Annotated in this window: 98 protein-coding genes, 8 tRNA genes and 1 pseudogene (2 of these 107 only partly in view); 66 read left to right on the top strand and 41 right to left on the bottom strand. The window is 65.5% G+C overall.

All coding sequences use genetic code 11. From position 1 onward, the window contains the following. The 3 genes from MJ606_RS08595 to MJ606_RS08585 all read right to left on the bottom strand — a co-directional run. A protein-coding gene (locus tag MJ606_RS08595) for a polyketide synthase (protein WP_243049110.1) crosses the window boundary here: on the bottom strand, positions 1-3648 show its 5' portion. 3603 nt of this gene lie to the left of the window's left edge; 3648 of the gene's 7251 nt are visible here — the first part of the coding sequence; it begins with the start codon at positions 3646-3648; its stop codon lies off the left edge, out of view. 53 nt (positions 3649-3701) lie between these two features. Then, positions 3702-4619: a cupin-like domain-containing protein gene (locus tag MJ606_RS08590; RefSeq protein ID WP_243049109.1), complete on the bottom strand. Its 918-nt coding sequence runs from the start codon at positions 4617-4619 to the stop codon at positions 3702-3704. Positions 4620-4910: 291 nt separating this feature from the next. Next, positions 4911-5576 (bottom strand): hypothetical protein, encoded by a 666-nt coding sequence (locus MJ606_RS08585; RefSeq protein WP_243049108.1) that lies wholly within the window; start codon positions 5574-5576, stop codon positions 4911-4913. Between the two features lie 263 nt (positions 5577-5839). Here MJ606_RS08585 and MJ606_RS08580 point away from each other — a divergent pair, with 263 nt between their 5' ends. After that, the gene (locus MJ606_RS08580) at positions 5840-6517 is read left to right on the top strand and encodes a J domain-containing protein (RefSeq protein WP_243049107.1); all 678 of its coding nucleotides are present in this window, start codon (positions 5840-5842) and stop codon (positions 6515-6517) included. On the opposite strand, the gene MJ606_RS08575 is transcribed toward MJ606_RS08580, so the two are convergent. The 5 genes from MJ606_RS08575 to tviB all read right to left on the bottom strand — a co-directional run bounded on the left by MJ606_RS08575 (position 6514) and on the right by tviB (position 12956). Beyond that, the gene (locus MJ606_RS08575) at positions 6514-7914 is read right to left on the bottom strand and encodes a TIGR03013 family XrtA/PEP-CTERM system glycosyltransferase (protein ID WP_243049106.1); all 1401 of its coding nucleotides are present in this window, start codon (positions 7912-7914) and stop codon (positions 6514-6516) included. The genes MJ606_RS08580 and MJ606_RS08575 overlap by 4 nt on opposite strands. Positions 7915-8075: 161 nt before the next feature. Next, positions 8076-8861 carry a 4'-phosphopantetheinyl transferase superfamily protein gene (locus tag MJ606_RS08570; protein WP_243049105.1) on the bottom strand — a complete coding sequence of 262 codons (786 nt, stop codon included), beginning with the start codon at positions 8859-8861 and terminating at the stop codon, positions 8076-8078. A gap of 19 nt (positions 8862-8880) precedes the next feature. Continuing rightward, positions 8881-10554, bottom strand: coding sequence for a GMC oxidoreductase (locus tag MJ606_RS08565; protein ID WP_243049104.1), 1674 nt, complete (start codon positions 10552-10554; stop codon positions 8881-8883). Between the two features lie 97 nt (positions 10555-10651). Beyond that, complete coding sequence (locus MJ606_RS08560; protein WP_243049103.1) at positions 10652-11662, bottom strand: NAD-dependent epimerase; 1011 nt, start codon at positions 11660-11662, stop codon at positions 10652-10654. Positions 11663-11678: 16 nt separating this feature from the next. Next, positions 11679-12956: a Vi polysaccharide biosynthesis UDP-N-acetylglucosamine C-6 dehydrogenase TviB gene (tviB, locus tag MJ606_RS08555; RefSeq protein WP_243049102.1), complete on the bottom strand. Its 1278-nt coding sequence runs from the start codon at positions 12954-12956 to the stop codon at positions 11679-11681. A 485-nt stretch (positions 12957-13441) separates the two neighbouring features. Here tviB and MJ606_RS08550 point away from each other — a divergent pair, with 485 nt between their 5' ends. From MJ606_RS08550 to MJ606_RS08540, 3 genes are all read left to right on the top strand, one after another. Continuing rightward, the gene (locus MJ606_RS08550) at positions 13442-15736 is read left to right on the top strand and encodes a TonB-dependent siderophore receptor (protein ID WP_243049101.1); all 2295 of its coding nucleotides are present in this window, start codon (positions 13442-13444) and stop codon (positions 15734-15736) included. Positions 15737-15804: 68 nt separating this feature from the next. Continuing rightward, a complete protein-coding gene (locus tag MJ606_RS08545; RefSeq protein WP_243049100.1) occupies positions 15805-16491 on the top strand; it encodes a Fe2+-dependent dioxygenase in 687 nt (228 codons plus the stop codon). Next, positions 16488-17207 carry a tetratricopeptide repeat protein gene (locus MJ606_RS08540; protein WP_243049099.1) on the top strand — a complete coding sequence of 240 codons (720 nt, stop codon included), beginning with the start codon at positions 16488-16490 and terminating at the stop codon, positions 17205-17207. Before MJ606_RS08545 ends, MJ606_RS08540 begins: the two co-directional genes overlap by 4 nt. A 51-nt stretch (positions 17208-17258) precedes the next feature. Here MJ606_RS08540 and MJ606_RS08535 read toward each other — a convergent pair whose 3' ends face one another. Beyond that, positions 17259-17897: a DUF2076 family protein gene (locus MJ606_RS08535; protein ID WP_243049098.1), complete on the bottom strand. Its 639-nt coding sequence runs from the start codon at positions 17895-17897 to the stop codon at positions 17259-17261. A gap of 396 nt (positions 17898-18293) precedes the next feature. Between MJ606_RS08535 and MJ606_RS08530 the strand changes: the two genes are divergently transcribed. The 4 genes from MJ606_RS08530 to MJ606_RS08515 all read left to right on the top strand — a co-directional run bounded on the left by MJ606_RS08530 (position 18294) and on the right by MJ606_RS08515 (position 23420). Beyond that, positions 18294-20726 carry a TonB-dependent receptor gene (locus MJ606_RS08530; protein ID WP_243049097.1) on the top strand — a complete coding sequence of 811 codons (2433 nt, stop codon included), beginning with the start codon at positions 18294-18296 and terminating at the stop codon, positions 20724-20726. Positions 20727-20846: 120 nt separating this feature from the next. After that, positions 20847-22427, top strand: a complete 1581-nt coding sequence (locus MJ606_RS08525) for a flavin monoamine oxidase family protein (RefSeq protein WP_243049096.1) — start codon at positions 20847-20849, stop codon at positions 22425-22427. Beyond that, positions 22424-22876 (top strand): cytochrome c, encoded by a 453-nt coding sequence (locus MJ606_RS08520; protein WP_243049095.1) that lies wholly within the window; start codon positions 22424-22426, stop codon positions 22874-22876. Before MJ606_RS08525 ends, MJ606_RS08520 begins: the two co-directional genes overlap by 4 nt. A gap of 46 nt (positions 22877-22922) precedes the next feature. Continuing rightward, entirely contained in the window at positions 22923-23420 is a 498-nt protein-coding gene (locus MJ606_RS08515) for a RidA family protein (protein WP_243049094.1), read from the top strand. Between the two features lie 250 nt (positions 23421-23670). On the opposite strand, the gene MJ606_RS08510 is transcribed toward MJ606_RS08515, so the two are convergent. From MJ606_RS08510 to rnd, 3 genes are all read right to left on the bottom strand, one after another. Next, a complete protein-coding gene (locus tag MJ606_RS08510; protein WP_243049093.1) occupies positions 23671-24735 on the bottom strand; it encodes a Fic family protein in 1065 nt (354 codons plus the stop codon). 703 nt (positions 24736-25438) lie between these two features. Beyond that, positions 25439-25514 (bottom strand) — tRNA-Ala (locus MJ606_RS08505). A gap of 63 nt (positions 25515-25577) precedes the next feature. Further along, complete coding sequence (gene rnd / locus MJ606_RS08500; protein ID WP_243049092.1) at positions 25578-26696, bottom strand: ribonuclease D; 1119 nt, start codon at positions 26694-26696, stop codon at positions 25578-25580. Positions 26697-26800: 104 nt separating this feature from the next. Between rnd and MJ606_RS08495 the strand changes: the two genes are divergently transcribed. From MJ606_RS08495 to MJ606_RS08450, 10 genes are all read left to right on the top strand, one after another. After that, the gene (locus tag MJ606_RS08495; protein ID WP_243049091.1) at positions 26801-28747 is read left to right on the top strand and encodes a formylglycine-generating enzyme family protein; all 1947 of its coding nucleotides are present in this window, start codon (positions 26801-26803) and stop codon (positions 28745-28747) included. A 241-nt stretch (positions 28748-28988) separates the two neighbouring features. Then, positions 28989-29073, top strand: a tRNA-Leu gene (locus tag MJ606_RS08490). 76 nt (positions 29074-29149) lie between these two features. Beyond that, entirely contained in the window at positions 29150-30442 is a 1293-nt protein-coding gene (tig, locus tag MJ606_RS08485) for a trigger factor (protein ID WP_243049090.1), read from the top strand. Positions 30443-30479: 37 nt separating this feature from the next. After that, a complete protein-coding gene (gene clpP / locus MJ606_RS08480) occupies positions 30480-31109 on the top strand; it encodes an ATP-dependent Clp endopeptidase proteolytic subunit ClpP (protein ID WP_243041062.1) in 630 nt (209 codons plus the stop codon). A 105-nt stretch (positions 31110-31214) separates the two neighbouring features. Continuing rightward, positions 31215-32510, top strand: a complete 1296-nt coding sequence (gene clpX / locus MJ606_RS08475) for an ATP-dependent Clp protease ATP-binding subunit ClpX (RefSeq protein WP_243049089.1) — start codon at positions 31215-31217, stop codon at positions 32508-32510. A 177-nt stretch (positions 32511-32687) separates the two neighbouring features. Next, positions 32688-35195 carry an endopeptidase La gene (lon, locus tag MJ606_RS08470; RefSeq protein WP_243049088.1) on the top strand — a complete coding sequence of 836 codons (2508 nt, stop codon included), beginning with the start codon at positions 32688-32690 and terminating at the stop codon, positions 35193-35195. 327 nt (positions 35196-35522) lie between these two features. Further along, a complete protein-coding gene (locus MJ606_RS08465; RefSeq protein WP_019465590.1) occupies positions 35523-35795 on the top strand; it encodes an HU family DNA-binding protein in 273 nt (90 codons plus the stop codon). A 20-nt stretch (positions 35796-35815) separates the two neighbouring features. Next, a tRNA-Val gene (locus MJ606_RS08460) sits at positions 35816-35890 on the top strand. Positions 35891-35899: 9 nt separating this feature from the next. Beyond that, positions 35900-35976 (top strand) — tRNA-Asp (locus MJ606_RS08455). Between the two features lie 86 nt (positions 35977-36062). Next, complete coding sequence (locus MJ606_RS08450; RefSeq protein ID WP_243049087.1) at positions 36063-37967, top strand: SurA N-terminal domain-containing protein; 1905 nt, start codon at positions 36063-36065, stop codon at positions 37965-37967. Between the two features lie 74 nt (positions 37968-38041). On the opposite strand, the gene MJ606_RS08445 is transcribed toward MJ606_RS08450, so the two are convergent. The 3 genes from MJ606_RS08445 to gloB are packed head-to-tail and all read right to left on the bottom strand — an operon-like array spanning position 38042 to position 40890. Beyond that, positions 38042-38824 carry an enoyl-ACP reductase gene (locus MJ606_RS08445; protein ID WP_243049086.1) on the bottom strand — a complete coding sequence of 261 codons (783 nt, stop codon included), beginning with the start codon at positions 38822-38824 and terminating at the stop codon, positions 38042-38044. A 60-nt stretch (positions 38825-38884) separates the two neighbouring features. Continuing rightward, a complete protein-coding gene (locus MJ606_RS08440; protein WP_343214806.1) occupies positions 38885-40129 on the bottom strand; it encodes a LysM peptidoglycan-binding domain-containing protein in 1245 nt (414 codons plus the stop codon). Next, a complete protein-coding gene (gene gloB, locus MJ606_RS08435) occupies positions 40126-40890 on the bottom strand; it encodes a hydroxyacylglutathione hydrolase (protein WP_243049085.1) in 765 nt (254 codons plus the stop codon). Before gloB ends, MJ606_RS08440 begins: the two co-directional genes overlap by 4 nt. A 223-nt stretch (positions 40891-41113) precedes the next feature. Between gloB and MJ606_RS08430 the strand changes: the two genes are divergently transcribed. From MJ606_RS08430 to dnaQ, 3 genes are read left to right on the top strand one after another with little or no spacing between them, the layout of a single operon-like run. Continuing rightward, positions 41114-41797 (top strand): methyltransferase domain-containing protein, encoded by a 684-nt coding sequence (locus MJ606_RS08430; protein ID WP_243049084.1) that lies wholly within the window; start codon positions 41114-41116, stop codon positions 41795-41797. Between the two features lie 28 nt (positions 41798-41825). Then, positions 41826-42269 (top strand): ribonuclease HI, encoded by a 444-nt coding sequence (gene rnhA, locus MJ606_RS08425; protein ID WP_243049083.1) that lies wholly within the window; start codon positions 41826-41828, stop codon positions 42267-42269. Next, complete coding sequence (gene dnaQ, locus MJ606_RS08420; RefSeq protein WP_243049082.1) at positions 42266-42988, top strand: DNA polymerase III subunit epsilon; 723 nt, start codon at positions 42266-42268, stop codon at positions 42986-42988. The genes rnhA and dnaQ overlap by 4 nt, the downstream gene beginning before the upstream one ends. Before the next feature lie 27 nt (positions 42989-43015). Here the strand turns inward: dnaQ and MJ606_RS08415 are convergent, their stop codons facing one another. The 4 genes from MJ606_RS08415 to ppsA all read right to left on the bottom strand — a co-directional run bounded on the left by MJ606_RS08415 (position 43016) and on the right by ppsA (position 47321). Then, on the bottom strand, positions 43016-43717 hold the full coding sequence (locus tag MJ606_RS08415) for a protein phosphatase 2C domain-containing protein (RefSeq protein WP_243049081.1): 702 nt from the start codon (positions 43715-43717) through the stop codon (positions 43016-43018). A gap of 233 nt (positions 43718-43950) precedes the next feature. Beyond that, positions 43951-44040: transfer RNA gene (locus MJ606_RS08410), tRNA-Ser, on the bottom strand. An 88-nt stretch (positions 44041-44128) separates the two neighbouring features. After that, positions 44129-44803 (bottom strand): signal peptidase I, encoded by a 675-nt coding sequence (gene lepB, locus MJ606_RS08405; protein ID WP_243049080.1) that lies wholly within the window; start codon positions 44801-44803, stop codon positions 44129-44131. Between the two features lie 145 nt (positions 44804-44948). Next, complete coding sequence (gene ppsA / locus MJ606_RS08400; RefSeq protein ID WP_243049079.1) at positions 44949-47321, bottom strand: phosphoenolpyruvate synthase; 2373 nt, start codon at positions 47319-47321, stop codon at positions 44949-44951. A 238-nt stretch (positions 47322-47559) separates the two neighbouring features. On the opposite strand from ppsA, the gene MJ606_RS08395 reads away from it, so the two are divergent. The 3 genes from MJ606_RS08395 (at position 47560) to MJ606_RS08385 (ending at position 49404) form a co-directional block, all read left to right on the top strand. Continuing rightward, entirely contained in the window at positions 47560-48375 is an 816-nt protein-coding gene (locus MJ606_RS08395) for a pyruvate, water dikinase regulatory protein (protein ID WP_243049078.1), read from the top strand. A 23-nt stretch (positions 48376-48398) separates the two neighbouring features. Continuing rightward, complete coding sequence (locus MJ606_RS08390; RefSeq protein ID WP_243049077.1) at positions 48399-48890, top strand: DUF1249 domain-containing protein; 492 nt, start codon at positions 48399-48401, stop codon at positions 48888-48890. Between the two features lie 142 nt (positions 48891-49032). After that, positions 49033-49404: a hypothetical protein gene (locus MJ606_RS08385; RefSeq protein WP_243049076.1), complete on the top strand. Its 372-nt coding sequence runs from the start codon at positions 49033-49035 to the stop codon at positions 49402-49404. Positions 49405-49622: 218 nt separating this feature from the next. Here MJ606_RS08385 and MJ606_RS08380 read toward each other — a convergent pair. From MJ606_RS08380 to MJ606_RS08370, 3 genes are all read right to left on the bottom strand, one after another. Beyond that, a tRNA-Asp gene (locus MJ606_RS08380) sits at positions 49623-49699 on the bottom strand. 36 nt (positions 49700-49735) lie between these two features. Beyond that, a tRNA-Glu gene (locus MJ606_RS08375) sits at positions 49736-49811 on the bottom strand. Positions 49812-49821: 10 nt separating this feature from the next. Beyond that, positions 49822-49897, bottom strand: a tRNA-Ala gene (locus MJ606_RS08370). Between the two features lie 217 nt (positions 49898-50114). Between MJ606_RS08370 and MJ606_RS08365 the strand changes: the two genes are divergently transcribed. The 5 genes from MJ606_RS08365 (at position 50115) to MJ606_RS08345 (ending at position 55270) form a co-directional block, all read left to right on the top strand. After that, the gene (locus MJ606_RS08365) at positions 50115-51884 is read left to right on the top strand and encodes a cation:proton antiporter (RefSeq protein WP_243049075.1); all 1770 of its coding nucleotides are present in this window, start codon (positions 50115-50117) and stop codon (positions 51882-51884) included. A 221-nt stretch (positions 51885-52105) separates the two neighbouring features. Further along, the gene (locus tag MJ606_RS08360) at positions 52106-52894 is read left to right on the top strand and encodes an FKBP-type peptidyl-prolyl cis-trans isomerase (protein WP_243049074.1); all 789 of its coding nucleotides are present in this window, start codon (positions 52106-52108) and stop codon (positions 52892-52894) included. A gap of 167 nt (positions 52895-53061) precedes the next feature. Beyond that, positions 53062-54399 carry a UDP-glucose/GDP-mannose dehydrogenase family protein gene (locus MJ606_RS08355; protein WP_243049073.1) on the top strand — a complete coding sequence of 446 codons (1338 nt, stop codon included), beginning with the start codon at positions 53062-53064 and terminating at the stop codon, positions 54397-54399. 2 nt (positions 54400-54401) lie between these two features. After that, positions 54402-54620 carry a SlyX family protein gene (locus tag MJ606_RS08350; protein ID WP_243049072.1) on the top strand — a complete coding sequence of 73 codons (219 nt, stop codon included), beginning with the start codon at positions 54402-54404 and terminating at the stop codon, positions 54618-54620. Positions 54621-54664: 44 nt separating this feature from the next. Beyond that, the gene (locus tag MJ606_RS08345; protein WP_243049071.1) at positions 54665-55270 is read left to right on the top strand and encodes a DUF2058 family protein; all 606 of its coding nucleotides are present in this window, start codon (positions 54665-54667) and stop codon (positions 55268-55270) included. Between the two features lie 75 nt (positions 55271-55345). On the opposite strand, the gene MJ606_RS08340 is transcribed toward MJ606_RS08345, so the two are convergent. Then, the gene (locus MJ606_RS08340; protein ID WP_243049070.1) at positions 55346-57445 is read right to left on the bottom strand and encodes a 3-hydroxyacyl-CoA dehydrogenase NAD-binding domain-containing protein; all 2100 of its coding nucleotides are present in this window, start codon (positions 57443-57445) and stop codon (positions 55346-55348) included. Positions 57446-57646: 201 nt separating this feature from the next. Here MJ606_RS08340 and MJ606_RS08335 point away from each other — a divergent pair, with 201 nt between their 5' ends. The 11 genes from MJ606_RS08335 (at position 57647) to recO (ending at position 69722) form a co-directional block, all read left to right on the top strand. Continuing rightward, the gene (locus MJ606_RS08335; RefSeq protein WP_243049069.1) at positions 57647-58144 is read left to right on the top strand and encodes a hypothetical protein; all 498 of its coding nucleotides are present in this window, start codon (positions 57647-57649) and stop codon (positions 58142-58144) included. Beyond that, positions 58141-60696: an EAL domain-containing protein gene (locus MJ606_RS08330; protein WP_243049068.1), complete on the top strand. Its 2556-nt coding sequence runs from the start codon at positions 58141-58143 to the stop codon at positions 60694-60696. The genes MJ606_RS08335 and MJ606_RS08330 overlap by 4 nt, the downstream gene beginning before the upstream one ends. Positions 60697-60971: 275 nt before the next feature. Beyond that, positions 60972-61568: an RNA polymerase sigma factor RpoE gene (gene rpoE, locus MJ606_RS08325; protein ID WP_243049067.1), complete on the top strand. Its 597-nt coding sequence runs from the start codon at positions 60972-60974 to the stop codon at positions 61566-61568. After that, entirely contained in the window at positions 61565-62227 is a 663-nt protein-coding gene (locus MJ606_RS08320) for a sigma-E factor negative regulatory protein (protein ID WP_243049066.1), read from the top strand. Before rpoE ends, MJ606_RS08320 begins: the two co-directional genes overlap by 4 nt. A 116-nt stretch (positions 62228-62343) precedes the next feature. Next, positions 62344-63828 (top strand): DegQ family serine endoprotease, encoded by a 1485-nt coding sequence (locus MJ606_RS08315; RefSeq protein ID WP_243049065.1) that lies wholly within the window; start codon positions 62344-62346, stop codon positions 63826-63828. Positions 63829-64114: 286 nt separating this feature from the next. Next, the gene (gene lepA, locus MJ606_RS08310) at positions 64115-65905 is read left to right on the top strand and encodes a translation elongation factor 4 (protein WP_243049064.1); all 1791 of its coding nucleotides are present in this window, start codon (positions 64115-64117) and stop codon (positions 65903-65905) included. 50 nt (positions 65906-65955) lie between these two features. Next, positions 65956-66858 (top strand): signal peptidase I, encoded by a 903-nt coding sequence (gene lepB, locus MJ606_RS08305; RefSeq protein ID WP_243049063.1) that lies wholly within the window; start codon positions 65956-65958, stop codon positions 66856-66858. Positions 66859-66996: 138 nt separating this feature from the next. Further along, complete coding sequence (locus MJ606_RS08300) at positions 66997-67377, top strand: DUF4845 domain-containing protein (protein ID WP_243049062.1); 381 nt, start codon at positions 66997-66999, stop codon at positions 67375-67377. 15 nt (positions 67378-67392) lie between these two features. Then, entirely contained in the window at positions 67393-68049 is a 657-nt protein-coding gene (rnc, locus tag MJ606_RS08295; protein WP_243049061.1) for a ribonuclease III, read from the top strand. After that, positions 68046-68981 (top strand): GTPase Era, encoded by a 936-nt coding sequence (gene era, locus MJ606_RS08290; protein WP_243049060.1) that lies wholly within the window; start codon positions 68046-68048, stop codon positions 68979-68981. Before rnc ends, era begins: the two co-directional genes overlap by 4 nt. 30 nt (positions 68982-69011) lie before the next feature. Then, positions 69012-69722 carry a DNA repair protein RecO gene (gene recO, locus MJ606_RS08285; RefSeq protein ID WP_243049059.1) on the top strand — a complete coding sequence of 237 codons (711 nt, stop codon included), beginning with the start codon at positions 69012-69014 and terminating at the stop codon, positions 69720-69722. Between the two features lie 4 nt (positions 69723-69726). On the opposite strand, the gene MJ606_RS08280 is transcribed toward recO, so the two are convergent. Next, the gene (locus MJ606_RS08280; protein WP_243049058.1) at positions 69727-70482 is read right to left on the bottom strand and encodes a response regulator; all 756 of its coding nucleotides are present in this window, start codon (positions 70480-70482) and stop codon (positions 69727-69729) included. Positions 70483-70526: 44 nt separating this feature from the next. On the opposite strand from MJ606_RS08280, the gene MJ606_RS08275 reads away from it, so the two are divergent. The 10 genes from MJ606_RS08275 (at position 70527) to MJ606_RS08230 (ending at position 79882) form a co-directional block, all read left to right on the top strand. Then, the gene (locus MJ606_RS08275; protein ID WP_243049057.1) at positions 70527-72548 is read left to right on the top strand and encodes a hypothetical protein; all 2022 of its coding nucleotides are present in this window, start codon (positions 70527-70529) and stop codon (positions 72546-72548) included. 45 nt (positions 72549-72593) lie between these two features. Further along, the gene (locus tag MJ606_RS08270) at positions 72594-73199 is read left to right on the top strand and encodes a YdbL family protein (protein WP_243049056.1); all 606 of its coding nucleotides are present in this window, start codon (positions 72594-72596) and stop codon (positions 73197-73199) included. A gap of 71 nt (positions 73200-73270) precedes the next feature. Continuing rightward, positions 73271-74584 carry a 23S rRNA (uracil(1939)-C(5))-methyltransferase RlmD gene (rlmD, locus tag MJ606_RS08265; RefSeq protein ID WP_243049054.1) on the top strand — a complete coding sequence of 438 codons (1314 nt, stop codon included), beginning with the start codon at positions 73271-73273 and terminating at the stop codon, positions 74582-74584. Between the two features lie 140 nt (positions 74585-74724). Further along, positions 74725-75252 carry a CYTH domain-containing protein gene (locus MJ606_RS08260; RefSeq protein WP_243049049.1) on the top strand — a complete coding sequence of 176 codons (528 nt, stop codon included), beginning with the start codon at positions 74725-74727 and terminating at the stop codon, positions 75250-75252. Further along, positions 75246-76268, top strand: a complete 1023-nt coding sequence (gene nagZ / locus MJ606_RS08255; RefSeq protein ID WP_243049048.1) for a beta-N-acetylhexosaminidase — start codon at positions 75246-75248, stop codon at positions 76266-76268. Before MJ606_RS08260 ends, nagZ begins: the two co-directional genes overlap by 7 nt. Beyond that, positions 76265-76813: a hypoxanthine-guanine phosphoribosyltransferase gene (locus MJ606_RS08250; protein WP_243049047.1), complete on the top strand. Its 549-nt coding sequence runs from the start codon at positions 76265-76267 to the stop codon at positions 76811-76813. Before nagZ ends, MJ606_RS08250 begins: the two co-directional genes overlap by 4 nt. A 95-nt stretch (positions 76814-76908) precedes the next feature. Continuing rightward, a complete protein-coding gene (locus MJ606_RS08245) occupies positions 76909-77652 on the top strand; it encodes an S-methyl-5'-thioinosine phosphorylase (RefSeq protein WP_243049046.1) in 744 nt (247 codons plus the stop codon). A gap of 161 nt (positions 77653-77813) precedes the next feature. Further along, complete coding sequence (locus tag MJ606_RS08240; RefSeq protein ID WP_026633225.1) at positions 77814-78020, top strand: cold-shock protein; 207 nt, start codon at positions 77814-77816, stop codon at positions 78018-78020. Positions 78021-78126: 106 nt separating this feature from the next. Continuing rightward, on the top strand, positions 78127-79146 hold the full coding sequence (locus MJ606_RS08235; RefSeq protein ID WP_243049045.1) for a N(4)-(beta-N-acetylglucosaminyl)-L-asparaginase: 1020 nt from the start codon (positions 78127-78129) through the stop codon (positions 79144-79146). A gap of 1 nt (position 79147) precedes the next feature. Next, positions 79148-79882, top strand: coding sequence for a copper homeostasis protein CutC (locus MJ606_RS08230; protein ID WP_243049044.1), 735 nt, complete (start codon positions 79148-79150; stop codon positions 79880-79882). A 38-nt stretch (positions 79883-79920) separates the two neighbouring features. On the opposite strand, the gene MJ606_RS08225 is transcribed toward MJ606_RS08230, so the two are convergent. From MJ606_RS08225 to MJ606_RS08205, 5 genes are all read right to left on the bottom strand, one after another. Beyond that, the gene (locus MJ606_RS08225) at positions 79921-81690 is read right to left on the bottom strand and encodes an ABC transporter transmembrane domain-containing protein (RefSeq protein ID WP_243049043.1); all 1770 of its coding nucleotides are present in this window, start codon (positions 81688-81690) and stop codon (positions 79921-79923) included. Positions 81691-81797: 107 nt separating this feature from the next. Beyond that, on the bottom strand, positions 81798-82394 hold the full coding sequence (locus MJ606_RS08220; RefSeq protein ID WP_243049042.1) for a YigZ family protein: 597 nt from the start codon (positions 82392-82394) through the stop codon (positions 81798-81800). Continuing rightward, a complete protein-coding gene (locus tag MJ606_RS08215) occupies positions 82387-83196 on the bottom strand; it encodes a hypothetical protein (RefSeq protein WP_243049040.1) in 810 nt (269 codons plus the stop codon). The genes MJ606_RS08220 and MJ606_RS08215 overlap by 8 nt, the downstream gene beginning before the upstream one ends. Further along, positions 83193-83747: an RNA polymerase sigma factor gene (locus tag MJ606_RS08210; RefSeq protein ID WP_243049039.1), complete on the bottom strand. Its 555-nt coding sequence runs from the start codon at positions 83745-83747 to the stop codon at positions 83193-83195. The genes MJ606_RS08215 and MJ606_RS08210 overlap by 4 nt, the downstream gene beginning before the upstream one ends. Positions 83748-83941: 194 nt before the next feature. Beyond that, on the bottom strand, positions 83942-85375 hold the full coding sequence (locus MJ606_RS08205; RefSeq protein WP_243049037.1) for a phospholipase: 1434 nt from the start codon (positions 85373-85375) through the stop codon (positions 83942-83944). A 144-nt stretch (positions 85376-85519) separates the two neighbouring features. On the opposite strand from MJ606_RS08205, the gene MJ606_RS08200 reads away from it, so the two are divergent. Further along, a complete protein-coding gene (locus MJ606_RS08200; RefSeq protein WP_243049035.1) occupies positions 85520-86275 on the top strand; it encodes a YdcF family protein in 756 nt (251 codons plus the stop codon). A gap of 50 nt (positions 86276-86325) precedes the next feature. Here MJ606_RS08200 and MJ606_RS08195 read toward each other — a convergent pair whose 3' ends face one another. After that, on the bottom strand, positions 86326-87387 hold the full coding sequence (locus tag MJ606_RS08195; protein WP_243049031.1) for an NAD(P)-dependent alcohol dehydrogenase: 1062 nt from the start codon (positions 87385-87387) through the stop codon (positions 86326-86328). Between the two features lie 175 nt (positions 87388-87562). On the opposite strand from MJ606_RS08195, the gene MJ606_RS08190 reads away from it, so the two are divergent. The 3 genes from MJ606_RS08190 (at position 87563) to MJ606_RS08180 (ending at position 90209) form a co-directional block, all read left to right on the top strand. Continuing rightward, positions 87563-88501, top strand: a complete 939-nt coding sequence (locus tag MJ606_RS08190) for an AraC family transcriptional regulator (RefSeq protein WP_243049029.1) — start codon at positions 87563-87565, stop codon at positions 88499-88501. A gap of 117 nt (positions 88502-88618) precedes the next feature. After that, the gene (locus tag MJ606_RS08185; protein ID WP_243049028.1) at positions 88619-89215 is read left to right on the top strand and encodes an HAD family hydrolase; all 597 of its coding nucleotides are present in this window, start codon (positions 88619-88621) and stop codon (positions 89213-89215) included. Positions 89216-89306: 91 nt separating this feature from the next. Further along, complete coding sequence (locus MJ606_RS08180) at positions 89307-90209, top strand: patatin-like phospholipase family protein (RefSeq protein WP_243049025.1); 903 nt, start codon at positions 89307-89309, stop codon at positions 90207-90209. A gap of 12 nt (positions 90210-90221) precedes the next feature. On the opposite strand, the gene MJ606_RS08175 is transcribed toward MJ606_RS08180, so the two are convergent. Then, positions 90222-90905, bottom strand: coding sequence for a M17 family peptidase N-terminal domain-containing protein (locus tag MJ606_RS08175; protein ID WP_243049024.1), 684 nt, complete (start codon positions 90903-90905; stop codon positions 90222-90224). Between the two features lie 259 nt (positions 90906-91164). Between MJ606_RS08175 and MJ606_RS08170 the strand changes: the two genes are divergently transcribed. The 4 genes and pseudogenes from MJ606_RS08170 to MJ606_RS08155 all read left to right on the top strand — a co-directional run. Continuing rightward, the gene (locus tag MJ606_RS08170) at positions 91165-92607 is read left to right on the top strand and encodes a peptidase S10 (protein WP_243049196.1); all 1443 of its coding nucleotides are present in this window, start codon (positions 91165-91167) and stop codon (positions 92605-92607) included. Between the two features lie 1073 nt (positions 92608-93680). Next, positions 93681-94586: a hypothetical protein gene (locus MJ606_RS08165; RefSeq protein WP_243049018.1), complete on the top strand. Its 906-nt coding sequence runs from the start codon at positions 93681-93683 to the stop codon at positions 94584-94586. A 59-nt stretch (positions 94587-94645) separates the two neighbouring features. Further along, positions 94646-94861: a hypothetical protein gene (locus tag MJ606_RS08160; RefSeq protein ID WP_243049016.1), complete on the top strand. Its 216-nt coding sequence runs from the start codon at positions 94646-94648 to the stop codon at positions 94859-94861. Positions 94862-94885: 24 nt separating this feature from the next. Then, positions 94886-95367, top strand: a pseudogene (locus MJ606_RS08155) (bifunctional folylpolyglutamate synthase/dihydrofolate synthase); the annotation flags it as partial. A 237-nt stretch (positions 95368-95604) separates the two neighbouring features. Here the strand turns inward: MJ606_RS08155 and MJ606_RS08150 are convergent. The 8 genes from MJ606_RS08150 to MJ606_RS08115 all read right to left on the bottom strand — a co-directional run bounded on the left by MJ606_RS08150 (position 95605) and on the right by MJ606_RS08115 (position 105784). Continuing rightward, positions 95605-96648: a TraB/GumN family protein gene (locus MJ606_RS08150; RefSeq protein WP_243049014.1), complete on the bottom strand. Its 1044-nt coding sequence runs from the start codon at positions 96646-96648 to the stop codon at positions 95605-95607. A 149-nt stretch (positions 96649-96797) separates the two neighbouring features. Then, positions 96798-98378 (bottom strand): inorganic phosphate transporter, encoded by a 1581-nt coding sequence (locus MJ606_RS08145; protein ID WP_243049013.1) that lies wholly within the window; start codon positions 98376-98378, stop codon positions 96798-96800. A 235-nt stretch (positions 98379-98613) separates the two neighbouring features. Beyond that, the gene (locus tag MJ606_RS08140) at positions 98614-99024 is read right to left on the bottom strand and encodes an addiction module antidote protein (RefSeq protein WP_243049012.1); all 411 of its coding nucleotides are present in this window, start codon (positions 99022-99024) and stop codon (positions 98614-98616) included. A 59-nt stretch (positions 99025-99083) separates the two neighbouring features. Beyond that, complete coding sequence (locus MJ606_RS08135) at positions 99084-99371, bottom strand: type II toxin-antitoxin system RelE/ParE family toxin (RefSeq protein WP_279236752.1); 288 nt, start codon at positions 99369-99371, stop codon at positions 99084-99086. Between the two features lie 283 nt (positions 99372-99654). Further along, positions 99655-101085: an aldehyde dehydrogenase family protein gene (locus tag MJ606_RS08130; protein WP_243049010.1), complete on the bottom strand. Its 1431-nt coding sequence runs from the start codon at positions 101083-101085 to the stop codon at positions 99655-99657. Positions 101086-101101: 16 nt separating this feature from the next. Beyond that, a complete protein-coding gene (locus MJ606_RS08125) occupies positions 101102-102745 on the bottom strand; it encodes an acetolactate synthase large subunit (protein WP_243049008.1) in 1644 nt (547 codons plus the stop codon). A 69-nt stretch (positions 102746-102814) separates the two neighbouring features. Beyond that, on the bottom strand, positions 102815-104197 hold the full coding sequence (gene xseA / locus MJ606_RS08120; RefSeq protein WP_243049006.1) for an exodeoxyribonuclease VII large subunit: 1383 nt from the start codon (positions 104195-104197) through the stop codon (positions 102815-102817). Between the two features lie 132 nt (positions 104198-104329). Continuing rightward, complete coding sequence (locus MJ606_RS08115) at positions 104330-105784, bottom strand: phospholipase D-like domain-containing protein (RefSeq protein ID WP_243049004.1); 1455 nt, start codon at positions 105782-105784, stop codon at positions 104330-104332. 119 nt (positions 105785-105903) lie between these two features. On the opposite strand from MJ606_RS08115, the gene MJ606_RS08110 reads away from it, so the two are divergent. Next, positions 105904-107844, top strand: a complete 1941-nt coding sequence (locus MJ606_RS08110; protein WP_243049003.1) for an acetyl-CoA hydrolase/transferase C-terminal domain-containing protein — start codon at positions 105904-105906, stop codon at positions 107842-107844. 39 nt (positions 107845-107883) lie between these two features. Here MJ606_RS08110 and MJ606_RS08105 read toward each other — a convergent pair whose 3' ends face one another. Further along, entirely contained in the window at positions 107884-108624 is a 741-nt protein-coding gene (locus MJ606_RS08105; protein WP_243049002.1) for a helix-turn-helix domain-containing protein, read from the bottom strand. Between the two features lie 187 nt (positions 108625-108811). Here MJ606_RS08105 and ispG point away from each other — a divergent pair, with 187 nt between their 5' ends. From ispG to MJ606_RS08070, 7 genes are all read left to right on the top strand, one after another. After that, positions 108812-110068, top strand: a complete 1257-nt coding sequence (gene ispG / locus MJ606_RS08100; RefSeq protein ID WP_243049000.1) for a flavodoxin-dependent (E)-4-hydroxy-3-methylbut-2-enyl-diphosphate synthase — start codon at positions 108812-108814, stop codon at positions 110066-110068. Positions 110069-110077: 9 nt separating this feature from the next. Then, on the top strand, positions 110078-110416 hold the full coding sequence (locus MJ606_RS08095) for a hypothetical protein (RefSeq protein ID WP_243048998.1): 339 nt from the start codon (positions 110078-110080) through the stop codon (positions 110414-110416). Further along, positions 110413-110706, top strand: a complete 294-nt coding sequence (locus MJ606_RS08090; protein ID WP_243048997.1) for a DUF1905 domain-containing protein — start codon at positions 110413-110415, stop codon at positions 110704-110706. The genes MJ606_RS08095 and MJ606_RS08090 overlap by 4 nt, the downstream gene beginning before the upstream one ends. A gap of 81 nt (positions 110707-110787) precedes the next feature. After that, the gene (locus MJ606_RS08085; RefSeq protein WP_243048996.1) at positions 110788-111609 is read left to right on the top strand and encodes an HD domain-containing phosphohydrolase; all 822 of its coding nucleotides are present in this window, start codon (positions 110788-110790) and stop codon (positions 111607-111609) included. An 84-nt stretch (positions 111610-111693) separates the two neighbouring features. Next, a complete protein-coding gene (locus MJ606_RS08080) occupies positions 111694-112095 on the top strand; it encodes a DUF350 domain-containing protein (RefSeq protein ID WP_243048994.1) in 402 nt (133 codons plus the stop codon). A 6-nt stretch (positions 112096-112101) separates the two neighbouring features. Continuing rightward, entirely contained in the window at positions 112102-112578 is a 477-nt protein-coding gene (locus MJ606_RS08075; protein ID WP_243048993.1) for a hypothetical protein, read from the top strand. After that, the gene (locus MJ606_RS08070) at positions 112578-113684 is read left to right on the top strand and encodes a glutathionylspermidine synthase family protein (RefSeq protein WP_243048991.1); all 1107 of its coding nucleotides are present in this window, start codon (positions 112578-112580) and stop codon (positions 113682-113684) included. Before MJ606_RS08075 ends, MJ606_RS08070 begins: the two co-directional genes overlap by 1 nt. A 21-nt stretch (positions 113685-113705) precedes the next feature. Here the strand turns inward: MJ606_RS08070 and aat are convergent, their stop codons facing one another. Further along, a protein-coding gene (gene aat / locus MJ606_RS08065; RefSeq protein ID WP_243048990.1) for a leucyl/phenylalanyl-tRNA--protein transferase crosses the window boundary here: on the bottom strand, positions 113706-114420 show its 3' portion. 29 nt of this gene lie beyond the right edge of the window; only the last 715 of its 744 coding nucleotides appear in the window; the start codon falls outside the window, past its right edge; it ends in the stop codon at positions 113706-113708.

Raw genomic sequence — 114420 nt, 5'->3', positions numbered from 1 at the left:
GCTGACGCCAGCGCGCAGCGGGCCGCCCTGCGCCTGCCAGCTGCGCAGGCTGTCGTTGACCACGAACGGTGAGTTGGCGAAATCGATCTTGGGGTTGGTGGCGCGCAGGTGCAGCGAGGGCGGCAAGGTGCGCTCGCGGAGGGAAAGCGCCGTCTTGATCACGCTGGTGGCACCGGCGGCCATCACCAGGTGGCCCACGTTGCTCTTGACCGAGCCGATGGCGCAGAACGCGCGCTCGTCGGTGCTCTGGCGGAAGGCGGCCGTGAGCCCTTCGATCTCGATGGGGTCGCCCAGCGGCGTGGCGGTGCCGTGCGTTTCCACATAGGAGATCGAGCGTGCTTCCACGCCGGCGTCGGCCAGGGCCATGGCGATCACCGCCGCCTGGCCCGCGCTGCTGGGCGCGGTGAAACTGGCCTTGATGCCGCCGTCGTTGTTCACCGCGATGCCGCGAATGACGGCATGGATGGTGTCACCATCGCGTTGCGCATCGGAGAGCCGCTTGAGCAGCACCACGGCGGCGCCATCGCTGAACACGGTGCCCTGCGCGTCCGCATCGAAGCTGCGCGTGTGGCCGTCCGGCGACAGCATGGAGCCTTCCTGCGAAAGATAACCGCTGCGTGGCGGGCAGGTGATCGAGGAACCACCGGCCAGCGCCATGTCGCACTGGCCCGCGCGCAACGCGGCGACGGCCTGGCAGATCGCCACCAGCGAGGTGGAGCAGGCGGTGTTCATGCTGATCGCCGGCCCGGTGAGGTTGAGCTTGTGGGCGACGCGGGTGGTCAGGTAGTCCTTCTCGTTGGCCAGCATCACCTGGAACGCACCGAGCTTGTCGATGAGGTCGGGGCGGGTGCTGAGCTGGCGCTGGAAGTAGGTGGCGTTGTGCATGCCGCCGAACACACCGACAGGCCCCGCGTGCGCATCCGGCACATAGCCGCCGCGCTCCATGCACTCCCAGCACAGCTCCAGGAAGATGCGTTGCTGCGGATCGGTCAGCTCCGCCTCGCGCGGCGACATGCCGAAGAAGGCGGCATCGAAATCTTCCACGCCATCGATCACGCCGCGTGCGGCGACATAGGCAGGGTCGTTGCGATCGGCTGCCGGTACCGCGGGGTCGAGCTGGTCGGCGCTGAAATAGGTGATCGACTCGCGGCCTGCACGGAGATTGTCCCAGAACGTCTCCACGTCGCCGGCGCCGGGAAAACGCCCGGCCATGGCGATGATGGCGATGGACTCGCCCTGGTCGCCCTGCCGCCCGTGCGCCATGCGCGAGGCGAGTGCCGAGCGGGTGCTGCGTCCCTCGATCAGCGCTGCCAGCGCGGCCGGCGTCGGGTCGCCGAAGAAGGCGGGAATGGTGGGCGTGCTCGACAACTCGGCATGGATGCGCGCCACCGTGCGTACCGCCAGCAGCGAATGGCCGCCGAGGTCGAAGAAGTTGTCCAGGCGCCCGACCTGGTCCAGGCCAAGCATGCCGGCGAACAAGTCGCACAGTTTCTGTTCCAGCGGACCCGCCGCGGGCGCATAGGCATCGGCCAGCTCGGGACGGCGCCCATCGGGGGCGGGCAGGGCGCGGCGGTCGAGCTTGCCGTTCGGCGTGACCGGCAACGCTTCGAGGCGCAGGTAGATCGCTGGCACCATGAACTCGGGCAGCGCCTTGGCCAGCTGTTCGCGCAACTGGCGGGCCGTGAGCGCCGCATCGTCGGCCACGTAGTATGCCACCAGGCGTTTCTGCCCCGGCTGGTCCTCGCGCGCCAGCACCGCGCCGGCGCGCACGCCGGGCTGGCGCTGCAGCGCCGCTTCGATCTCGCCCAGCTCGATGCGGAAACCGCGAATCTTCACCTGATGATCGGTACGGCCGATAAACTCCACCACGCCTTCGGGCAGCCAGCGCACCAGGTCGCCGGTGCGATACAGGCGATCGCCGGGCGCGCCGAACGGATCGGGCACGAAGCGCTCGGCGGTCAGCACCGGTTGGCCGAGATAGCCGCGTGCCAGGCCCGCGCCACCGATATACAGCTCACCCGCCACGCCCACCGGCACATGTTCGCCATGCGCGTTGAGCACGTGCAGCGTGGTGTTGGGAATGGGACGGCCGATCGGCACCGAGTGCGCCTGCGCATCGAGCGTGCGCGGGATCGCGTAGGTGGCGGAAAAGGTGGTGCATTCGGTGGGGCCGTAGCCGTTGATGATGGTGACATCGGGCAGGGCGGCATAGGCCTTGCGCACATGCGCCACCGACAGCGCCTCGCCGCCGATCAGCAACTGGCGCAAGCCTTCCAGCCGGCTGGCGTCGTCATCGACGATGGCGTTGAACAGCGCCGCGGTGAGCCAGGCGATGCGCGCTTCGTAGCGCTGGATGGTGCGTGCCAATCCGCAACCGGTGGGAATGTGCTCGCCGTGGATGATGCAGGTGCCGCCATTGAGCAGCGCGCCCCAGATCTCCAGCGTCGAAGCGTCGAAGCCGAGCGGCGCGGCATGCAGCACGCGCGGCGCGTCGCCAAACGCCACGTAGTCCACCTCGCGCACTAGCCGGATGATCGCGCGATGCATGATCTGCGCGCCCTTGGGCGTGCCGGTGGAGCCGGAGGTGTACATCACATAGGCCAGCGCGCTGCCATCCAGCGAAGGCAGCGAGGACGGCGGCGTGGCGGCCTGCAGCTGCTCAAGCGGCAGCATGGGCATGCTGATGCCCGCCAGCGCAGGTGCCTGTGCGGGAGCGATCACCAGCGCCGCGCGCGCATCGTTGAGGGTAAAGGCGAGCCGTTCCGCGGGATGGCTGGCATCGAGCGGCAGATAGGCCGCGCCGGCCTTGAGGATGCCCAGCATGGCGATGATCGCCGTCGCCGAGCGATCCAGCAGCAGGCCGACGGTATCGCCGGCCTTGACCCCGGCGGCGGCGAGTCCGGCCGCTACGCGATCGGCCTGCGCGTCGAGTTCGTCATAGCGCAGCGAGGCTTCGCTCGATGCCACGGCGATGCGCGCGGCATAGCGCCTGGCGGTGCTGGCAAACAGGCCGTGCACGGTGTCGCCCGGATGGCGCGGCACGGCCGTGTCATTCCAGCTGTGCAGCAGCTGCTGGCGTTCGGCGGGATCGATGAGGTCGATCTTCCCCAGCGACACCTCCTCCGACGAGGAAAGCGCGGCCAGCGCGTGCTGCACGCAGCGGGCAAACAGCGTCGCACTCTCGCCATGGAACGGCGACTGCAGCGCTCCGTGCAGGCGCGATGTCGCAAGATCCAGGCGCCACCGGCTGGCGGCACTTGCATCGAAGGCGGGAAGACTGCCGGCGTCGATGGCATGCCAGGCGGCATGGACCGTCGGCGCCTCCGCACAGGCCAGGGCAAGCGCCACGGTATCCAGCCATGCATGCTGGCCGAGCTCGCGAGGCACATCGATGGTTGCCTGGTGCGCCACGCCGTGCATCGTCACCGTCGCGATGACGCTATCGGCGCCAGTCAGGCGGGATTCGGCCAGCGCCAGCGCGCCGCACAGCAACACCACCGGGGCCACGGTCGTCGCATTCACCGCGACCGCGATGTCACACGCTTCCCTGCTACTTGCGGCCGTGGCGCCGGGCCGGCGCGGCAATACGTCGAACAGGCCCGTGGCGGTCGCTCCGGCATTCCCGATTTCGCTGCTGTTCGCATTCATGGCGTTCACTGCATGGGGTTCGGCCGCATCCACGAGCCGGGAAACTCGCGGCATCAATCGGCCACGGCATAGGTGCTGCGATGTGCCAGCGACGGGCAGGCGGGCGGGCGACTGCCCACTCCGCGCAGCGCGATCATGGTGGCGGCGCTTGCGTAGCTCAGGCGATCGAGCAACGGATGGCTGCCCACGGCGGGCGGTGTAATGCCCTTGCGGCGCAGCAGGTCGTGCACCACATGCTCCATGGCATTGCGGCGCGTGGCCTCCGTGCTGTAGGTGAGGCTGATGGTGATGGAAGGCTCGTCGCCGGTCTCGACCATGTGCGGGCTGGTGATCGGCATGTACACGCCCATGCCGGGCCCGACTTCGAACACATGGGCGCGCTCGCGGAACGCTTCGTTCCACTTCACCTGGTCCAGCTCATGGCGGGAGTGGAAGCACTCGCGCGCCTGTTTGCTGCATACCTCGGCATCGTCGGCGTCCCACACGTAGACTTTCTTGGTGCCGTGTACCTGCAGCAGGATGCCGTGGTTGCGGTCGATGTGGAACGGCGTGATGGTGTGCGGCGAGGCGATGAAGATCCATCCGGCGCGGTAATACATGCCCGGGTCCTTTCGCTCGATATGCGGCTTGATCGGATCGAGCGCGAGGTCGATCAGCGCCCGGTAGGTCGGGTCGGCCTGCACATGGCGCAGCAGCATCCATGCATTGGCATCGGTGATGCCCTGCACGGTGTCGGTGACCGAGCGGCGATTGGGATACAGCCGCGCGACGTCATCGAAATTCGCGTCCGCGCCGGCGTTGTTGTTGAAGGTGAAGAGATGGCTGCTGCCCTGGAAGCGTTTGCCCAGGGCGACCAGCTGATCGGGCTGCAACAAGGGATGGTCAGCCAGCGAATGACGCACAGCCTGGATGCGCTGTGGGTCGAAGGCTTCCCAGTCCATGTCGATCAAAGCGGCCGTGCCAGCATGCATGGCTTACACCCTCCCCCGCATGGTGCGGTACTGACCCGTCGAAAGAGACCCCTTAGTGTTCGATACGACCCGCTTGCGGCTCGTATCGCCGGGCAAGGCTTGCGGGCCGGTGTTGCTAGGATGCAAAGGATTGTCGGCCGTTCCTGCCGTTTTTTCCCTAGACCATCCCGGCTATTCCTGACCCTATCCCTTACTGCCTATGCCCGTTTTTCGTGGGTCATGAAGGGCGGGGCGCAGCATCATTCCTTGCGGCAAGCGCAACTCATCGAGTGACGAAAGGCGTTGCGGGGTTTACTTCGCCTGGAACGCGAACAGCCACAGAATGGCGCCCTGGATGGGCGCGCCTACCCAGCTCACGTCGTAGGTTCCCGCTTGCGTGACCTGCTTGAAGGCCACGGCGCATTGCACGCCGCTGTTCTCCGGCAGCAACAAATAGCTGTCGATGACAGTAAAGCCGTTGTTGGGGCGTGCGCTCATGTTCTTGACGCCGGCATCGCCCCACCACACCGCGATCAAGGTAGCCGGGCCGGTGGTGGTGACGCTGCCGCTGGTGAGCACCAGCCCGGGCGACGGATAGTTTTGCGCCATGTCCTTGAGCACGCCGGCATGGGTGACCTCGACAAAGGGCACGGTGATCTCGCCCTCGGGATAGCCCGACTTGTCGATGCGTACCGTGTGCTTCGCGCCTCCCTGGCCGGCGAGCGCGACATAGGCCGTCACATTGAAGGCGCCGTCATAGCCATGGAAGACCACGCTGTCGCCCACGCGCTTCCAGTGATTGGCATAGCTGTCCGTGGGCGCGACCGCATTCCTGACGTAGCCGCCGTTGAGCACGAGGAACGAGCTGCCGCTCGGCTGGGTGTCGATCGGCGTCGACAGGGCCGGGGTGACCCCCATGCCTTCGGAGTGGGTCAGCAGGGTATGGGCACCGAGGGCGGGGATGCTCTGTGACGACATGGCAGCGGCTCCGGGGGACGCGTCCGCGAATGCATGGTGGAGTGGTGCGATGCTCATGCCTGCCATCAGCCATGCCATGCACGCGCCCCGTCGGGGGCGGAAAGCGCAGCCTTCGCGACGGCTCAGCATGAGGTCACTCCCGCGCTCGGAAAGAGGGATATTGCGAAGCACACCGCACTATGCCAAGAATGAAGTGCGCCTGGCGCGGCGGCCCGAGGGCGTCGCGCGACAGGCTTCGTGGAAATGCCGAGTGGGGGTCCGGCTTGGCCAGCGAAACCGATTTTCTCGACATGTACCGGACGCTGGGCCTGCGTCCCGGCTGTGCGTTGCCGGATCTGAAGCAGGCCTATCGGCGTCATGTGGCCCGGTTTCATCCCGATCGCAAAGGCGGCGTCACCGCCGATCCGGCAGCGACGGCGCGCCTGCAGCGGCTTATCGCGCAGTACGACGCGGCCATGGTTTTTCAACGTGAGCATGGCCGTCTCCCCGGCGTGACGCCGCGCGTGCGTTTCAGTGTGCCCGAGGCGCGCGTTCCGCCCGCGCGGGTGCGCGTGGCAAGGCGTCCGGCATGGCGGCATCCGGCGCTGGCGCTGCTGCTGCCGGCCGTGGCGATGGCCGTGCTGGGTTGGGATATTGCCAGCCGTCCGCAGGCGCCCGCCGAATCATCCACACCGCCAGTGGTCGCCAGCGAACCGAATGCCGAGCTGGCATCGTCGGACCAGGCATCGCCGCTCACGCTGGGCATGTCGCCCAGCGAGGTGCGGGCCATCGAAGGCTTGCCGGTCAGCATCCACGGTGACCGCTGGGAATACGGGCCGTCATGGGTGCTGTTCGAGGATGGCCGCGTCATCGATTGGTACAACTCGCCGCTGCGCTCGCTTGGCGAGGTGCCACGCACGGCGGACACGCCGCCGAACCTGCCATCCACGTCCGGCAACTAGCGCGCGCCACGGCCAAAGAGCACCACTTCCACTGTCTGGATCAGGATCAGCAGATCCAGCAGCAGGTTATGGTTCTTTACGTAGAACAGATCGTACTTGAGCTTCTCCGCCGCCTCCTCGACGGTGGCGCCGTAGGGATAGCTCAGTTGCGCCCAACCGGCGAGGCCGGGCTTCAGGCAATGGCGCAGGCTGTAGTAGCGGATCTGCGAGGCCAGGTCGGCCACGAACTGCGGCCGTTCGGGGCGGGGCCCGACGATGCTCATGTCGCCCTTCAGTACGTTCCACAGTTGCGGCAATTCATCGATGCGCAGCTTGCGGCTGATGCGTCCCACGCGCGTGACGCGATCGTCGTTCTTGCTGGCCCAGCGGGCTATGCCGTCGCGTTCGGCATCGGTGCGCATGCTGCGGAATTTCAGCAGCAGGAAAGTGCAGCCGTGTGCGCCGACGCGTTCCTGCCGGTACAGGATCGGTTGGCCCGGGCCCGACTCCAGGCGTATCGCCAGCGCTTCCAGCAGCATCAGCGGCCAGCACAGCAGCAGCAGCAGCGTGGCAGCGGCCAGGTCGAAGCAGCGCTTGCTCAACTGGCGCAGCGGCGTGGCGTTGAAGCCGCCGGAGAACACCAGCCATGACGGATCGAGCACGGTCAGTTGCAGGCGGCCCGATTCGCGCTCGAAGAACGAGGTGAGGTCGGTAATGGTGACGCCCATCTGGCGGCATTCGAGCAACTCGTCCATGGGCAGGTGGCCACGGCGGTCATCGACGCCCACCACCACTTCGTCGATCTGCTCGCGCAGCACGATCGCGTGCAACGGCTGGTTCCGCAGTACCAGCTGCTCGGTGGGAACCGCGACGGTTTCATCGGCATGCGGCACATAGCCCATCACGCAAAAGCCGCGGCGATCGGTGCGGCGGCGCATCTGGTTGTGGATCTGCGCTGCGCGCACGCCGGCGCCGAGAATCAGCACGCGACGCTTGAGCGCTTCCACCTCCACCAGTTGCAGGAACAACATCCGGCATCCCAGCACCAGCGCGAAGCCGAGCGACAGCGCGATGGCCAGCACGCCGCGGCCCACATAGGCCTGCGGCACGACGTAGTAGCCCACCACCAGCAGCACGCCGCCCAGCACGAAAGCCACCGCTTGGCGTGCGAGCAGGCCAAAGCGGGTAGTGCGCATATGCGACTGGTACTGGCCCATGGCCACCATGCCGATGACGATGACGGTGGCGAACACCATCGAGCGTTCCGGCAGGTGCACGCTGAACTCGGCCAGCTCATCGGCATTGCTGAAATAGCGCAGGTAAGTGGCCAGGCATAACGACGCAGCAAGCAGCAGCAGCTCGCAAAACCCGAGCAGCATCAGCCAGCGTACCGATTGCCGACGTAGGAAACGAAGCATCCGATCCCCCTATCCCCCATGGTTGCGGCCATGTCCCTTTAGCAGGCCACGAGACTAGCGCCGGGGTGTCGAGAGTGTCGATGTAACTTACGTGGGAGCGCACATGTCATGAAGGCATACACCGGCCTGTTTCACGCCTGAAACAGTGCGTGCGTTGGCCATCATGCGATGGCGTTGGAGTTGCGTTCGCCGCAGCCGGACAGGTCAAGCCAGTGCAGCGAATGCCGCGTGATGGCGAGCGGTGTCGCAAGCGCACCCACCCATGGCGCTGGGAGATCGAGCTGATACACGCGGCAGGCCGGTGCGTCCGGCGCGGATGCCGGTGGCTCTATGCGGCGCTCGACATCCGCCACGATGGATGCCGGCGTTTCACGCAGGCCTATGCCGAATGCCTTGAGCAACGCTTCCTTGCGCGTCCACAGCGCCAGCAGTGCGGGTGTGCGTGCCGCGATGGGCAGGGTTTCGAGCGCCGCCGCTTCGACGGGGGCACAAAGCACATCGATGAGGTCGTGCAAAGCATTGCGCGGCGGAGATCGCTCGATATCCACGCCCACGGTGTTCGCCTTGGCGATGGCGATAGCCACATGGCTGTCGCTATGGCTCAGGCTGGTGGCATAGCCCGTATCCGGTAATTGTGGCTGTCCGCTCTCGCTGCTCACCAGGGGCACGTTCGCGGCATCCGTGGCCAAGGTCAGGCCGAGCGCGACACGCCAACATGCGTGGGCCAGCACATAGGTGTCGCGGTCACGCGCATGGCGGAAGCGACGGGCCCGCTCGCGTTCGCGCGAGTCGAGCAAGTTCTCGGCGTCGGCGCAGAGCGCTGCCCACGGTGCGCTGTCGAACAGCACCACGCGCGCTTCGCCTGCCTCCGCTGGCGCAAAGCCGCTGCGGGCCAACGCCAGCCTCGCCTGCTGAAGGAACGGTCGCGCCCCGGCTTGATGATTCATGACGGCTGCGCAAGGTGGCCTAGGGCACGCCCGACGAGGCACGGGTGATCAGCAAGCCGCGCAATTCATCGGCCAGCCGCAGGCTCAGCGCCACGATGGTGAACGTGGGAAAAGCCCAGCCTCCGGTGGGGAACACCGAACTGCCGGCGACATGCAGATTGTCGACGCCGTGCACCTTGCAATCGCGATCGACCACGCCCTGGCGTGGATCGTCGGACATGCGCGTCGTGCCCAGGTGGTGGGCGGTGCCATGCACTTGCGGCACCGCCGTGCTGTCCTCGGCCAGCCATGGCTCCAATTGGAAATGGGCATCGCTGGCGCGGGCGATTTCGCTGCCGAACAATTTGGCGGCGGCGCGGTAGGTATGCCGGTCCAGCGGCGTGAGTCGCCAGTCCACGCTGACCTTGCGTTGTCCGAGCGCATCGGTTTCCCGGCCCAGCACGACGCGGCTGTCGGGGTTGGGCGCCTGCTCGAAGTATCCGATCAGGTCGACGTGATTGCTCATCACCGCGGGGCGATCGGCCAGCTTGTGCACGAAGGCCCTGGCAATGTCGCCTATGCCCAAGCCAAGCCGCAGCGCCGTCAGGCCCAGGCTATCGGGCATGGCCACGGCCTCGGTGGCCGGAGCGTTGCGCAGCGCTTCGCTCAGGCGCGCCTCCAGTCGTGCGTTTTCGTCCTGCGCCGAGCGTCGCAGCGCCAGCCGCAACTCACGCAACGCACGGATGCCCTTGGGCAGCGGGCCTTCCACGCTGAACGGATGCACCCGGCCATTGAGCATGCGATGCCGGCGCTGGGCATGACGGGACAACCCGATCTCCGGAAACGAGGGCACCACACCTTTGATGCGACGGCGTTCATACGGACGGGTGATCCGATGGGGTGCATCGGTGGTAAGCGTGCCCAGCTTGCCGCTGGGGTGATCCATGAAGTAGCGACCCACCACGTCGTGCTGGTTGCCCAGGCCCTGTGGCAGGACCGAATCGGACAACAGCAGCAGGCGCGCGTTCTCGATGCCACCGCAGGCCAGCACGTAGTGCCGCGCCCGCACGGTGCCACGACGCCCGTCCAGCGAGCCGATGCGTGCTTCACGCACATGGGCTCCATCGGGCGAGGCAAGCAACTCCAGCAGGTTGGCATGCAACATCACGGTGATGTTGGGCGCGTTCTCCAGTTCATCGCGGTAGGCCTCGCCAAACAGGATCGGGCTATGCGCGAAGACCTGGTTGACCAGCATGTCGTCGTCAAAACGGAGTGGCGGACGCGGCGTAGGCGCGGCAAACGTGCCGTCGCCCAGTTCGAGTGGCTCGAGGCGACAGTAAGAGCGCGCCCGGGCGTAGTAGGGCTCCAGTTCGGCGTAGGTGATGGGCCAGCCGCTATGCGGCACCCAGTCGCGGGCGTCCATGTCCTGCCGGCTCAGCGGAATGCAGCCGCCGCCCCACAGGTTGCAGCTGCCACCGAACACGCGCACGCGCGAGGTGCCGGGGTCGAACGGGACTTCGCCCAGCGAACCACCTTCGTACAGCGCCTGGCTGTGTTGCTCGGCGGCGGTACCACCACCCTCAAGCAGGCAGACGCGGACCGCCGTGCCGATGAACGCATGGGCGATGGCAATGCCGGCGGCGCCGGCACCGATGACGCATAAGTCCGCTTCCACATCTCCGGGATGCGATCCGCTCAGATAGTCGACGATCACACCAACCCCCTAAAGGACTCACGCCAAGCAACATGGTTGTCGTTTCGCGGAGATGATCCATGGTGTTGCGGTCAGCCATTCCGGGCTGATGGCGGCATCACACGTGATAGTACTCCCGGTACCAGCGTACAAAGTTGGCGACCCCGGTTTCTACCGACACCTGCGGCCTATAGCCAACGGCCTGTATCAGGTCTGTTACATCGGCCTCGGTGTCGGGCACATCGCCCGCTTGCAGTGGAAGCATCTCCATGGTGGCCTTGCGACCCAGGCAGTGTTCGAGCACTTCGATGTAGTGCAGCAGCTCCACCGGTCGTTCGTTGCCGATATTGAACAGGCGATAGGGCGCCACGCCGCTGCTGGCAGGGTCCGGTGCGTTGCTGTCCCAATGCGTATCGATGCCGGGAGCCTGATCGAGGGTGCGGATCACGCCTTCGACGATGTCGTCCACATAGGTGAAGCTGCGCTTGTGCCGGCCATGGTTGAACACGCGGATCGGCTCGCCGGCAAGAATGGCGCGGGTGAACAGGAACAGCGCCATGTCGGGGCGCCCCCACGGGCCATAGACGGTAAAGAAGCGCAGGCCGGTGCAGGGAATGCCATAGAGGTGCGCATAGCTGTGCGCCATCTGCTCGTTGGCTTTCTTGGTCGCGGCGTACAGCGTGAGCGGATGTTCGGCCGACTTGTGCTCGGAGAACGGCATCGCGGTATTTGCGCCGTATACCGAGCTGGTCGAGGCGAACACCAGATGCTCCACGCCGTGCTGGCGACAGCCTTCGAGCACATGCAGGAAGCCGATGACATTGCTGCTGGCATACACGTGCGGATTCTCCGCCGCATAGCGCACGCCAGCCTGCGCCGCCAGGTGCACCACGCGCTGCGGACGCTGCCCGGCGAACGTGCGCTCCATCGCGGCGCGGTCCGCCAGGTCGGCATGCACGTGCGTGTAGCGGGGATGATCCTTGAAGCGTGCGAGGCGCGCCTTCTTCAGCGCGACGTCGTAATAGTCGTTGAGGTTGTCGAAGCCGACCACGTCGTCGCCGCGCGCGAGCAGCCGTTCGGCCACGTAGGAACCAATGAATCCGGCGGTGCCGGTAACCAACACTTTCATGATGCCATTCCCAAGGCTAGAGGCGGCCGTCCACATCGGCGCGCGGCAACACATACTTCACGTCGTACACCACCGACTCCGGCTTGCAGAAGGCGCGGATGCCCGCAGCGCCAAGCGCGACGAACTGGCGATGTCCCACCGCGATGATCACGGCGTCGTAATTGCCAGCCTGCGGATCGGCCAGGGGCGTGAGCGCGTATTCGTGCTCGGCTTCGGCCGGGTTGATCCACGGGTCGTGCACGTCCACCTGGGCGTTGTAACCGCGCAGGGCCTGCACGATGTCCACCACGCGCGTGTTGCGCAGGTCCGGGCAGTTCTCCTTGAAGGCCAGGCCCAGCACCAGCACGCGTGCGCGCACCGGATTGATGCCCTTGCGCACCATCAGGCGGATCACTTCGCTGGCGACGTACGGCCCCATGCTGTCGTTGGTGCGACGCCCGGCCAGGATCACGTCGGGGTGATGGCCCACTTCCTGCGCCTTGTGCGTGAGGTAGTACGGATCCACGCTGATGCAGTGGCCACCCACCAGGCCCGGCCGGAACGGCAGGAAATTCCACTTGGTACCCGCCGCCTGCAGCACCTCCAGCGTATCGATGCCCAGCTTGTTGAACAGGATGGAAAGGTCGTTGACCAGGGCGATGTTGAGATCGCGCTGGGTGTTCTCGATGACCTTGGCCGCCTCGGCCACCTTCAGCGAGCTGGCCTTGTGCGTGCCGGCCGTGATGATGGAGCCGTACAGGCGATCCACGAAATCGGCCGTCTCGGGCGTGGAGCCGGAGGTGACCTTGAGAATGCTGGTGACGCGGTGCTGCTTGTCGCCCGGGTTGATGCGCTCGGGACTGTAGCCGGCAAAGAAATCCTGGTTGAACACCAGGCCCGAGCCCTTGGCCAGGATCGGCACGCACACTTCCTCGGTGCAGCCGGGATAGACGGTGGATTCATACACCACCACGTCGCCGCGCTTGAGCACCTTGGCCAGCGTTTCGCTGGCGCGGATCAGCGGCGTGAGGTCGGGACGCTTGGCCGAGTCGATCGGCGTGGGCACGGTCACGATATAGACGTTGCGGTCGGCAAGGTCGGCCAGCTCGGCGCTGAAGCGCAGATGCTGCGATGCAGCCAGTTCCTCGGCGTTGACCTCCAGCGTGCTGTCGCGACCGCCGCGCAGCTCTTCGATGCGGCCCTGGTTGATGTCGAAACCGACCGTGTCGTAACGCTTGCCAAATTCCACCGCCAACGGAAGGCCGACGTAGCCGAGTCCGATGATGGCGAGCTTGGTGTTTTCCAGATTCTGCATGCCGGGCTTCCGCTGTCTGGTTGTATAGGGACACGGGTTGGGCCAGCAGGTTATCCGATGGATGACCTGGCTGGCTCTGCACGGCGCGGTGCCCCTGTTGTTTCGCCGGCGACAGGCCTGGCGAGGACGCCAGCGCGACGTGCGCTGGCGGCGCAAGGCTAGCAGGGTCCGCCGTCTTTTCCGCTAGGCCAGAGGATGCTTGCCGGATGGTGGATGCGGCAGGTGTGACGTCCATACCTCTGGCGCCTCGCACACACCTGCGATCACCCATCGCAGCGTGGGCTGTGGCGGATGAGGGGAGGTGTGACAATGCGCCATCCGCAAGATATTGCGAATCATTCTCAATCCAGTTATCGTGCATCCGGTGCCGCTGGCTGGAGACCGACGTCTCGCCTGGCGCGCCCGCTTTCCTAACCCCGTAAACCCGCGGCATAGCGGCTCCCCTGACCGGAGAGGCCGGCGTTCGCCCGCGCGAAGGATCGATCATGACCTCCAAAGCGTTTGTGTCTTCTGCGGCCAACCCGCCCATCCGGCTGGCCGTCAGTGCATTGGGCCTGGCCCTCGCGTCCACCTCGGCCATGGCCGGTGGCGATGCGGTCAGCGACGTGACCGCCGATCCCCAGGAGGCGCAGAACCTCGATGGCGTGAAGGTTCGCTCCACCGTCGTCAACACCACCTCGCCCAAGTTCACCGCGCCGCTGCTCGACACGCCGCGCTCGGTGACGGTGATTCCCCAGCAGATCATCCAGCAGACCGCGGCGACCTCGTTGCTCGACGTGCTGCGCCAGGTGCCGGGCATTACGTTCGGTGCGGGCGAGGGCGGCAATCCCAATGGCGACCGTCCGATCATCCGTGGCTTCGATTCGGAAAGTTCGGTATTCATCGATGGCGTGCGCAGCTCCGGCTCGCAGTCGCGCGAAATCTTCGACATCGACCAGGTCGAGGTGTTGAAGGGCCCCAGCTCGGCCTATACCGGTCGCGGTGGCGTGGGCGGCAGCATCAACCTGTTGACCAAGGCGCCCAAGGCCGAGAATGCCGTCAACGGCACCGCGGGCGTGGGCACCGACAACTACTATCGCGGCACTGTCGACTGGAACCAGCTGGTGGGCGCCGACTCGGCGTTTCGCCTCAACGTGATGGGGCACGGCAATGACGTGGCCGGGCGCAACGGCCCGGACATGTCGCGCTGGGGCATCGCGCCATCCATCACCTTCGGCCTGCATTCGGCCACCAATGTCACGCTGAGCTACTACCACCTGCAGAGCGACGACACGCCCGACAGCGGCATTCCGTACAACAACCCGTTTGCCGCCACCAGCCCGTACGCCAGGCTCAATGGCGACGGTCGTCCCTATTCGGTGCCGCGCGGCACCTACTATGGCTGGCTTGATCGCGACTACCAGAAGCAGAGCAACGATATCGGCACGATCCTGGTCAAGCACGATTTCGGCGATGGCTGGCTGCTGCGCAACACCACCGTGTACGCGCGCTCCACCAACGACTACATCTGGACCCAACCCGACGACAGCCAGGGCAATTTCCTGGTCAACGGTGGCGTGTGGCGTCGCAATAACAACCGTGACAGCAACACCACGAATATCACCAACCAGACCGACCTCACCGGCGAGTTCGACACCGGCGCGCTGAAGCACAGCATCGCCGCCGGCCTGGAGATCAGCAGCGAGAAGACCCAGCGCACCAGCTATCTGGTCGATCCGGCCAAGAATGCCGCCGATACCCACAACACCGGCTCGATCACCAACGGCGCGTGCAGCAGCAAGTACGGCATCGGTGCGCCATCGGGCTACTGGTGCACCGACGCGCGGCATCCGACGCCGCATGATCCTTTCCTGGGCGCCATCATCGGCGGGCAGAATCCCACCCGCATCGTGACCGACACACGTTCGGCCTGGGCCTTCGATACGGTCACCTTCAACCCGCAGTGGTCGGTGAATGGCGGCGTGCGCTTCGACAGCTTCAACACGAAGTCCACCGCCACCACCACGACCACCGGTGCGGTGAGTCGCGTCAGCAACGATTCCACTTTCTGGAACTACCAGCTGGGCGTGGTCTACAAGCCCGCGCAGAACGGCAGCGTGTATCTGTCCTGGGGCACATCGTCCAACCCGCCGGGCGTGGATGCGGGCGATGGCGCCGATGGCATCGCCGTGACCAACGCCGACCTCAAGCCGGAAAGCAGCCGCAATCTGGAGCTGGGTACCAAGTGGGATGTACTGGAGCAGCGCCTATCGCTGACCGCCGCGGTGTTCCGTAGCGAAAAGACCAATGCTCGCGTAGCCACCGGCGGACGCGGCAGTCCGCAGATCAATGCCGGCAAGCAGCGCGTGGATGGCGTGGAGCTGGGCTTCAACGGACAGATCAACGAGCGCTGGAGCGTGTTCGGCGGCTATACCTACCTCGACAGCGAACTGGTGAAGACTGGCCCCGCCGATGCGGCAAGCAAGGGCAACGAGTTTCCCAATACGCCCAGGAACAGCTTCACGCTATGGACCAGCGTGGCCATTACGTCGCGCTGGACCGTGGGTGGTGGCGCCTACTACCAGGACAAGGTGTACGGCAATACCGCGAACACGAAGTGGGTGCCGTCCTACACGCGCTTCGACGCGATGGCGTCCTACGAGGTCAACAAGCACCTGACGTTGCAGCTGAACGTGCAGAACCTCACCAACAAGTACTACTTCGACAAGGCCTATGCCGCGCACTACGCTTCGGTGGCTCCGGGACGGGCTGGCATCCTGACCGCCAACTTCCATTTCTGACAGGTACGACGTCCTATCGGTGACGCCTCCGGGTGGAGGCGCCGCCGCGTTGATGATGAGGAAACACCATGCTGCTCCATGTGCCCGAGGTTCTTTCTGCCGCCGAGCTGGCGCACAGCCGCCAGCGCCTGCAGGACGCCCCCTGGGCCGATGGCCGGATAACCGCGGGGCATCAGTCGGCGCAGGCCAAGCACAACCTGCAGCTGCCGGAAGACTCGGCGCAGGCGAAGGAGTTGGGCGCACTGGTGCTCGATGCGCTGGCACGCAACACCACGTTCTTTGCCGGCGCCTTGCCGCGCCATATTTTCCCGCCGCTGTTCAATTGCTATCGCGGCGGCGGTTCGTTCGGTTTCCATGTCGACAATGCCATCCGCTATGACCGGCGCTCCGTGCCGGCCGTACCTGTCCGTACGGATCTTTCGGCCACGCTGTTTCTCAACGAGCCCGACGAATACGACGGCGGCGATCTTGTCATCGAGGATACCTACGGCACGCACGCGGTGAAGCTCGCCGCCGGCGACATGATCCTGTATCCGGCCAGCAGCCTGCATCGCGTGGAGCCGGTGACCCGCGGCGAACGATTGGCATCGTTCTTCTGGATCCAGAGCCTGGTGCGTGACGAGCAACAGCGGCGTATGCTGCTGGAACTCGACGTTTCCATCCAGGGCCTGACCCAGGCCGATGCTCCCCATGCCGACGTGTTGCGATTGACCGGTATCTATCACAACCTGCTGCGTGCGTGGTCCGAGACATGAGTGCCACGCCGGCCGCGACGCCCGATGAGTTTTCCGTGCTGCTGAGGGCGACGCCAGCGAAGGCGCACGCGTTGCTGCTGACCCAGGCGCTGGCCGGTGATGGCGCGTCGCAGCTGGCCGTGGCGCAAACCTACCTGGAAGGCATTGGCTGCCCGCGTGATCCGGCAGAGGCGCTGTACTGGTTCCAGCTTGCCGCGCACCAGGGCGAGCCGATGGCGATGAACATGCTTGGCCGCTGCTATGAAAATGGCTGGGGCATGACGGCCAACTACGAGCTGGCCGCGGTGTGGTATCGCGAGGCGGCCGAGCACGGTTCGGACTGGGGCATGTACAACTATGCCCACGTGCTGGCCAACGGGCGCGGGCTCGCACAGAACCGCGCCCTGGCATTCCACTGGTTTGGCCGGGCTGCCGAGGCGGGGCATGGCCGAGCCATGCATTTCCTGGGGCAGTATTACGAACACGGCTGGGAAACCGCGCCGGATGCCGGGAAGGCACGCGAGCTTTATCGCCGCTCGGCAGAGAAGGGCGATTATCGCGGCAAATGCAGTTGGGCTTCGGTGCTCACCGAGCAAGGTCGCATCGAGGAAGCGTGTGCGCTGCTGCGCTCCGCGATCAATGTCGCGCCCGCATATTTTGTGGAAGCCCTGCGCAGCGATCTGGCAAGGTCGCGGCATCCCGAGCTGCGCATGCTGGCGGCCGCCAGTTCTGTATAGGTGCGGCCCAGCGGCTTGGCCCGCGCACGCGACGCGTGCGCGGGCCGTGCATCACGACCAGCTGCTGTCGTCAAAGCCGCCATCATTGCTGTCATCGAAATCCGATGAGGCAAAGTCCTGGTCGCTGATGCCCCGCGAACGATCACTGTCGTCGTAGTAATTGTTCTCGGTGACGTTCTCGATCACCGACGGCTGGCCGCCGCCGAAGAAGCCGCCACCGTGATGGCCGCCGAGCAGGTTTTCGATGCCATCGAACAGGAACATGCCACCGGCCACGCCGGCCGCCGTGGTGGCCGCCTGTGAAAGGAAGCTCGGCGCGCTCGGCTGTGGCGTCGGTGCGCCGCCAAACAGGCGTTCACGCCAACCCGGCGCCGCGGCCTGTGCTGGCTGCGCCTGTGGCGGGAACGGCGGCGGTGCCGCACCCCAGGCTGGCTGCTGCTGCCCACCCAGGAAACTGCCGCCACCTTGCTGCGAGGCGAGCTGTGCCTGCAGCTGCGCGATCTGCGCCTTGGCGCCTTCCAGCGCCTGCTGCTGCAACAGGCTGCGCTGCACCAGCAGATACAACGCATCCGGCTGACCGGCCAGGCGCTGGCGGATCAATGCATCGGCCTGCGGATCTTTCGCCACGCTGCCTGCGGCAGCCAGGCGCTGGAGGAAATCATCGAGTAGCTGTTGTTCCTGCGGTGTCATGACGAACGCATCTCCGTGGACTTCCCATGAGCGAACACTTGTGTCGGGCAACATACCGGACCGTGAGCGCTGGAAATGTGCCCGATGCGCGCGACATCAAGGGCCATGTGCCATTCGTTTGCCTGGCAGTCATGCTTTTCGCAGGGTCTTGCGCCGAAGGCGGAGGTGATGCGTCCTCGTCCCGTTGCCGCCTCTCCGCCGATGACCTCTGACTTACGCCAATTTGACATTCATGCAACCGATTTGTTTCAAATGGTTGACGCACTGCAGCATGTGTCATAGCCTGAATTTCGTCGCATTTATGGATAGATGTTGTTGCGACGCACGACAGACATGGAAGGCGCAATCGTTTTGGGGAAAACGTCCTTGCTTTAATTGTCTGATTGGGGAGAAACAATGAAAGATCGACTCTTGCGACGGCCGCTCGCGGTCGCATTGCTGCCTTTGTGCGGCCTGAATCTGGCCCTTGCCACCACCATCGCCTGGGCAGATGACACCACCGACTCATCCACGCCCAACACCGCCAAGCAGCTCCAGCAAGTCGTCGTCACCGGTACCCGCGCCACGGACCGCACCGCCGCCGAATCGCTTTCTCCGATCGATGTGCTGACACCCGCCGATCTCACTTCAAGCGGCAGTACCGATCTGGCCAGTGCACTCAACACGCTGCTTCCCTCGCTCGACTTTCCGCGCCCTGCCATCAACGACGGCAACGACGCGATCAGGCCCGCCACGCTGCGTGGGCTATCGCCCGATCAGGTGCTGGTGCTGGTGGACGGCAAGCGCTACCACACCACCGCCCTGGTCAACTACAACTCGTCGGTGGGGCGTGGCTCGGCCCCAGTGGATCTCAACTCGATTCCCATCTCGGCCATCGACCACATCGAGGTCCTGCGTGATGGTGCCGCCGCGCAATACGGCTCCGATGCCATCGCCGGCGTCATCAACATCGTGCTCAAGCATGGCGCTGCGGCCGGGAGCAACAGCATCACCGCCAACGGCGGCATCATGGACAAGGGGGATGGCGCACAGAACGGCGTGCAGGGGTCGATGGGCATTCCGCTGGGCGGGCCGGAAGGGAGCGCGCCGGGCTGGGCGCGAATAGCGTGGAACTACCAGGATGCGATGAATACCAATCGCGCCGAAAACACCGATAAATCCACGACGCTTGCCGGCGCGCCCAATCCAACCGGCATTCCCTACGAGCGCTATGGCGACCCGGCCGTCAAGACCTATCAGGTGCTGCTCAACTTCGGCTACGACTTCACACCGGGCATTGAACTCTATGGCTATATCAACGGCAGCAAGCGCGATGTGACCTCCAACGGCTACTACCGCCCGTTCGATTCCACCCGCAACGTGCCGGAGATCTATCCCAACGGCTTCCTGCCGCAGATCGTCAACCATAGCAACGACGTCGCCGCCGTACTTGGCGTCAGGGGCAAGACGGACGGCGGCTGGCACTGGGATTTCTCGCTCGATTACGGCGAGAACAACCTCAACTTCGATATCCAGAACAGCGTCAATGTCAACGAGTATTACACGCTGGGCTACTCGCCCACGTACTTCAATGCAGGCACGTTCCGCAACAAGCAAGGCGTCGCCAACCTGGACTTGAGCAAGGAATACAGCTGGGGTTTCCTGCCCAACCCGGTGACGGTGGCCTTCGGCGGCGAATACCGCAAGGAAACCTACGTGATCGATGCGGGCGATCCGGATTCGTACTTCTTCGATCCCGATACGCTCATACCCGGCACCACCACGCCGTATGCCGGCGGCTCGCAGGTGTACCCGGGCCTTACGCCGAGCGTGGCGGGCAGCTTCAGCCGTCACAGCGAGGCTGCCTACGTGGATCTGGAGACCGATCTCACCAGCAAGCTGTCCACCGGCGTGGCGGCACGTTACGAGGACTACAGCGATGCCGGTTCCACGACATCGGGCAAGGTATCGGCCCGCTATCAGTTCACCGACACCTTCGCGTTGCGCGGTACCGTGTCCAACGGCTTCCGCGCGCCGTCGCTGGCGCAGCAGAACTACGAGTCGGTGGTGACGCTGATCCAGGACGGGCAGCTGGCCCAGATTGGCACGTTCCGAACTTCCAATCCGGCGGCCATCGCGCTGGGCGCCAAGCCATTAACGCCGGAGAAGTCCACCAACTACAGCCTCGGCGCGGTATGGCAGCCGACGAACGACCTTAGCGCAACGCTGGACCTTTACCAGATCCGCATCGGCAACGAGATCCTCTATTCCGACCAGATCGCCGTTACGCCCACGCCCACCAATGAGGTCACCGGCGCGCAGTTCTTCGTCAATGGCGCCACCACGCGCACCCGCGGCGTGGACCTGATCACCAACTATCGGGTGGATTTCGACGAGTTTGGCAAGCTCAACCTGAGCCTGAGCGGCAACTACAACGAGACGACGATTCTCAGCGTGTCGACGCCCGCGTTCGGCCGCGCCAGCCAGGGCCTGCTTACCGATGCCACGCCGCGCACGAAATATGTGCTCGGTGGCGACTGGTTGATCCAGAACTTCGACCTGCACGCCAACCTGACGCGCTACGGCTCGGTGACGCGCCTGGGCGATCTCAGCGACGGCAGCGAGGACCAGACCTTCTCGGCACGCTGGCTGCTGGATCTTGCGGCGAGCTACAACCTGCAGGCATGGACCTTCACCCTGGGCGTGGACAATCTCACCAACCAGTACCCGACCAAGGCGTCGCTCGACAACGTCTATGAAGATCGTGCGGATGGCCTGCAATACTCCGCGTTGTCCCCGTTCGGCTTCAACGGCCGCTACTGGTACGGCAGGGTGACTTACCACTTCTGATCGACTGCAGGCGAGGGCTGTCGTTCCGGTGTAGGCCGGGGCGACAGCCCATCCGGAAGCATCGGCCCGCTTTGATATTCGACGGAGTGTTCGATGGGAGACGACGGCTGTAAGTTCTCGATGAAACGACGCGATCTGCTGCGCATGATCGGCGTCACTGCTGGCAGCGCGGCGATGTACCAGGCGATGAGCAGCCTGGGCCTGGCCGCCGAATCCACGTTCAAGCCACCTTCGCCGTTGCAGGGCGCGCCCAAGGGCACCACGGTTTTGATCCTGGGCGCAGGCATTGCCGGCATGGTGGCCGCGTACGAATTGCGCCAGGCGGGTTATCAGGTACAGGTGCTGGAATACAACCATCGGCCGGGCGGGCGTAACTGGTCGCTGCGGGGCGGCGACCGCTTCACCGAACTGGGCGGTTTCACCCAGCACTGCCAATTCGCACCCGGTCTTTACCTCAACCCGGGGCCATGGCGGTTGCCGCATCACCATCGCGGCATACTCAGTTACTGCAAGAAACTGGGCGTACCGCTGGAAGCCTTTGTGCAGGTCAACCACAACGCCTATGTGCATAGCGCCAAGGCCTTCGGGGGCAAGCCGCAGCGCTATCGCGCCATCAATGCCGACTATCGCGGCCACGTGGCCGAGCTGCTGGCCAAGACGACCCAGCAAGGCAAGCTCGAAGGGCAGGTGACCAAGGAGGACCAGGAGCGGCTGCTGGAGTCGTTGCGCGACTGGGGCGCGCTCGACAAGAACCTCGCCTACGCGCGGGGCATCACCAGCAGCAACCGTCGTGGCTTCGATAAGGACCCGGGCGGCGGCGTAAGCGCGAGACCCCTGCCATCCCAGCCGCTGGGCTTGCACGACGTGCTTGGCTCGGGTCTGTGGCAGGCGTTGTCCATGGGCGAAATCTACGAGTTCCAGACCACGCTGTTGCAGCCGGTGGGCGGCATGGGCCGCATCGGCGAGGCCTTTGGTCGCGAACTGCAGGGGCTGATCCGCTACGACGCCAAGGTGACCGCCATCCAGCAGGACGCCACCGGCGTCACCGTCGGCTACGAGGATACGGCCACGCCCGGCCAAACCTTGCATGCACGCGCCGATTGGTGCCTGTGCACCATTCCGCTGTCGATACTCGGCCAGCTGCCGCTGAACGTCGGCCAGCCGATGGCCGATGCCATCGCCGCGGTGCCCTATGCCGCTTCGGTCAAGGTGGGGCTGCAATTCAAGCGGCGCTTCTGGGAGGAGGACGAACACATCTACGGCGGCATTACCTATACCGACCTGCCCATCAGCAACATCAGCTATCCAAGCACGGACTTCCATGCGGCTGGCAAGGGCGTGCTGCTGGGCGCGTACATGTGGGGCCTCGACGCCTATGAGTTCACCGCCATGACGCCGGATCAGCGCGTGCGCAAGGCGGTGGAGTACGGCAGTCAGATACACCCGCAGTACACCAGGGAGTTCGAGCATGGCGTCACGGTGGGCTGGCACCGTTCACCGTTCACCATGGGCTGTTTCGGCGTGTGGTCCGAAGAGGCGCGCGCCAGGCATTACGACAACCTTTGTCAGATCGATGGCCGGATCGCGCTCGCCGGGGAACACGCCTCCTACCTGCCGGCATGGCAGGAAGGCGCCGTTACGTCCGCGCTTGACGCCATCGGTCGTATCCACCAGCGAGTGGTGGCGGGAGCGTCCGCATGAACATCAACAGGCCGCGGTGGCTCGCAGGGATGCCGTATGGCGTTTTTCTCTCGCTGTGTTGCGCGATGCCGGTCCATGCCCAATCGTCGGACAACGCCGCCCACCCCGGGGGAAGCCTCGGTTCGGCGACCGGCGAGACGATATTCCGGAGCATCTGCCAGGGCTGCCACATGCCCGATGCCAGGGGCGCCAAAGGCGCGGGCACGTACCCGGCGCTTGCCGGCAATCCCCGTCTCGTCTCACCGCAGTACATGGCCGCGGTGATCCTCAACGGCCGCCGTGACATGCCCGCGTTCGCGTCAGGCGTCGTCGTCGAAGACCGGTTTCTCGACGACGCCAGGCTCACCGATGCGCAGATTGCGGACGTGATCAATTACATCCGCATGCACTTCGGCAACCAGTACGGCGATCGCATCAGCGCCAGCGACGTGGCGGCGCTGCATCGCTGAAGTTCCACCGACACGGCCATGTCCATCAGCAAAGGGGAGTCCATCCATGCGTCATCTTGCCCGCTACGTGCTGTCCTTGGGGTTGCTCGTCATCCACGGCGCAGCGTCCGCGCAGGACGTGATTCGATACCCGATTCCCGGGAGCAGCTTTCCCATTTCCGCGGCGGTTGAAGTGGCCGCCGGCAAGTCGACGATCTATATCAGCGGCAATGTACCGCCTGTCGTCGATCCGGTGGCGCCCAAGGATTCGATGGCCGCTTATGGCGACACCAAGACTCAAACCATCGGTGTGCTCACCGCCATCGACAAGCAACTCAAGGCCATGCACTTGACCATGGGCAATGTGGTCAAGATGCAAGCCTTCCTGGTTGGCGACGACAGTCACAGCGGCCATATGGATTTCGCCGGTTTCATGGCCGGCTATACGCAGTTCTTCGGCACCAAGGAGCAGCCGAACTTGCCCGCGCGCTCGGCCTTCCAGGTGGCCGCGCTGGGCAACCCCGGCTTTCGCGTGGAGATCGAAGTCATTGCCGTACGGCCATAGTCGCCAGGTGATGGCCAGGCCGTAAAAGCAGAACAGCGCTTGCTGCCGGTGGGCGTCAAGCGCTGTTCTGTCTGGAAAACGTGGTGGTGTGGTTCCCCGCTAGAGGAAACCTTCCTGCCACGTGGGCATTGCCACCGTAGGCGCGATTATACGTGACGGGTGTTCCCGAGGGAAAACGCAACACCCCCGCGCATTTCCTCGCTGCCGTAGCTCGCAATCGGTCCGCGGTTCGATCTCCCAACGAGGCCGGTCACTTCAGCCCGTACCACACGCCGCGCCCGCTGCCGTGCTGCTCCAGATGCTTGCGCTCAATCAGAGCGCGGAAGTGCTGCTTCAGGGTATTGCGGCTCGCGCCGGTGAGCTTGATCGCCTCGGCCATCGTGATGCGCCCGTGCTCGCGGGCGAACTCGACGATCTGCAGGGACAGCGCGGGTAGTGCCGCCAGCACGATCTTCTCGCGCTCGACCTTCTTCTCCAGCCGTCGTACTTGCTCGGCCAGCGAACGCAGGAAGAACAGCAGCCACGGCTGCCAGTTCGATGTGTCCGTGCGGATCGTCCCTTGCGTCTGCCGCAGGGCGAGGTAGTAGCCTTCCTTGTTGGCCTCGACCACGCTTTCCAGCGAACTGTATGGAACATAGGCGTAGCCTGCCTGAAGCAGCAGCAAGGTCGTCAGCACGCGGCTCAAGCGTCCGTTGCCATCTTGGAATGGATGGATTTCGAGGAACACGACAACGAAGATGGCAATGATCAACAGCGGGTGCAGTGCGGCCGGGTTCTGATGGGATTTGCTGCGCTCGTCGTCGACCCACGCCGCCAATTCGGTCATCAGGCGCGGCGTGTCGAAGGGTGTGGCCGTCTCGAACACGATGCCGATCTGCGCGCCGTTTTCGTCGAAGGCCGTGACGCTGTTCGAACGGGTCTTGTAGTTGCCCCGATGCCATTCGTCCTTCTGGCTGTGTTGCAGCAGGATCTGGTGGAACTGCTTCAGGTGGCTCTCGTTGAATGGGATGTCCTCCCATGCCCGGAACACCAGATCCATCAGCTCGGCATAGCCCGCCACCTCCTGCTCGTCGCGGGTCTCGAACTTCTGGATGGCAAGGTTGGACAGCAGGCGCTCGACCTCCCGGTCGGTGAGCTTGCTGCCCTCGATGCGGGTGGACGAGCCGATGCTCTCGATGGTGGCAACGCGCCGCAAGGCCGAGAGCCGGTCGGGCGCGAGCGTGCCCAAGGCACGCCACGCGCCCTTGAACTCGTCGATCCGGGCGATCAGGCCCAAGACCTCGGGTGTGATCTGGAGGGCGTCGGTGCGGAACATCAACCAATACTACGCCCAATTACACCCATTTATCCATCGGGCTGAAATTGGGTTGAAATGGGCGTCAAAATGGAGCGTCACCCTTGATGGCCGCTTTGCGGCCAACCATTCCAGCCCCACCGACAAGTCCCTCAACCCAGGGTCGTCCGCCGAATGCCAACGCGCCCACTGATTCATGCACAGCACAATCCCCTGGCTGGCGAACACCGAATGAGCGATATCAGCCGCGCCAATCCTCAAACGCGCTGTAGTTCGGCTGCCCCCTTGCTCGGTTCAGCTTGCCGAGAATCGTGGCATCAATCCGCTGCCACCTGCCGTCGGGCTTTTACCGGATCGAGCATTTCCCCGTGGCTGCGCAGGCTCCGAAAGATTCCTGGCCGGTCGAAATCAGGCTCGTGTGCCTGACGTGTCCGCGCAAGATGGACGAGTGCAAAGAGAGGACTGGATCGACGCTCCGGCGAGCGGTCTTTACCGTCCTTCCCAAATAGGTTCTCGATCGCCCTGCATGGCAACGATCCCGAACGTGCGCAACGCCGCCGGATTCTTTCGGCTGCACCGCGTCACTTGAAACAGGGGCGAACCGGGCGGGTCATGCCGCCCGTGCCTGCGACGGCTGGCACACGTAGAACGGCGCGGAAGCCCGCGTGGTGTGTGGAAGCCACAAAAGAAAGCGCCCAACCGAGAACGATTGGGCGCTGAATAGTGGTGGAGCCAGGGAGGATCGAACTCCCGACCTCGTCATTGCGAACGACGCGCTCTCCCAGCTGAGCTATGGCCCCACAGGAGCGCGAGATATTACCAGCGTGATTCGGCCTTCGCCAAGCCCCTGGGATTAGCCGCTGCTAGGGCAGCAACCGGGCCAGTTCGTCGTGCAGCACATCGCGGCGCCATCCTTCGAGGAATTCGGGCCATTGCGCGGTGACCACGTATTCCTCCAGCGCCTTGCGGGGGCACAGCAGGCCCGGCGGAAGGTCCAGCGCGACGGCGCGCGCGTCGACGCAGTCTTTCATGGCGGCCAGCGCCTTCTTGGCGTCGCCTTGCGGCGATTCGGGGATGGCCGCGGTGGCCGCCACTTCGTCGGCATCGACGGGGCGACGCAGGAGGTCCAGCAGCTCGCTACGCTGCGGCGAGCGCAGCGCGCGCTGGCCACGCGTGCGCTGTTCCAGTTCGCTGGCGGAGGCTGGCGGCTGTTGCGCCAGGCTCATCACGGCGGCGTCTTCGAGTAGCCAGGGGCGTGGCCGGTCGAGCGTACGCGCCGCGTGATCGCGCCACAGCAGCACGCGGCGCAGCAGTGCACGCTGTTCCGGTCGCCAATCGGCGGCGCTGCGAAAGGCGCGTTGCGGCTGCGGGTCGCCCTCGCGGTAGCAGGCGCGTTGCTTGAGGCGCTCGCAGTCCTCGGCATGCCAGGCGGTGCGGTCACGCTGTGCCAGGCGTTCGGCCAGTTGCTCGTGCACTGGCTTGAGATAGACCACGTCGAGCGTGGCATAGGCGAGCTGCGATGCGGTGAGCGGACGCTGCAACCAGTCCGAGCGCGTCTCGCCCTTGTCCAGTTCGGCGCCCGCCAGCTCCGCCACCAGGGCGCGATAGCTCAGGCCCAGTCCCATGCCGACGAAGGCGGCGGCGATCTGGGTGTCGAACAGATGGTGCGGCCCATGCGGCAGCAGTGGCGAGAGCGCCTCGAGGTCTTCGCTGGCGCTGTGCATGACGGTCACCGCATCGCCGGCGCCGATCAATGGCTGCAGGCTGTCGCCAATGTCGAAGGCCACCGGGTCGACCAGGGCGTAGCGACCGTTCCATCCCAGCTGGATCAGTGCCAGCTGCGGATAGAACGTGTTCCGGCGCATGAATTCGGTATCGAAGCCGAGCGCCGCGTCAGCGGGTAGCGCCGCCAGCCATTCCTGCAAGGCGTCGCGGTGGTCGATCCATGCGGCGTCGGGGGCAAGGGCGGAGTTTGGTTGCATGCGTATTCCTGATGACGCAGGTTGCGCGATCGCGCATTGTCCTGACATCGGTTTGTGCCTATGGTTATCCGCGCACCATAACAGGCCGCCCAAGGACGCCCAACATGCCGAGCAAGGAAACCGTGAGTCGCCAGCGCGCCATGGGTGGAGCTGTCGGCGTGGCCGTGCTGGGGCTGGCGCTGGTTTATCACTTCTTTCCGCGGGTGTTTCATGTCGAGCCGTCGGCGGTGACCTCCCGTCCTGCGATGAATCTCGGCCCGATCACCGCGCTCTCGCCAGGGACTGGCGCAGCCACGCCGGTCGGACTCACCGAGATCGATGCCGGCCCACCGCTGACGCTGGCGCCCACGGACGTCATCGTGTCCCGGCTGGGCAAGAAGAACACCAGCCTGCCGGAGCAGTTGAGTGCCGATACGCCGGAAGTCGAGGCCTTGCTCGCGCGCGCCGGCAAGGCGTTGCACGCCGGTCAGTTGGCTGGCGATGAAAACAGCGCCGCGGCGCTCTACCAGCAGGCGCTGAAGGACAAGCCCGATAGCCGTCGTGCCGCCCAGGGCCTGTACGAAGTGCGCGCGCGGCTGGTGGCCGAGATCAACCAGGATATCGCCGTAGGCGATGCCGATTCCGCCGACGGCCTGCTGGAGGCACTCAAGACCATCCCTGATTCCAATGATGACGTGGCCCAGCTCCAGGCGAAGCTGAAGACGCTCGCGCAGGTGCGGCCGTTGCTGGCCAAGGCGGCCGGGTTGTTGCAGCAGGGCAATGTGGACCAGCCCGCGGGCAACAACGCGCTGGAGCTCTACCGTCAGGTGCAGAAGCTGGATCCAGACAACGCGGTGGCGGAGCAGGGCGTGTTGCAGGTGCAGCGCGCCGTGCTCGATCGGGCGCTGGCTGCGGTGGCGCAGAACGATTTCAAGGGCGCCGACCAGGCCGTGGCCGAGGCGGCAACCGTGCTCGCCGATTCGCAGGCGCTGCGCGATGTGCGCACGCGCGTCGATGGCATGCGACAGGCCCGTGCGGCAGGCGTGCTGGCGCAGGCGCGCTCGGCGCTCGATGCCGGCAACCTCGCGCTGGCGCAGCAACTGGCGGAGCAGGCCAAGGGCATCAGCCCCGACCTGGCCGGCCTGGCGGATTTCGGCGAGCGCCTGACCAACGCCCGCCTGTATGCGAGCTACAAGCCAGGGCAGGTGTTCACCGACCGCTTCGTGGACATGCCGGGGCAAACCCCGGCGATGGTGGTGGTGCCCACCGGCAGCTTCCAGATGGGCGCGCCCGATGGCGAGCGCGGGCGGCAGGACGCCGAGACGCCGCAGCATGAAGTAACGATCACCAAGGGCTTCGCGCTGGCGCGCACCTCGATCACGGTGGGACAGTTCCGCGAGTTTGTCCGGGCCAGTGGGTACCAGCCCGACTCGGTGAAGCTGGGGGGCGCCAGCATCTACGACGAAGGCACGGGGGCCATGCGCGACGATCCCAGCGCGAGCTGGCAGACCGACTATGCCGGCCGGCCAGCGGACGAACGCCTGCCGGTGGTCAATATCTCGTGGAACGACGCCAAGGCCTACGCGGAGTGGCTCAGCCAGCGCACCGGCAAGACCTATCGGTTGCCCAGCGAGGCCGAATTCGAATACGCCCTGCGCGGCGGCACCACCACGCGTTACTGGTGGGGCGACGGCACCCCGCCGTCCAAGCTGGAAAACCTCACCGGCAGCGGCGACCGCTCGCCCAGCGGTCGCCGCTGGAGCAACGCCTTCGCGGGATACCGCGATGGCTATTGGGGGCCGGCCCCGGCGATGAGCTTCGCGCCCAACCCGTTCGGCCTGTACGACATCGATGGCAATGTCTCCGAATGGGTGCAGGACTGCTGGCACGACAGCTACCTGCGCGCCCCGCGTGACGGCAGCGCCTGGGTCAACCCCGGTTGCGGCGTGCGCGTGGTGCGTGGCGGTTCCTGGGGCAGTTCGCCCGAACAGGTGCGTTCCGCCTATCGCCAGGGGGCGGACGCCAGCGTGCGCAGTGGCCGGGTCGGCTTCCGTATCCTGCGTGAACTGTAAAAACCACTGACCCGGGACGCACCCTCCGTCGCGGAAGGCTGGAGACGCTTCGGAGCCCGGCCTCGCCCCGCTTGTGTTGTCACTGCTGCGAACCGTAAAATGACCCGCTTTCGTGTAAGGGAATCATCGACTTAGGGTGGAGTGCCCGGAAGCTGGCGGGGAGGGTCATGATGGTGCGTATCGCCCATCTATTCCCTTGCAAATCCGGTGCTTGCGGAAACCCCTCACAAGTTGTTCTGATGCGAAAGTGGCGGAATTGGTAGACGCACTGGATTTAGGTTCCAGCGGGTAAAACCGTGCGGGTTCGAGTCCCGCCTTTCGCACCATCCCTTTGTTATTGCTGGCGGCCGGGGGCCGCCATGCGCCTTGACGGGCGCACTTTCAGGTACTCCAGGAGACGTCATGCAGGTTTCGGTTGAAAACGTCGGCAAGCTCGAGCGCAAGCTCACGGTGAAGTTTCCCGCGGAGCGCTTCGAGACGCAGGTAAGCGCACGCATCGCCGAGATGGGGCGCACGGTGCGCCTGAAGGGCTTCCGTCCGGGCAAGGTGCCGACTGCGGTGATCCAGCAGCGTTTCGGTGATCAGGTGCGCGGCGAAGTGCTTTCCGACCTGATCGGCAGCACGCTGCGCGAGGCGGTGGAGCAGGAAAAGCTGCGTCCTATCGCCAACCCGTCGATCAACACCACCGGTCGCCCGGAAGACGGCGAAATCGCCTATACCGCCACCTTCGAGATCATGCCGGAGTTCCCGGAAATCGATGTCGCCAAGCTTGAGGTCACCCGTCCGGTGGCCGAAGTGACCGACGCCGACATCGAAAAGATGATCGAAACCCTGCGCGCCCAGCGCCGTAGCTTCGACCCGGTCGAGCGCGCCTCGGCCGAGGGTGATTTCGTGATGTTCGAGTACTCGGCGCAGGCCGGCGACTATCGTTTCCCGGCCGAAGGCCTGGAGCGTGCCGGCAGCGTGCTGGGCTCGGGCAACCTGTTCAAGGCGCTGGACGACGTCCTCACCGGCCGCAAGGCGGACGAGGAATTCGACGCAGACGTCGAATTCCCGGCCGACTTCCGCAATGAAAATCTAGCCGGCAAGACCGCCCAGAGCCACTTCAAGATCATCAAGGTGCAGGAGCCGAAGCTGCCGGAAGTGAACAGCGAGTTCGCCCAGCTGTTCGGCATCGTCGACGGCGACCTGGAGAAGTTCCGCAAGGAAGTGCGCGCCAACCTCGAGCGCGAACTGAAGGCCACCCTGATGGCCCGCCTGAAGTCCGAAGTGGCCGAGAAGCTCGCCAACGCCCACCCGGAGCTGGATGTGCCGAACGTGATGGTGCAGTCCGAGGCCCACAACCTGGCCCAGGGCAGCGTGCCGCGTGGCCAGCAGGTGCCGCCGCAGCTGGTCGAGGCCGCCACCCCGATCGCGCGCAAGCGCGTCATCGCCGGTCTGCTGATGGGGGAGATCGCCCGCAAGCAGGCGCTGGTGATCGACCGCAGCCGCGTGGCCGAGCAGCTGGCCGCCATCGCCTCGACCTACGAGGAGCCGGAGAAGGTCATTGAACTGTACAACCGCGACCCCCAGTTGATGTCTGGGCTGCAGAACCGCGTGATGGAAGACCAGGTAGCCGAGTGGGTGGCGGATCACGCCAGCACCACCGTGCAGAACCTGGGCTTCGACGAAGTGATGCGCCCGGTCAGCGCCTGAGGCATCCTTCAGGCCAATCAACCGGAGAGCGACAAGCATGGCTATGGACCCGATCCAGAACCTCAACCTGGTACCGATCGTCGTCGAGCAGACCGCCCGCGGCGAGCGCTCGTACGACATCTACTCGCGCCTCCTGAAGGAGCGCGTGATCTTCCTCGTGGGCGAGGTGAACGATCAGGTGGCGAACCTGCTGGTCGCGCAGATGCTGTTCCTTGAATCGGAGAACCCGGACAAGGACATTCATCTGTACATCAACAGCCCGGGCGGCGCCGTTACCGCCGGGCTGGCGATTTACGACACCATGCAGTTCATCAAGCCCGACGTCAGCACCATGTGCATCGGCCAGGCCTGCAGCGCCGCGTCGCTGCTGCTGATGGCCGGCGCCAAGGGCAAGCGCTACTCGTTGCCCAACTCGCGCGTGATGATCCACCAGCCCTCGGGCGGCGCCCGCGGCCAGGCCACCGACATCGAAATCCAGGCCCAGGAAATCCTGTACCTGCGTCGCCGCCTGAACGACATCTACGTGCAGCACACCGGCCAGCCCCTCGAAAAGATCGAGCGGGACATGGAGCGTGACCGCTTCATGAGCGCCGAGGCCGCAAAAGAATACGGCCTGATCGACCAGGTGCTCGATCGTCGTGCCGTCGAAACGGTGAAATCTGCCTGATTTCAGGCATTTGGCCCGAGCTTTGCCAGCGTTCCGCGTCTCGCTGCAGACGCGGAACGCTGTGCTATTCTCAAACCGCAATCGATTTATCAGCAGGATGAAAGCATGAGCGACGAGCGGCAGGGCCGTTCCAACGACGGCGGCAAGATTCTCTACTGCTCCTTCTGCGGCAAGAGCCAGCATGAAGTGCGCAAGCTGATCGCGGGTCCTTCCGTGTTCATCTGCGATGAATGCGTAGAGCTTTGCAACGACATCATCCGCGAGGAGCTGGAGGAAAAGGCCGCCTCCGGGCGCAGCCAGCTGCCCAAGCCCCGCGAGATCATGGAGACGCTCGACCAGTACGTGGTCGGCCAGACCCGCGCCAAGAAGGCGCTGGCGGTGGCCGTGTACAACCACTACAAGCGCATGGAATCGCGTTCCAAGAGCGACGACGTCGAGCTGGGCAAGTCCAACATCCTGCTGATCGGTCCCACCGGTTCGGGCAAGACGCTGCTGGCCGAAACGCTGGCGCGCCTGCTCAACGTGCCGTTCACCATCGCCGATGCCACCACCCTCACCGAGGCTGGCTACGTGGGCGAGGATGTGGAAAACATCATCCAGAAGCTGCTGCAGAAGTGCGACTACGACGTCGACAAGGCGCAGTCGGGCATCGTCTACATCGACGAAATCGACAAGATCTCGCGCAAGAGCGAGAACCCGTCGATCACCCGCGACGTGTCCGGCGAAGGCGTGCAGCAGGCGCTGCTCAAGCTCATCGAAGGCACGCTGGCTTCGGTGCCGCCGCAGGGCGGCCGCAAGCATCCGCAGCAGGAATTCCTGCAGGTCGACACCAAGAACATCCTGTTCATCTGCGGTGGCGCGTTCGCTGGCCTGGAAAAGGTCATCCAGCAGCGTTCCGAGACCACCGGCATCGGCTTCTCGGCCGAGGTGCGCAGCAAGGAGCGCAGGGAAAACCTGGGCAAGGTGCTGGCCGACGTGGAGCCGGCAGATCTGGTGCGTTATGGCCTGATTCCCGAGTTCGTCGGCCGCCTGCCGGTGGTCGCCACGCTCGACGAGCTGGACGAGCCCGCGCTGGTGAAGATCCTTACCGAGCCGCGCAATGCCGTGACCAAGCAGTTCAAGAAGTTGTTCGAGATGGAAGGCGTGGAGCTGGAATTCCGCCCGGAGGCGTTGCAGGCCATCGCCCGCAAGGCGCTCAAGCGCAAGACCGGCGCCCGCGGCCTGCGCACCATCCTCGAGCAGGTGCTGCTGGAAACCATGTACGAACTGCCGTCGCTGGAGCACGTCAGCAAGGTCGTGGTCGATGACGCCGTCATCGAGGGCCAGGCTGAGCCGTACCTGATCTACCGCGGCAATCTCAAGCAGCCGCGCGCGGCGGGCGAGGGCGGCGACGCCGCCTGATCGCAACCACGGCGCAACAAGCGTTGGTCGAATGGCCTCGGCGAATTGCCGGGGCCATTTCGTTTGCGTGGTTTGTCATGCACTTGTGAGTGCGCCCGCGTGCCACCACTTGACGTACAGATGGCCCCGGCGCAGTGTCGAGGCCGACACGACATTCATCCTGAGAGATTCTCTTCGATGGCAAAGAACGCCCCCAATCCCCAGGCTACCGGAGCCGTGCTGGACGCCTTGCCGGTGCTGCCGCTGCGTGACGTGGTGGTCTACCCGCACATGGTCATCCCGTTGTTCGTCGGGCGTGACAAGTCCATGCGTGCGCTGGAGCGCGCGATGGAAGGCGAGCGCCAGATCCTGCTGGTGGCGCAGAAGAGCCCGGACATCGACGATCCGGCGATCAGCGACCTGCACCAGATCGGCACCGTCGCCGGCGTGCTGCAGCTGCTCAAGCTTCCCGATGGCACCGTCAAGGTGCTGGTCGAGGGCCAGTCGCGCGTGGCGATCGAAAACTACACCGAAGACGGCGGCATGCTGATGGCGACGTCCCGCGTGATCGAGCCCGTCTACAGCAACAAGGAGCGCGAGCTCGACGTGGTGTCGCGCACGCTGGTCTCGCTGTTCGAGCAGTTGGTCAAGCAGAGCCGCAAGCTGCCGCCGGAAGTGCTGGCGACGCTGTCGGGCATCGACGATCCGTCGCGCGTGGCCGATTCCATCGCGGCGCATCTTTCCGTGCGCATGGCCGACAAGCAGAAGGTGCTGGAAACCGCTGACGTCGGCGAACGCCTGGAGCTGCTGATCGGGCTGGTCGATGGCGAAATGGATCTGCAGCAGGTGGAAAAGCGCATCCGCGGCCGCGTCAAGTCGCAGATGGAAAAGAGCCAGCGCGAGTACTACCTCAACGAGCAGATGAAGGCCATCCAGAAGGAGCTCGGCGAGAGCGAGGAAGGCCCGAACGAAATCGAAGAGCTGCAGAAGAAGATCGAAGCGGCCGGCATGCCCAAGGCCGTGCTGGCCAAGGCGCGCCAGGAATTCGGCAAGCTGCGCCAGATGTCGCCGATGTCGGCCGAGGCCACGGTGGTGCGCAACTACCTGGACTGGCTGGTGGGCGTGCCGTGGAAGAAGCGCAGCAAGGTCCGCAAGGATCTCCAGCTGGCGCAGGAAGTGCTCGATGCCGACCACTTCGGCCTGGAGAAGGTCAAGGAGCGCATCCTTGAATACCTCGCCGTGCAGCAGCGCGTGAATACCATGCGCGGCCCTATCCTGTGCCTGGTCGGTCCGCCGGGCGTGGGCAAGACCTCGCTGGGTCAGTCCATCGCCAAGGCGACCAACCGCAAATTTGTCCGCATGAGCCTGGGTGGCGTGCGCGACGAGGCCGAGATTCGCGGCCATCGCCGCACCTACATCGGTTCCATGCCGGGCCGCATCGTGCAGAACCTCAACAAGGTCGGCACCAAGAACCCGCTGTTCGTGCTGGACGAAATCGACAAGATGTCGATGGACTTCCGCGGCGACCCGTCGTCGGCGCTGCTGGAAGTGCTCGATCCGGAACAGAACCACACCTTCAACGACCATTACCTCGAGGTCGACCTGGACCTCTCCGAGGTGATGTGGATCGCCACCGCCAACTCGCTCAATATTCCCGGCCCGCTGCTGGACCGCATGGAAGTGATCCGCATCCCGGGTTACACCGAGGACGAGAAGCTGGGCATTGCGCTGAAGTACCTGTTGCCCAAGCAGCTCAAGGCCAATGGCCTGAAGCCGGAGGAGCTGAGCGTCGACGGTGAGGCCATCCGTGACATCGTGCGCTACTACACGCGCGAATCGGGTGTGCGCAACCTCGAGCGTGAAATCTCGAAGATCTGCCGCAAGGTGGTGAAGGAGCTGACGCTGGCCCAGGTAAGCAAGAAGAAGGTCGATCCCAAGAAGGCTGCTACGGCCGTAAAGACGGCCAAGGCGAAAAAGGCCGTCAAGGTGACCTCGGAGAACCTGGAGCACTATCTGGGCGTTCGCCGCTTCGATTTCGGCCGCAAGGAACTGCAGAACGAAGTGGGCCTTGTCACCGGCCTGGCGTGGACGCAAGTGGGCGGCGACCTGCTGAGCATCGAGGCCTCCGTGGTGCCGGGCAAGGGACGACTGGTCAATACCGGACAGCTCGGCGACGTGATGAAGGAATCGATCCAGGCGGCGTTGTCGGTGGTGCGCGCGCGGGCCGATCGCCTGGGCATCGATCCGGAGTTCCACCAGAAGTTCGACATCCATATCCACGTGCCGGAAGGCGCCACGCCCAAGGATGGCCCCAGTGCGGGCATCGCCATGGGCACCGCGCTGGTGTCGGCGCTGACCAAGGTGCCGGTGCGTTCCGAGGTGGCGATGACCGGCGAGATCACCCTGCGTGGTCGCGTGCTGCCGATCGGTGGCCTCAAGGAGAAGCTGCTGGCGGCCCATCGCGGCGGCATCACCACCGTGATCATTCCGGAAGAGAACAAGAAGGATCTTGCGGACATCCCGGACAACATCACCGGTTCGCTCGACATCCACCCGGTACGCTGGATCGACGAAGTGCTGGACATCGCGCTGGAGCGTCCGCTGCAGCCGCTGCAGGCGACCGATGGCAACAGCAAGCCCAAGGTCGATGCGCCACTGGACGACGCACAGGACGACTCGCAGGAGTCGTACACGCGACCTCACTGATTCGTGACGGGCGTCACCGAAAAACGGGCGGACATCCGCCCGTTTTTCATGGGCGTGTCGCATTGTTTGGCACGTGTCCGCTTAGCGTTTCAGCACACACTTTGCAAGCGTTCGCGAACCATGCTGAACCGCGCGAACCCTTGGTATTGCTTGTCATTGCGGACCCTGGGGGGCACTGGTATAAAGGCGGCACCGCAGCCTGACGCCGAGCACGATGCGCAGTGATGCGGGGTTGCTTGGCGGCGCCTCGATGGCCAGTCATCAAAGGGCGTCGTCCAGTCCCAGACTGACCACGCGGGCTGCATAACCGTTTAAGGGAGTGTCTCAATGAATAAAACCGATCTGATCAATGCCATTGCCGAAAAGGCCGAACTCACCAAGGCTGACGCCGGCCGTGCTCTCGAAGCTTTCTTCGAGACCGTGCAGAAGGCGCTGAAGAAGGGTGACGATGTGTCGGTGGTGGGCTTTGGCACCTTCACCGTGCGCAAGCGCGCTGCCCGTACCGGCCGCAACCCGCGCACCAATGAGACGATCAAGATCAAGGCCTCGAAGGTTCCGGCATTCAAGGCTGGCAAGACCCTCAAGGATGCCCTAAACTAAGCGGCTACTTGCTTAGTTTTGGGTGCTTAGCTCAGCGGTAGAGCGTCGCCCTTACAAGGCGAGGGTCGTAGGTTCGATCCCTACAGCACCCACCAAAAACATGCGGAGCGGTAGTTCAGTCGGTTAGAATGCTGGCCTGTCACGCCGGAGGTCGCGGGTTCGAGTCCCGTCCGCTCCGCCACAGTTCGCAAGGGCGCCCGCGTGGCGCCCTTGCCATTTAAGCGCTGCGCACATGGTGCGCTGAACAACGAGAGCCGGGATATTTCCATGCTGCAGGCATTGCGTAACAAGCTTCACGGATGGCCGTCCATTGTCATTCTGGGCATTTGCGTTTTCGCTATCTCGTTCTTCGGCATCGAGTCCTATTTCAGCTCGCGGACCGACACCTACGTGGCGATGGTCGGCAAGCACGAGATCAGCCAGCGCGATTTCCAGGACCGCATGAATCAGGCACGTCGGGATGCCATGCAGCGCCTGGGCGACCGCTTCGACCCCACGCTTTTCGAACAGCCGGAAACCAAGCGCCAGGTGCTTGACCAGCTGATCAACGAACAGCTGCTGCGCCAGGCCAACGAGGACCTGGGCATGCGCGTATCCGACCTGGCCTTGCGCGACATGATCGCCAACGTGCCGGCGTTCCAGGTGAATGGCCAGTTCGATCCGGCCACCTATCGGGCCACCCTGGGGGCACAGGGCATGACTCCGGCGATGTTCGAGGCCAGCCAGCGCGCATCGCAGGAGCCGAGCCTGCTGCCGCAGGCGATCATCGCCAGCACCATCGTTACCGACGCGGACATGGACCGCTACTTGAGCCTGTTCTATCAGCGCCGCGACCTGCGCTGGTTCGCGCTGCCGCGTCCGGCCCTGGCCGATACCGAGGTGACCGATGCCCAACTGGAGGCCTATTACAAGGACCACCAGGCTGACTTCATGAACCCCGAACAGGTGTCGCTGAAGTACATCGAGGTCAATGGTGCCGACCTGAAGATCGACGCCCAGCCGAGCGACGAAGAGCTCAAGAAGCGCTACGAGGACGAAAAGCAGCGCTTCGTGCAGCCGGAGCAGCGCCTGGTCTCGCACATCCTGGTCAACGTGCCGAAGAACGCCACGCCGGACCAGCAGAAGGCGGCGCTCGCCAAGGCCGAGAAGATCGCCAGCGAAGCCACCGCGGACAACTTTGCCAAGCTGGCCGAGCAGGATTCGGACGACTTGGGTTCCAAGCGTTCGGGCGGCGACCTGGGCTGGCTGGAAAAGGGTGTGACCACTCCGGCCTTCGATTCGGCGCTGTTCGCCCTGCAGAAGGGCCAGATCTCCAAGCCCGTACTGTCGGACGAGGGTTACCACGTGCTGTGGCTGCGCGATGTGCGCAGCGGCGACGCCAAGCCCTTTGCCGAGGTTCGCGACCAGATCGCCAAGGACTACCTGAGCACCGAGCGCGATCGCCAGTACAGCGAACTGGCCGGCAAGCTCACCGACCAGACCTACCAGAATCCTTCGTCGCTCGAGCCGGCTGCGCAGGCGCTGAGCCTGCCCATCCAGACCACGGGCCTGTTCTCGCGCAAGGGTGGTGAAGGCCTGGCCGCCAATCCGAAGCTGGTCGCTGCGGCGTTCTCCGACGACGTGCTGGTCCAGGGCAACAATTCCGGCCTGATCGACCTGGGTTCGGACCATGCCGTGGTGGTGCGCGTGGACAAGCATCTGCCCGCAGCGGCTCGTCCGCTCGCCGAGGTGCGTGACCAGGTGCGCCAGAAGATTCTCGACGAGCGTATCGCCGCCGAATCGCAGAAGCGTGCCGATGCGTTGCTGGCACGCCTGCAGAAGGGCGAGGACGTGCAGACGGTGGCGGCATCCGTGGGCGCCACCGTGCAGGCGGCTCCCGAGGCGGTGCGCACGCAGCAGACGCTGCCGCCGGAAGTGCTGCAGCAGGCCTTCCTGCTGCCACGTCCCGCCGATGGCAAGCCGCAGTTCGCCCGGGTCGACATGCACGATGGCAGCTACGCGCTGGTGGCGCTCGACAAAGTGCAGGATGGCGATCTGTCCAAGGTGTCCAAGGAACAGCGCGATGCGCTGCGCGGTGAGATGACGCAGGCCTACGGCATCATGGCCACGCATGATTTCATCGATGCGCTCAAGGCGAAGACCCAGATCAAGATCGCCGCCGACCGCATGTAATGCTTCATGGCTTCGGCCAATAGAAAAGGGGCGGCCACATGGCCGCCCCTTTTTGTTGGGACGAGGGAATGGCGTCAGATGCAGGTCATGCCGAGGATGTTGTATCCCGCATCCACATGGGTGATCTCGCCAGTGATGCCAGAGGCCAGGTCCGAGCACAGGAAGGCGCCGACATTGCCTACTTCATCGATCGTGACGCTGCGGCGGAGCGGCGCGTTTTCATCCACGTGATCGAGCATCTTGCGGAAGTTGGCGATGCCTGCGGCGGCGAGCGTCTTGATGGGACCGGCAGAGATGGCGTTGACCCGCGTACCCTCGGGACCGAGATTGAAGGCGAGGTAGCGCACGTTCGCCTCGAGACTGGCCTTGGCCAGTCCCATCACGTTGTAGTTGTTCATCGCGCGCTCGGCGCCGAGATAACTTAGCGTGAGAATGCCGCCGCCGCGACCGCTCATCATCGGGCGTGCGGCCTTGGCCAGTGCCGCCAGGCTATAGCTGGAGATGTCGTGCGCGATGGCGAAACTCTCGCGCGAGAGGTGGTCGAGAAATTCGCCTTGCAAGGCTTCGCGTGGGGCGTAGCCCACGGAATGCACCAGGATGTCGAAGCCATCCCAGTGCTTGACCAGCGCGGCGAACAACTGCTCGATCTGCGCATCCTCGGCCACATCGCAAGGCAGCACGATGTTGGAACCGAAAGCGTTGGCGGCTTCGTCGACGCGGTCTTTCAGGCGCTCGTTCTGATAGGTGAAGGCGAGCTGCGCGCCTTCGCGATGCATGGCATTGGCAATGCCCCAGGCGATCGATCGCTGGCTGGCGATGCCGACGATCAGTGCCCGTTTGCCGTGCAGGAATCCCATGAACCCTCCCAGGAACCGGATGGCGCACCCGGCTGGTGTGATGAGTCTAGCGCAGCGAATTTAGCCCGGGGCGCTGATCTTCAGCACCTGGCCTGGCTTCACGCCCGCTCCCTGCAAATGGTTCCACTGTTGCAGCTGCTTGATGTCGACCGCGTAGCGCTTGGCAATGGTCCATAGGCTTTCGCCGGACTTGACCGTATGCGTCTTGCCACCTGTGGCCTTGGAGCGCCCGGCGGATGTCGTGTCGCCATCATCGTCCGTCGCCGCACCAAGCGCCGCGGACAGGGGCGGCAGGGTGGTGGTGCCCGGTACGCTTTGCCCACCGCTGTTGTTATCGGCAAGCAGGGCACTCTGGAACTGCTGCACGCGATTGCTGGGCATCAGCAGGTAGGGCGAAGCGTTGGAATCGACCATGCCGTTGCGGAAGCCGGCATTGAGATCCTTGAGTTCGTCGGGCGACATGCCGGCGTGATTGGCCGCATGCGCGATCGGCATGGAGTTGCCGATGTTCACCGCCACCAGGCGCTGCTCGGAGGGCAGCGTGGGCAGACTGACATTGAAGCGTGCGGGATCGCGGATGACGCAGGCGATGGCCAGCAGCTTGACCAGGTGTTCGCGCGTCACCGGCTTCACCGGCATGCGGGGAATGACGGGCTCGGCCGGCGGGACGCCGTGCTGGTCGATCATGCGGCGCATGCCGAACTCGCCCGCGTTGAAGGCGTAGTCGACCAGCCGCCAGTCACCGAGATCGTCGTGGTAACGGCTCAGCAAGGACATGATGGCGTCCGTGGCCGCCGGCACGTCCAGGCGGCCGTCAAAGTTCTGGTTGACGCGGATGCCCATGGCGTTGGCGGTGGCCGGCATGATCTGCCACATGCCCGCGGGCAGATTCTTGCCGCCAAATAGGGGGCGGTATTGGCTTTCGATCCACGGCAGCAGGGCAAATTCGCCGGGAACGTTGTGCTTGGCGGCAATCTGCTGCACGTAGGCCAGGCGTGGCGCTGCCGCAGCGATCTGGTCTTCGAAGCGTTGCGGATTCTGCGTGTAGCGCCGGGCCCACAGCTTGATGCCGGGATCGGCATCGCAATCGGCCATGGCGAAGCTGCCGCGCAGCTGATCCCAGATGTTGGCGTCGTCGTCGACCGGCAAGGCAACGCCGGTCACCGGATGGGCGATGTTGCGTACAGGCTCCGGGGTAGGCGCCTGCACGGTAGGCGACGGCAGCTTGGTGGCCGGCGTCGTGGCGCAGGCGGCCAGCAGCATCGACAGGGCCATGGGCAGGGGGCGTAGGCGTCGTGTATTCATCCGCGGAAAACGTCCTTGTCGGCGCGCAATGCGGCAAATCGTGCGACGCGGTCACCGGTCACGCCATGACGTAGTCCCCAGGCGATCACCGCGTCGCTATCGGTGCGCAGGAACGGGTTGGTGGCCTGTTCGATGGCCAGCGGAACGGGCAGCGTCGGGCGAGCGTGCTCGCGCAGCGCCGCCACTTCGCGCTGGCGGGCTGCGAGCGCGGCGTTGTCCGGTTCGATGGTGTGGGCAAAGCGTCCGTTGGCGGCGGTGTACTCGTGCGCACAGCACACCAGCAGGTTGGCGGGCAGGGCGGCCAGGCGATCGAGCGATGCGAGCATCTGCGCTGGCGTGCCTTCGAACAGCCGGCCACAGCCCATGCTGAAAAGCGTGTCGCCGCAAAGCAATACACCTTCACCGACGTAGGCGATATGGCTGGTGGTGTGTCCGGGTACCGCCAGCACATCAAAGCGTGCAGATGGTTGTGCCAGCGTCACCACATCGCCGTCGCCGACCCGATGGGTGGCCGGGCCTATGCGTTCGTCGTGCGGGGCATAGACCGGTACCGTGTGCCGCGCCAGCAGCGCGTCGACGCCGCCGATGTGGTCGTGGTGGTGATGGGTCAGCAGGATGGCGCGAAGCGTCAGCCCGCGTTGCTTAAGCGCTGCCTCGACCGGAGCCGCTTCGCCCGGGTCGACCACGATGGCCTGGCCGGCCTCATCGTGCAGCAGCCAAATGTAGTTGTCGGCAAGCGCCGGTAACGGTACGACGTGCAAGGAGATCGCCTCCGCGGTTTCGTATCGACTGACGCAGCCATCCTGGCTTGCGCGAAGTGGCCGACTATAAAGCGGGTTGCCGCCGCACTCGTTAGTGAGACGTTAACACCCGGCATGCCTGTTCAGACTCGTGGGCCGGTCGTGGCTTTGACTGCAAACCAGGACACGTTCGGCTGGGCTGCCGGTACACTTGTCGCACTGATTCACCGTGGGCCGGCCAGGCATGTCGCAGCGCGACCAAGACATCTACACCAGCGCACCGCTGCGCGGCCTGCTCGCCGAAGAGACGGTGGCCCTGGTGCCGGAGTTGCAGCGCTGCAGCGGCACTCATGCGCTGCTGGTGAGCGCCGCGCAGCAGGATGCCCCGCCGGTGCTGCCCCTGCTCGGCAACTGGACACGCCTGAGCATCCATGCCGGCCGTTACGTGGGCGACCTGCGCGGTCGCAGCGACGAGCCGCTGCCGTTCCTGAACGATGCATTCGATCTGGTGCTGCTACGGCATGCGCTGGAAGTATCGACTGCGCCACAGGCCTTGCTGGAGGAAGCCTCGCGCGTGCTGGCGCCCGGTGGCGTGTTGGCGCTGACCGGCTTGCATCCGTTCAGTGCATGGCTGCCGTGGATGATGTGGCATACGCGTGGCCATGCGCCATCGATGCGTTCGCCCTTGCTGCTGGAGCGCTGGGTACGCCGGATCGAGCTCGATATCGAACGCGTCGAGCGGGTCGGTCGACTGTGGCCCAGCAGCAACGTCGGCCTGGATGCCGCGCATGCGTTTGGTGGCGGCTATCTGATGATCGCGCGCAAGCGGCGACGCATGGCCACGCCCATCCGCCTCAAGCCCAAGGCCGTGCCCGCGGCGGTGAATGTGGGCCTCGCACCAGGCGCGCGTCGCAACGTCGCGTCCTGACGACACTAATGATTTCTGATGGGTAACCATGACTGAAGTGCAAGCTTTTACGGATGGCGCCTGCCTGGGCAATCCCGGGCCGGGTGGCTGGGCCGCCCTGCTGCGCGCCAAGGGAACCGAACGGATGCTCGCCGGCGGCGAGCCCGACACCACCAACAACCGCATGGAGCTGATGGCCGCCATCGCCGCGCTGGAGGCGTTGACGCGGCCATGTACCGTCGCGCTCACCACCGACTCGCGCTATGTCATGCAAGGCATCGAGGAATGGGTGCCCAAGTGGCGCGCCAATGGTTGGCGCACGGCGGACAAGAAGCCAGTGAAAAACCAGGATCTGTGGCAACGCCTGTCGGCCGCCGTCGAGCCGCATCAGGTGCGCTGGCATTGGGTGAAGGGCCACAACGGTCATGCAGAGAACGAGCGCGTCGATGTAGCCGCGCGCGAACAGGCCGAGCAGTTCAGGAGCAAGGCATGAGGCAGATCGTGCTGGATACCGAGACCACCGGTCTCGAAGTGCGGCAGGGGCATCGGTTGATCGAAATCGCCTGCGTGGAAATGATCGGGCGTCGTCCGACCGGTCGCCACTACCAGACCTATCTCAATCCCGATCGCGCCATCGACGAAGGCGCCAAGCAAGTCACCGGCATCGAGGACGAGTTCCTGCTCGACAAGCCGCATTTCATCGATGTGGTGGACGAGTTTCTCGCCTTTATCGATGGCGCCGAGCTGATCATCCACAACGCCACCTTCGACGTCGGCTTCCTCGATGCGGAACTGGCGCGTGCCGGCGAACACTACGGCCGCATCGCCGACCGTTGCAGCGTGCTCGATACGCTGATGATGGCGCGCGAGCGCTATCCCGGCCAGCGCAACAGCCTGGATGCGTTGTGCAAGCGCCTGGGCGTGGACAACTCCGCGCGCGATCTCCACGGCGGCCTGATCGACGCCCAGCTGTTGGCCGAGGTCTACCTGGCCATGACGTCGGGCCAGGTCGGCCTGGACCTGGGCTTCGAGGGAGACCCGGAGCAGGGCGCGACGGTGACCTTGGCGCCGATGGTGCTCGATCGCCGTCCCCGCGTGCTGCGTGCGAACGACGAGGAAATCGCCGCGCACGAGAAGCGTCTCGACGGGCTGGACAAGAGCGCCGGTGGCATCAGCGTGTGGCGCCGCGAACAGGCGCCGCCGGTCAACTGACGTTGCTGCGCCGGAGCGATGCCTCGCTCAATTGGCGCGTGCGAGTATCGCCGTGATGTTGTCGCTGCCGCCGCCGTCCAGTGCGGCGAGCAGCAGATGTTCCACGCATTCCTGCGCCGACAGGTCGTTGCGCGACACGATGCTTGCGATGGCCGCGTCATTCACTTCTTCGGTAAGGCCATCGCTGCACAGCAGGAAGCACATGCCCGGTTCGAGGCGGCCGCGCGCCATGCCGATGTGCAGTTGCGCCGCCGCCGTAATGCCCAGCGCCTGGGTGATCACGTTGCGTTGCGGATGGCGTGCCGCCTGGGCCGGATCGAGCGTGCCAGACGCCACCAGTTCCTGTACCAGCGAGTGATCATGGCTGACCTGGCGCAGGGTTTTCTGCCACAGGTAGACGCGGCTGTCGCCCACCCACACCACCTCGTAGCTGTCCGCATGCAGGCGCAGCGCGGCAATGGTGGTGCCCATCGGACGCGGGTCGTGGAAGCCGCGGCTGTACTGGATCAGCCGCTCATCGGCGGCGCGCACGGCTTCGACCAGGCTGTGGCCGCGCGTGACCAGATCCGCCACGGCGTCGCGGACCAGGGCGGAGGCCACCTCGCCATGCTGGTGACCACCCATGCCATCGGCCACGAGAAACAGGCCGAGCGAGGCATCGGCATAGTAGGTGTCTTCGTTGCGCGTGCGGCGCAGGCCGACGTGCGTTCCGTGTCCGAACTCGATCATGGGCTGCCTGGTTTGGCGGGTCGTTGGGAGCATGACGGATGTGGGGTGGATGCGCAAAAGGTGGTGCTGGAGAATCGAGACGGAGAACTGCTAGGTGCTCGGGCGGTGGGGGCGGGGCCAGCCTGCGGCTGTGCAAAATTGTTCCTGACAATGTTGTCGAACCCGGGTGGGTTCTCACCCAGCCGTCACCATCAGAAAAGCAAAACGCCCCACGAGGGGGCGTTTTGCTTTTCTGGCGGAGAGGGTGGGATTCGAACCCACGGTACGCTTACACGTACGCCTGATTTCGAGTCAGGTACATTCGACCACTCTGCCACCTCTCCAAAACGGTGCGTGTGGTCCACGCGAGCCGGCAATCTTACGCGGAGTGGGGCGCGGTGACAACTGGTTGGGTGAATTTCCCGCCATGGATTATGGCAGGGCCACGCCCCAGCGATCGCCGCGGGGCAGGTAATGGTTGGCGGGGTCCAGCGAGACGGCGACGCGAGTGGCGCGGCCGGTGATTTCGTTGCGGGGGAAGAAGCCGAAATAGCGTGAATCGGCGCTGTTGTCGCGGTTGTCGCCGAGCAGCAGGTATTTGCCCGCTGGGACGGTGACCGGGCCGAAATCCTGGGTGTGGCCTTGCTGGGCGATCGACCAGCGCACCGCGTGATGCATCGTGCCCACGCTTTCGACGGCATAGCGGGCGGGGTCTTCGCGATCGTCGCGGATGCCCTGGACGGCGATGGGCTGGTAGCTGGCGGGCTGGCCGTTGATGTAGAGACGGTTCTGGCGGAGCGCGACCTGGTCGCCGGGCACGCCGATCACGCGCTTGACCAGCCGCTCGCCGGCGGCGTCGGAATCCAGCACCACGATATCGCCGCGCTGGGGATCGGCGCGATGCAGCAGCGAGAGATGGGTAAGCGGCACGCGCAGGTCGTAGGCGGCCTTGTCGACCACGATGCGATCGCCGATCTGGATGGTCGGTTGCATCGAGCCCGTGGGAACGACGTTCCAATCGGCGATGGCACTGCGGAACATCACCATGCACAACATGAAGGTGATGAAGCCCTTGTTGCGGGAGATCAGGCCCAGTACGGCGCGCATGGTGTTCCCCTCGAAAACCCGGAATGATGGGTGAATGACCGAGGCGAGCGGGCAAAGGTTCCGAGGGCAGTTCTTCGCGTTCGTTCCTGCAGGGCAAAAAAGGGGCGGTGTCGCCACCGCCCCCATGACCGTCATGCCGTTGGCGTCAGGCCTTCTTGTGCTTGGCCAGGCGCAGCCAAGTGTCGACCACGGTGTCGGGGTTGAGCGACACCGACTCGATGCCCTGGTCCATCAGCCATTCGGCCAGGTCCGGATGATCGGACGGGCCCTGGCCGCAGATGCCCACGTACTTGCCCTTTTCGCGGGCGGTATGGATGGCCATGGCCAGCAGCTTCTTCACCGCCGGGTCGCGCTCGTCGAACAGGTTGGCGACGATGGACGAGTCGCGGTCCAGGCCCAGGGTAAGTTGGGTCAGGTCGTTGGAGCCGATCGAGAAGCCGTCGAAAATCTCCAGGAACTCGGCGGCCAGCAGCGCGTTGGACGGCACCTCGCACATCATGATGATCTTGAGGTCATGCTCGCCCTGCTTGAGGCCGTTCTTGGCCAGCACCTCGATGACCTTGCGGCCTTCGCCCAGCGTGCGCACGAACGGGATCATCACCCAGATGTTGTCCAGGCCCATCACCTCGCGCACGCGCTTGACCGCCTTGCACTCCAGCCCGAACGACTCGGCGAAGCCCGGGTCGACGTAACGGCTGGCGCCGCGGTAGCCGATCATCGGGTTCTCTTCGTGCGGCTCGTAGCGCGCGCCGCCGATGAGGCCGGCGTACTCGTTCGACTTGAAGTCGGACAGGCGCACGATCACCGGCTTGGGGTACACCGAGGCAGCGATGGTGGCGATGCCTTCGGCCAGGCGATCGACGTAGAACGACACCGGGTCGGCATAGCCGGCCATGCGCTCGTCGATCTTCTTCCTGGTCTCGGCGTCCTGCTTGGCGTACTCGAGCAGGGCCTTGGGATGCACGCCGATATGGCTGGCGATGATCATCTCCAGGCGGGCCAGGCCGATACCGGCATTCGGCAGCATGCCGAAGTCGAAGGCGCGCTCGGGGTTGGCCACGTTCATCATGATCTTCAGCGGCGCCTCGGGCATGTCGCCCAGGTCGGCGGTCACGCGGTCGAACTTCAGGATGCCCTGGTAGATGGTGCCGGTGTCACCCTCGGCGCAGGACACGGTGACATCCGCGCCGTCCGGGATCACCTCCAGGCCATTGCCCGTGCCGACCACGGCCGGCACGCCCAGCTCGCGGGCGATGATGGCCGCGTGGCAGGTGCGGCCGCCGCGATTGGTGACGATGGCGGCCGCGCGCTTCATCACCGGCTCCCAATCGGGGTCGGTCATGTCGGCGATCAGCACGTCGCCCGGCTGCACCTTGTTCATGTCGGCCAGCGAGCGGATCACGCGCGCCTTGCCGGCGCCGATCTTCTGGCCGATGGCGCGGCCTTCGGCCAGTACGGTGCCCTTCTCGTTGAGGTGGAAGCGCTCCAGCTGGGTGGCCTGCGTGCGCGACTTCACCGTCTCCGGGCGGGCCTGCACGATGTACAGCTTGCCGGTGTTGCCGTCCTTCGCCCACTCGATGTCCATCGGGCGGCCGTAGTGCTGCTCGATCACCAGCGCCTGCTTGGACAGTTCCTGCACGTCCTCGTCGTTGATGCAGAAGCGGTTGCGCAGCTCGGTCGGGGTGTCCTCGATGCGCACGCGCTCGCCGGGCTGGTTCGAATACACCATGCGCAGCTGCTTGGCGCCGAGGCTGCGACGCAGCACCGCCGGCTTGCCGGCCTTCAGCGTGGGCTTGAACACGTAGAACTCGTCCGGATTGACCGCACCCTGCACGACCATCTCGCCCAGGCCGTACGAACCGGTGACGAACACCACGTCGCGGAAGCCCGACTCGGTATCCAGCGTAAACAGCACGCCGGAGGCGCCCACGTCCGAGCGCACCATCAGCTGCACGCCGGCGGAGAGGAACACGTCTTCGTGCTTGAAGCCCTGGTGCACGCGATAGGCGATGGCGCGGTCGTTGTACAGCGAGGCGAAGACTTCCTTCACCTTGTGCAGCACGTCCTCGATGCCGACCACGTTGAGGAAGGTTTCCTGCTGGCCGGCGAACGAGGCGTCCGGCAGGTCCTCGGCGGTGGCGGAGGAGCGCACGGCCACGGCGATATCGTCGGCGCCAGCGTCCTTGCAGAGCTTGGCATAGGCGTCGCGGATGGCCTGGTCCAGCTCGGCCGGCAGCGGGGTCTCGGTGACCCACTCGCGGATCTCCTTGCCGGCGGCGGTCAAGGCCTCCACGTCGTCGACGTCGAGCGTCGCCAGGCGCGCCTGGATGCGCTTGGCGACGCCGCTCTTGTCGAGGTACTGCTGGAACGCATCGGCGGTGGTGGCGAAGCCACCAGGCACGGACACGCCGAGTTTGGCGAGGTTGCCGATCATCTCGCCGAGCGACGCATTCTTGCCGCCAACCTTGCCCAGGTCAGTCATGCGCAGCGTGTCGAGCCAAAGCACCAGGTCGTTCAAGGGAGTCTCCTCAAGAGCTCGTGTGTCGATAAAAGGAAGCGGCACGTCGGGGCAAATCCCGAAAACCGGGCTACAAAGAACTGGTATTGTCCGCTGTCGTTGGTGCGAAGCACAAGAAGACCATTACGGGCAAAACCCGCGCCAGCTGCATACCAGTCAGGCGGGAGTCAAGCAAAGACAGGCTTTCCGCGTTGCGCTAAGGTGGTGCCCGGGAACAGTCAGGGACTTCGGGTTAGCTATGCAACGAACGGTTTTTTTCATCTCCGATTCCACTGGTATTACCGCCGAGACGATCGGCAACAGTATCCTGGCCCAATTCGAGGGGGTCCAGTTCGATAAGCATCGCCTGCCGTTCGTCGACGACGCGCATAAGGCCGAGGCGGCGGCGCTGCGCATCAAGACCCGTTATGCCCAGACGGGCGAGCGTCCGATCGTGGTCAACACCATGGCCTCGCGCGACCTGTGCGACATCGTGGCCGAGAGCGGCGCGCTGATGCTGGACGTGTTCGCGCCGTTCATCGGGCCGCTGGAAGAGGAACTGGGGGCCAAGCGCTCCGGCATGGTGAACCGGTCCCACGGCCTGGTCGACTTCGACAAGTACGAGGCGCGCATCAACGCCACCAACTATGCGTTGTCGCATGACGACGGCATCGACGTGGACTATGCGCAGGCGGACCTGATCCTGGTGGGCGTGTCGCGGTCGGGCAAAACGCCCACCTGCCTCTACATGGCCTTGCATTACGGCGTCAGCGCCGCCAATTACCCGCTGACCGACGACGATCTGGACAAGCTCGAGCTGCCCGCGCGACTGCGTCCCTACAAGAATCGCCTGTTCGGCCTCACCATCGATCCACAGCGCCTGGCGCAGATCCGCGAGCAGCGGCGCGCCAACAGCCGCTATGCGACGCTGGAGCAATGCCGCTGGGAGCTGTCGCAGGCCGACAAGCTGATGCGTCGCGAGGGCATTCCCAGCCTCAACACCACGCATGTCTCCATCGAGGAGATTGCCAGCAAGATCTTCGACCGCTTCGGTATCGAGCGGACCATGTTCTAGAGGTAGAGGAGTAGCCACCGCCCATGAGTGCCGTACTGGACAGCCGCCAAGCCTTGCTGCCGGGACGCTTCGGCTTCCTGATGGGGCTGTACGCGGAGAACTACCACCGGCTGGCCAAGCTCTTTGCGCCGCAGGAGCTGCCAGCAGGGTTCTATGTGTCCAGCGTGGACGATGGGCTCGACGTGCGGCTGCAGGTGCAGGAGCGCCATCCGTACACGCTGGAGCTGGAGCTCACCTACAACTTCATGGATGCGCACACCGGGCAGCCTTCGCCCTCGGCGCAGCTGCGCATGTACACGGACGCGCACGTGGCCGAAGCGCTGCACTGCCATCCCGGGCGACATCTGTGGCAAGTGCTTGGCCCGTTTCCGCCGGCGCACACGGTACTGCAGCACCGGCTGCGCATGAACGGGTTCCTGTCGCGCTGGCTGGAATACCTGGCCGAGCAGGGGCATTCGAAGGGAACGCTGGAGCGGCGGGAGGATCATCGTGCTCCGGACGAGCTTCCCTTGTAGGCAAGGCGCGCCTAGTGCAAAAGCGTCGGCGTCGAGCATGGGGCCTGCCGGTCAGCAGGGGATGTTGACGCCACCATGGAATGCCTTGGCGGCCCCTGCCTCTTGTAGACTTTCGAGTACCGCCTCAAAAAAAGCCACGGATATGAGCAAGATCGTCGTCAGGATTGCCCTGCTGGCCTCGGCCACCGTGGCGGGATTTGCCTATGGCCAAACGTTGAACCTCAACAAGTACGCGGGAACGTGGTTAACCACGGATAAGTCCATCAAGATCATCCTTACCCCCGATAGGGATGCGAAACATCTTGACCTGGCTTACTTCAACAGCCCGGATTCGGCGACCCCTTACACAAAGGCCATTTGCTCACCACGTGGACAGGCGGATGGCATAGCTTGCGATGGAGGGCTATGGTTTGCTTTGCGCAGTGATGGGAAGCTCGCGACAAACGAGGAAGCTCATCCCCCGGAAGGAAAAACCATTTTCTTTCTTTTCGAGAAGGTCGCCCCGGACAAGTGAGTCAGACCCCTTGTTCGATCTCAGGTACAGGATGGCGAGGGCGGTGGCTGACTGACGTAACGCGCCCTTGGCGGCCCGCGGCCCATCAACATTTCAGCTGGTTGAAGCTAGCTGGTTGAAGCTCCTGCAAGGGAGGGTCTCGCCATGCTGAGCTGCGTTGGAATGAGCTTGGACGGCAGGCAACAAAAAACCCGCCAATGGCGGGCTCTTCGTAAAAGTGGCGGAGCGGACGGGACTCGAACCCGCGACCTCCGGCGTGACAGGCCAGCATTCTAACCGACTGAACTACCGCTCCACATTTTTCTTCCAGCTACACTACCAAGTACCAACTTGGCGTCCCCACGGGGATTCGAACCCCGGTCGCCACCGTGAAAGGGTGATGTCCTAGGCCTCTAGACGATGGGGACGTGTCTAAGTTGGTGGAGCCAGGCGGGATCGAACCGCCGACCTCCTGCATGCCATGCAGGCGCTCTCCCAGCTGAGCTATGGCCCCGTGCCTCTGGAAGCCCGAAAGAATAGGTCCGGATCACGATTTCGTCAAGCATTGGCGACAAAAAATTTTCAATTAATTTGCATGAGCGAAGCGCAACAAGCAGTTACGTGATGGACGCGTAACGTACGACACCGCGTCGCCACGTTGCCATCGCAAAAAGCTGCTGATTGCGTGTTCGGTTGCTAGTCTTGACCTTGTGTCCCCACAGGCTTCATCGATGCACGATCTGCAATTCATCCAGGACCTCGCGACCGTCATGTTGATCGCGGGGCTGACGACGGTGATCTTCCAGCGGCTGCGTCAGCCCGTGGTGCTTGGATACATCATCGCCGGCGTACTGGTGGGGCCTTATACCTTCCCCATCGTTTTCATCCACGACGAGCAGACCATCCGCACGCTGTCCGAGCTGGGCATGATCCTGCTGCTGTTCGCGCTCGGGCTGGAATTCAGCCTGAAAAAGCTGCGCGAGGTGGGCGGCGCGGCGCTGGTGGCGGCGTTGTGCGAGATCGTGCTGATGTTGTGGCTGGGCTACGAGATGGGGCGCTTCTTCGGTTGGAGCCCGATGGATGCGCTGTTCCTCGGCGCCATGCTGTCGATGTCCTCGACCACCATCATCATGAAGGCGCTCGACGACCTGGGGCTCAAGCGCGAGCGCTTCGCGCAGCTGATGTTCGGCATCCTGATCATCGAGGACGTGCTGGCCATCGTGCTGATGGCGCTGCTGACCGGCATTGCCAGTACTGGCGGCCTGGAGGCGGGCGAGGCGATGAGCGCGATCGGCCGGCTCACCTTGTTCATGGCGGTGTCGCTGGTGGTGGGGCTGTTGCTGGTGCCGCGGGTGGTCGACTACATCGCGCGGGTCAGTCGCGACGACGTGCTGCTGGTGGCGGTGCTGGGCCTGTGTTTCGGCTTCTGCCTGCTGGTCACCGAGATGGGCTACAGCATGGCGCTGGGCGCTTTCATGATCGGCGCGATCGTGGGCGAATCGGCCAGCGTGGAGCGCATCGAGCGCATCATCGGGCCCGTGCGCGACATGTTCAGTGCGGTGTTCTTCGTGGCGATCGGCATGCTGATCGACCCGGCGATGCTCTCGCAATACTGGCTGCCCATACTCGTCGTCACCGCGGTGGTGGTGGTGGGCAAGGTACTCACATGCAGTTTCGGCACCTTCGTTGCCGGCAACGATGGGCGTACCTCATTGCGTGTCGGCATGGGGCTGGCGCAGATCGGTGAATTCTCGTTCGTGATCGCCTCGCTGGGCGTCAGCCTCAAGGTCACCAGTGGCTTCCTCTATCCGGTGGCGGTGGCGGTATCGGCCATTACCACCTTCCTGACGCCGTACCTGATCCGCGCCTCCGATCCGCTGGCCAGCCAGCTGGGGCGACGCCTGCCGCGCTGGCTGACCGGCGCTTTCGGCGCCTACACCGACTGGATGGGCAGCCTGAGCCTGCACGGGCAGGGCGCGATGGTGGCGAAGATGATCCGGCGGCTGGTGTGGCACGTGATCATCAACATGATGCTGGTGGTGGCGGCGTTCCTGATCATGGCCTACCTGTATCGCCGCGGCATTTTCCACTGGGACATCCTTGCCGACCGTCCGCAGGTCAAGCGCAGCCTGGCCTGGTCGATCGCGGCGCTGGTGTCGTTGCCGATGATCGTGGCGGCCTACCGCAAGGCCTCGGCGTTGGGCATGTTGCTGGCGGAGCTGAGCATTCCGCAGCGGATTGGCGGGGCCTACAACATGCGTATCCGCGCCGTGCTGGCGCGGTTCATCCCGTTGGCCACGATGGTGGTGCTGGGCCTGTTGGTGGCGGCACTGGCTTCCACCATCCTGCCGACACGCGAAGTTGCGGTGGTGCTGGTGCTGGTCCTGCTATTGCTGGCCTGGCTGCTTTGGCGAGGGTTGGTGCAGGTGCACGCGCGCCTTCAGGCTGCGCTGCGCGATACGCTGGACAAGCCTGGACGTTCCGGTGACGGCCATCCTTGAGACAAGCTTCACATATGCCGTCTGGCACTCGGGTGAGACCCAGTGCACGATTCGCAAAAAACCGCGTTGTTGAGCCATGTCGTGAACTTTTAATCACGACTGACGGTCATACGCCCCGCATCGTTGCCAAGACTCGACAAGCGCCGCACAATGCGGGGCCTGCCTCCATCGGGGGGGCCAGTCCGGTAGCGCCGGCATATCCAAATACGAGGGAGTTCCACATGAAGCATTTTCTGCGTCCCACGCTGACGGCGGCCGCGCTGGCTGTTGCACTGGGCTTGACCGCTGGCGTGCACGCGCAGGCTGCGAAGACCGCCGCCCCCGCCGCTGCTCCTGCTGCTCCGGCGGCAGGCGCGGTCGACAAGACCAAGGCCAGCTACGTGGTCGGTTGGGACCTGGCCAGCTCGCTGCCGCCGCTGGTCCGTGAAGAAGTGGATCCGGCAACCGTGGCGCGCGCCCTGCAGTCGGCGCTGTCGGGCCAGAAGCCGACCATGAGCGAAGCCGAAGCCAAGCAGGTGCGTGACGCTTTCGTGGCCAACCTGCAGGCCAAGGCCAAGGCCGAGTACACCCAGGTCGCCACCAAGAACAAGACCGAAGGCGATGCCTTCCTCGCCAAGAACAAGACCGCTCCTGGCGTGAAGACCACCGCTTCGGGTCTGCAGTACCAGGTGATCAGCCAGGGTACGGGCGCGCGTCCGGGTCCGAGCGACACCGTGCAGGTCAACTACGTCGGCAGCTTCGTCAATGGCGAAGTGTTTGACGACTCGTCCAAGCATGAAGGCGGTGGCGCCGCATCGATCCCGCTCGCTGGCGTGATCCCGGGCTTCCGCGAAGGCATGCAGCTGATGCAGGTCGGTGGTCACTACAAGTTCTTCATCCCGTCGAACATCGCCTACGGTGCGCAGCCGCAGAACGGCTTCCCGCCGAACGCGACGATCATCTTCGACGTCACCCTGGTCAAGACCGGTCCGACGGCCGCTGGCGATCAGCAGGCCGGCGGCGCGAAGTAATCGCCGACGGTTTTTTTTAGGGTCACCGATGCGGGGCGCGAAGCAATTCGCGCCCCGCATTTTTTATGGCCTGGGTTCCGGGCACTGGCGCTATTGCCGCGGGGCCGATCTGCCACGACGCACAGCCTGCTAGAATCGCGACCTTGGCTCTGGGAGTTCTCGCGGCAATGAAGGTCACCATTTTTGGCACCGGTTACGTAGGTCTGGTCACCGGCGCCTGCCTGGCGGAGATGGGCAATCATGTGGTCTGCGTCGATATCGATGCGGGCAAGGTGGCGCGCCTTAAGCAAGGCGAGATTCCCATCTACGAGCCGGGCCTGGAGCCGATCGTCAAGCGCAACCACGCCAGTGGCCAGCTCGATTTCACCACCGATCCGGCGCCGGCGATCGAGCATGGCCAGGTGGTTTTCATTGCCGTGGGAACGCCGCCGGATGAAGACGGCAGTGCCGACCTCAAGTACGTGCTGGGCGTGGCGCGCACCATCGGCCAGCATATGGACCGCTATACGGTGGTGGTGAACAAGTCGACCGTGCCGGTGGGTACCGCCGACCGCGTGCGTCAGGCGATCGCCGGCGAGCTGGCCGCGCGCGGCGTATCGGTGGAGTTCGACGTCGTTTCCAATCCCGAATTCCTCAAGGAAGGCGACGCGGTCGAAGACTGCCTGCGTCCCGACCGCATCATCATCGGCAGCTCCAGCGAGCGTGCGGTGAACGTGTTGCGCAAGCTCTATGCGCCGTTCAACCGCAACCATGAGCGCACCGTGGTGATGGACGAGCGTTCGGCCGAGCTGACCAAGTACGCGGCCAACGCCATGCTGGCGACCAAGATCAGTTTCATGAACGAGATCGCCAATATCGCCGAACTTGTCGGTGCCGACGTGGAGCTGGTGCGCCAGGGCATCGGCTCGGACCCGCGTATCGGTTACCACTTCATCTATCCCGGCGCAGGCTACGGCGGTTCGTGTTTTCCCAAGGACGTCCAGGCGCTGGAGCGCACCGCGCGCAGCGTCGGTTACGACGCCCGCCTGCTCGGCGCGGTGGAAGCGGTCAACCACGACCAGAAGACCAAGCTGTTCGATCTCATCGCACATCATTTCGACGGCCAACTGGCCGGCAAGACCATCGCGCTGTGGGGCCTGGCGTTCAAGCCGAACACCGACGACATGCGCGAGGCCTCCAGCCGAAACCTGATGGAAGCCCTGTGGGCTGCTGGCGCGAAGGTGCGCGCGTTCGATCCCGAAGCGCGCGAGGAAACCCATCGCATCTATGGCGACCGCGCTGACCTCGCGCTTTGCGAAGGCGCCTACCAGGCGCTGGAAGGGGCCGACGTGCTGGCCATCGTCACCGAATGGAAGGCGTTCCGCAGCCCGGACTTTGCGCGCATCCGCGCCATGCTGGGCAACCCGGCGATCTTCGACGGCCGTAATCTCTATGACCCGCTGCTGGTCGAGGAAGCGGGCCTGGCCTACTACGGCATTGGCCGTGGCCGCAGCCTGAGGCGTTGACGATGGCGGATGATTCGCTGCAGCAGCGATTGACCGAGCTGGAGGTGCGGCTCACCTTCATCGACGACACGGTGAATGCGCTGGCCTCGGCCGATGCGGAGCAATCGGTGCGGATCGCGGCGCTGGAACGCATCATCCGCGACCTGCGCAACGAGCTGTCCACGATGCGCACGTCGCAGGGACACGATCCGCACAGCGAGCCACCGCCGCCGCATTATTGACCGTCTCATCCTCCATATCAGCACCACGCAAGCGAGTTCCGATCATGGCCGAATCCCTGCGCGATCAGCTGCTCAAGAGCGGCATCGTCAAACAGGTCCGCGAAGAAAAGCGACCGGCGACGCCACCGGGTGGCAAGCCGTCTTTTCCCAAGCGTCACGGGTCCGCCCCCGCCGGTGGCAAGCCTCCGCAGCACAAGCAGGGCGGCAAGCCGCCGTCATCGCACAAGCCCAAGAGCCAGGAAGAGATCGACCTGGCCAAGGCCTACGCGATTCGTGCGCAGACCGAGGCCAATGAACGCAAGCGTGCGGAACAGGCCGCTGCCGAAGAGGCGCGGCAGCGTCGCGAGCGCAAGCTGAAGATCCAGCAATTGCTGGAGGGCAAGACGCTCAACAAGGCCGATGTCGAACATGTGCGGCATTTCGAGTATGGCGGCAAGATTCGCCGTGTACACCTCGATGCCGAGCAGTTGGCCGCACTCAATGGCGGCGAGCTTGGCGTGGTGCAGCAGCAGGGGCGTTATCTGCTGGTGACGCGCGAGATCGCCGAGCAGGTACGCGCCATCGATGCCCATCAGCTCGCCTTGCTGGTCGAGCCCGGCAGTACGGGGGGCGTGGGTGAGGATGGCGTGCCGGACGATCTGATGTGGTGACCGCGCCGGCTCGATGACACGGCATGAAAAAGCCCGGCCTAGGCCGGGCTTTTTGTTTCCGCCTCGAACAACCCGTCAGGCATCCGCGTCTTCGGTTTGCGTTGCCGTGGCCGGCAGCTCGAAGCCGGTCTGGGCGAGGGCGGGGAGATCCCAGCCGTGCTTCGGTGTGAAGCGTTCGCCATAGCGCTGCGCCAGCCGTTCCAGCTTGCCCTTGATCACCGCGGCGCCTTCGCTGCGCACGTACTGGATCGGGCCACCGCGGAACGGCGCAAAGCCGGTGCCGAAGATCACGCCGGCATCGAGCAGTTCGGCGTCGTCCACCACGCCGTCGGCGAGGCAGGCCACCGCTTCGTTGACCATGGGCAGGATCATGCGGTCCTGCAGGTCGGCGGGCGCCGCATAGTCCGGATCCACTTCCGGCTTCTGCGGCTTGCCGTCCTGCCATACGTAGAGACCCTGGCCGTCCTTCTTGCCACGCTTGCCGGCCTCCAGCTTGTCTTCCAGCCCCGGCGGCAGCTCCAGCCCGAGGAACGGCGCCAGTTCCTTGCCGACCGAGGCGCATACGTCCAGGCCTACCGTGTCGGCCAGTTCGATCGGCCCCATCGGCATGCCGAACTTCTTCGCTTCTTTGTCCAGCACCGGGCCGGGCACGCCCTCGCTGTACAGGCGCATCGCTTCCAGCAGGTACGGCATCAGGATGCGATTGACCAGGAAGCCCGGCGTGCCCTTCACCGCCACCGGCAGCTTGCCGATGGCCTTGCAGAAGGCGAGCGCGCGCTTTTCGGCGGCAGGGTCGAGCTGGTCGTGGCGCACCACTTCCACTAGCGGCATCTGCGCCACCGGGTTGAAGAAGTGCAGGCCGAGGAAACGCTGCGGCGCTTTCAGGCCCACGCGCAATTCGTCCAGCGGGATGCTGGAGGTGTTGGTGGCCAGCAATTCGTTGGACTGGAACTGCGGCTCGATGATGGCGTACAGGGCCTTCTTGGCCTCGGCGTTCTCGTAGATCGCCTCGATCGCCAGGTCCGCATCCGCCACGCCCTTGCCTTCGACGTCGGCGCGCAGCCGGCGCACGGCGGCTTCGACCTTGTCCGCCGTCTTGAGCTTCTTCTCATACAGCTGGCGGGCGCGGTCCAATGCGGGCTGGATGAACTTCATCTCGCGGTCCTGCAGGGTGACCTCGAAACCCTTGAAGGCCGCCCACGCGGCGATATCGCCCCCCATCACGCCGGCACCCACGACATGCACATGCTTGATGCCGTGCTCGACGCCGCTGCCCTGGCCCTTGAGGCGTTCCTGCAGGAAGAAGATGCGGATCAGGTTCTGCGCCGTGGACGTTTCGGCGAGCCTGGCCACCGAGCGCGCCTCCAGCTTCAGGCGTTGCTGGATGCTGGCGCCGCCACGCTTCCATACATCGATCAGGGCGAACGGCGCCGGATAGTGCTCCTTGCGCACCTTGGCGGCGGTCTGCTTGATCACCATCGGGGCAAGGATCTGCCGCGCCACCCAGGTGTTGGTCGCCCAGGCCTTGGCGCGCAGGGCGAATGGGCGCGCATGGGGGCGACGCAGCAGTGCACGGGCCTCGGCGAGCAGCTCGGCAGGTGGCGCGAGGCGGTCGACTACGCCCAGGGCCAGCGCGCGCTTGGCCGATAGCGCCTTGCCGGTGAGCATCACCGGCAGCGCGTCGGTGGCGCCGATCAGGCGGGGCAGGCGGGCGGTGCCGCCCCAGCCCGGGTGGATGCCCAGCATCACTTCCGGCAGGCCGATGCGGGTTTTCTCGTCATCGGCGGCGATGCGCTGGCGGCAGGCCAGGATCAGCTCGGTGCCGCCGCCCATGCAGGCGCCATGGATGGCGGCCACGGTCGGGCAGGGCAGGCGGGCCAGCGACTCATACACGCGCTGGCCGTTCTCGATGTTTTCCAGCACGGTGCCGTGCTGGGCGTAGGTGACGAATTCCTTGATGTCGGCACCGACGGCGAAGCCGAACGGCTTGGCCGAATGGATCAGCACGCCGGCCGGCTTCTCGATGGCCAGCCGCTCGACGATCTGGCCGAGCTCGTCCAGCACGTCGCGGGAAATGGCGTTGACGCTGCTGCCGGCGCGGTCAAGGGATAGGGTGACAATACCGCTGTCATCCAGGCTCGTCTTCCAGTGATTGAAGCGCAGTCCTTCGAACATGGGGATACAAGGGTGACCGGGAAGCCTCGCACCATACCTGCCCGTAGCGAGGATTGCGAGACGGCCCCGGGGCAGCCGGGCAATCATGAAAATCCTGTAAAACCGCGACCTGTGCGCTGCCGCATGAAATGGAACACCGAATCCGGCGAGGCTTGCTTCCCACCTTTGCGAAAGCGCCCAGACCCCGTAAGTTACGCCCGCATGAACATGCCCATCGCCACCCCAACCCGCCACGCGAGCGCCGAGATCCTCGAGCGCATCCTGGCCGCGCGCGGCAACCTGATTGCCCTCGAAGGGGGCGAGGATGCGGGGCTGATCGAGCAACTGCGGTTGCTGGTGCGGCGTACCGGCCAGGCCATCTATCTGTGGAATCCTGAAAAAGGCCTGGGCAACCTGCGGGAGGAGCACGCGGGCCTGCCAGGTTCCCAACGGCTGAGCATCACGCTGCGTTACATACAGCAGAGCAATCATTTCGGCGTGTACCTGCTGCAGCGCCCGCCGGTGCCCATGGCCATGGGCGATGCGACCGTGCTTCGCCAGCTCGCACGCGCCACCACCGGTCACGTGCGGCGCATCGTCCTGCTGGATCCGCCGGCACCGCTGGTGACCAGCTTCAGCGATGTGCTGGTGCGACTCAGTTGCCAGCCCGAGCTGTCCCAGCGTCCGCGCTTGCGTGACGGTCGTTGGGTGCTGGCATGAGCAGTCCCGCCGGCATCCTGGTGGTGGCAGCGCAGCGTGAGCTGCGCCGCGCCCTGTTTGACACGTTCGATCACGACGGACATTTCGTCGTGCATTCGGCCCGCGACGCGACCCATGCCGGCATCCTGCTGGAAGGGCGGCCTGCGCTGGCGTTGATGGTGGTGGTGTTCGATGGCGATGGCCGCGACGCCATGGCCGGCATCGAGATCCTGCGCAGCCAGCCCGCTTGCGCCACCGCGCCCTTGATCGCCGTGCTCGACGATGGCGCCGTGCTGAAGCCGGCAGTGCTGCCTGCGGGTGTCGCCGACTGGCTTTATGCATCGCAGATCGAGCACGAACTGCTGGCACGCTGGCAGCGGCTGCAGCGGGCGTCGGTGCCGTCGGCTGCCGCGCCGGGCAACGGGGCGGGCGATGGCGACTTCCGCTTTGCCTTCGACGAGTTCGATACCGAGTGGCTGATCGTCGACCTCGCGCGCGGCCGCGTTCTCGATTTCAGTCCCGCCCTGGCAAGGCATAGTGGATTGGCCGATCACGAACTGCGTGGCCGCCCGTTGCGCGAGATCCTCGGCTTCCTCGGCAACACCGCCGAGCATGTGATCGCCGAAGGTTCGCGCGCCTGGTATCCCGCCCAGCGTCGTTCGGTGCGCGGGGCCGATGGTGGCGAAGCGAGCGCACGTCCGGTCCGATATGGCGGCCGCGATGCCGTGGCGCTGGTGTTTCGCAGCAACAGCGCCGGTGCGCGCGCCGAAGTGGCCCTCGCCCTGTTGTCGAAGATGTTCGGCTGCAGCGGCGGTGATGAGGGCATCGCCGAGGCGGCCCGCCTGCTCTACGAGGAAATGGGGCTGGACTATGTCGCGGTCTGGTCGGCCCGCCAGGACGATGGCGGCGCGCCGATTCAACTGGTGCAGTACTGGCGCGGCGAGGAACAGTTGTGGCCCGGTCCCCACCTGCAAAGCTCGCTGCGCCTGGTGCTGGCGGGACAGGCCATGCTGCATCCGGCCGATGCCGCCCGCCTGGCGGCGGTAGATCCCTTGCTGGAACAACTGGGCCTGGTGGGCTTTGCCGGCTTGCCGCTGCAGGACGAGCGCCACACGGTGCTCGGCGCTTTGCTGGTGGGCTCGCGGCAGCCCTTGCCGGCACCCGCGATCGTGCAGCCGGTGTTGCGTTGCGCAGCATCCCGTTTCGGGCACGCGCTGGAATTGCGCCAGACCCGCGAGCAGGGGCGCGCCGAAGGCTTGCTCGACGCCCTGACCGGCTTGCCCAATCGACTGCTGTTCAACGATCGCCTGGATACGGTGATCCGCGAGGCCAACCGCACCGGCGAATCGTTCGCCTTGCTGTTTGTCGACCTGGATCGCTTCAAGACCATCAACGACACCCTTGGGCACGCGGTCGGTGACCAGGTGCTGCTCACCACCACGCAGCGGTTGCGTGCCAGCGTGCGTGCCTCCGACACCGTGGCGCGCTATGCGGGCGACGAGTTCGTGGTCATCCTGCGGCATATCCTGAAGAACGAGGACGTGCTGCGCATCGCCGAGAAGATCGTGCAGGTGATGGGCGCGCCGCTGCGCATCGACGACGGCACCGAGCTGCAGGTCACCGCATCCATCGGCGTGAGCTTCTTCCCCGACGATGCGCCGGATGCGGAGACCTTGCTCAAGCACGCCGACGAAGCGATGTATGCGGCCAAGAGCCTGGGCCGCAACAACTACCAGATCTTCGAAGGCAGCGCGGAACAGTCGCAGCAGCAGAACCTGGCCTTGAAGTCCGGGTTGCGCCATGCCGAGCACAAGGGCGAGCTGCGGGTGTTCTACCAGCCCCAGGTCGACTCGGTGACCGAGGACATCGTGGGCATGGAGGCGCTGGTGCGCTGGGAGCATCCCGAACTGGGCTTCATCGGGCCGGGCTTCTTTATCCCGCTGGCCGAGGAGACCGGCCTGATCGTCTCGATCGGCGAATGGGTGCTGCGCACCGCCTGCCGGCACGCGCAGGAGTGGGAGCGGCGCTTTGGCCTGCGCCTGCGCCTGGGCGTGAATCTCTCGGCGGTGCAGTTGATGCAGTCGAACCTGCTGGAGATCGTGGCCTCCGCGCTCGATGAAAGCGGCCTGGATGCCAACCTGCTGGAGATGGAGGTGACCGAGAGCATCAGCATCAAGGCGGCCCCCAACCTGGTGGAGAACCTGCAGGGGTTGCATCGCCTGGGATGCCGCATCGCCATCGATGACTTCGGCACCGGCGCGGCCTCGCTGGACTACCTGCGCAAGCTGCCGGCCGACCGCATCAAGATCGACCAGAGTTTCGTGCGCAATATCGGTGTCGATCCGGACGACGAGGCCATCGTGCGCGCCACCATCGAAATGGCCCACCGGCTCAAGCGTGGCGTCGTGGCCGAGGGCGTGGAAACCGAGCAGCACCTGGAATTCCTGCGCAACAACCATTGCGACGAGCTGCAGGGCTTCCTGTTCTGCCGGCCCTTGCCGCAGCCGGCGTTCGAGAAGCTGCTGCTGGAACGCCAGCGCCTGCTGGCCGGAGTCAGCGGCACCGCCGCCTGACTTGCAGGGGGCTTCGTGCTCCCCCATATATTGCTGGATGGGGCATGGGATGTCCTGTTGCCGTACCCGCGGGGTGAGGCCCGCAGGCGGTGCTCCCTTGGCGTGCCCGCGCGTTTCTCCTTAGGTGGCGTCACCTGGCGTCCTCCCCGTACCTGGGGGTTGGTAAACATGCGCCGGCATGCTGAACTAGGCTGCGAAGTTCTTGTCTGAGCAGCTCGCTCACATCCTTAGGCATCCCGAGGCGCGTGGCAGCATCGACGAAGGAGACAGCCCGGATGGGCGAAAATGAACTGGACAGCGCGCTGGTCGAGCGCGTCCAACAAGGGGACAAGCGGGCGTTTGACCTGCTGGTGCGCAAGTACCAGCACAAGGTCATCGGGTTGGTGTCGCGCTATGTGAAGAACTACAGCGAATGCGAGGACATCGCCCAGGAGGCGTTTATCCGCGCATGGCGGGCCATTGGCTCCTTCCGCGGCGAGAGTGCTTTCTATACCTGGCTGTACAAGATTGCCGTCAACACGGCCAAGAACCATCTGGTCGCCATGGGGCGTCGCCCGCCGGCGGACGATATCGCCATCGACGACGCGGCCTTCGTGCCCGGCGCCGACCGCATGCAGGAGAGCGCCACGCCTGAGCGCGAGCTGATGCGGCAGGAAATTGAACAAACCGTGTTTTCCACTGTCCAATCGCTGCCTGAAGAATTGCGGACCGCCATTACCTTGCGTGAGGTTGACGGTTTGAGTTACGAGGAAATCGCCGAGGCGATGGGTTGTCCGATCGGTACGGTACGTTCACGTATTTTTCGGGCCCGTGAAGCTATCGATGAGAAACTGCGGCCGCTCCTGTCCGACCGCGAGGACAAAAAACCATGACTGACACTCAACGCGAAAACCTGTCTGCCGGCCTGGATGGCGAGCTGTCGAAGGAGGAACTACGCTTCCTGCTGCGCCGACTCGACCACGACAGCACCTTGCAGCAGGCCTGGTCGCGCTATCACGTGGCCCGTGACGGTCTGCGTCGCCAGCTTCCCCCGCTGGCCTCCGCGGACTTTGCCTCGCGGGTCATGCAGGCGATCGAGCGCGAGAGCATCGTGGTGCACGGCAAGCGCCGGCATTGGCTGCACTGGTCGGCCGGTGGCGCCATCGCGGCGAGCGTGGCCGCGGCGGCCCTGATGGTGGCCCAGCCGGCCGGGCAGGGCGCCGATCACCCCTCGCCGCAGGTGGCCTCGGCGCCGTCGTCCGCGGCAGGCTTCGATGAGCATGCGCAAGTGGCGCGCGCCGAGGCTCCTCCGGTGGTGGCTCCGCGCTGGGTCAACGCCTATGCCGACTCCCCGTACCAGTTGAGCCAGCAGGCCTCGGCCACGCTGGACGGCGGTGACGACAGCACGCTGCTGTATTCGCGCGACAGCCTCACGCCGTATCGCGTGGCGCGCTATCCCGGTCAGAACGGCGACGGTAGTTACCTGCTGCTGATCCATCCCGATCAGTCGATGCAGCGGCTGTCGACGCAGGCGCCCGCCACGTCACAGTGATGCACCGCCGTGTGTCCGTTTCCGCGGCCTGATTGCTTTCCCCATATCGCTCGCCCACACCAGTCCGCTTGTCGGGCTGGCATGGGCGCGCGCGTGACATGTCGAAGGAGGACTTCATGAATCGACTCGCCCTGCGCACGTTCTCGTGCGGTGTCCTGATCAGCCTTGCCCTGGCTGCCGGCGTGCAGGCACAAGACGCGCCTGCCGTATCGAGCCTGCCGGACTTTACCGGCATCGTGCAGAAGAATGCCGCCACGGTGGTGCATGTCGAGGCCAAATACAGCGGCAAGAAGACCGACAAGGCGCGTGCGGGTCGCGCCGCGCCAGGCATGCCGGACGACGATGATGATCCGCAGATGGAGATGTTCCGCCGTTTCTTCGGCATGCCCGCCATGCCGTCGCCGGAAGAGCAGCAGCGCACCTCGCTGGGCTCGGGCTTCATCATCTCCAGCGACGGCTACATCCTCACCAATAATCATGTGGTGGACGGCGCCGATAGCGTGACGGTTCGCCTGCAGGATCGCCGCACGCTCACCGCCAAGGTGGTCGGCAGCGACCCGCAATACGACATCGCCTTGCTCAAGGTGGATGCCAAAGGCAACCTGCCGGCGGTGAGCATCGGCGATTCGCGCGCGCTCAAGCCGGGGCAGTGGGTGTTGGCCATCGGCTCGCCCTTCGGCTTCGACTACACGGTGACGCAGGGCATCGTCAGCGCCGTGGGCCGCAACCTGGGCAGCCAGGACCAGCCGTACACCTCCTTCATCCAGACCGACGTGCCGATCAATCGCGGCAATTCGGGTGGTCCGCTGTTCGACCTGCAGGGCCGGGTGGTCGGCGTCAATTCGCAGATCTATTCCAATACCGGTGGATATCTGGGCGTGGCGTTCTCCATCCCGATCGACGTGGCCATGAACGTGGTCAAGCAGATCAAGGAGAAGGGCTATGTCTCGCGGGGCATGCTTGGCGTGACCGTGCAGGCGGTGACGGATGACGTGGCCAAGGCGTTCAAGCTGGAAAGCGGCACGGGTGCCGCGGTGACCCAGGTGACCCCGGGCAGTGGCGCTGACAAGGCGGGCTTGCATCCGGGCGATGTGATCCTTGCCTTCAACGGCCAGAGCATCAACCAGAGCGCCGACCTGCCGCCACTGGTGGGGCAGACCCCGCCGGGCAGCAAGGCCACGGTGACGATCCTGCGCGATGGCAAGAAGCAGGACGTGAATGTCACCGTCAGCGAGATGCCCCGCGACAAGCATGCCATGCTCGCTTCAGCGGACATGGACACCCCGGCCACCCATGGCGGCAGCGCCAGCGCGCTGGGGCTGGGAGTTCAGGACCTGGACAGCGATACCCGCCAGCAGCTGGGTCTCAAGGCCGGTGAGGGCGTGGCGATCAGCAATATCACCGGTTCGGTGGCCGCCCGGGCGGGCCTGCAGCCGGGCGATGTGATCCTGATGGTCAACCAGAAGAAGGTCGGCAGCGTTGCTGCATTCCGTGAGGCGACCAGGGATGCCAAGCCGGGCGACACTGTGCTGTTGCTTGTCCGGCATGGCGACCAGAGTGGCTTCATCGGCCTGACCGTACCCGGTGGCAAGGACGACTAAGGGTGTTCGCAGCAGCGTATGGCAGCGCTGCTGGGTGACGTGCCCGGTCGTGATGTGACCAGCCCCCGGGCTGTCAGAAGCCGTCGGGACGATGGGAGCTTGGGGCTACCGTCGTCCCGGCGCACTGCCTGGCCGTTTGCCAGTGGCTTCGGCGCCCGCCCGACATGGCTTGGGTGTCATGTCCGGTAGCCCTCCGTTCCATGCGATAATGCCGGGTTCGTATCCCCACCCCGGTGATACGCTGCCTGCGCGCCGCGCACGGCGGTGAACGCAGCTAGCGTGCTCCATGGAACTGATCCGAAATTTCTCCATCATCGCCCATATCGATCACGGCAAATCCACGCTGGCCGATCGCATCATCCAGATCTGTGGCGGCTTGACCGAGCGCGAGATGGAGGCGCAGGTGCTCGACAACAATCCGATCGAGCGCGAGCGCGGCATCACCATCAAGGCGCAGTCGGTGTCGCTGCCGTACAAGGCGCGCGACGGCAAGACCTACCAGCTCAACTTCATCGATACCCCGGGCCACGTCGACTTCTCCTATGAGGTCAGCCGTTCGCTGGCCGCCTGCGAGGGCGCGCTGCTGGTGGTGGACGCAGCCCAGGGCGTGGAAGCGCAGTCGGTGGCCAACTGCTATACCGCAGTGGAGATGGGCCTGGAAGTGGTGCCAGTGCTCAACAAGATCGACCTGCCCACCGCCGATCCGGAAAAGGTGAAGGGCGAGATCGAGGCGGTGATCGGCATCGATGCCGACGACGCCGTGGCGGTCAGCGCCAAGACCGGCCAGAACGTGGTCGAGGTGCTGGAAGCCATCGTGGCGCGCATCCCGCCGCCGAAGCCGGGCGATACCGATCGCTTGCAGGCGCTGATCATCGATTCGTGGTTCGACAACTACCTGGGCGTGGTGTCGCTGGTGCGCGTGATGCAGGGCGAGATCAAGCCCGGCGACAAGCTGCTGGTGATGTCCACCGGCCGCGCGCACGAGGTTGGCGAAGTGGGTGTGTTCACGCCCAAGCGCAAGAAGCTCGACAAGCTTTCGTCCGGCGAGGTGGGTTGGATCACCGCCTCGATCAAGGACGTGCACGGCGCCCCCGTGGGCGACACCCTGACGCTCGCCGGCAAGCCGGCCGAGAAGCCGTTGCCCGGCTTCCAGACCATGCAGCCGCGCGTGTTCGCCGGCCTGTTCCCGGTCTCGGCCGACGATTACCCGGCCTTGCGCGAGGCGCTGGAAAAGCTGCGCCTCAACGATGCGGCGCTGTTCTTCGAGCCGGAAAGCTCCGAGGCCATGGGGTTTGGTTTCCGCTGCGGCTTCCTGGGCATGCTGCACATGGAGATCGTGCAGGAGCGCCTGGAACGCGAGTACGACCTGGATCTGGTCACTACCGCGCCTACCGTGGTCTACGAAGTGCTCAAGAGCGACGGCTCGGTGATGCTGCTGGACAACCCGGCCAAGTTGCCGGCGGCGCATCTGATGGAGGAGATCCGCGAGCCGATCATCGTGGCCAACATCCTCACCCCGCCGGACTACATCGGCAACATCATCACGCTGTGCGAAGAGAAGCGTGGCGTGCAGCGTTCCATCCAGTACCTCGCCACCCAGGTGCAGATCAGCTACGAAATGCCGCTGGCCGAAGTAGTGCTGGATTTCTTCGATCGCCTCAAGTCGGTGTCGCGCGGCTACGCCTCGATGGATTACCACTTCGAGCGCTTCGAAGCCGGCCCGTTCGTGCGCGTGGATGTGCTGATCAATGGCGATCGCGTGGACGCGCTGAGCCTGATCGTGCACCGCGTGCATGCCGAGCGTCGCGGCCGCGACCTGGTCGAGCGCATGAAGGACCTGATTCCCCGCCAGCAGTTCGACGTGGCCATCCAGGCCGCGATCGGCGCCCAGGTGATCGCCCGTTCCACGGTGAAAGCCCTGCGCAAGAACGTTCTGGCCAAGTGCTATGGCGGTGACGTCAGCCGCAAGAAGAAGCTTCTCGAGAAGCAGAAGGAAGGCAAGAAGCGCATGAAGATGGTGGGCCGTGTGGAGATTCCGCAAGAGGCCTTCCTTGCCGTGTTGAAGGTGGACAAATAACAAGTTGCGGATTCGGCGCCCCTTGCGCCGGCCAACCTTTGGAGTAAGGCATGGATTTCGATTTTTCGGCGATTCTGCTTGGCCTCACCGTAGTGTTCGGTGTGATTTGGGGCCTGGACCGTCTGTTCTTCTACAAACAGCGCAAGGCCAAGGCCGAGGCGGCGGGTGGGGAAGTGCGCGAGCCGGTGCTGGTGGACTGGTCGCGCTCGCTGTTCCCGGTGGTGCTGGTGGTGCTGCTGCTGCGTTCGTTCGTGGCCGAACCGTTCCGCATTCCTTCCGGCTCGATGATGCCGACGCTGGACGTGGGCGACTTCATCCTGGTGAACAAGTTCGCCTATGGCCTGCGCATGCCGGCCTTCAACAACAAGTTCGTGAGCCTGGGCGAGCCCAAGCGCGGCGACGTGGTGGTGTTCCGTTTCCCGGGCTACCTGTGCGAGGACGGCGGCAAACTGGTGCGCAGCGGCGACCAGAGCTGCGCCGATCCGCATGCGCCGGTGCCCAACCAGAACTGGATCAAGCGCGTGATTGGCCTGCCGGGTGACCGGGTGGAAATGCGCGGCGACCAGCTGATCGTCAACGGCGAGCCGGTGGCGGCCGACCTGGTGGGTCCTTACGAGGGCGACCCAAAGCGTCCGGAATCGCGGCTGATGCTGGAAATGGGCGCCACGGTGTGGAACGAGCACCTGCCTGACGGCCAGGGCGGGGTGGTCAACCATCTCACCGCCCGCATGCCCAACTACGCCGTGCCGCCGCCGCTGCCCAACCCCCATGTGCCGCTGGTGGTGCCGCAGGGCTGCTACCTGGCCATGGGCGACAACCGCTACAACAGTACGGACAGCCGCTGGTGGGGTTGCCTGCCGGAGCAGAACCTGGCCGGCAAGGCGTTCCTGATCTGGCTGAGCTGGACCGGCTCGGGCGTGGCCTTCCATCGCATGGGCACCGTCATTCATTGAAAAAGCGTGACGGGCGTTGACCGGATCACAGTGACGGCCACCGTCGCTTGCGGCGACAATGGACACGCTGCCGGCCATGCATCGGCGGCGGATAGTCAATAACCAGGTTGCGCCGCATGACGGCATAGTGAGGGGACTATGAAATCGAAACAGTCGGGCATCACCCTGATCGGGTTTCTCATTGCGCTGATCATCGCGGGCTTCTTCGGCTTCATGGCGATGAAGCTGATACCGGCGTATACGGAGTACATGGGCGTCAACAAGGCCATGACCCAGATCGCCAGTGAAGGTGTGGAAGGCAAGTCGCTGAACGACGTCCGCAACGACCTGATGCGCAAGATGGATTTCCAGTACGTGGACGATGCCACCATCAAGCCCAAGGACATCACCATCAAGCGTGACGGCAATGCCGCGCAGTTGAGTGTCTCGTACGATAAGCGCATTCCCTTCATGTACAACATCGACTTCCTGCTGCATTTCGAAAAGAGCGTGACGCTGCAGGGCAATGTCGGTGAATAAGCACAGGCCCATGATTTGACCAAGCTGGCATACCGCTTTCTTGACCCGGCCCTCGCGCAGCTGGCGCTGACCCATCGCAGCGCGGGCAAGCCGAACAACGAGCGGCTGGAATTCCTCGGCGATGCCCTGCTGGGCGTGATGGTCGCCGAGCTGCTTTACGAAGCCCACCCCAACGCCAGCGAAGGCGAGCTTTCGCGCCTGCGTGCGCAGCTGGTCAACGGGCAGGCACTGGCTGTCATCGCGCGCGAGCTCGAGCTGGGCGACGAGCTGAAGCTCGGTTCGGGCGAGCTCAAGAGTGGCGGGTTCCGTCGCGAGTCCATTCTTGCCGATGCGTTCGAGGCGCTGGTGGCGGCGGTTTACCTGGACTCGGGGTTTACCGAATGCCGCGCGGTGGTGCGAGCCCTGTTCGAACCCCTGGTGGCGGCCATCCCGCGCTCCTCCAAGGATGCCAAGACGCGCTTGCAGGAACTGCTGCAGGCGCGCGGCTGGCCGCTGCCGCAGTACGATCTGATCGACAGCCATGGCGAGGACCACGCCAAAACCTTCGACGTCTCCTGCGAGATCGCCGAACCCGCGCCGATCCGCGCCGAAGGCCGCGGCAGCAGTCGCCGGGCCGCCGAACAGGACGCAGCCGAAACCGTGCTGCGTCGATTGCAGGAATTGAACTCATGAACAACGACGATATCGAGCTGGGCGCACCTGCCGAGCTTCCCCACGACGATTTTCGCTGCGGTACGGTGGCCCTCGCTGGCCGGCCCAATGTCGGCAAGTCCACCTTGCTCAACGCCTTGATCGGCTTTCGCCTGTCCATTGTCAGCCCGCGTCCGCAGACCACGCGACACCGTATCCTCGGCATCGCCACCAGCGAGGCCGGGCAGATCATGTACGTGGACACGCCGGGCCTGCATCGCGGCGCCAAGCGCGCCATGAACCGCAGTCTCAACCGCGCGGCGCGTTCGGCGATCAGCGAGGTCGACGTGGTCGTGCAGGTGATCGAGGCGGGACGCTGGACCGACGAAGACGAGACGCTCTACGACGCCCTGGTCGAGCAGAAGGTGCCGCGCCTGCTGGTGATCAACAAGGTCGACCTGGCCAAGGACAAGACCACCATGCTGCCGTTCGTGGCGGAGCTGATGGGGCGCCACAGCTTCGACGACGTCTACTACGTCAGCGCGCTCAAGCAGAAAGGCCTCAAGGAGCTGGAGCAGGGCATCCTGAAGCGCTTGCCGGTGCAGCCGCCGGTGTACGGCGAAGACGAAGTCACCGATCGCAGCGAGCGCTTCCTTGCCGCCGAAATGGTCCGCGAGCAGCTGATGCTGCGCCTGGACCAGGAGCTGCCGTACGCCACCACGGTGGAGATCGAGCAGTTCCAGGATCGTCCGGATGGCGTGGCCGAGATCCACGCCATCATTTGGGTGGAGCGTGACGGCCAGAAGGCCATCGTGATCGGCAACGGCGGTGCCCAGCTCAAGGCGATTGGCAGCGCCGCCCGCCGCCACATGGAAAGCACCTTCGAGCGCAAAGTGTTCCTGCGCCTGTGGGTGAAGGTGCGCGAAGGCTGGGTCGACGACGAGACGATGCTCAAGAAGTTCGGCTACGAGTAAGCCGCAAAGGGCGCGACTTCTTCACCTCACATGCGTATTGAGCAGCAGCCGGTCTATGTCCTGCATTCGCGGCCTTACCGCGAGACCTCGCTGTTGCTCGAATGCCTGACCCGTGACCACGGCCGCATGGGCGTGGTGGCCCGTGGCGTGCGGCGCGAAAAGGCGCGCTTGCAACGGGCGCAGCTGGAGCCGTTCCAGCCGCTGGCGATGGACCTGTTGTTGCGCGGTGAGCTGGCGACCCTGCAAGGCGCGGAAGGCATCGGCGCGCCCTTGCGTCTGGTCGGCGATGCCGGTCTGGCGGGGCTTTATCTCAACGAACTGGTGGTGCGCCTTACCGGTCGCCAGGACCCACAGCCTGAGTTGTTCGCCGCCTACGCGCGAACGCTGCCGCGACTGACAATGACCGAATCTTTGGCGTGGAGCCTGCGGCGCTTCGAGCGCGACCTGCTGGACGCCATCGGCTATGGCCTGCAGCTGGTCTTCGAGGCCGAATCGGGTGAGCCGGTGGAGCCGGACCAGTGGTACCGCTACGCCGTGGAGCAGGGGCCGTCGCCCTGTCGGCCGGGCACTCCGCACGCGCTGCGTGGTGGCGATCTGCTGGCGCTGGCCGAGGACCGCATGCCCGATGCGACCGGCCTGCCTGCATTAAGAGTGATGATGCGTGACGTGATCCGCTTTCACCTGGGCGGCAGCGAGCTGCGCGCCTGGCAGGTGCTGGGCATGGCCATGTCGCGACGTTGATCGCCTAGGCGTGGTCGTGCGATTCCAGCGCCTCGATGGTCGCCAGCAGCACCTTGCGAAAGCGCGATAGCGGCGCCAGCGAGCCGGAGTGGCCGAGCTTGAGATGGCGTTGCAGCACGATGGCGTGGGTGGCCAGTGCCGACGCGCCGCAGAAGCCGCAGGAGGAACGCAGGCGATGCAGTCGCCCGGTAAAGGCCTCGGTGTCGTCACGCAACACATCCAGGTCCTGATAGAGGCCAGCCAGCTCGGTCCGCAGCAGGGTGCGCATGGCGCCCACCAGGTCGGCGTCGCCCATGGTGGCGACGGCTTGCGCATCGTCGAGCAGGGGCGAGCTGGCCGCGCCCGCCTGCACCAGGTTGAGGATGCGTCGCAGGTCCGCCACGTTGCAGGGCTTGAGCAGCACTTCGCTGAACTCGGCGGCCAGCAGGCGCTGTCGCTCTGCCGCGTCCATCTCGGCGCTGGTGGCCACAGCGGTGCAATCGCCCGAGCGGGCCTGCGGATCCTGGCGCAGGGCGGTCAATACCTCCTCCGCGCCGCCTCCCGGCATGCGGCAGTCCAGCAGCAGCAGGTCGAAGGTCTCGTCGTGGGCCAGGGCGATGGCGGCCGGGCCGTCGTCGCAGCCCTGGGCGTCCAGACCGAGGCTGCGCAAGGCTTCCACCAGGAAAAGACGGCTGGTGGGGTCGTCGTCCGCGACCAGGGCACGCATGGTTTCGGGGGTGCCGGGAGCGCGAGAAAGGTCGCTTGTGAGCGTGTTGAACATGACTAGTCCGTGTCGTTCAGCTGGTTTTGGCAGAATGGCGCCTCATGCGTTTCACATCAAGCCATCTTTTACTCAGTTTCGCCATCCTGCTTTGGGTCGGCCTGGTGCTGCCCGCGCGGGCGGATATCGCCTTGGGCGCGAAGGCGATGAGCGTGCCCGGCCTCAAGCTGCAGGATGTGCAGGCACGGGTCGGCGAGGACGGCCAAGGTGGTCTGCGGCTTACCCTGCGCGCCGCCAAGGCCGACGTTCCGAGCATGGGCTGGAAGCGCGTGGCCATCGACCTGCAGGGCGTCCTGCAACGCGATGTGCATATGCGCTGGCTGTTCGACGGCACCATGCAGATGGCGGGCGCTCCCGGCGCCGCGTTGAGCAACGCCAAGGTGTCCATGGTGGTGGACGAGGCGGCCAATACGCTGGAGATCGATATCAGCCAGGGCGCTGCACAGGCCAGCACGGCACTTCCACTGGACCAGCCCACGCATGCGCAGATCAGCCTGAAGGGCGTGCCCGTGGTGTGGCTGCAGGGCATCCTGGGCACGGTCTGGTCGGGCCGCGCCACCGCCGGCAAGCTGGATGCCGATATGGCGCTGGACATGGCGGACAAGGGCTTCCAGGCCTCGGGCCAGTTCGCCCTCAGCACGGGGGGATTCGATACGCCCAGCGGCACGATCGCCGGCCAGGGTGTCAGCGGCAATGGCCGGCTGAACATCGACACCACGGCCAGCCCGTCGCGCATCGATCTCGATGCCAGCCTGCGCGGCGGCGAGCTGTTGCTCGGGCCGATCTATGCGCATCTGCCGGATCATCCCGTACAGCTGAGCCTTTCGGCGGCGACCCATGGTGGCGCCGTGGACTTCACGCGCCTGCGCGTGGCGGATGCCGATGCGCTGCAGTTCGACGGCGCCTTGGCCTTCAACGCCAAGGGTGAGTTGCAGCACCTGAAGCTCGAACGGCTGCAGTCGCGGTTTCCGGCGGCCTACCAGCGTTATGGCCAGGCCTGGCTGGCTACCCTGGGCATGCGTGACATGCGTGTCGATGGTCAGCTCAATGGCAGTCTCGATATGGATGCCTCCGGCCTGCGCAGCTTCGCCTTCGACACCGAGGGCCTGGACCTGGCCGACGCCGAGGGCCGGCTGGCGCTGAAGGGGCTGCGTGGCAGCCTGGACTGGGCAGCACAGGGCGAGCGCCCCGTCACTACCTTGGGGTGGCAGGGCCTGCAGGTGTACCGGATGGCCAATGGCGCCGCGCAGGCGCGCTGGCAGAGCCGCGATGGTGCGCTGAGCCTGCAGCATGCACTGGAGTTGCCCTTGCTCAACGGCCGCGTGCGCGTAGGTGACCTGGAATGGCGTCCCGCCGCGGCGAAGGGGCGCCGGCTGGCGACCTCGCTGGCCTTTACCGGCATCGACATGGCAGCGTTCTCGCGCGCCATGGGCTGGCCCGAGTTCCCGGGGACGCTGGGTGGCGCCATTCCCGGGTTGCGTTGGATCGACGACCGCATCGAGCTGGACGGCGGCCTGTCGGTGAATGTGTTCGATGGCTTCGTCGACATCACCAAGCTGTCAGTGCAGGGGCCATTCAGTGCCAGCCCGGTGCTGTCGGGTGACGTGCAGTTGCGGCAGCTCGACCTGGCCGCCATGACCAGCGTGTTCGACTTCGGCAATATCACCGGCCGCATGGATGGCTCCGTCGACGAGTTGCGCCTGGTCAACTGGAACCCGGTGGCGTTCAAGGCCAGCTTGCTGGCCAGCGGTGGTGGCCGTATCAGCCAGCGCGCCGTGAACAACCTGACCGCGATGGGCGGCGGTGGCGTGGCCGCGGGCCTGCAAGGCGCGGTGCTGAAACTGTTCAAGACCTTCGGCTATAAGCGGATCGGCCTGAACTGCACGCTGCAGGCCTCGGTATGCCATATGGGCGGTCTGGATAACGACGCGGATGGCTACACTATCGTCGAGGGTAGCGGTCTGCCCCACTTGCAGGTGATCGGGCACCAGACCCAGGTCGATTGGCCCACCCTGGTGCGGCGCTTGAAGGCTGCCATTGCCGGCAACGGACCGGAAGTCCACTGAGCAAGCTCGCTTCGATGCGAGCATTCCACCCCGAAGGAGTCGATCATGCGCAAGCTTGTCTATGGATTGTTGACCATGGTGTTGGTCGCCCTGGTGGGGTGCGTCACCATCAATGTCTATTTTCCCGAGGCAGCAGCGCAGAAGGCGGCCGATCAGTTCATCGGTACCGTGCTCGACAACAACGCGCCGGCGCCCGCCACCAGGCGTGACCCGCCGCCCGCATCGCCCAGCAAGGGCGTCCAGCCGTCGGCCATGCTGCTCGACCTGCTGATTCCTTCGGCGCATGCGGCCGATGCGCCGAACATCCGCATCCAGACGGCGACCACCGAAGCCATCCGTGACCGCATGCAGGCACGCTTCCGCGACACCCTGGCACCGCTGTTCGACCGTGGCGCCGTCGGCTTCACCCAGGACGGCCTGGTGGCCGTGCGCGACGCGGCCAAGGTACCGCTGGACCAGCGCGCCGCCGTGAACGCTGCCGTGGCTGACGAAAACCGCGATCGCAACGCGCTCTATCGCGAAGTGGCCAACGCCAACAACCATCCGGAGTGGGAGGCGCAGATCCGCGCCACCTTCGCCAAGGGCTGGATCGAGCGCTCGCGCGCAGGCTGGTATTATCAGGACGCCTCGGGCGCCTGGAAGCAGAAGTAAGCCGTTCGCCCAACCCATTACCCGATTGCCGCGCCCGGGTCTTCGATCCGGGCGCGCGTGTTTTGAGAGCCATGAAAGAATTCGAAGCCACCATCACCGACCTCAGCCACGACGGCAAAGGCGTTACCCGCATCGACGGCAAGGCCGTCTTCGTCAGCGGCGCCCTGCTGGGCGAGCAGGTCAAGCTGCACATCCGCAAGCGCCATCGCCATTACGACGAGGCCGAGGTGGTGGAACTGGTCACCCGCTCGCCGCATCGCGTGGAGCCGCTGTGCCGCCACTTCGGCCAGTGCGGCGGTTGCTCGCTGCAGCACCTGGATGCGGAATCGCAGATCGAGGTGAAGCAGCGCGTGCTGAAGGACAACTTCGAGCGCATCGGCAAGGTGGCGCCGGAGCGCTGGCTGCCGCCGCTGACCGACGTCCCCTGGGGCTATCGCCGCAAGGGTCGCCTGTCGGTGCGCCAGGTGGCCAAGAAGGGCCGCGTGCTGGTGGGCTTTCGCGAGGAGAGCAACCCGCGCTTCGTCGCCGATATCACCCAGTGCGAAGTAGTACATCCGGCGCTGGGTCCGAAGATCGGCCTGCTTGCCGAACTGGTGGGCGGCATGGACGCGGCCACCGAGATCCCGCAGATCGAATTTGCCGCCGGTGACGATACGGTGGCGCTGGTCTTCCGCCACATGTCGCCGCTGGGCGAGCGCGATCTCGCCGCGCTCACCGCGTTCGGCCAGCAGCACGGCCTTGCCATCTATCTGCAACCGGGTGGCGTGACCAGCGTGCATCCGCTGTGGCCGGAGCACCCGCGCCTGGCGTTTCGCATTCCCAGCGACGATGCTGCCGTTGCGGATGTCGAGCTGGAATTCCGTCCGCTCGACTTCGTGCAGGTCAACGCGGGCATGAATCGCCGCATGATGGCGCGGGCGATGGAACTGCTCGATCCGCAGCCCAGCGACCGCGTGCTCGACCTGTTCTGCGGCCTGGGCAACTTCACCTTGCCGATCGCGCGCCGCGTGGCCGAGGTGATGGGCGTGGAAGGCGAGCACGGGTTGGTCGAGCGCGCGGCGGAAAATGCCGCGCGCAACGGCATCGCCAACGCGCGCTTTGAAGTAGCCAACCTGTTCGAGGACCAGCGCCACGCGCACTGGGCCAAACAGCCGTGGGACAAGCTGCTGCTCGATCCGCCGCGCGCCGGCGCCGACAAGGTGCTGGAGTACCTGCCGCACAAGGAAACCCGTCGGATTGTGTACGTTTCATGTCATCCCGGTTCGCTGGCGCGCGACGCCGGTATCCTGGTGCAGAAGCACGGTTTCCGCTTGAGCGCGGCCGGTGTGATGGATATGTTCCCGCATACCGCCCACGTGGAGTCGATCGCGTTGTTCGAACGCTAGGGATGTTCTGAAAGCGTCTATGTTCCTCATCCCGGCAAAAGCCGGAATGACGATGGACTTCCAGTGAGTGTCGGGGAAGGGGCACGGTCCAGCGCGTCTCCTCTTCGCCACCTCACTCAACTTTCCGCACGGGTTGCACCATGGGCATCGAGATCGAACGCAAATTCCTCCTGAATGATGACCGCTGGCGCGAGCTTCCCTCGCGCAGCGAGCGCATCGCGCAGGGCTACCTGGTCGGTGCGCAAGCGCTGCGCGACGGTGCGGCGCGCGCGTCCGTGCGGGTGCGCCGCGCCGGCGAGCGCGCCTGGCTCAATATCAAGTCAGCCCAGCTCGGCATCGAACGGGCGGAGTTCGAGTACCCCATGCCGTTGGCCGATGCCGAGCAGATGCTCGCCGAGCTGTGCGATGGCGTGCTGGAAAAGATCCGCCATCACGTCATGGTGGACGGCACGCTGTTCGAGATCGACGAGTTCTTCGGCGACAACGCCGGCCTGGTGGTGGCCGAGGTCGAGCTCACCGCGCCGGATGCGCCGTTTCCCCGGCCGTCCTGGCTGGGGCGCGAAGTCAGTCACCTGGCCCGCTACTACAACGTCAACCTGATCGCCCATCCCTACGGGCAATGGACGCGAGACGAACGCCTGGCGGTCGAGGAACCCACGTCATGCTGATGATCGGCCTGGCCGGCACCACGCTGGCGACTTCCGAACATGCCTGGCTGACCGCACCGGGCGTGTCGGGCGTGGTGTTGTTCTCGCGCAACTTCAGCTCGCGTGAGCAGTTGATGGCGCTGGTCGATGCGATTCGCGAGGTGGGCGGCGACGACATGCTCATCGCCGTCGACCAGGAAGGTGGCCCGGTGCAGCGTTTCCGCGAAGGGTTCACGCGGTTGCCGCCGCTGTCCGCCATCGGCGCGGTGTACGACCGCGATCCGCACGATGCCATCCGGCTCGCCGAAGAGCACGCCTGGGTGATGTCCAGCGAGCTGCGCGCCAGCGGCGTGGATTTCAGTTTCGCGCCGGTGGTCGATCTTGCGCGCGGCAATGCCGCCATCGGCACGCGCGCCTTCCATGCCGATCCCGTCGTGGCCGCCGAGTTGGCGCAGGCCTATGTGCGCGGCATGCACCTGGGCGGCATGGCGGCGGTGCTCAAGCATTTCCCGGGGCATGGCTCGGTGGCGGTGGACACGCACAAGGCGACGGCGGTCGATCCGCGTCCGCTCGACGAGATCCGCCGCGACGACCTGGTTCCCTTCGTGGAAGGCATGGCGGCGCATGCCGAGGCGGTGATGGTGGCGCACGTCATCTATCCCGCGGTGGACGCGCAGCCGGCCGGTTTTTCCAGGCGCTGGATCGAAGGCATCCTGCGCGGCGAGCTGGGCTTCAATGGCGCCGTGATCAGCGACGACATCAGCATGGCCGCCGCCGGTGCGGCCGGTGGCGCGGCGGCACGCGTCGCCGCGCACCTGGAGGCCGGCTGCGATCTCGTGCTGGCCTGCTTCCCCGACGTGGTCGACGAGGCGATCGCCGCCGTGCAGGGTCGCGCCGCGACCGCGCCGGAACGCCTGGCCGCCTTGCGCGGCGCCGTGGCGTCCACCTGGGAAGGACTTACCGACAACCCCCAGCGCGACCGTTTCATCGCGCGCATCACGGCGTTGCTCGCCGTGGAAGGACACACACCGGCATGACGACAACTACTCCCTCCTTGACGGCGGCATTGGCCGACGCCGACCTGCTGTTCGATCGCGCCGCGCTGGAATCGGTGATCGCCGACATCGGGCGCCGCATCGATGCCGCGCTCGACGGCGAGCGGGCCGTGTTCCTCACCGTGATGAACGGTGCGCTGATCTTTGCCGGCCACCTGGCGCTGGCGATCCGCACCGACCTGGAATTCGACTACGTGCACGCCACCCGCTATCGCGGCGCCACCTCGGGCAGCGAGCTGCACTGGTTGCGCGAGCCGGCGGTCGACCTGACCGATCGCACCGTGCTGCTGGTCGATGACATCCTCGACGAAGGCCATACGCTGAAGGCCGTGCGCGACGACTGCCTGCGCCGTGGCGCGCGCCGCGTGCTGATCGTGAGCCTGTGCACCAAGCAGCACGACCGCCTGGTCGAAGGCGTCGCCTCGGACTTCAACGGCGTCGAGCTGCCCGATCGCTATGTATTCGGCTTCGGCATGGACTACCACGAGCAGGGGCGCAACCTGCCGGGCATCTACGCGCTGAAGTGAGCCGCCATCGTGCCGGCGCGGCCGGCTGAGCAGGGATTCGCCGGGCGGTTGGCCGCCATGGCGAAAGACATTGGATTCAAACGCAGGAACAACCCGTGACTATCGATCTCGCCATCATCGGCGGCAGCGGCTTGTACAACTTCCCCGGCCTGGAGAACGCCACGCGCCACCGCGTGGATACGCCGTTCGGCGCGGCCTCGGGCGACGTGGTCATCGGCGACTTCGCCGGGCGGCGCGTGGCCTTCCTGGCCCGCCATGGTGAAAGCCACACCGTGCCGCCCCACCGCGTGAACTACCGCGCCAACCTGTGGGCGCTGCATTCGCTGGGCGCGCGTCGCGTGGTCGGCGTGAACGCGGTCGGCGGCATTCGCGCCGACATGGGGCCGCGAGTGATCGTGGTGCCCGACCAGGTCATCGACTACACCTACGGTCGCTATACAAGTTTTTGCGACGTCGAGGGTGCCGAGGTCCGGCATATCGATTTCAGCGAGCCCTACACCGAAGCGCTGCGCCGTGAACTGATCGAGGCGGCAGGGAAGGCTGGCGTCGCGGTGATCGATGGCGGTTGCTATGGCGCCACCCAGGGGCCGCGGCTGGAGACGCGTGCGGAAATTGCCCGCATGAAGCGTGACGGCTGCGACCTGGTGGGCATGACCGGCATGCCCGAGGCGGTGCTGGCCCGCGAACTGGACCTGGCTTACGCCTGCCTGGCGCTGGTGGCCAACTTTGCCGCCGGCTGTGGCGACGAGGCGGAGATCAGCATCGAGGAAATCTTCGCCCATCTGGCGGCAGCCACCGCCGAAGTGCCCCGCATCCTTGGCCAATTGCTCAAAAGCTGAGCAGCAGGTTCGGTTTTGATCGTGCAAAAACGAACACCATATTGCGCTTTGCCATCAAACATGTTGATACTTCCGCTGTGCCAGGGGCGGCGGACCAAGGGGTCAAGGTGGTTCAGCGCTATACCGTGGTGCATCCAGTCCATGATTCAGAGGTTCACGCAATGCGTTTCGGTACGGTCAAGTGGTTCAACGATGCCAAGGGTTTCGGCTTCATCGCGCCCGAGGACGGTGGGGAGGACGTGTTCGTCCACTTTTCGGCGATCAACTCCAAGGGCTTTCGTAGCCTGCAGGAAGGTCAGCGCGTGAAGTTCGAAGTCACCACGGGCCCGAAGGGTGCCCAGGCTTCGGGCGTCGAGATCGCTGGTTGATCTCGGCGAGCCGGCGCGCGCGCCGGTCATCGAGGTAATGGAGAAGCCCCGCGTCGCAAGACGCGGGGCTTCTGTTTTCTTGAACAGGGGATGTTTGGAGCAAGCCATGGCGGACCGTAGAGATTTCCTGAAGGCCTCCCTGTTGGGGGCATCGGCATGGGCGCTGGCGGGCCAGGTGGGCGCCACCGCGGCGGCGACCGGCAAGGGCGCCTCCGGCGCGCGCGTCGTCTCCACCTGGGATTTCGGCGTGGCCGCCAACCAGGCCGCCTGGCCGGTGCTGGCCCAGGGCGGGCATGCACTGGACGCGGTGGAGGCCGGCGTGATGGTGCCCGAGGCCGACCTGAAGAATCACAGCGTGGGGCGCGCGGGCTATCCCGATCGCGACGGCCACGTGTCGCTCGACGCCAGCATCATGGATGCGGACGGCAGCTGCGGCGCGGTGGCGGCGCTGGAACACATCGCCCATCCAATCCAGGTGGCGCGCCGGGTGATGGAGCGCACGCCGCACGTGCTGCTGGCGGGCGACGGCGCCTTGCAGTTCGCGCTGGAGCAGGGCTTCAAGAAAGAGGAGCTGTTGACGCCCGAATCCGAGCTGGCGTGGAAGGAATGGCTGAAGACCGCCCACTACCAGCCCTCGATCAACAGCGAAGTGCGCGACTACGGCAAGACCGGCCTGCCCGGAGGCAAGGACAACCACGACACCATCGGCATGCTGGCGATCGACGCGCAGGGGCGCCTGGCCGGCGCCTGCACCACCAGCGGCATGGCGTGGAAGCTGCGCGGCCGCGTGGGTGACAGCCCGATCATCGGCGCCGGCCTGTACGTGGACGGCGAGGTCGGCGCGGCCACCTCCACCGGCGTCGGCGAGGAAGTGATCCGCAATGCCGGCAGCTTCCTGGTGGTGGAGCTGATGCGCCACGGCCGCACGCCGCAGGAGGCCTGCCACGAGGCGGTCATGCGCATCGTGAAGAAGCGCCCCAACGCATCGAAGGATCTGCAGGTCGGCTTCCTGGCGATGAACCGCGACGGCGACGTCGGCGCATTCGCGATCCAGCCCGGCTTCTCCTACGCGGTATGCGACGCCGGGCGCCAGGACGGCCTGCTGCCGGCCAAGAGCGTGTTCTGAGATGGCCACACGCTTGCTGGAAGTAGCCGCCAACTCGCTGGCCTCCGCGCTGGCCGCACAGGCGGGCGGGGCGGGGCGCATCGAGCTTTGTAGCGGACTGGAGCTGGGCGGGCTGACGCCCTCCCATGGCCAGATCGCCCTGGTGCGCGAACAGGTGGCGTTGCCGCTGTATGTACTGATTCGTCCGCGTGCGGGCGATTTCCTGTACAGCGATGCCGAGATGGAAACCATGCGTCGCGATATCGAAGGTTGTGCCGCGCTGGGCTGCGATGGCGTGGTGCTGGGCGTGCTCGATGCCGATGGCCACGTCGACACCGCGCGTTGCCGCGAACTGATCCGCGCGGCGGGCGCGATGGGCGTGACCTTCCATCGCGCCTTTGACATGACGCGTGATTTGTCGCGCTCGCTTGAGGATGTCATGGTGCTGGGCGTGGAACGGGTGCTCACTTCCGGCGCGGCGCGTTCTGCCGTGGCGGGCGCCGACACCCTTCGCATGCTGGTGGAGCAGGCAGCGGACCGCATCATCGTCATGCCGGGCGCGGGCATTCGCGCGGACAACATCGGCGAGCTGGCACGGTTCACCGGCGCGCGCGAATTCCATGCCTCGGCCAAGCGCGATCTGGTGTCGCACATGCATGACACGAATACGGTGTTGCCGGACATGACGGCCGGCGAGATTCGCAGCGACGCGGGCGAAGTGCGGGTGCTGGTGGAGGCGCTGCGAAGCCTCGGCTGACCGAGGCCTTCGGGCGGGGACGATGGCTACGTGCCGCCTCAGGCGGTGAACTGCAGCCGCGCCAGCTCCGCGTACAGGCCGCCTTCGGCCAGCAGGCTCTGGTGCGTGCCCTGGGCCACGATGCGTCCGCCATCCATCACCACGATGCGATCGGCGCGCTGCACGGTGGCGAGGCGATGGGCGATGACCAGGGTGGTGCGCCCCTTTTCCAGCCGCTCCAGCGCCTGCTGGATGGCCGCTTCCGATTGCGCGTCCAGCGCCGAGGTGGCCTCGTCGAGCAGCAGCAGCGGCGCGTCGCGCAGGATCGCGCGGGCGATCGCGATGCGCTGGCGCTGGCCACCGGAGAGACGCACGCCGCGCTCGCCCAGTTCCTCGTCGTAGCCCTTGCCGAGGGCGCTGATGAAGTCGTTGGCCTCGGCGGCACGAGCGGCCTCGCGCACTTCATCGTCGCCGGCATCCTGGCGGCCGAAGCGGATATTGTCGGCGGCGCTGCCACCGAAGATCACCGTCTCCTGCGGCACCAGCGCAATGGCGCCACGCAGCTCGGACAGGCTGAGCGCACGCAGGTCGACACCGTCGAGCGTGATGCGTCCCGTTTGTGGGTCGTAGAAGCGCAGCAGCAGCGCGAACACCGTGCTCTTGCCCGCGCCCGAGGGACCTACTAGCGCCACCGTTTCGCCGGGCTGGATGGCCAGGTCGAAATCGTGGAGCGCGGGAGCATCGGGGCGCGTCGGGTAGTGAAAGGTGACGTTGTCAAAGTGCAGCGCGCCACGCATGGGGCGAGGCAGCGGCGTGGGTTGCGCGGGGCTGGTGATCTCGGCGCGCTCCTCGAACAGCTCGCCGATGCGCTCCATCGCGCCCGCGGCGCGCAATACGTCACCCCATACTTCCGACAGGCCGGCCAGCGAGCCGGCAGCAAAGAAGGCGTAAATCACGAACTGGCCCAGCACGCCCACGTCCAGCGTGCCCGCCAGCACGTCGCGCGCACCGGCCCACAGCACCAGGGTGATGGCGCCGAAGAACAGCACGATCACCGCGGCCGTCAGCATGGAACGCATGCCGATGCGCTTGCGCGCGGTGGCCAGGGCGCGGGTGATGGCACCGCCGTAGCGGGTGCTCTCGATGTCCTCGCGTGCGTACGCCTTCACCGCCGGCGCGGCGTTGAGCGTTTCGTTGGCGATGGCGGCGGCGTCGGCTAGGCGATCCTGGCTGGCGCGCGACAGCTTCTGCACGCGGCGACCAAATACCAGGATGGGCAGCATCACTGCCGGGATCACCAGCGCGGTGAGACCAGCCAGGCGCGGGCTGGTCCACACCATCATGGCGGTGGCGCCCAGCAGCATCACCGCGCTGCGCAGTGCCACCGAGATGCCCGAACCGATCAACGCCTGGATCACTTCGGTATCGGTGCCCAGGCGCGAGATCAGCTCACCCACGCGGCTGCGTTCGAAGAAACCCACATCGAGCCGGATCACATGCGCGTACAACTTGGCGCGCAGCGATGCCAGCGCGCGTTCACCCAGCAGGGTGATGCAGTAGTAGCGGGCGGCGGTGGCGAAGGCGAGCACCAGCGCCACGCCGAACAGGCCCAGGAAGGTGGTGTTGATCGCCGCCGCGTTGGAGTGGCCAAAACCCTGGTCGATCATGTGGCGCACTGCAATCGGCAACACCAGGGTGGCACCCGAGGAGATGCCCAGGAACACCAGCCAGCCGATGCCAAGCGCCCGGTGCGGCCGCAGGAACGGCCACAGCTGCAGCAGGGCGCCAAGGCGGCGTGATGGGCGTGGCGTAGCAGCGGGTTCGCTCATGGGGGCTCGCGGGCGGTGGTGTTGGAGGGGATCGGCAAGAGGCGGCGCGCCCTGGGCGCGACCAACGCTTGGCAACGCAGTCAACGTGGGGCAGCCTGCCGCCGATATCAATCCAGCCGCCGTCCGCCATGGCGTCCGCGGCTGATATCGGTGATGCGGGACAGCGCCTCGTCCACGCGTCCCTCGGGCAGCTGAATCTCCAGCGCCACACCGTCCGCATCGAAACGCTCCTGCTGGACTTCGGCGTCCAGTTCACGCAGGCGCGCCTTGAGCAAGGCCAGTTCGGCAAAGTCGCAACGCAACCCTAGCCGCGCCATCGCCACGATGGGCACGCGCTCGGCGCGGCGCAGGCACTCGGCCGCCGTGCCGCCGTAGGCGCGCACCAATCCTCCGGCGCCGAGCTTGATGCCGCCGTACCAGCGCGTCACCACCACCACGGCGCGATCGATGCCCTGGCCCTCGATGGCTTGCAGGATCGGGCGACCCGCGGTGCCGCCCGGTTCGCCATCGTCGTTGAAGCGATAGTCCTGGCCGATCCGGTAGGCCCAGCAGTTGTGCGTGGCGGCGGCATCGCTCACCTGGCGCACGAAAGCCAGCGCCTGCTCGGGCGTCTGCACCGGTGCGGCCTGGGCGAGAAAGCGGCTTTTCTTGATGTCCTCGCTGTGCTGGCAGGCGACGGCGAGGGTGTGCAGCATGTCAGTCATGGTCGGGAAGCTGGGCGCGCAAGTCGTCCGGTAGTGTCACGTCCGGATGCGCGCGTTGAAAGGCGGCCAGGCGCCGCAGTGCTTCGTCGCGGCGCTGCTGGGTCAGCAGCTGGCGGATCTTGTCCAGCTCCTGCGCGGGGGTATCGGTGGAGCGGGCTGCGGTGGGGTCCATCGCGGGCACCGGTGCGGGCGCGATCGGCAGGGGCGGCGAGGCAGCCATGGCCTTCATGGTGGCCATGCGGTTGCCAGCGCCGGTCGGTGTTTCGGCAGGGGCTGGCGCTGCCACTGCCACGGTCGGCGCAGGTGGCACTGGCGCCATCACGCGCTCCGGCGCGGCGGTCATCTCCGGGGCAGATGGCGGTGCCGCCAACGGGATGGATGGAGCGGACGACACCACCCGTGGCCTTGTCGCCGAACGGATGGCTTCATGGAAGCGCTGGGCCGGGATCGTGGCGGAGGCCGGCTTGCCGGCATTCTCATCCACGGCCTGGATCGCTGGCGCAGCGGTGGCCGCTGGTGCTGGCGTGCTGGCGGAGACCGCGGCAGGCGCCGGCGTCTGCCGCATGCCTGGCACGCGGTCGCGCATCTGCCAGCCCAGTCCGGCGGCAAGCACCAGCACGGCAGCACTCGCCGCAGTCACCGGCCAGCGTGCCGTGCGGCGCGTGCGCAGCGGGGCCGCCGCCGCGCGCCGCACGGCATCGTCAAGGGCCGGCGTCGGCTCGTTGCGCGGCAGGCTGCGGTAGAGCGCCTTCAGCTCGTCCTCGCCCGGCAGCGGTTCGTCGTGGTGGTGGTGCGTAGTCATTCGGCCAGCTGTTCGCGCAATCGGTTCATGGCATAGCGCAGGCGCGACTTGGCGGTCTCGCGTCCCACGCCGGTCACTTGGGCAATGTCCTCCACGCTCAGGTCGTTCTCCAGGCGCAGCAGCACGGCGGTGCGTTGCTCGTCGGGCAGGGCCTCGATCGCACGCTGCAAGCGGCGGCGGCGCTCGAACTCGGACAGTACATGCTCGGGCTGTTCGTGATCGGGGCCGGCCAGGTTGGCCAGCGCATGTTCCGCATCCTCGCCGGTGGCCATGGGCCGCTTGCGTCGATGGCTGTCGATCAGCAGGTTGTGCGCGATCTGCAGCAGCCAGGTGCTGAACCTGGCCTGCGGCGTGTAGCGTGTGCGTGCGGCGATGACGCGGCTCCAGGTGTCCTGGAACAGCTCCTCGGCCAGCCGCGAATCGCGGGTGGTGCGCAGCAGAAAGCGATACAGCGTGCCCCGGTGCCGCGCATACAACGCATCGAACGCCGACAGCTCGCCATGCGCATAGGCCAGCATCAGCTTCGCATCGTCGTCCACGGGGGCATCCATGGGCGGCGAGGTTAAGCCAAACCGGCGAGCGTGGTAAGCATCAATGGCGGCGCAGGTCGCCGCTGGGGAACTGGGCATGGGGGCAGGGCGACTTTGAAGAGGTCATATCCATGCAACGCGGGTCGATGGCCCACGGGGTTACGGCGACGCGCCTGGGCCGGAGCGGAAGTCGCCCGTGGCAAGTTCGCCCGAGGTCAAGGAACGACATCCCCGGCTACCAGCCACCGGAAATCCTCCGGCTCCCGTTTTCTGGTCAGGCGGAAAACCCCCTCATGCACCTTGCGTGGCAGCACCACGTCCAGCACGGTGGTCTGGTGGGGGCCGATGACCTGAAACAGGTCGTCATCTGCCGACGTGCTGGCGATGGCATGGTGGACCAGTCCGCCGAGGTCGGCCGGTTGCACGGTGGCGCCATACGGGCGGTGCGCGGCGATGGCATGGCGCAGCGTCTTGCGGCGGTTGGCCGGATCGGCCACGCGCGCGGTGCCGGCAAGCAGCGCGTGATTGAGGAAGAACGACACCACGTTCGCATGCTGGCTGTTGGCCTGGCGATCCAGCATGAAGCCTTGCGGCATCCAGTCCGGGTTGGGCGGCGTGCCCGCCTTCAGCAGCAGGCGGCTGCCCAGCAGCGGCTCGCCGCTTTCGTCGCTGAGGCGCACGATCAGCAGGCTGCGCGGATCATGGATGTGCACGCGCGACGGAAACGGCCCAACTGCTTCCAGCTCCACCCTGTCGGCGTCACGTGCGGCGTTCTCGGCAGCGAAGTCGTCGCACAGCTGCGTGTAGCCGGCGGCATCGTCCACGCGCAGGCAGCGCAGCAAGGCGTCCACGGTGGCATCGGGTGCGGCGGCCATGATGCCTTGCTGGTTACCGGAATGGGATGCGCCGGGAATGAGCTTGAAGGCAGTGCGCGGTGCGCTGGCGAGATGCAGTGCCAGCGTATCGGCCGACGCGCCGCTTTTGCGCGCAAGCACGGCGTGATGGGCGTTGAGATTGGCGGCGGCGATGCGCACCACGCCATCGGAGCCGTCCTCGCCGGTGTAGCTGTTGACGTGGTCATACAACGAGCGATCGGGGCGATCGCCGGTCAGCACGAACAGGTACTGCCCCTGTGACGCCGGATCGCCGCCGTAGATATGGTCCAGGTTGAGCGCCAACGATTCGGCGCTGCCAAGCTCCAGCCAATCGAGTATGCGTTGCCCCGGCTCGACGCTGTCCGTCCATGCGCGCAGCTCGCCCAATACACCTTTGCCCAACTGGGCCAGCGCCGAACCGAAATTGGCCGGCGCCAGCATCATCAGGTGAGTGAGTCGCATCGAGCCGAAAGCACCCGGGCGCTCGCGCTGCGCACGCAACCATTCGCGCACCACCGGCCCGCCGGTGGAGTGGGTGATGCAGGCAAAGCGGCCGTCGTGCAAAGGCAGGTCGCGCAGCGCGTGGTCGAAGGCGCGCACCACGTCGGCCATGGTTACGGCATCGTCGAAGCTCACGTATTCGGACAGCCAGATGTCGGCGATGTCGAGCGCGATGCCCGCGGCAACGGCCTGCTGCTGCAGGCGCTGGGGCAGGGCACCGTAGGTCGAGGTGTTGGTGACGCTCCAGCCGTGCACGAAAACGAGAGTGGTCATGCGCAGGTTCCATGCCTAGCCAGGGTTGCCGCTTTCCTCACGGCGGGCGTGTCCATGGGGGTTTGCCGACCCATGCTGCACGCGCTCGCCTCGCGTTGCGGTCAGGCTCTAAGATGCCATGAGTTTCCAACCTCGGGGGAGCCCATGCTCACCGTGCTGTTCGTCACGCTGCTGGTGGCCGTGTTGCTGTACCGGATGCGCCGGCGCTGGCCAGGTCATGTCCTGCTGGCACTGGTGGTGCTGTTTTTCATCGGTATCGGTTGCGGCATGGTGCCGCGCGTGATGGTGCGCGACCTGCAGGCTGACTATCGTCCGGACCCACCCGTTGCCTGGGCCCAGCGCAATGCGATCGTGCTGCTGGGTGCCGGCACGGTGCATCCGGAACATGATTCGCTGATTCCATCGTTCTTCGCCGACGGCCGCATCCTGAAGGCGGCCCAGCTCTATGCCGCGTGCAAGGCGACGGGGGGCGATTGCCACCTGGTGGTCTGTGGCGGGGACTCGCAGGATCACGGCGAGCCCGAATCCGTGGTGTACGGGCGCGCGCTGCGCAAGCTGGGTATTCCGGCGGCTGACCTGACGCTGGAAACGCGCAGCATGACCACCTGGCAGAACGCCCAGTTCAGCCGTCCGCTGCTGCGGGACTATGCACCGCAACACCTGGTGCTGGTGACCTCGGGCATTCACCTGCGGCGCAGCCTGCTGTACTTCGCGCATTTCGGCGTGAGCTTGCAGCCGGTGGCCGGTGACTGGTTGCGGGCCGATCGCCAACTGCTGCCCGATGCCTGGAACTTCCTGCTGGCTGACGTGACGCTGCACGAGTACCTGGGCATCCTGCGTTATCACGTCTACAACGTGATGGGCTGGAACGCGCCTAAGGCGCCGCCGCTGGGCGCCTGATGCCGCATGAAAACGCCGGGCCGCCTTCGTGGGGCGGCCCGGCAGTTTGCTCAGGCGGCGGACTTGAGCGAGGCGATGTCGATCACGAAGCGGTACTTCACGTCGCTCTTCAGCATGCGATCGTAAGCATGGTTGATGTCCTTGATATCGATCATCTCGATGTCGCTGACAATGCCGTGCTCGGCGCAGAAATCCAGCATCTCCTGCGTTTCGGCGATGCCGCCGATGGCCGAGCCCGAGATCGAGCGGCGCCCCATCACCACCATGCCTGCCTGTACCGGCGGCTCGATCGGTTCGAGCAGGCCGACCAGGCACAGCACGCCGTTGAGGGTCAGCGTGTTGAGGTAGGGGTTGAGGTCGTGCGGCGAGGGCACGGTGTCGAGAATGAAGTCGAACTGGCGCGCCACGGCGGCCATCTGCGCCGCATCGGTGGACAGCACCACGTGGTCGGCACCGAGGCGACGCGCCTCGATTTCCTTGCCTGGCGTGCGGGTGAACAGCGTCACCTCCGCGCCCATCGCCTTGGCGAATTTCAGGCCCATGTGGCCCAGGCCGCCCAGGCCGACCACTGCCACCTTGCTGCCCTTGCCGATCTTCCAGTGGCGCAGCGGCGACCAGGTGGTGATGCCGGCGCACAGCAGCGGCGCGGCGGCCTTCGGGTCGAGCTTGTCGGAGATGCGCACCACGAACTTGTCCGATACCACGATTCGCTCGGAGTAGCCGCCGAAGGTCGGCAGCCCGTCACGGCGATCCACGCCGTTATAGGTCCAGGTGGGGCCTTCCTGGCAATACTGCTCGAGTCCGGCGTTGCACGAGGCGCAGTGCTGGCAGGAGTCGACCATGCAGCCGACGCCGACCATGTCGCCGGCCTTGAAGCCGGTCACCTTGTCGCCCACCGAGCTGATGCGGCCGATGATTTCGTGGCCGGGCACCATCGGATAGATGCTGTTGTGCCATTCGTTGCGGGCCTGGTGGATGTCGCTGTGGCAGACGCCGCAATAAAGGATGTCGATCACCACGTCGTCCGGGCGCGGGTCGCGGCGCTGGAAGTCGTGGGCGGCCAGTGGCGTGGTGGCGGACTGGGCGGCGTAGCCGCGAATGGAGAGGGCCATGCTTTACTCCTGGGTGGCGGTATTCAGCGAGGGCGCCAGTATGCGAGCCACGTGCCGGCGGCGGGTAGCCGGATCCTGCGAGATCCTTGCCTGATCCTGCGGCGCCCAGTGCGCCGCCCTCGCCAACGGGCGGAGGAACAGGCAAGCTTGCCAGGGTCGCTCTTCCGGCAATGCCATGAACCATAAGACTTCTTCCCCATTGCTCGATTCACGCCTGGGGCAGGATCGCGAGGAATTGACAGCGATCGTTGCACGATTGGCGTCTCACCAAGGCGTGCATGCCACGCACTGGCCGGCCCTGACCCTGTTTCGCGCGGACACCCCGGGCGCGCCGACGTGCGCCATGTACGAACCCGGTCTCGGGCTGGCCCTGCAGGGGGCCAAGCAGATCCTGCTGGGGCAGCATCCATTCGTGCATGAGCCGGCCTCGTACCTGGTGACATCGGTCGACGTGCCGGTGTCCTCGCAGGTGCTGCGTGCCTCGCCGGAGCAGCCCTGTCTATGCCTGACCTTCCGGCTCGACCTGCAGCGCATCCGCGAGCTGCTGCCGGAAGTGGAGCCCGTGCGGGTGGCTCCTGCCTCGTCGCCGGGGCTTTCGCTCAGCCCGCTGGATGCCGGCCTGCTCGACCCGCTGCTGCGATTGGCGCGCCTGCTGGATGCGCCGCGCGACCTCGCCGTGCTGGGGCCGCTGATCGAGCGCGAGCTGCTCTATCGCCTGTTGACCGGCGAGCAGGGCGCACGTTTGGCCCAGATCGCCACCTCCGGTAGCCAGGGGCACCAGGTGTCGCGTGCCATCGACTGGTTGCGTCGCCACTATCACCAGCCGTTGCGCATCGAGGAGCTGGCGGGGCGCGTCAATATGAGCGCGTCGTCGCTGCACCATCACTTCCGTGCCATCACCGCGATGAGTCCGCTGCAGTACCAGAAGCAGCTGCGATTGCACGAGGCGCGCCGGCTGCTGCTGGCCGGGCAGTGCGACGTGGCCACCGCCGCGCACCGGGTGGGTTATGAAAGCCCCTCGCAATTCAGTCGCGAATACAGCCGGCAGTTCGGCGCGCCGCCGCTGCGCGATGTGGCGCGCCTGCGCATGGCCGATGCGGGCACGGCGGCGTAAGCACGCGGTCAGCACTTGACGCTGCCTGCCGTTGCCCCGGAGCATGCCGCTCCGCTGGCGTGCGGGCGCGGTCGGTCGTCGCGCATGGCCAGCGTTTTATCGGCAACGGGATGCGCCATGAATCTTGCCTTGTTCGACTTCGATGGAACGATCACGCACCGCGCCATGTTCCAGCCCTTTCTGGAGTTCGCCGTGCCGCCGAAGCGGCGCCTGCTGGGAAGCCTCGTGCTGGCGCCGATCCTTATCGGCTACAAGTTGAGGTTGGTGCCGGGCAATGTGATACGCGCCTGCGCCGTGCGCGTGGGACTCGCCGGCATGGACGCGTCGCAGGCCAGCGAACAGGGCCGGCGTTTTGCGCGCGACGTGCTGCCGGGCGTGTTGCGCGACGTTGCACTGGAACGCATCCGCTGGCACAAGCAGCAAGGCGACAAGGTGGTGGTGGTCTCGGGCGCGTTGGACGTCTATCTGGCCCACTGGTGCGAGCAGCACGAGCTTGAGTTGATCTGTTCCGAACTCGAGGTGAAGAACGGTGTGCTCACCGGCCGCTACCGGGGCGCGCAATGCGTCAACGAGGAAAAGCCCCGGCGCGTGCATGAAAGCTATGACCTCGGCGCTTTCCCGGTGGTCTATGCCTATGGTGATACCCGGGAAGACCTCGATCTGCTGCAGATCGCCCATCGGCGCTATTTCCGGTGGCAGGAAGTGCCCGCCTAGCGACGGGCAGGGCGGTGGCGCCAGTCCACACCTTGACTGCGGCGCGTGCGCCCCCCATCCATGCAAGTCCAACCGTGATCGGCAGAGCATCATGCAAATCCAGGCAGTGACCGCGCTGAATTTGTCCCGGGTTGAAACGATGGTCTTTGCCGGCGGCGGCAATCGCTGCTGGTGGCAGGCGGGCGCGCTTACGCATTGGCTGAGTCTCGGCTGGCAGTTGCCCAATACGTTGGTGGGCACCAGTGCCGGTGCAGCGATCGCAACCGCCGCTGTGGCGAACGATGGATTGCGGCGCGCGTTCGACTCCTGTCAGCAACTGTTCGGCGGCAACATTCGAATTTTTCAGTGGCGCAATGCTGCCCCGGCTGAAGGGCGTTTTGCCCATCAGCGGATCTATCCCGTCTGGCTTGCCTCGTTTCTCAATGAGGAGACGTTCGACACGGTGCGCCAGGCTCCGCAACAGCTGCAGATTGCCTTGACCCGGCCGGCACGCGCGTTGGGTCTCAGGGGATCGATCGTTGCCGGTACGCTGTCGTATTTCGTGGACAAGTGGCTGTGGGGTCGCCTGCACCCTCAGTTGCCCCGCATGCTCGGGCTGCGACAGGATTTCGTGACCTTGCAGCAATGCACCACCCTGGAGGAAGCACAGACGTTGCTGGCCGCCGCCGCGGCGGCGCCGCCGCTGATGCGGGCGCGACAAATCAATGGCGACGTGGCGATCGACGGCGGCTATCTCGACAGCGTGCCGGTGCCCGAGCAGACCCTGGCCGAGCGACGCCACACCCTGGTGCTGCTTACCCGGCATTACCCGAAACTGCCGCCGCTGTTCCTTCATCGCGATCGTTACTACCTTCAGGCCAGCCAACGCATTCCCGTGTCGACCTGGGATTGCCGGCCGCGCGCCGATATCCACGCGGCGCTGGCGCTCGGCAAACATGATGCGGCCAGGTTCTTGGCTGACGGACTGTTGACGCTGAAACCGGTCGAGCCTTGAGTGCGGAACGGGTCAGCGCTGCCAGGGCGTGAGCGCCGCGAACGTGGCCTGAAAGTGTTCGGTCGTTGCATCCAAGTGTTCCAGCCCGACATCGAATACCCACTGGCGAAGCGCGTGCGGCGCAGCCAGGTCCATCGCCGCCAGATGCGCCTGCGTCGAAATGGCGTCGGCCACTGCTTTCAGCATCGCGTCGGCGACGCCGCTCGTTGCGTTCGGCATCAATCCCGTATCGAGCAGGCTGGGTGCGAAGGCGGCGCTTCTTGCATCCTGCTGGATGGCGGCGCGCAGCGCGGTTGCCGCCGCTTCTGCGGTAAGTGCGGGTGACCAGGTGGATGGATCGCCCAGGCCCACCAGCATGATGGCCTTGGCGACGATGGTCGCCGGCGGGCGGTTGATCAAGAGCGTTTCCATGGGCTTTGCCTGGAAATATCCCGCGCGTCGAAGTTCGGTGAGCGCGCCGCCGAGCGCGTCATCCAGGTGACGCAGGCCACCCGTCGGGCCGTTGCCGGTGAGTTCGCGCTCAAACATGCAGGCGAAAGACAGGTCGACGGCCGCCTTCGCGCCATCCCAGGCGGCAACGTCAATGGATACGCCATGCAAGACGCCGATCGTTCGCTGCTCGGTCATGATTCCAGCCTCCCAGGCCCAGGCGTAGAGCATAGCGCTGCCGTCAACTCGACTTGCCCGCCCACCCATGCCTTACGGCACTGGTGACGTGGTGGTGGCTTGCCGCATCTATGGGGTTCGCACATGGCGCGTGCCGGGTCGTCCCAGCAGGGACGGGCGGCAAGGCGTGTCCTGGGTGAGCCGGTCGCATCCCTTTGAAATCTTTCCTGTGAGACACCTGATGATTCGTGAGCTTCCTGTCCGTGGTCGCGTTGCCCGTGTGGCGCGCGGTGCCGCGTGGTGCGCTGCCGTGTTCGTGGCGGGCCTGGCATTTGCGCCGTGGAGCACCATGGCGGCCGACGCCAAGCCGGCCGCCGACGCCGGTGCTGAAAAGAAACCCGACCTGGAGCTGCCGCCACTGCCGGCGGACAAGACCATCAAGCAAAGCGTTCGCGTGGGTGGCCGTACGCTTTCCTACGAAGCCACGGTGGGCACGATTCCCGTGCGTGACGCCAAGGGCAAGAAGATCGCCGATGTGGTCTATACCGCGTACACGGTGCCGGGCAACGATCCGCATCGGCCGGTGACGTTCGCCTTCAACGGCGGTCCGGGGGCGTCGTCGGTATACCTCAATATGGGCGCGATCGGTCCCAAGCGTATCCAGTTCGGCGTGGATGGCGACGCACCGTCGGATGCGGCGATCACGCAGGACAATGCCAACACCTGGCTCGACATGAGCGACCTGGTGTTCATCGACCCGGTCGGCACCGGCTTCTCGCGTTCGCTGGAGGACGAGGAGCACACCAAGAAGGATTTCTACTCCACCGAGGCTGACATCAAGTATCTCTCGCGCGTGGTCTACGACTGGCTGGTCAAGCATGGCCGCCTGCGTGCGCCCAAGTACGTGATGGGCGAGAGCTACGGCGGCTATCGCGCGCCACGCATTGCCTACGCCCTGCAGACGCAGATGGGCGTTGGCGTCAATGGCCTGGTGATGGTGTCGCCGTATCTCGACCCGGCCGCCATCGGCGATGGCGATGCGCTGTCGCCGCTGCCATGGATGATCAACCTGCCGTCGATGACCGCCGGCCACCTGGAAAGCCAGGGCAAGCTGACACCCGCCGCGATGGCCGACGTTGAAACCTATGTGCGTACCCAGTTCGTCACCGATTTCCTGGCGGGCCGCTCCGACCCCGGCGCGATCAATCGCATGGTGCAGAAGGTGTCGGCGTATACCGGCCTGGACCCGGCGCTGGTGGCCAAGCTCGACGGTCGCGTCGATATCGGCACCTTCCTGCGCGAGACGCATCGCAGCGAAAAGAAGATCGGCAGCGTGTACGACTCCAACGTGACCGCGTTCGATCCGTTCCCCGGTTCGGCCGAGCGCCAGTCGGGCGATCCGATTCTCGATGCGCTGCTCGCGCCGACCACCAGCGCCATGGTCGACTTCATCACCCGCGAGGTGGGCTGGAAGACCGACGCGCATTACGAGGCGCTGTCGTACGCCGTGAACAAGGCATGGGACCGTGGCGATGCGGACGACAAGCCGGTGGCCGACCTGCGCAAGGCGATCGCCAACGATCCGAACATGAAGGTGCTGATCGTGCATGGCTACAACGACCTGTCGTGCCCGTTCTACACCTCGCGCCTGATCATCGACCAACTGCCCAGCTTCGGCCAGGCGCAACGCGTGAAGCTGTCGATTTATCCGGGCGGCCACATGTTCTATAGCCGCTCCACCAGTGCGGCCGCTTTCAAGGCGGATGCCGCGACGCTGTTCGGCGCAAAGTAAGAACCCACGTCGCCCGGTTCGTTGCACGTAGGTGTGCGCGCTTGCGCGTTGCGCCTACGGCAGCGAGCCGGGCGATGCCGTTTATTGGGGCCGTCTCTTAGAACGGAGCCTGCATTCCACCTGGGATGCGCTGGATCGGCTCGCCGGCTTCTAGAACGCCGGTGCCCTCTCGAACGGCATACGCCCATGGCAAGACCAGCGATCGTCTCAGCAACGCGGCCAGCGGCCTCGACATCCGGCCAGTCAGCCGAACCTATGGGGTCTGAACACTTTCCGACATGCCGTCATAGTGTCCTGACCCCTTGGGTATGGGTACGCGATCGGTCTTCCTTCCGGGTGGCAATGAAGCGTCCTCGTACTTTCGAGTCATCCGGAAGTAGGTGGATGATGATGCCATGGCATAGCGGATCGGCGACAGAACACCGAGAGAGCGATGCGGTCGGTCATGGTTGTAACGGTGTTGCCAGTCCTCGCTCATGTGTCGGACTCCGGTCAGCGTGGTAAAGACGTAGCGATCGAGCACTTCGGTGCGGAAGGTGCGGTTGAAGCGCTCGATGTACGCGTTCTGGGTGGATTTACCCGGCTGGTTATGCAGCAGTTCGATGCCATGGCGCTGCGCCCACTGTTTGAGCGCCGCGCCGATGAGCTCTGGGCCGTAGTACCTAGTGGGCAGCCACCGTCGACGAGAGGATCCTGAAGGTTCTCACGCACGAGAGGAGCTGCGACACCTCCATGCCGGCGTACTTCGTTCTTCCAGACGTAGTTACGTCGGCATCGCTGATGCCCTGCTTGCGGCAGGTCTCGGTCACCTTTGCAACGAGGGCGCTTCAGGCGCTTCAAGGCTTGTCCGCTAAATCCCGATAACTCCACACCTCGATCCGTGATATGTCGCGATGACTCAGCGTGTGCCGCGTGAGTTTGCCTCGCGCATGAAGCGCTAATTTTCGCCTCATTTTAGGGGGGCATGCTTCGATACGCTCACTGGAAACGCACCCAACGGATCGGGCCATAACCGCAGCGACGCTTGCTGACCGAACGGCTTCCCGCCCCTGACTCGTCCTGGAATCACACAGATGAAGACTTACCGTACCGTAGCCTGGATCGGATTATCGCTGCTGATCTCGTACGCTCAGCAAGCGGCCGCCTCCACCATCATTACTCCCTCGCGATCGAGCCAGGCACCCACCGGCGGCTATTGGGTGCTGGCCCCCGACCGCGTGCTCGCCTATGGTGGCGCACCACTCCTGCAGGAACGACCCACCGACCTCCCGGGCCAGGGCAAACGCGTGATCACGTCCATGTATGCCGCGGACGGCTATTGGATCGTGAACACGAAATCCGGCGAGTTATGGGCCTATGGCGCCGCCGTGGACAAGAAAGTATGCAAAGACGCCAACGGCGAGGCGACCAGCAATTTAGAGCGCTGCAGCGGATGGCGCGCCAACCGCGACAATGACATCGTCGCGCTGACCGCCAAGCCCGATGGTACCGGCCTATGGGTGCTTACCAGCAAAGGGCAGCTTTTCACCGTCGGAACCGCACAACCCTATGGCGATGTCACGGGCAAGCTCGGCAACATCTTCAATCGCCGTTCTCCGGTGGATATCGCGGCCACGCCCAGCGGTGAGGGCTACTACATTCTTATGAACTTTGGGCAGCTGTATACGTTTGGAGACGCCAAATCCTATGGCGACAATACTCCCGTATCGGGATCGGGCGAACAATTATCCATGGGCATCGCCCTCGGAAATGTCTGCAACGCGCAGGGAGCCCAGGCTGCCGGGTATTGGATCGTGGGATTCCGTGGGGATGTCTCCAACCTTGGGAGCGTGCCCTTCTATGGTTCCTCGGCGGGAAGGTCCAGGGATATCCGTGGCATCGCCTCCCGTTGGGATGGACGCGGCTATGCGTGGGCGCGCGATACAGACGGACAGATTTTCTATTCGTTGATAGGCCACCCGACCTGCTGGTTGAACTGACGCAGCCGGCAGGGACCGGCCAGCGCTTCTTCAAGCTGCGCGAGGCGCATGCGCGCCGCTTGCCCGGTTTCCGCTGGACCGCCTTCTGCGCGGTGGAGCGAGAGGAGCACGACCCGCGTCGCCCGCAAGGCTATCGTCCCAAGGACGAGTTCTGGCGCAAGCACGGCTACCAACGCCAGGACGACATGTTCTGCACGCTGGACTGGAAGGAGGTCGGCGCGGACACCGCCACCGCCCATCGCCTGCGTTTCTGGACGCGTCCGCTGGACGCCTGAACTGACCTCATCGGTGCCCTCCGCATGACCCGTAGTCTCGACGAATGGCTGGCCTACCAGGACCGCGTCAACGTGCGCAGCATCGAGCTGGGCCTCGATCGTGTGAGCGCGGTATGGCAACGCATGGGCGCACCGGCGCCGGCACGGCGGGTGATCACCGTCGGCGGCACCAATGGCAAGGGCTCCACCGTCGCCATGCTGGCCGCCACTGGCCGGCGTGTGGGCAGCTATACCTCGCCGCCGTGGAAAAGGCCGGCATTGCCCGCGAAGGGCGGCCGGTCATCGTCGGTGAGCTCGATCCGCCGGCAGGGCTGCTCGAGGCCTTGCAGCGCATCGGGGCGAAGGTGCAGCGGGCCGGCGTGGATTTCACCGTCGAGCGGTTGACCGAAGGCGGCTGGCGCTGGCGTCACCGCGACGGCACCACGCTGACCCTGCCCGACCCGGCGCTGGCCGCGCCGGTGCAATACGCCAATGCCGCCTCGGCCATCGCGGCCTTGCATGCGCTGGAGCCCGGCAGGGATCTCCATGCCGCGGCCTCGGCCAGCCTGCGCAGCGCGCGTGTCAGGGGAGCAGTTGCTGAGCTACGCCACTGACAAGGCCGAAATGGCGAGTGCTCGCGAGATCCTGTCAAGGATGGTGACGGAGATTCGGCAAGAGGACGCTCGCAGCCAACCGGGTGCGCGACGCCTGGCTGACTCCTAGGGAGTCGTCTTTAGAGATGCACATCAGCCACAGCGATGACGCTAAGGCTCCAGATCTTCCGGCGGACGTATGACGTAACCCAGCGACTTGAGCTTGGCGAGATAGCCATCGGGCGCCATCACCTGTTCCATCGACAGGATCGCCACGGTGCGCTTGTTGCGCGTCAGTGCCTCTTGCGCAGCGGTGATCCAGGTGTCTTCGATGCGCTGGGGCAGGTCCGGAATATTGAGCTGGTGCTCGAAGTCGCCGTTGATGGCGGCCACCACGCAGGGCTCGTAGTGGGTGTCCTGCATCAGCTGCTGCAGCGATTTCATGTCGCCGGTGGCCCAGGCATTGGCCCGCTGGGTGAGCTTGGGAAGGTCGTGCTCCACCATGCCCATCGTTTCGTCGAGGCAGGCGATGCCCTGCTGCTGGCTTTGATCCATGGTCTTTGCCGTGCTTGGTGCGTGCGAGATCAGCAGTTCGTAGCGCACGCCAATGACCCGCGTACCATGCCGGTGGGCGAGCTTTTCCACCATGCCGGGCACGTCGATGTCGTCGCTCAGGCCGCTGGCGTCCAGCGCCTTGTCATACAGCTGCTCGGCCACCACGATGGGACGCATGAACTCCAGGGCATCGTCGTTGCCCAGGTATTGACGCTTGAGCACCTGCCAGCGCGCATACATGTCCGGGGCAAGCAGGCTTTGCAGCGTGGCCCCGCCGGGGTTGAGGCGGGCCGCGGGTTGCAGGGTCAGGCGCGAGTACAGGCTGGGTGGCATTTTCAGGTGAGCCGATGGCGCCTCCAGCAGTTCCGTGGAGCGTGCGAGGGCCTGCTCAAGCTGGGTCCATTGCCATTGCGCATGCTTGGGCAGTGGCCACAGCGTTCCGATCACCCACATCACGTGATCGCCCTTGCGCACTTCCCACAGGGCCGGTCCGGGTTGTTCACCACGGACGGTAACGGTCTGCAGCTGGATCGCGGCGGCGGGGGCGGGGGCGGGCGAGCTCTGCGTGCTTGCGGGCTGGGCCGGCAGGGTGCCGGATTGCGCCCACGCGGTTGCCGTCACCAGCAGGGCGGCGAGGCCAACGGCTATCTTCGCGTGCATCCAGTAGCTCCATAAGGGGACGCGACGGCTCAGGCCCGCCGGAGCGGGCCCGATGATTGAACAACACCCATGCCCGCAGCGCCATACATGGCGGGTGAAGAGCGGGCCGTCCCGAACTCAGTTCATCGTCCGCTGGAAGCTATCAACGCTCAGAACAGATGGCGGAGGACAATATAGAGGCCGCCAGCCAGCAGGATAGAGGCGGGCAGGGTCAGGACCCATGCCATCAGCAGGTTGCGCACGGTGGCCCATTGCAGGCCCGAACCGTTGGCCGCCATGGTGCCGGCGACGCCCGAGGTCAGCACGTGGGTGGTGCTCACCGGCAGGTGGTACATGTCGGCGGCCTGGATCAGGCTCATCGCCACCAGTTCGGCCGAGGCGCCCTGGGCATAGGTCAGGTGCTCCTTGCCGATCTTCTCGCCCACCGTCACCACGATGCGTTTCCAGCCCACCATGGTGCCCAGGCCCAGCGCGAGCGCCACGGCTACCTTTACCCAGGGCGGAATGAACTGGATGGCCTGGGTGCCCAGGCCGCGCCAGGCGGTGAGCGAAGCGGTCTGCTCCTTGCTGAGCCCCGGCTGCGCGAGCACCAGCGGAATCGCCGCATTGGCCAGGTAGATGTCATTGCGCACGTTGCCCATCTGCTCGGGCGGCACCGAACGCAGCGAGGTGCGGTTGCCGACCTGATGATCGATCTCGGCAATGAGCTGGTCGAGCGCCGCCGCCGTGGTCGGCAACAACGTTCGCTGCTGCACGGCCGCGGTGAGCGGCTCGCGCGGATTGCCGCTCACCACCGCGTTACCGGCGATGCCGGCCAGCACCTGCTGGGTATCCACCGACACTTGATGGAAGGTCTTCACCTCACCACCGGTCACGGCGCCGTTCAGCGCATAGGCGGTGGGCACCGTGCCGATCAGGATCAGCATGATCAGGCCCATGCCTTTCTGGCCGTCGTTGGAGCCGTGGCTGAAGCTCACGCCGGTGCAGGTAAGCACCAGCAGCGCGCGGATCGGCCACGGCGGCGGCTTGTTGCCCTCCGGCGCGCGGTACAGCGCGGGAATCTTCACCACGGCCTTGAGTATCAGCATCAGCAGGCCGGCGAGAATGAAGCCGGCGATGGGCGAGAACACCAAACCCTTGAACACGCCGATGGCGGCGTTCCAGTCCACGCCGCTGGTGCCGGTTTTCACCGAGATCAGCTGGTTGGCCAGGCCCACGCCGATGATCGAGCCGATCAGCGTATGCGACGAAGAGTTGGGCAGGCCGAAGTACCAGGTGCCGAGGTTCCACAGAATGGCGGCGAACAGCAGCGCGAACACCATCGCGAAACCGGCCTGGCTGCCCACCTGCAGGATCAGCTCCACCGGCAGCAGCGACACCACCGTGAAGGCCACTGCGCCGGACGAGGTCAGCACGCCGAGGAAGTTGAACGCACCGGACCAGATCACCGCCATGTTGGCCGGCATCGAGTTGGTGTAGATCACCGTGGCCACCGCGTTGGCGGTGTCGTGGAAGCCGTTGACGAATTCGAAGCCCAGCGCGATCAGCAGCGCGATGCCGAGCAGGATGAAAGGCCCGGTGGCGTGGGTGCGCACGATCGACAGGTCCTGCACCAGATGCAGGGCGGCGTAGCCGCCGCCGATCAGCAGGATCAGTCCGAAGATGATGCCGAAGATACGGCCGGTGCCCTGGCTTGCGGGTGTGACGGCGACAGCGGCTTCGGTCTGCATAGGCAATGCTCTCGTGGTCGGCCTCCCGAGAGCTAATCACCCACGCAAGACAGTCGCGTGACAGCCGGCGGGCGTATCACCGCCACTGGGATGGCGGTTATTCCAAGTGCAGGCTGCACCAGCATCCGAGTTCGTGGCTGGGAGCGGGCGCCATGTACGCATACGGTTCAAAGCAAGCCGACGATGATGTAGTCGGGGGCGAATACATGGAAGTTTCGCGTAGGCCGAAACGATGTCAAGCGGCAGCGCGCTTCTTTGTACTAGGCCCTGCCGCGGCAGCCTTCCGCTTTTTCAGCAGCGCAGATCCCGCCGTGCTTTTGGCTGGCGTCTCCCGCTTGCCGGGTTTCTGTGGCCTGGATGGCTTCAACGGCGCGACCTGGAAGCGAACGCCAAGCGCGCCTAGCAGTTTGTCCATCGTGGCAAAGCCCGGCTTTGCTCCGGGGCGCAGTGCCTTGTACAGGCTTTCGCGACCCAGGCCGCTGGCCTCGGCCACGCGCGTCATGCTCCGCGCCTTCACCACATCGGCGACGGCCAGCAGGAACACGTCCGGGTCTTCGTCTTCAAGCGCGTCTTGCAGGTAGGCCGCGATCACCTCGTCATTGTCGAGGAACTCGGCAGCGTCGAACATTTTGAATGTTTGGTTCATGGTTGCCGCCTTGTCTATGTCTTTCTTGCCTGTCTTGTGTTGCCCGGTTCCGCTGGCAGCTAATTCGCCGCCAGTATTTCCTTTGCCTTTTTGATGTCTTTGCTCTGGCTTGACTTGTCCCCACCGCATAGCAGCAGATAAACCGTGTTTCCTTCCTTGACGAAGTACACCCGGTATCCCGGCCCAACGTCTACACGCATTTCGCCGATACCATCGAAATACTTCACATCGCCAAAGTTACCGACCCTTGCGCGGTTAATGCGGCCAAGGATCTTGGCGCGGGCCATCTGATCCTTGAGGCTGGCAAGCCATGCATCAAAAACGTCCGTGCTCTTGATCGTGTTCATCATTGTGATTGTATCCATATGGATACATTTGTCAATGTGTCAAAACTGACAATCCTTGATATTTTTTCATCAGTGATGCCACCGGCGCATAAAGAAAAGTCGCGTGAAGTCGGCTTTGCGACTCTCATCATCGTGGAGTCGTAGATCACATGGTGATGCGACGCCTCCCTTTTTTAGTAGCACATCGCTCGGGGCTGCCTGAGGAATGGTTATGGATGAATCCGACCGTTGATGTGTTTCCTGGGGACAGGCGCGCGACACTTCGCATGAGCGTACGATGTGCCTAGAACTCCCGCATCACCATCAACCGCAGCTCGGTCATGTCCTCGATGGCGCAGCGCACGCCCTCGCGGCCGATGCCGGAGAGTTTCACGCCGCCGTAGGGCATGTTGTCCACGCGGAAGCTGGGCACGTCGTTGACGATCACGCCGCCTTGTTCCAGTTCGTTCCAGGCGCGCATGGCGTGGGCCAGGCTGTCGGTGAAGATGCCGGCCTGCAGGCCGTAGTCCGAGTCGTTGACCTTGTCGATCACCTCATCGAAGGTACGGAACGGCGCCAGCAGGGCGAACGGACCGAACGCTTCCTGCCGGTGTGCCTTGGCACCGGTGGGCACGTTCTCCATCAGGGTGGCTTCCAGCATGGCGCCGCTGCGCTTGCCGCCGCACAGCACCTTGCCGCCGGCCTTGCGTGCCTCCTCGATCCAGCCATGCAGGCGCTCGGCGGCAGCCTCGTCGATCATGGGGCCGAGGAAGGTGTCCTTCTTCTTGGGATCGCCGGCCTTGAGTTTCTTGACGGCGCTTACCAGGCGCTTCTTCAGTTCGTCGTACAGCGATTCGTGCACGTAGATGCGCTGCACGCTGATGCAGCTCTGGCCCGACTGGTAGAACGCGCCGAACACCAGGCGGTCGATCACGCGATCCAGGTGAGGCCCCTGGTCCGCGTCGACGATGCAGGCGGCATTGCCGCCCAGCTCCAGCGTCACCTTCTTGTGGCCCGCGCGTGTTTTCAGGTCCCAGCCGATCTGGCTGCCGGTGAACGAGAGCAGCTTGAAGCGCGGGTCCTCCACCAGCGGGTTGGCATGCTTGCCGTCCAGCGTGAGTACCGAGAATGCGCCCTTGGGCAGGTCGGTTTCCGCCAGCACTTCGCCGATGATCAACGCGCCGATCGGCGTGCGCTCGGCCGGCTTGAGCACGAACGGGCAACCCGCTGCGATGGCCGGCGCCACCTTGTGCGCCACCAGGTTGAGCGGGAAATTGAACGGCGTGATGAAGGACACCGGCCCCAGCGGTACGCGCCTGGTGTAGCCGTGATAGCCGTCCAGCCGCTTGGCCAGTTCCAGGTTGAGAGTCTCGCCGTTCACGCGCACGGCTTCTTCGGCGGCGATGCGGAAGGTTTCGATCAGTCGCGTCACTTCGCCATCGGCGTCCTTGATCGGCTTGCCGGCTTCCACGCATAGCGCATAGGCCAGTTCCTGGCGGCGTTCGGCGAAGCGGTCGGCGCAGTGCTGCAGCACCTGCTGGCGTGCCCATGGTTTGAAATCCCGCATCGGACCGGTGGCTTTCACCGCGGCGGCGATGGCTTTCTCGGTGGCTTTGGCATCGGGCACGGCCACGCGCGTGGCGACCTTGCCGCTGTACTTGTCCAGCACATCCATCGTCTCCTTCGAGGTCTGCGGCTGGTTGGCGAGATAGTAGGGATAGCTTTTGGCGAGCATGCGTTACTCCAGTGAATCAGACCGCGGCGCTGAGCCGGCGGATCTCTTCGTTGAGGATGCGGTGATTGTCCGAATAGTCGATGACCAGGTCGATCAGGTGCACGCCGCCGGCATCGAAGGCGTGCTTGAGCGTGGGCAGGAAGGCATCGGCGCTTTCGGGACGATGGCCGTGCGCCCCATGCGCCTCGGCGAACATCACGAAATCCGGATTGCCGAACACCATGCCGTAGTCGGCAAAGCCCATCTCGGCCTGCTTCCAGCGGATCATGCCGTAGGCGTCGTCGCGCAGCAGCAGGATCACCAGGTCCAGCTTCAGGCGCACGGCCGTTTCCAGCTCCTGCGCATTCATCATGAAGCCGCCGTCGCCGCAGATGGCCAGCACCTTGCGCTCGGGGTAGACCATCTTGGCCGCCATCGCCGAGGGCAGGCCGGCGCCCATGGTGGCCAGCGCGTTGTCGAGCAGGATGGTGTTGGGTTGGCGCGCGCGGTAATAGCGCGCGTACCAGATCTTGTACATGCCGTTGTCCAGGCACAGCACGCCGTCGTCGGGCATGTACCGGCGGGTATCGTCCACCACGCGCACGGGGTGCATGGGAAAGCGGTCGTCGCGGGCGTGCTCGAGCAGCTGGGCGTGGAAGGCGTCGCGCACGCGGTCGAAGAAGCTGAAATTCCAGTGCGGTTGCGGCTGCAGCGCATCGGTAAGGCGTTCCACCGTATGGGCGATGTCGCCTACCACTTCGATCTGCGGGAAATAGACCGCATCCACCTCGGCGCTGGAGAAGTTGATGTGGATGACGGTGCGGCGCCCCTTGCGCATCAGGAACGGCGGCTTTTCCACCACATCGTGGCCGACGTTGACGATGACGTCGGCCGCGTCGATGGCGCGGTGCACGAAGTCGCCATCGGACAGCGCGGCATTGCCCAGCCATAGCGGATGGTCCTCGTCGATCACGCCCTTGCCCATCTGGGTGGTGAAGAACGGTATGCCCAGCTTGTCGACGAAGGCGCGCAGCGCCACGGTAGTGCGTTGGCGGTTGGCGGCGGCGCCGATCATCAGGATCGGATGCTTGGCCTTGCTGATGGCTTCGGCCGCCTGCACCAGCGCGGCATCGTCCGGCGATGGTCGCCGCGCGTATTCGGTGGGCAGCAGGATCGCATCGTCCACCATGTCGCGGGCGATGTCCTCGGGCAGTTCCAGGTGCACGGCCCCGGGGCGTTCTTCCTCGGCGCGGCGGAACGCCTCGCGCACGCGGGCGGGAATGGTGGAGGCCGATACCAGCTGGCGCGTGTACTTGGTCAGCGGTTGCATCATGTCGACCACGTCGACCAGCTGGAACATACCTTGCTTGTGTTCGCGGATGGGCTTTTGCCCGGTGATCATCAGCATCGGCATGGCGCCGAGCTGGGCATAGGCCGCAGCGGTGACCAGATTGGTGGCGCCTGGCCCCAACGTGGAGAGCGCCACGCCGGCCTCGCCGGTGAGCCGCCCCCAGGTTGCCGCCATGAAGCCGGCCGCCTGTTCATGGCGGGTCACGATCAGGCGTATCGACGATTCACGCAACGCCTCGACCAGGTCCAGGTTTTCTTCGCCGGGTACGCCAAAGATGCTGTGCACGCCCTCGGCTTCCAGCGCCTTCACGAACAGTGCCGCTGCCTTCATGCCGCGCTCCTCGAGTCGAAGCTCGAAGGATGCGGCAGGCATCGTTCACGCCGCGTGAGGTGTCGCGCGTCACTGCTCCGTGGGCTTGTCACGCACTACGGAGAGCGGCAATTCGCCATCGGCCAGGCGGGCGCGCAGCGGCGTGCCTTCGGCCACGTGTTTTGCCGAACGCAGCACCTTGCCTTCGGCGTCGAACAGAATGGCGTAGCCGCGGTCCAGCGTGGCCAGCGGACTGACGGCATGCAGCGCGCGTGCGGTTTGCTGCAGGGTGAGCCGTTCGCGTTCCAGGCGTCGTTCCATCGATTCGCGCAACTGCCGGGCCAGTTCGGCCAACCGCCGGCGCAACAGCAGCAGGCGCAGTCGTGGATGCTGGGCCAGCAGCCGGGCCTGCACGCGTTCCAGCCTTGCCTGCAGCCGTTGCGACTGTTCGCGCTGGATGCCCAGCAGGCGGCGCTGAAGATGCAGCAGGCGCTCGCGATCGCGCGCCAGCCGGGCCTGCGGACGCTGCGCCTGCAGGCGCGCCAGCAGATGATCGACACGCTGGATGCGCGCTTGCAGCCGACGCTGCTCCAGCATCACCAGGCGCTGTTGCAGCTGCTGCAGATGGCGGCGCAAGGCCGACGCGTCGGGCACCAGCAATTCGGCCGCTGCGGAGGGTGTCGGCGCACGCAGGTCGGCCACGAAGTCGGCGATGCTGACATCGATCTCATGCCCCACGGCCGATACCACCGGCACCGCGCTGGCATGGATGGCGCGCGCCACCTGCTCGTCGTTGAAAGCCCACAGGTCTTCCAGCGAGCCGCCGCCACGGGTCAGCAGCAGCACGTCGTAGCGACCGCTGGCCGAGGCCTTGCGCAGCATGTTGGCGATGGCCGGCGGCGCCTCGCGCCCTTGCACGGGCACCGGCAGCACGTCCACGTCGGCCAGTGGCCAGCGGCGCGACAGCACGCTCAGCACGTCGCGGATGGCCGCGCCGGTGGCGGAGGTGATCACGCCGATGCGTCGCGCGTAACGGGGCAGGGCGCGCTTGCGGGCCGCGTCGAACAGGCCTTCCGCATCCAGCCGCGCCTTGAGCTGCTCGAACTCGCGCTGCAGCGCGCCTTCGCCGGCCGGCTCCATGTGTTCGGCCACCAACTGGAATTCGCCGCGCGGCTCGTACAGCCCCACCCGCGCGCGTACCAGCACGTGCATGCCATCCACCGGCTTGAACTTCAGCCAGCCGCTCTTGGGGCGGAACATCGCGCAGCGCACCTGGGCGCCGGCGTCCTTGAGCGTGAAATACAGATGCCCCGAGGCGGGGCGGGCGACGTTGGACAGCTCGCCCTCGATCCACACCAGCGGCAGCGCGTCTTCCAGCAGATCGCGCACCAGCCGGTTAAGCGAACTGGGCGTGAGAATGTGGCGCGGCGGAGAGCCGCCGCGATCGCTGAGGTGATCGTCGGACGCGTGCATGAAGGCGCGAGCCTAGCACGACCCACCCGCGGTGATCGCAGGGATTACATCCGCTTGGCGGATATGCGTAGTGTGGCTGTGAGGCAGGTTGTATAAGTTATTGAAATAAAATGTAGTGACTGCGAGAGGTATTCAGTCGAGCTCGGTGGCCTGACGACGGAAGCGCCGGCGCAGGTGCCACGCGCGGATGGCGAAGTTGAGGGCGAACCAGGCGGCCACTACCCCCAGCGGCCAGCCGATCATGGCCGGCCAGACGATCGCTACCACGGCCAGCACGGCCAGGGCGAGCGCGCCGACCAGCAGCGGGCCGGTGGCGGTATCGCCCAGCACGCGGCGATCCGTCAGCGCCGCGCCCACGGTATTGGCAATGCGCAGCGCGCCGGCGGCCGCGCGGCCGGAACTGCCGCCCATCAGGTGCGGCCGCGGCGGACGCGTCGCCCGGCTTTTCACCTGTTCGGCATGGCGGCGCCAGCGACGCGGGGCGAGCACGATCTCGGTGGCGTTGCCCAGGTCGCGTTCGTACTGCTCGGCCAGCTGCTGGGCGAAGCCGGCGTCTTCCACCGCCACGTCGATTTCGCGGTTGCTCAGCCAGCTGGCGACATTGAGGTTGGACGAGCCCACGCGGGCCCATTGGCCATCGGCCACGGCCGTCTTGGCGTGCAGCATCGAGCCGTTCCATTCGAACACACGGATGCCCGCCTTGAGCAAGGGCCGGTAGCCCGAGCGCGACATGCCCGCCACGATGGGGATGTCGCTGCTGCCGGGCACCAGCAGGCGCACGTCCACGCCGTCGCGCGCGGCGGCGGCCAGTGCCTGTACGTAGGGGGCGATGCCAATGAAATACGCATCGGTGAGCCACAGCGTCTTGCGTGCCATGGCGGCAATCAGTTGATCGAGACGATACATGCCGGCCGTCGCCGGTTGCGTGGCGATGACACGCAAGGCCACCGTGCCGGCAGAGGCCAGCTCTTGGGGCGCGGGTGCGAGCGTGGGCAGCGGCGTGCCGATGCTGGCCCAGCTTTCGGCAAACGCCTGCGCCAGCTCGGCGACGGCGGGGCCTTGCAGGGCCACGCCGGTATCGCGCCAGGGGGCTACATGCCGGCCAGGATCGCCCAGCCACTTCTGGCTGATGCAAACGCCCGACAGGAAACCGTGCACGCCATCGACCACCAGCAGCTTGCGGTGGTCGCGGCTGATCCAGCCGAACGGCTGGCCGAGCTGCGGCGGGTTGAACCCGCGCACCTGGCCGCCGGCAGCGCGCAGCGGAGCCCAGAAGCTGGCGCGCGACTGCCCCTTGCAGCCCAGCCAGTCGTAGATCACCGCCACCAACACGCCGCGCCGCGCACACTCCACCAGCGCATCGCGAAACGCCCGGCCCACCTCGTCGTCGCGAACGATGTAGTTTTCCAGCAGCACGCTTTGCCGTGCGCCGCGGATGGCGGCCAGCCATGCATCGAAATGCGCGGCGGCATCGATCAGCAGGCTTGCCGCGTTGCCTCCCAGCAGGGGCGCGCCGGCGGCGCGGCTCAAGGCCTGTTCGGCGAGTAGTCGGATGGGCGCTGGCGCAAGCGGCGGCGTCGAAGTCATGGTGACGAGTGTAGGGCATGCATGGCCGACGCCTTCAAGCCGCGTTCACCCCCTGCGTGCGACCAATACGCACCGTTCTGGATCGTGCTGTCTCCATGACCTTCTGCCATGATCGCCCTATGTCGCCCGAGCAATGCCACACCGACACCGAGGCCTGTGCGCAACACATCGCCGAACGCCTCGGTCCCGATCTGCGTATTGCCGCCCCGCTGGGGCTGGGCAAGCCGCATGGCTTGCTCAATGCGCTGTACCGGTTGACCACGGCGGATACGTCGCGCTCGCTTACCCTCTACACCGCGCTTTCGTTGACACGGCCGCAGCCGGCGCCGGGTCTGGAGGCGCGTTTCCTGACCCCTTTTCTGGCCCGGCACTTTGGCGAGGATGCGGAAGATCCCGCCTATGCCGTCGACCAGGCGCGCAACGCGTTGCCATCGAACGTGGCCGTGCACGAGTTCTACATGCAGTCGGGTGCGCTGCTGCGCTCGCCCAGCGCACAGCGCAACTACATCAGCCAGAACTACACACATGTCGCCCGCGACCTGGCCGTGCAGGACATCAACGCATTGGTGCAACTGGTGGCCCGGCGCGAAACCCCCGAGGGCGTGCGCTACAGCCTCTCGTGCAACCCGGACCTGACCCTCGATTTCATCGACCGGGTGGTGCAGTCCGGCAAGCCGCGGCCGTTGTGCGTGGCGGTGGTGCATCCGGATCTGCCCTATATCAGCGGGCACGCGGAAGTCACCCAGGACTATTTCGACCTGGAGTTGCGTCCCGACGCGTCACCGCCATTGTTTGCCTTGCCGCGCCAGCCCATCGATATCGTCGAGTACGCGCTGGGCATGCATGCCAGTGCCCTGGTGCGCGATGCCGGTTGCCTGCAGATCGGCATTGGCGCGCTGTCCGACGCGCTGGTCTACGGGTTGCGCTGGCGCCAGCAGGACAACATGCAGTGGCGTCGCGCGCTGGTGGCGCTCGACCCGCGTGGCGGCACGCATGCGCTGGCGGCGCGCATGGGCGGCCTGGCGCCATTCCGCACCGGGCTGTACGGCGCCAGCGAAATGGTGATGGACGGCTTCATGCACTTGCAGCGTGCCGGCATTCTCAAGCGACGCGCCTGGGATGACCTCGACCTGGAGCGCGCCGCCGCCAGCGGCCGGCTGTCCCCGGAGACGCCGGGCGGGCATTACCTGCGCGGCGCGTTCTTCCTCGGTTCGCATGAGCTGTACGCATGGCTTGCGGCGCTGGAGGACGAGGACCCCGATGCGCTGGACATGTGCCGCGTATCCAACGTCAACCAGCTCTATGGCGATCACCAGGCGCTGGCGTCGTTGCAGCGGCGCGGCGCGCGCTTCTTCAACACGTGCATGATGGCGACGCTGGTGGGGGAGGCGGTGTCCGATACCCTCGAAAATGGCGAAGTGGTCAGTGGCGTGGGCGGCCAGTACAACTTCGTGGCGATGGCCCACGAGTTGCCGGAAGGGCGCTCCGTGTTGCTGTTGCGTTCGACCCGGCGCGGTCGCAGCGGCGTGGAAACCAATATCCGCTGGAACTACGGGCACGCCACCATTCCGCGCCATCTGCGCGACATGTTCGTGACCGAGTATGGCGTGGCGGACCTGCGCGGCAAGACCGACAGCGAATGCATCGAGGCCATGCTGGCCATCAGCGATGCACGCTTTATCGATGCGCTATGTGCCGAGGCCAAATCGCACGGCAAGCTCGCGGCGGATTTCCAGGTGCCCGAGCGCTGGCGCAACAACCGTCCCGAGCACCTGCGTGCCGCCTTGGCGCCGTGGCAGAACAAGGGCCTGCTGCCCGCCTTTCCGTTCGGCAGCGATTTCACCGAGATCGAGCAGCGCCTGCTGCCGGCGCTCAACTGGCTGAAGGACAGCAGTGCTACCTGGCGGGGCAAGCTTGCCCTGTTGCGGGCGGTGCTGGGGCCCGGCGCTCCGGTCGAGGGCGAGGACGAAGCCCTCGCGCGCATGGAGCTGGACCAGCCCGCCGGCATCGGTGAGCGCTTGCAGGGCCGCCTGTTGAGGGCCGCTTTGCGCAGGGGCTAGAACCCCTGCGCAGGCTCTTGCAAGGCAGGCCCGGTGAGGTCAGTGCGTCAGCAGCGGTTGCCCGAGTTCGCGCAGCGCGGGCAGGTCCACGATGGACAGGCCCTGGCGGTCGAGCGTTATGAAATTCCGCTGGCGAAAGCGGCCCAGCAGGCGGCTCACCGTTTCGGTGGTCAGTCGCAGATGGTTGCCGATATCCGAACGCGACATCGGCAGCGGCAGGTAATCGGCGGACAGGCCCAGCATCGCGCGACGGTCGCGCATGTCGACCAGGAAGGCCGCGAAGCGCTCTTCGGCCAGGTAGTTGCCGCCGCTTAGCTGCAGGCGCGAGATGCGCTGACTGGCGGCATGCATCAGATGCCAGGGCACTTCGGGTTGCTCGGACGCGACCTGTCGCAGCGCGCTGAACGGAAAGCGGCAGAACTGCGTTTTGCCGAGGGCGACGACGGCGTTGTCGTGCAGCTCGCGATCGAGCGCGTCCAGGCCAATCATTTCGCCCGGCAGATGAAACGCCAGCACCTGCTCACGGCCGGAGATGTCCACGGCGACCGTCTTGGCCATGCCGGACTGGACGGCATAGACGGCGCGGAAGGGGGACAGCGGCCGGTACAGGTATTCCCCGGTGCGCAGCGGCCCGATGCGCTCGGCGATATGACGCAGCCCGGAGAGTTCCGGGCGGTCGTAGCCGCTGGCCTGGCAAACCGAGGCATGGCCGCAGCCGGCGCAACTGGCCGATGGTGTCATGCGCGTGACGTCGTCCTGGCGATATTGTCTTTGAAGCATAAGCTTGACCCTCCTGATCCATGCCCGTTTTCCGGATGTCCATGATCTACCCACGCGGCCAGGAATGGCCGTGCTGCGCGGTTTTGCCGCATAAGTCCGGACTCTCTAGGGGGTACGCAGCGGTTCGGTTATCCTTTCCCCGTTGCCGCGCCTGCCTGCGGCGTTCAATGTCCGGCCGATGCCACTCATGAGCGACCAGTCTTCCTCCCCGCGTCTCGCCCAGCCTGCCCAGCGCCGCCCCAGCGTGGGCGTCAGGATCGGAAAAATCACGGTGGGTGGCGGTGCCCCCGTGGTGGTGCAGTCGATGACCAATACCGACACCGAGGACCCGGCCAGCACCGCCAAGCAGATCGCCGAGCTGGCGCGCGCCGGCTCGGAGCTGGTGCGCATCACGGTGAACACGCCGGCGGCGGCGGCGGCCGTGCCGCGCATCCGCGAACGGCTGGCCATGATGGGCGTGGACGTGCCGATCATCGGCGACTTCCACTACAACGGCCACCAGCTGCTGGAGGCCGAGCCGGCCTGCGCCGAAGCACTGGCCAAGTACCGCATCAATCCCGGCAATGTTGGCTTCGGCAAGAAGAAGGACAGCCAGTTCGCTTCCATCATCGAGATGGCGCTGCGCTACGACAAGCCGGTGCGCATCGGCGCCAACTGGGGCTCGCTGGACCAGAGCATGGTCGCCACGCTGATGGACGAGAACCACAAGCGCGCCGAGCCGTGGGATGCCTCGCACGTCGCCCGCGAGGCGCTGATCCGGTCGGCGCTGGATTCGGCCTTGCGCGCCGAGGAGATCGGCCTGCCGCGCGATCGCATCATCCTCTCGTGCAAGGTGTCCGGCGTGCAGGAGCTGATCGCGGTGTATCGCGACATCGCCGGCCGCTGCGACTACGCGCTGCACCTGGGCCTGACCGAAGCGGGCATGGGTTCCAAGGGCATCACCGCATCGTCCGCCGCCCTGGCCGTGCTGTTGCAGGAAGGCATTGGCGACACCATCCGCATTTCGCTGACGCCGGAACCGGGCGCCTCGCGTACCGGCGAGGTGATCGTGGCGCAGGAGTTGCTGCAGACCATGGGCCTGCGCGCGTTCACGCCGCTGGTCACCGCCTGCCCGGGCTGTGGACGCACCACCAGCGAGTTTTTCCAAGTGCTGGCGCGCACGGTGCAATCGCATGTGCGCGAGCAGATGCCGCTGTGGCGGGTGAAGTACGACGGCGTGGAGAACCTCACGCTGGCGGTGATGGGCTGCGTGGTCAACGGGCCGGGCGAATCCAAGCACGCCAATATCGGCATTTCGCTGCCGGGTAATGGCGAGGCGCCGTCGGCGCCGGTGTTCATCGATGGCGAGAAGGCGATGACCTTGCGTGGCGACAATATCGCCAACGAGTTCATCGGCATCCTCGACCAGTACGTCGCCACCAAGTACGTCAGTCGCGCCGGGTGAAGCGTCGACATGACGAGCTCGTCGAGTGAGTCGCTGATTCTCGACGCCTGGCAGGCCAGCGCGGACGCATGGGAGCGTGCCGTCCGCGAGGGTCGCATCGAAAGCCGCAAGCTGGTTACCGACCGCGCCATCGTGGCGGCGGTGCTGTCGCATGCGCCGCGCTGGGTGATCGACGTGGGCTGCGGCGAGGGCTTCAGCCAACCGGCCCGCTGGTACTTCCGCACCCTTGGCCGTTGGCTGGATGCGTTCCATGCGGCTTATCCGATGGGTCGAACCCCTGCATCCTCACACGGGACGGCCCACGTCCGTTATCTTCGTGGCGGGGGCAAGCTAGGGGGCAGGGGATGAACAGGCATCGCGCCGTGGCTTTTCGCGCCGCCGTACAGAGCGGCAACAAGCAATGGGCCGTGGCGCTGCCATTCGATCCGGTCAGCCAATGGTCCACGCCGGCCAGGCCCTTGTGGAAATGCGGCCATGGCCATCGCGTGCGCGGCAGCCTTAATGGACAGGATTTCCGTGGCGCGGTGGTGGAGCGGGCGGGTGCCTTCTGGCTGCTGCTGGAAGAGTCGCTGATGGCCGCTGCCGGGTTGGACGTCGGGCAATGGGTCGACGTACTGATCGAACCCGAAGACGCCTGAGGGCGATCCAACGTTCACAGTTCCCAGCATCCTGCTCCCGCTATGCTTTGCCCGCTTGGGTGAGCCTGGATGGCGGGAAGCATGGTGAGGATCAAGCCACAACTGCGGATCGTCCTGATCTACGTGATCCTGGCCTGGACGTGGGTGTTCTTTTCCGACCGCCTGCTGTTTTCGCTGGGCTACGACGAGCACACCCTGAGCATGTTGCACAGCGCCAAGGCCGGCTTTTACGTGCTGTGCACGGGCATCCTGCTGTACTGGTTGATCGGGCGCGACATGAAGCGCCTGGATCGCCTCAACCACCTGCTGTTGACCGGCAATGAGCAGTCGCTGCGCGCGCTGGTGTCGGCGATGGATATCCGCCACAAGGAAACGCGCGATCACTCCGAGCGCGTGATGCGCATGACCGTGGCCTTGGCTCGCCTGGCCGGACTGGACGGCGATGCGCTGCGCCATGTGCGATTCGGCGCACTGCTGCATGACATCGGCAAGCTGGCATTGCCCGATGCCATCCTGATCAAGCCGGGCCCGCTGGATGCGGAGGAAATGGCCATCATGCGCACCCACCCGACCCTGGGGCGAAACCTGCTGATGCGCACCGCCTTCCTGCGCCCGGCCATCGATATTCCGTATGCGCACCACGAGCGCTGGGACGGCGCCGGTTATCCCCGCGGCTTGCGCGGCGAGGAAATTCCGCTTGCCGCGCGCATCTTCAGCGTAGTCGACGTATGGGACGCGCTCAGCTTTCCGCGCGTGTACAAGCCGGCATGGCCCGAATCCGACGTGCTCGACTATCTGCGCCGGGCCGCCGGCAGCCAGCTCGACCCGCAGGTCGTGGCACTGTTTCTGCAGCACTACGACGAGCTCAAAGCCATCGCGTTGGACGAGCGCACGGCGGACTGAACCAACCCGTGTGGACGGCGTGCATTCGCTCTGCGCTACACTGCCACGGCGCCCGGGAGGGGCGCATCGACAGGGGAGCCTACCGTGTTGCCGGATCTTTCGACGCTGCCGGCGTTTGCCGCGTATTTCGGGCTTGGCGTCCTTCTGCTCGCGATGTTCTGCACGGTACACATCTGGCTTACGCCACAGCGTGAGCTGGCCCTTATCCGGCACGGCAACCAGGCGGCGGCGATCAGCCTGGCGGGTGCCTTGCTGGGCTTCGTCGCGCCACTGGCCAGTGCCATGTCACACAGCGTCAGCCTGATGGACCTGGCGCTATGGGGCGTGGTCGCGATGATCGTGCAGTGGTTGGCCCATGTGGTCATGCGTGTGCTCATTCACGACTTGGCCGCGCAGGTGGAAAGCGACAACCGCGCAGTAGCCGTGTTCGCGGCTGCGGTCGCCATCGGCGTGGGCCTGATCAACGCCGCGGCCATGACCTGGTAGCGCGCCATGGGCTATCCGCAGAAACCCCATGAGATGACGGATCGCCATCCATCCGGCGTGGCCTCGCCGCGCCGCGATGCACAGTTTCATCCCTTGGCCGAACGCACGCAGAAGCGATCGATGGCGGTGCCGCTGATCGCGCTGGGCGGTGCCGCCATTGTCGGGTTGTCCATGCTCGGTCGCGGCCAGGATGTGCAGCGCAACCGGTACGACAGCCTCGAAGACTGCGTGCACGACTACACCACCGGACAGTGCGAGCTGGACAATTCGGTAGGCACGAGTGGCGGCGGTCTGCATTACTACGGGCCCTGGTACCGCGGCGACGGTCGTGGCGGCGCGACGGATCCCGGGCCGGGCCGTACCTTGGGCAGGCCGACGGGGACATTTCCGGCGGGTGGTTTCGCCGGTGGGCCGCGTGCGGTGGAACTTGGCACGCGCGGTGGCTTCGGTTCCACCGGCCGTGTCTTCGCGCGGGCCAGTTGATGCGCCGCGAAACCTGCACGCCGAGGACGGATTGGCGGGACAAGCTGGAGTCGCTCGGCTTCGCTTTCCACACGATCGACGGGCAGCCCTATTGGCGCGAAGACGCACGCTATGTGTTCGATGCCCGCGAGATCGACGTTGTCGAGGCTGCCACCAACGAATTGCATGCGCTATGCCTGGAGGCGGTGGATCGCATCGTGCGCAGCGGGCGTTATGCCGACCTCGGCCTCGATGCGCGCGCCGCCACCCTAGTCGAGCGCAGCTGGTGGGATCGCGAGCCGGCGCTCTACGGCCGCATGGATCTGGTCTATGACGGCAGCGCGCCGCCACGCCTGCTGGAGTACAACGCGGACACCCCTACGGCCCTGTTCGAGGCTTCGGTGGCGCAGTGGTATTGGCTACAGGATGCAGCGCCCCAGGCGGACCAGTTCAATGCGATCCATGAAGCACTGGTGGAACGTTGGGGCGTATTGCCCAAGGCGTCGCAGGTGCATTTCGCGGCCTGCTATGAAAGTGCCGAGGATGCGTTGACCGCAGACTATCTGCTCGATACCTGCATGCAGGCCGGCCATCGCACGACGGCGCTGGATATGGAGCAGGTCGGCTGGTCCGGGCGCGATTTCATCGACATGGACAACGTGCCGATCGAGCGCATGTTCAAGTTGTATCCCTGGGAATGGATGCTGGCCGAACCCTTTGCGGCCCACCTGGCGGAGGTCCGCCTGCGCTGGATCGAGCCGGCGTGGAAGATGCTGTTGTCGAACAAGGCGATCCTGCCCTTGCTGTGGGAGTTTTTTCCCGGGCACCCGAACCTGCTTCCGGCCAGTCGCCGGCGTGGCGCCATCGATGGTCCTGTCGTGCGCAAACCTTGCTGGGGGCGCGAGGGGGCCGGCGTCATCGTGCTTGAGCATGGCGAGGCGGAACGCGCCACCGCCGAGCCATGCATTTATCAGGCACTGGCTCCACTGCCGGTGTATGAGGGCCGACACGCATTGGTCGGTTCCTGGGTGGTTGGGCACACCGCGGTGGGCATCGGCATGCGCGAGGACGCCGATCGCATCACCCGCAACACCAGCTGCTTCGTACCGCACCTCTTCGAAGGCTGAGCAGGCAGCGCGAAGCCTGCATCACGCGTCGGGCTTCGTCGTAGCCTGCGACGGCAGTTGCGCCAGCGGCGTGAATTCGGCCCAGTTGCCGGGTTGCCCCGGCAGGTGAGTGAGTTGCGCCACCAGACGCAGGAACTCGGCGCGCGGGTATTCCACCGCGCCCAGCTGCAGCAGGTGGGCATTGGTCACCTGCGCATCGATCAGCGGGAAATCCCAGCGCCGCAGCAATTGGGCCAGGGCCACCAGCGCCGTATGCGAACCGCCGCTCTGGCGGCTGAACATGGATTCGCCGCAAAACAGCCGGCCCACGGCGATGCCGTAGATGCCGCCCACCAGCCGGTCGCCGTCCCACACCTCGACGCTATGCGCGTGACCCAGGGTGTGCAGGTTGACGTAGGCATCGACCATGGCGGGCACGATCCAGGTGCCGGCCTGGCCTGGCCGAGGGGCGGCGCAGGCCTCCACCACGTCGCGGAACGCATGGTCGACGGTGATGCGCCAGGACACCTGGGCGAGCCGCCGGCGCAGGCTGCGATTGGGCTTCAAGGTCGCTGTGTGGAATACGCAACGCGGGTCGGGCGACCACCACAGCAGCGGTTCGTCCTCATTGAACCAGGGGAAGATGCCCTGCGCATAGGCCGCCAGCAGCCGCCGCGGCGAAAGGTCGCCGCCGAAGGCCAGCAGGCCGTTGGGCTCGCTCAGCGCCTTGCGCGGATCGGGGAAGTGTTCCGGCTTG

Source organism: Dyella sp. RRB7, assembly GCF_022761115.1.
Classification (GTDB): Bacteria; Pseudomonadota; Gammaproteobacteria; order Xanthomonadales; family Rhodanobacteraceae; genus Dyella.
The sequence above is the reverse complement of the archived record's forward strand: the minus strand, read 5'-3'. Positions and strand labels throughout refer to the sequence as shown.

Excerpts from the sequence above, each read along its gene's own strand:
- MJ606_RS08530 (WP_243049097.1), top strand. The coding sequence starts at position 18,294 with ATGAAAGATCGACTCTTGCGACGGCCGCTCGCGGTCGCATTGCTGCCT.
- MJ606_RS08235 (WP_243049045.1), top strand. The coding sequence starts at position 78,127 with ATGGCGGACCGTAGAGATTTCCTGAAGGCCTCCCTGTTGGGGGCATCG.
- MJ606_RS08445 (WP_243049086.1), bottom strand. The coding sequence starts at position 38,824 with ATGGGATTCCTGCACGGCAAACGGGCACTGATCGTCGGCATCGCCAGC.
- MJ606_RS08140 (WP_243049012.1), bottom strand. The coding sequence starts at position 99,024 with ATGAACCAAACATTCAAAATGTTCGACGCTGCCGAGTTCCTCGACAAT.
- MJ606_RS08535 (WP_243049098.1), bottom strand. The coding sequence starts at position 17,897 with ATGACACCGCAGGAACAACAGCTACTCGATGATTTCCTCCAGCGCCTG.
- MJ606_RS08215 (WP_243049040.1), bottom strand. The coding sequence starts at position 83,196 with ATGACTACGCACCACCACCACGACGAACCGCTGCCGGGCGAGGACGAG.
- MJ606_RS08515 (WP_243049094.1), top strand. The coding sequence starts at position 22,923 with ATGCGTCATCTTGCCCGCTACGTGCTGTCCTTGGGGTTGCTCGTCATC.
- MJ606_RS08145 (WP_243049013.1), bottom strand. The coding sequence starts at position 98,378 with ATGCAGACCGAAGCCGCTGTCGCCGTCACACCCGCAAGCCAGGGCACC.
- MJ606_RS08180 (WP_243049025.1), top strand. The coding sequence starts at position 89,307 with ATGCAAATCCAGGCAGTGACCGCGCTGAATTTGTCCCGGGTTGAAACG.
- MJ606_RS08250 (WP_243049047.1), top strand. The coding sequence starts at position 76,265 with ATGACGACAACTACTCCCTCCTTGACGGCGGCATTGGCCGACGCCGAC.
- MJ606_RS08205 (WP_243049037.1), bottom strand. The coding sequence starts at position 85,375 with ATGACCACTCTCGTTTTCGTGCACGGCTGGAGCGTCACCAACACCTCG.
- MJ606_RS08495 (WP_243049091.1), top strand. The coding sequence starts at position 26,801 with ATGCCGAGCAAGGAAACCGTGAGTCGCCAGCGCGCCATGGGTGGAGCT.
- MJ606_RS08225 (WP_243049043.1), bottom strand. The coding sequence starts at position 81,690 with ATGAGCGAACCCGCTGCTACGCCACGCCCATCACGCCGCCTTGGCGCC.
- rlmD (WP_243049054.1), top strand. The coding sequence starts at position 73,271 with ATGAAAGAATTCGAAGCCACCATCACCGACCTCAGCCACGACGGCAAA.
- MJ606_RS08525 (WP_243049096.1), top strand. The coding sequence starts at position 20,847 with ATGAAACGACGCGATCTGCTGCGCATGATCGGCGTCACTGCTGGCAGC.
- recO (WP_243049059.1), top strand. The coding sequence starts at position 69,012 with ATGCGTATTGAGCAGCAGCCGGTCTATGTCCTGCATTCGCGGCCTTAC.
- MJ606_RS08590 (WP_243049109.1), bottom strand. The coding sequence starts at position 4,619 with ATGCATGCTGGCACGGCCGCTTTGATCGACATGGACTGGGAAGCCTTC.
- MJ606_RS08430 (WP_243049084.1), top strand. The coding sequence starts at position 41,114 with ATGTCGCAGCGCGACCAAGACATCTACACCAGCGCACCGCTGCGCGGC.
- MJ606_RS08330 (WP_243049068.1), top strand. The coding sequence starts at position 58,141 with ATGAGCAGTCCCGCCGGCATCCTGGTGGTGGCAGCGCAGCGTGAGCTG.
- MJ606_RS08540 (WP_243049099.1), top strand. The coding sequence starts at position 16,488 with ATGAGTGCCACGCCGGCCGCGACGCCCGATGAGTTTTCCGTGCTGCTG.
- MJ606_RS08175 (WP_243049024.1), bottom strand. The coding sequence starts at position 90,905 with ATGGGTGGGCGGGCAAGTCGAGTTGACGGCAGCGCTATGCTCTACGCC.
- lepA (WP_243049064.1), top strand. The coding sequence starts at position 64,115 with ATGGAACTGATCCGAAATTTCTCCATCATCGCCCATATCGATCACGGC.
- MJ606_RS08545 (WP_243049100.1), top strand. The coding sequence starts at position 15,805 with ATGCTGCTCCATGTGCCCGAGGTTCTTTCTGCCGCCGAGCTGGCGCAC.
- MJ606_RS08520 (WP_243049095.1), top strand. The coding sequence starts at position 22,424 with ATGAACATCAACAGGCCGCGGTGGCTCGCAGGGATGCCGTATGGCGTT.
- MJ606_RS08165 (WP_243049018.1), top strand. The coding sequence starts at position 93,681 with ATGAAGACTTACCGTACCGTAGCCTGGATCGGATTATCGCTGCTGATC.
- MJ606_RS08275 (WP_243049057.1), top strand. The coding sequence starts at position 70,527 with ATGCGTTTCACATCAAGCCATCTTTTACTCAGTTTCGCCATCCTGCTT.
- MJ606_RS08230 (WP_243049044.1), top strand. The coding sequence starts at position 79,148 with ATGGCCACACGCTTGCTGGAAGTAGCCGCCAACTCGCTGGCCTCCGCG.
- rpoE (WP_243049067.1), top strand. The coding sequence starts at position 60,972 with ATGGGCGAAAATGAACTGGACAGCGCGCTGGTCGAGCGCGTCCAACAA.
- MJ606_RS08190 (WP_243049029.1), top strand. The coding sequence starts at position 87,563 with ATGAACCATAAGACTTCTTCCCCATTGCTCGATTCACGCCTGGGGCAG.
- MJ606_RS08570 (WP_243049105.1), bottom strand. The coding sequence starts at position 8,861 with ATGAATCATCAAGCCGGGGCGCGACCGTTCCTTCAGCAGGCGAGGCTG.
- MJ606_RS08350 (WP_243049072.1), top strand. The coding sequence starts at position 54,402 with ATGGCGGATGATTCGCTGCAGCAGCGATTGACCGAGCTGGAGGTGCGG.
- MJ606_RS08150 (WP_243049014.1), bottom strand. The coding sequence starts at position 96,648 with ATGCACGCGAAGATAGCCGTTGGCCTCGCCGCCCTGCTGGTGACGGCA.
- lepB (WP_243049080.1), bottom strand. The coding sequence starts at position 44,803 with ATGCGCGCCGTACTGGGCCTGATCTCCCGCAACAAGGGCTTCATCACC.
- dnaQ (WP_243049082.1), top strand. The coding sequence starts at position 42,266 with ATGAGGCAGATCGTGCTGGATACCGAGACCACCGGTCTCGAAGTGCGG.
- clpX (WP_243049089.1), top strand. The coding sequence starts at position 31,215 with ATGAGCGACGAGCGGCAGGGCCGTTCCAACGACGGCGGCAAGATTCTC.
- lepB (WP_243049063.1), top strand. The coding sequence starts at position 65,956 with ATGGATTTCGATTTTTCGGCGATTCTGCTTGGCCTCACCGTAGTGTTC.
- MJ606_RS08270 (WP_243049056.1), top strand. The coding sequence starts at position 72,594 with ATGCGCAAGCTTGTCTATGGATTGTTGACCATGGTGTTGGTCGCCCTG.
- rnhA (WP_243049083.1), top strand. The coding sequence starts at position 41,826 with ATGACTGAAGTGCAAGCTTTTACGGATGGCGCCTGCCTGGGCAATCCC.
- MJ606_RS08130 (WP_243049010.1), bottom strand. The coding sequence starts at position 101,085 with ATGCTCGCCAAAAGCTATCCCTACTATCTCGCCAACCAGCCGCAGACC.
- MJ606_RS08395 (WP_243049078.1), top strand. The coding sequence starts at position 47,560 with ATGCAACGAACGGTTTTTTTCATCTCCGATTCCACTGGTATTACCGCC.
- MJ606_RS08360 (WP_243049074.1), top strand. The coding sequence starts at position 52,106 with ATGAAGCATTTTCTGCGTCCCACGCTGACGGCGGCCGCGCTGGCTGTT.
- MJ606_RS08115 (WP_243049004.1), bottom strand. The coding sequence starts at position 105,784 with ATGACTTCGACGCCGCCGCTTGCGCCAGCGCCCATCCGACTACTCGCC.
- MJ606_RS08355 (WP_243049073.1), top strand. The coding sequence starts at position 53,062 with ATGAAGGTCACCATTTTTGGCACCGGTTACGTAGGTCTGGTCACCGGC.
- MJ606_RS08240 (WP_026633225.1), top strand. The coding sequence starts at position 77,814 with ATGCGTTTCGGTACGGTCAAGTGGTTCAACGATGCCAAGGGTTTCGGC.
- MJ606_RS08070 (WP_243048991.1), top strand. The coding sequence starts at position 112,578 with ATGCGCCGCGAAACCTGCACGCCGAGGACGGATTGGCGGGACAAGCTG.
- MJ606_RS08185 (WP_243049028.1), top strand. The coding sequence starts at position 88,619 with ATGAATCTTGCCTTGTTCGACTTCGATGGAACGATCACGCACCGCGCC.
- MJ606_RS08260 (WP_243049049.1), top strand. The coding sequence starts at position 74,725 with ATGGGCATCGAGATCGAACGCAAATTCCTCCTGAATGATGACCGCTGG.
- MJ606_RS08550 (WP_243049101.1), top strand. The coding sequence starts at position 13,442 with ATGACCTCCAAAGCGTTTGTGTCTTCTGCGGCCAACCCGCCCATCCGG.
- MJ606_RS08125 (WP_243049008.1), bottom strand. The coding sequence starts at position 102,745 with ATGAAGGCAGCGGCACTGTTCGTGAAGGCGCTGGAAGCCGAGGGCGTG.
- MJ606_RS08135 (WP_279236752.1), bottom strand. The coding sequence starts at position 99,371 with ATGAACACGATCAAGAGCACGGACGTTTTTGATGCATGGCTTGCCAGC.
- lon (WP_243049088.1), top strand. The coding sequence starts at position 32,688 with ATGGCAAAGAACGCCCCCAATCCCCAGGCTACCGGAGCCGTGCTGGAC.
- MJ606_RS08085 (WP_243048996.1), top strand. The coding sequence starts at position 110,788 with ATGGTGAGGATCAAGCCACAACTGCGGATCGTCCTGATCTACGTGATC.
- MJ606_RS08510 (WP_243049093.1), bottom strand. The coding sequence starts at position 24,735 with ATGTTCCGCACCGACGCCCTCCAGATCACACCCGAGGTCTTGGGCCTG.
- MJ606_RS08345 (WP_243049071.1), top strand. The coding sequence starts at position 54,665 with ATGGCCGAATCCCTGCGCGATCAGCTGCTCAAGAGCGGCATCGTCAAA.
- MJ606_RS08220 (WP_243049042.1), bottom strand. The coding sequence starts at position 82,394 with ATGACTGACATGCTGCACACCCTCGCCGTCGCCTGCCAGCACAGCGAG.
- tig (WP_243049090.1), top strand. The coding sequence starts at position 29,150 with ATGCAGGTTTCGGTTGAAAACGTCGGCAAGCTCGAGCGCAAGCTCACG.
- MJ606_RS08415 (WP_243049081.1), bottom strand. The coding sequence starts at position 43,717 with ATGATCGAGTTCGGACACGGAACGCACGTCGGCCTGCGCCGCACGCGC.
- MJ606_RS08335 (WP_243049069.1), top strand. The coding sequence starts at position 57,647 with ATGAACATGCCCATCGCCACCCCAACCCGCCACGCGAGCGCCGAGATC.
- rnd (WP_243049092.1), bottom strand. The coding sequence starts at position 26,696 with ATGCAACCAAACTCCGCCCTTGCCCCCGACGCCGCATGGATCGACCAC.
- MJ606_RS08450 (WP_243049087.1), top strand. The coding sequence starts at position 36,063 with ATGCTGCAGGCATTGCGTAACAAGCTTCACGGATGGCCGTCCATTGTC.
- MJ606_RS08585 (WP_243049108.1), bottom strand. The coding sequence starts at position 5,576 with ATGTCGTCACAGAGCATCCCCGCCCTCGGTGCCCATACCCTGCTGACC.
- MJ606_RS08075 (WP_243048993.1), top strand. The coding sequence starts at position 112,102 with ATGGGCTATCCGCAGAAACCCCATGAGATGACGGATCGCCATCCATCC.
- MJ606_RS08170 (WP_243049196.1), top strand. The coding sequence starts at position 91,165 with ATGGCGGCCGACGCCAAGCCGGCCGCCGACGCCGGTGCTGAAAAGAAA.
- MJ606_RS08300 (WP_243049062.1), top strand. The coding sequence starts at position 66,997 with ATGAAATCGAAACAGTCGGGCATCACCCTGATCGGGTTTCTCATTGCG.
- MJ606_RS08095 (WP_243048998.1), top strand. The coding sequence starts at position 110,078 with ATGACGAGCTCGTCGAGTGAGTCGCTGATTCTCGACGCCTGGCAGGCC.
- MJ606_RS08465 (WP_019465590.1), top strand. The coding sequence starts at position 35,523 with ATGAATAAAACCGATCTGATCAATGCCATTGCCGAAAAGGCCGAACTC.
- ispG (WP_243049000.1), top strand. The coding sequence starts at position 108,812 with ATGAGCGACCAGTCTTCCTCCCCGCGTCTCGCCCAGCCTGCCCAGCGC.
- MJ606_RS08090 (WP_243048997.1), top strand. The coding sequence starts at position 110,413 with ATGAACAGGCATCGCGCCGTGGCTTTTCGCGCCGCCGTACAGAGCGGC.
- xseA (WP_243049006.1), bottom strand. The coding sequence starts at position 104,197 with ATGCACGCGTCCGACGATCACCTCAGCGATCGCGGCGGCTCTCCGCCG.
- MJ606_RS08210 (WP_243049039.1), bottom strand. The coding sequence starts at position 83,747 with ATGGATGCCCCCGTGGACGACGATGCGAAGCTGATGCTGGCCTATGCG.
- MJ606_RS08440 (WP_343214806.1), bottom strand. The coding sequence starts at position 40,129 with ATGAATACACGACGCCTACGCCCCCTGCCCATGGCCCTGTCGATGCTG.
- MJ606_RS08320 (WP_243049066.1), top strand. The coding sequence starts at position 61,565 with ATGACTGACACTCAACGCGAAAACCTGTCTGCCGGCCTGGATGGCGAG.
- MJ606_RS08575 (WP_243049106.1), bottom strand. The coding sequence starts at position 7,914 with ATGCTTCGTTTCCTACGTCGGCAATCGGTACGCTGGCTGATGCTGCTC.
- MJ606_RS08280 (WP_243049058.1), bottom strand. The coding sequence starts at position 70,482 with ATGTTCAACACGCTCACAAGCGACCTTTCTCGCGCTCCCGGCACCCCC.
- MJ606_RS08315 (WP_243049065.1), top strand. The coding sequence starts at position 62,344 with ATGAATCGACTCGCCCTGCGCACGTTCTCGTGCGGTGTCCTGATCAGC.
- MJ606_RS08200 (WP_243049035.1), top strand. The coding sequence starts at position 85,520 with ATGCTCACCGTGCTGTTCGTCACGCTGCTGGTGGCCGTGTTGCTGTAC.
- MJ606_RS08390 (WP_243049077.1), top strand. The coding sequence starts at position 48,399 with ATGAGTGCCGTACTGGACAGCCGCCAAGCCTTGCTGCCGGGACGCTTC.
- clpP (WP_243041062.1), top strand. The coding sequence starts at position 30,480 with ATGGCTATGGACCCGATCCAGAACCTCAACCTGGTACCGATCGTCGTC.
- MJ606_RS08195 (WP_243049031.1), bottom strand. The coding sequence starts at position 87,387 with ATGGCCCTCTCCATTCGCGGCTACGCCGCCCAGTCCGCCACCACGCCA.
- MJ606_RS08105 (WP_243049002.1), bottom strand. The coding sequence starts at position 108,624 with ATGCTTCAAAGACAATATCGCCAGGACGACGTCACGCGCATGACACCA.
- MJ606_RS08560 (WP_243049103.1), bottom strand. The coding sequence starts at position 11,662 with ATGAAAGTGTTGGTTACCGGCACCGCCGGATTCATTGGTTCCTACGTG.
- MJ606_RS08365 (WP_243049075.1), top strand. The coding sequence starts at position 50,115 with ATGCACGATCTGCAATTCATCCAGGACCTCGCGACCGTCATGTTGATC.
- MJ606_RS08385 (WP_243049076.1), top strand. The coding sequence starts at position 49,033 with ATGAGCAAGATCGTCGTCAGGATTGCCCTGCTGGCCTCGGCCACCGTG.
- nagZ (WP_243049048.1), top strand. The coding sequence starts at position 75,246 with ATGCTGATGATCGGCCTGGCCGGCACCACGCTGGCGACTTCCGAACAT.
- tviB (WP_243049102.1), bottom strand. The coding sequence starts at position 12,956 with ATGCAGAATCTGGAAAACACCAAGCTCGCCATCATCGGACTCGGCTAC.
- MJ606_RS08110 (WP_243049003.1), top strand. The coding sequence starts at position 105,904 with ATGTCGCCCGAGCAATGCCACACCGACACCGAGGCCTGTGCGCAACAC.
- MJ606_RS08340 (WP_243049070.1), bottom strand. The coding sequence starts at position 57,445 with ATGTTCGAAGGACTGCGCTTCAATCACTGGAAGACGAGCCTGGATGAC.
- era (WP_243049060.1), top strand. The coding sequence starts at position 68,046 with ATGAACAACGACGATATCGAGCTGGGCGCACCTGCCGAGCTTCCCCAC.